69 protein-coding genes and 1 riboswitch (1 of these 70 running past the window's edge) are annotated in these 83,065 nt (G+C 64.6%); of the genes, 28 read left to right on the top strand and 41 right to left on the bottom strand.

The window, feature by feature from the left end:
- Positions 1-59 precede the first annotated feature (59 nt).
- The 8 genes from WDO72_20875 to WDO72_20840 form a co-directional block, all read right to left on the bottom strand.
- Positions 60-1,193, bottom strand: coding sequence for a hypothetical protein (locus WDO72_20875; protein MEJ0088130.1), 1,134 nt, complete (start codon positions 1,191-1,193; stop codon positions 60-62).
- A 264-nt stretch (positions 1,194-1,457) separates the two neighbouring features.
- Positions 1,458-1,877 carry a biopolymer transporter ExbD gene (locus tag WDO72_20870; protein ID MEJ0088129.1) on the bottom strand — a complete coding sequence of 140 codons (420 nt, stop codon included), beginning with the start codon at positions 1,875-1,877 and terminating at the stop codon, positions 1,458-1,460.
- Between the two features lie 20 nt (positions 1,878-1,897).
- A complete protein-coding gene (locus WDO72_20865) occupies positions 1,898-2,338 on the bottom strand; it encodes a biopolymer transporter ExbD (protein ID MEJ0088128.1) in 441 nt (146 codons plus the stop codon).
- A 46-nt stretch (positions 2,339-2,384) separates the two neighbouring features.
- Entirely contained in the window at positions 2,385-3,110 is a 726-nt protein-coding gene (locus WDO72_20860; protein MEJ0088127.1) for a MotA/TolQ/ExbB proton channel family protein, read from the bottom strand.
- Positions 3,111-3,169: 59 nt separating this feature from the next.
- Positions 3,170-3,799 (bottom strand): TonB family protein, encoded by a 630-nt coding sequence (locus WDO72_20855; GenBank protein ID MEJ0088126.1) that lies wholly within the window; start codon positions 3,797-3,799, stop codon positions 3,170-3,172.
- Positions 3,800-4,072: 273 nt separating this feature from the next.
- Positions 4,073-5,758 (bottom strand): dihydroxy-acid dehydratase, encoded by a 1,686-nt coding sequence (gene ilvD / locus WDO72_20850; protein MEJ0088125.1) that lies wholly within the window; start codon positions 5,756-5,758, stop codon positions 4,073-4,075.
- Between the two features lie 15 nt (positions 5,759-5,773).
- Entirely contained in the window at positions 5,774-7,108 is a 1,335-nt protein-coding gene (locus WDO72_20845; GenBank protein MEJ0088124.1) for an MFS transporter, read from the bottom strand.
- Positions 7,101-8,498 (bottom strand): leucyl aminopeptidase family protein, encoded by a 1,398-nt coding sequence (locus WDO72_20840; protein MEJ0088123.1) that lies wholly within the window; start codon positions 8,496-8,498, stop codon positions 7,101-7,103. The genes WDO72_20845 and WDO72_20840 overlap by 8 nt, the downstream gene beginning before the upstream one ends.
- A 355-nt stretch (positions 8,499-8,853) precedes the next feature.
- On the opposite strand from WDO72_20840, the gene ilvC reads away from it, so the two are divergent.
- From ilvC to leuB, 6 genes are all read left to right on the top strand, one after another.
- Complete coding sequence (gene ilvC / locus WDO72_20835; GenBank protein MEJ0088122.1) at positions 8,854-9,849, top strand: ketol-acid reductoisomerase; 996 nt, start codon at positions 8,854-8,856, stop codon at positions 9,847-9,849.
- A gap of 30 nt (positions 9,850-9,879) precedes the next feature.
- Positions 9,880-11,457 carry a 2-isopropylmalate synthase gene (locus tag WDO72_20830; GenBank protein MEJ0088121.1) on the top strand — a complete coding sequence of 526 codons (1,578 nt, stop codon included), beginning with the start codon at positions 9,880-9,882 and terminating at the stop codon, positions 11,455-11,457.
- 15 nt (positions 11,458-11,472) lie between these two features.
- On the top strand, positions 11,473-12,429 hold the full coding sequence (locus tag WDO72_20825) for a branched-chain amino acid transaminase (protein ID MEJ0088120.1): 957 nt from the start codon (positions 11,473-11,475) through the stop codon (positions 12,427-12,429).
- 140 nt (positions 12,430-12,569) lie between these two features.
- Positions 12,570-13,970, top strand: a complete 1,401-nt coding sequence (gene leuC / locus WDO72_20820) for a 3-isopropylmalate dehydratase large subunit (GenBank protein MEJ0088119.1) — start codon at positions 12,570-12,572, stop codon at positions 13,968-13,970.
- Between the two features lie 4 nt (positions 13,971-13,974).
- Entirely contained in the window at positions 13,975-14,550 is a 576-nt protein-coding gene (gene leuD, locus WDO72_20815; GenBank protein MEJ0088118.1) for a 3-isopropylmalate dehydratase small subunit, read from the top strand.
- Between the two features lie 12 nt (positions 14,551-14,562).
- Entirely contained in the window at positions 14,563-15,627 is a 1,065-nt protein-coding gene (gene leuB / locus WDO72_20810) for a 3-isopropylmalate dehydrogenase (protein ID MEJ0088117.1), read from the top strand.
- 37 nt (positions 15,628-15,664) lie between these two features.
- Here the strand turns inward: leuB and metB are convergent, their stop codons facing one another.
- A complete protein-coding gene (metB, locus tag WDO72_20805; protein MEJ0088116.1) occupies positions 15,665-16,819 on the bottom strand; it encodes a cystathionine gamma-synthase in 1,155 nt (384 codons plus the stop codon).
- The gene (locus WDO72_20800) at positions 16,816-17,874 is read right to left on the bottom strand and encodes a homoserine O-succinyltransferase (protein MEJ0088115.1); all 1,059 of its coding nucleotides are present in this window, start codon (positions 17,872-17,874) and stop codon (positions 16,816-16,818) included. The genes metB and WDO72_20800 overlap by 4 nt, the downstream gene beginning before the upstream one ends.
- Positions 17,875-17,959: 85 nt before the next feature.
- Positions 17,960-18,073, bottom strand: a riboswitch (SAM riboswitch).
- A gap of 106 nt (positions 18,074-18,179) precedes the next feature.
- On the opposite strand from WDO72_20800, the gene WDO72_20795 reads away from it, so the two are divergent.
- Genes WDO72_20795 through hisIE form a run of 9 tightly spaced genes read left to right on the top strand, consistent with a single transcriptional unit; the run spans position 18,180 to position 25,569 of the window.
- Positions 18,180-18,491, top strand: coding sequence for a YerC/YecD family TrpR-related protein (locus WDO72_20795; GenBank protein MEJ0088114.1), 312 nt, complete (start codon positions 18,180-18,182; stop codon positions 18,489-18,491).
- A gap of 53 nt (positions 18,492-18,544) precedes the next feature.
- Positions 18,545-19,453 carry an ATP phosphoribosyltransferase gene (gene hisG, locus WDO72_20790; protein ID MEJ0088113.1) on the top strand — a complete coding sequence of 303 codons (909 nt, stop codon included), beginning with the start codon at positions 18,545-18,547 and terminating at the stop codon, positions 19,451-19,453.
- Positions 19,454-20,764, top strand: coding sequence for a histidinol dehydrogenase (hisD, locus tag WDO72_20785; protein ID MEJ0088112.1), 1,311 nt, complete (start codon positions 19,454-19,456; stop codon positions 20,762-20,764).
- Positions 20,761-21,807 carry a histidinol-phosphate transaminase gene (hisC, locus tag WDO72_20780; GenBank protein ID MEJ0088111.1) on the top strand — a complete coding sequence of 349 codons (1,047 nt, stop codon included), beginning with the start codon at positions 20,761-20,763 and terminating at the stop codon, positions 21,805-21,807. The genes hisD and hisC overlap by 4 nt, the downstream gene beginning before the upstream one ends.
- The gene (hisB, locus tag WDO72_20775) at positions 21,804-22,868 is read left to right on the top strand and encodes a bifunctional histidinol-phosphatase/imidazoleglycerol-phosphate dehydratase HisB (protein MEJ0088110.1); all 1,065 of its coding nucleotides are present in this window, start codon (positions 21,804-21,806) and stop codon (positions 22,866-22,868) included. The genes hisC and hisB overlap by 4 nt, the downstream gene beginning before the upstream one ends.
- Complete coding sequence (gene hisH, locus WDO72_20770; GenBank protein ID MEJ0088109.1) at positions 22,865-23,458, top strand: imidazole glycerol phosphate synthase subunit HisH; 594 nt, start codon at positions 22,865-22,867, stop codon at positions 23,456-23,458. The genes hisB and hisH overlap by 4 nt, the downstream gene beginning before the upstream one ends.
- Before the next feature lie 7 nt (positions 23,459-23,465).
- The gene (gene hisA / locus WDO72_20765; protein ID MEJ0088108.1) at positions 23,466-24,242 is read left to right on the top strand and encodes a 1-(5-phosphoribosyl)-5-[(5-phosphoribosylamino)methylideneamino]imidazole-4-carboxamide isomerase; all 777 of its coding nucleotides are present in this window, start codon (positions 23,466-23,468) and stop codon (positions 24,240-24,242) included.
- Entirely contained in the window at positions 24,188-24,955 is a 768-nt protein-coding gene (gene hisF / locus WDO72_20760; protein MEJ0088107.1) for an imidazole glycerol phosphate synthase subunit HisF, read from the top strand. The genes hisA and hisF overlap by 55 nt, the downstream gene beginning before the upstream one ends.
- Positions 24,952-25,569, top strand: coding sequence for a bifunctional phosphoribosyl-AMP cyclohydrolase/phosphoribosyl-ATP diphosphatase HisIE (gene hisIE / locus WDO72_20755; GenBank protein MEJ0088106.1), 618 nt, complete (start codon positions 24,952-24,954; stop codon positions 25,567-25,569). The genes hisF and hisIE overlap by 4 nt, the downstream gene beginning before the upstream one ends.
- 21 nt (positions 25,570-25,590) lie before the next feature.
- Here the strand turns inward: hisIE and WDO72_20750 are convergent, their stop codons facing one another.
- The 3 genes from WDO72_20750 to WDO72_20740 all read right to left on the bottom strand — a co-directional run bounded on the left by WDO72_20750 (position 25,591) and on the right by WDO72_20740 (position 29,388).
- A complete protein-coding gene (locus tag WDO72_20750) occupies positions 25,591-28,179 on the bottom strand; it encodes a bifunctional aspartate kinase/diaminopimelate decarboxylase (GenBank protein MEJ0088105.1) in 2,589 nt (862 codons plus the stop codon).
- A gap of 56 nt (positions 28,180-28,235) precedes the next feature.
- Positions 28,236-28,460, bottom strand: a complete 225-nt coding sequence (locus WDO72_20745) for a hypothetical protein (protein MEJ0088104.1) — start codon at positions 28,458-28,460, stop codon at positions 28,236-28,238.
- A gap of 94 nt (positions 28,461-28,554) precedes the next feature.
- Entirely contained in the window at positions 28,555-29,388 is an 834-nt protein-coding gene (locus WDO72_20740) for an SAM-dependent chlorinase/fluorinase (protein ID MEJ0088103.1), read from the bottom strand.
- Between the two features lie 31 nt (positions 29,389-29,419).
- Here WDO72_20740 and WDO72_20735 point away from each other — a divergent pair, with 31 nt between their 5' ends.
- On the top strand, positions 29,420-32,674 hold the full coding sequence (locus WDO72_20735; protein ID MEJ0088102.1) for a fused MFS/spermidine synthase: 3,255 nt from the start codon (positions 29,420-29,422) through the stop codon (positions 32,672-32,674).
- A 3-nt stretch (positions 32,675-32,677) separates the two neighbouring features.
- Here the strand turns inward: WDO72_20735 and WDO72_20730 are convergent, their stop codons facing one another.
- A complete protein-coding gene (locus tag WDO72_20730) occupies positions 32,678-33,709 on the bottom strand; it encodes a L,D-transpeptidase family protein (protein MEJ0088101.1) in 1,032 nt (343 codons plus the stop codon).
- Between the two features lie 60 nt (positions 33,710-33,769).
- Between WDO72_20730 and WDO72_20725 the strand changes: the two genes are divergently transcribed.
- From WDO72_20725 to WDO72_20710, 4 genes are read left to right on the top strand one after another with little or no spacing between them, the layout of a single operon-like run.
- Complete coding sequence (locus tag WDO72_20725) at positions 33,770-34,306, top strand: adenine phosphoribosyltransferase (protein MEJ0088100.1); 537 nt, start codon at positions 33,770-33,772, stop codon at positions 34,304-34,306.
- An 11-nt stretch (positions 34,307-34,317) separates the two neighbouring features.
- Positions 34,318-35,097: a glutathione S-transferase family protein gene (locus WDO72_20720; protein MEJ0088099.1), complete on the top strand. Its 780-nt coding sequence runs from the start codon at positions 34,318-34,320 to the stop codon at positions 35,095-35,097.
- The gene (locus WDO72_20715; GenBank protein MEJ0088098.1) at positions 35,090-35,872 is read left to right on the top strand and encodes a glutathione S-transferase family protein; all 783 of its coding nucleotides are present in this window, start codon (positions 35,090-35,092) and stop codon (positions 35,870-35,872) included. Before WDO72_20720 ends, WDO72_20715 begins: the two co-directional genes overlap by 8 nt.
- Positions 35,869-36,588, top strand: coding sequence for an alpha/beta fold hydrolase (locus WDO72_20710; GenBank protein ID MEJ0088097.1), 720 nt, complete (start codon positions 35,869-35,871; stop codon positions 36,586-36,588). The genes WDO72_20715 and WDO72_20710 overlap by 4 nt, the downstream gene beginning before the upstream one ends.
- Here WDO72_20710 and WDO72_20705 read toward each other — a convergent pair.
- Positions 36,585-37,043 (bottom strand): nuclear transport factor 2 family protein, encoded by a 459-nt coding sequence (locus WDO72_20705; GenBank protein ID MEJ0088096.1) that lies wholly within the window; start codon positions 37,041-37,043, stop codon positions 36,585-36,587. The two genes, WDO72_20710 and WDO72_20705, sit on opposite strands and share 4 nt — an antisense overlap.
- Positions 37,044-37,168: 125 nt before the next feature.
- Here WDO72_20705 and WDO72_20700 point away from each other — a divergent pair, with 125 nt between their 5' ends.
- On the top strand, positions 37,169-37,894 hold the full coding sequence (locus WDO72_20700) for an alpha/beta fold hydrolase (GenBank protein MEJ0088095.1): 726 nt from the start codon (positions 37,169-37,171) through the stop codon (positions 37,892-37,894).
- Here WDO72_20700 and WDO72_20695 read toward each other — a convergent pair.
- Together WDO72_20695 and WDO72_20690 are read right to left on the bottom strand one after the other, a co-directional pair.
- Positions 37,880-38,293: a VOC family protein gene (locus tag WDO72_20695; GenBank protein ID MEJ0088094.1), complete on the bottom strand. Its 414-nt coding sequence runs from the start codon at positions 38,291-38,293 to the stop codon at positions 37,880-37,882. The two genes, WDO72_20700 and WDO72_20695, sit on opposite strands and share 15 nt — an antisense overlap.
- Positions 38,294-38,397: 104 nt before the next feature.
- On the bottom strand, positions 38,398-39,498 hold the full coding sequence (locus WDO72_20690; GenBank protein ID MEJ0088093.1) for a 5-methyltetrahydropteroyltriglutamate--homocysteine S-methyltransferase: 1,101 nt from the start codon (positions 39,496-39,498) through the stop codon (positions 38,398-38,400).
- A gap of 221 nt (positions 39,499-39,719) precedes the next feature.
- Between WDO72_20690 and WDO72_20685 the strand changes: the two genes are divergently transcribed.
- Positions 39,720-41,045 (top strand): MFS transporter, encoded by a 1,326-nt coding sequence (locus WDO72_20685; protein MEJ0088092.1) that lies wholly within the window; start codon positions 39,720-39,722, stop codon positions 41,043-41,045.
- A 110-nt stretch (positions 41,046-41,155) separates the two neighbouring features.
- Positions 41,156-42,031, top strand: a complete 876-nt coding sequence (locus WDO72_20680; protein ID MEJ0088091.1) for a transposase — start codon at positions 41,156-41,158, stop codon at positions 42,029-42,031.
- Between the two features lie 28 nt (positions 42,032-42,059).
- On the opposite strand, the gene WDO72_20675 is transcribed toward WDO72_20680, so the two are convergent.
- Genes WDO72_20675 through WDO72_20665 form a run of 3 tightly spaced genes read right to left on the bottom strand, consistent with a single transcriptional unit; the run spans position 42,060 to position 45,465 of the window.
- Positions 42,060-42,923 (bottom strand): amidohydrolase family protein, encoded by an 864-nt coding sequence (locus WDO72_20675; protein ID MEJ0088090.1) that lies wholly within the window; start codon positions 42,921-42,923, stop codon positions 42,060-42,062.
- On the bottom strand, positions 42,920-45,040 hold the full coding sequence (locus WDO72_20670) for a 3-hydroxyacyl-CoA dehydrogenase NAD-binding domain-containing protein (protein ID MEJ0088089.1): 2,121 nt from the start codon (positions 45,038-45,040) through the stop codon (positions 42,920-42,922). Before WDO72_20670 ends, WDO72_20675 begins: the two co-directional genes overlap by 4 nt.
- Positions 45,037-45,465: a MarR family winged helix-turn-helix transcriptional regulator gene (locus WDO72_20665; GenBank protein ID MEJ0088088.1), complete on the bottom strand. Its 429-nt coding sequence runs from the start codon at positions 45,463-45,465 to the stop codon at positions 45,037-45,039. Before WDO72_20665 ends, WDO72_20670 begins: the two co-directional genes overlap by 4 nt.
- A gap of 171 nt (positions 45,466-45,636) precedes the next feature.
- On the opposite strand from WDO72_20665, the gene WDO72_20660 reads away from it, so the two are divergent.
- Complete coding sequence (locus WDO72_20660; protein MEJ0088087.1) at positions 45,637-46,602, top strand: helix-turn-helix domain-containing protein; 966 nt, start codon at positions 45,637-45,639, stop codon at positions 46,600-46,602.
- Positions 46,603-46,653: 51 nt separating this feature from the next.
- Here WDO72_20660 and WDO72_20655 read toward each other — a convergent pair whose 3' ends face one another.
- Entirely contained in the window at positions 46,654-48,102 is a 1,449-nt protein-coding gene (locus WDO72_20655; protein MEJ0088086.1) for an NAD-dependent succinate-semialdehyde dehydrogenase, read from the bottom strand.
- A gap of 121 nt (positions 48,103-48,223) precedes the next feature.
- Here WDO72_20655 and WDO72_20650 point away from each other — a divergent pair, with 121 nt between their 5' ends.
- Positions 48,224-49,264 carry an amidohydrolase family protein gene (locus WDO72_20650; GenBank protein ID MEJ0088085.1) on the top strand — a complete coding sequence of 347 codons (1,041 nt, stop codon included), beginning with the start codon at positions 48,224-48,226 and terminating at the stop codon, positions 49,262-49,264.
- 27 nt (positions 49,265-49,291) lie between these two features.
- On the opposite strand, the gene WDO72_20645 is transcribed toward WDO72_20650, so the two are convergent.
- Positions 49,292-51,004 (bottom strand): thiamine pyrophosphate-requiring protein, encoded by a 1,713-nt coding sequence (locus tag WDO72_20645; GenBank protein ID MEJ0088084.1) that lies wholly within the window; start codon positions 51,002-51,004, stop codon positions 49,292-49,294.
- A gap of 61 nt (positions 51,005-51,065) precedes the next feature.
- On the bottom strand, positions 51,066-51,971 hold the full coding sequence (locus WDO72_20640) for a hypothetical protein (protein ID MEJ0088083.1): 906 nt from the start codon (positions 51,969-51,971) through the stop codon (positions 51,066-51,068).
- Between the two features lie 112 nt (positions 51,972-52,083).
- Between WDO72_20640 and WDO72_20635 the strand changes: the two genes are divergently transcribed.
- Positions 52,084-52,755, top strand: coding sequence for a glutathione S-transferase N-terminal domain-containing protein (locus WDO72_20635; GenBank protein MEJ0088082.1), 672 nt, complete (start codon positions 52,084-52,086; stop codon positions 52,753-52,755).
- A 33-nt stretch (positions 52,756-52,788) separates the two neighbouring features.
- Here the strand turns inward: WDO72_20635 and WDO72_20630 are convergent, their stop codons facing one another.
- The 5 genes from WDO72_20630 to WDO72_20610 form a co-directional block, all read right to left on the bottom strand.
- Positions 52,789-53,409 (bottom strand): thermonuclease family protein, encoded by a 621-nt coding sequence (locus tag WDO72_20630; protein MEJ0088081.1) that lies wholly within the window; start codon positions 53,407-53,409, stop codon positions 52,789-52,791.
- A gap of 32 nt (positions 53,410-53,441) precedes the next feature.
- Entirely contained in the window at positions 53,442-55,607 is a 2,166-nt protein-coding gene (locus tag WDO72_20625) for a PQQ-dependent dehydrogenase, methanol/ethanol family (GenBank protein ID MEJ0088080.1), read from the bottom strand.
- A gap of 218 nt (positions 55,608-55,825) precedes the next feature.
- Complete coding sequence (locus WDO72_20620; GenBank protein ID MEJ0088079.1) at positions 55,826-57,343, bottom strand: tryptophan halogenase family protein; 1,518 nt, start codon at positions 57,341-57,343, stop codon at positions 55,826-55,828.
- 81 nt (positions 57,344-57,424) lie between these two features.
- Positions 57,425-60,283, bottom strand: coding sequence for a TonB-dependent receptor (locus WDO72_20615; GenBank protein ID MEJ0088078.1), 2,859 nt, complete (start codon positions 60,281-60,283; stop codon positions 57,425-57,427).
- A 131-nt stretch (positions 60,284-60,414) separates the two neighbouring features.
- Positions 60,415-61,776 carry an alpha-amylase family glycosyl hydrolase gene (locus tag WDO72_20610; protein ID MEJ0088077.1) on the bottom strand — a complete coding sequence of 454 codons (1,362 nt, stop codon included), beginning with the start codon at positions 61,774-61,776 and terminating at the stop codon, positions 60,415-60,417.
- A 385-nt stretch (positions 61,777-62,161) separates the two neighbouring features.
- Between WDO72_20610 and WDO72_20605 the strand changes: the two genes are divergently transcribed.
- Complete coding sequence (locus WDO72_20605) at positions 62,162-63,826, top strand: alpha-glucosidase family protein (GenBank protein ID MEJ0088076.1); 1,665 nt, start codon at positions 62,162-62,164, stop codon at positions 63,824-63,826.
- 111 nt (positions 63,827-63,937) lie between these two features.
- A complete protein-coding gene (locus WDO72_20600; GenBank protein ID MEJ0088075.1) occupies positions 63,938-64,954 on the top strand; it encodes a LacI family DNA-binding transcriptional regulator in 1,017 nt (338 codons plus the stop codon).
- On the opposite strand, the gene WDO72_20595 is transcribed toward WDO72_20600, so the two are convergent.
- From WDO72_20595 to WDO72_20535, 13 genes are all read right to left on the bottom strand, one after another.
- Entirely contained in the window at positions 64,917-66,374 is a 1,458-nt protein-coding gene (locus WDO72_20595) for a nitrilase-related carbon-nitrogen hydrolase (protein ID MEJ0088074.1), read from the bottom strand. The two genes, WDO72_20600 and WDO72_20595, sit on opposite strands and share 38 nt — an antisense overlap.
- A 12-nt stretch (positions 66,375-66,386) precedes the next feature.
- A complete protein-coding gene (locus tag WDO72_20590; protein ID MEJ0088073.1) occupies positions 66,387-67,808 on the bottom strand; it encodes an MFS transporter in 1,422 nt (473 codons plus the stop codon).
- A gap of 59 nt (positions 67,809-67,867) precedes the next feature.
- Positions 67,868-69,709 carry an alpha-amylase family glycosyl hydrolase gene (locus WDO72_20585; protein MEJ0088072.1) on the bottom strand — a complete coding sequence of 614 codons (1,842 nt, stop codon included), beginning with the start codon at positions 69,707-69,709 and terminating at the stop codon, positions 67,868-67,870.
- A gap of 96 nt (positions 69,710-69,805) precedes the next feature.
- The gene (xylA, locus tag WDO72_20580) at positions 69,806-71,146 is read right to left on the bottom strand and encodes a xylose isomerase (protein MEJ0088071.1); all 1,341 of its coding nucleotides are present in this window, start codon (positions 71,144-71,146) and stop codon (positions 69,806-69,808) included.
- 2 nt (positions 71,147-71,148) lie between these two features.
- Positions 71,149-72,603: a xylulokinase gene (xylB, locus tag WDO72_20575; protein ID MEJ0088070.1), complete on the bottom strand. Its 1,455-nt coding sequence runs from the start codon at positions 72,601-72,603 to the stop codon at positions 71,149-71,151.
- 182 nt (positions 72,604-72,785) lie between these two features.
- Positions 72,786-74,261, bottom strand: a complete 1,476-nt coding sequence (locus WDO72_20570; protein MEJ0088069.1) for a DUF2264 domain-containing protein — start codon at positions 74,259-74,261, stop codon at positions 72,786-72,788.
- 84 nt (positions 74,262-74,345) lie between these two features.
- Positions 74,346-75,386: an aldo/keto reductase gene (locus WDO72_20565; GenBank protein ID MEJ0088068.1), complete on the bottom strand. Its 1,041-nt coding sequence runs from the start codon at positions 75,384-75,386 to the stop codon at positions 74,346-74,348.
- A 101-nt stretch (positions 75,387-75,487) separates the two neighbouring features.
- A complete protein-coding gene (locus WDO72_20560; protein ID MEJ0088067.1) occupies positions 75,488-76,171 on the bottom strand; it encodes an outer membrane beta-barrel protein in 684 nt (227 codons plus the stop codon).
- Between the two features lie 86 nt (positions 76,172-76,257).
- On the bottom strand, positions 76,258-78,273 hold the full coding sequence (locus WDO72_20555; GenBank protein MEJ0088066.1) for an acetoacetate--CoA ligase: 2,016 nt from the start codon (positions 78,271-78,273) through the stop codon (positions 76,258-76,260).
- On the bottom strand, positions 78,270-79,526 hold the full coding sequence (locus tag WDO72_20550) for an MFS transporter (GenBank protein ID MEJ0088065.1): 1,257 nt from the start codon (positions 79,524-79,526) through the stop codon (positions 78,270-78,272). Before WDO72_20550 ends, WDO72_20555 begins: the two co-directional genes overlap by 4 nt.
- Before the next feature lie 10 nt (positions 79,527-79,536).
- Positions 79,537-81,144, bottom strand: a complete 1,608-nt coding sequence (locus WDO72_20545; protein ID MEJ0088064.1) for a GMC family oxidoreductase N-terminal domain-containing protein — start codon at positions 81,142-81,144, stop codon at positions 79,537-79,539.
- Positions 81,145-81,169: 25 nt separating this feature from the next.
- Positions 81,170-81,640, bottom strand: coding sequence for a DUF3237 domain-containing protein (locus WDO72_20540; GenBank protein MEJ0088063.1), 471 nt, complete (start codon positions 81,638-81,640; stop codon positions 81,170-81,172).
- A protein-coding gene (locus tag WDO72_20535) for a GMC family oxidoreductase N-terminal domain-containing protein (protein MEJ0088062.1) crosses the window boundary here: on the bottom strand, positions 81,637-83,065 show its 3' portion. 197 nt of this gene lie beyond the right edge of the window; 1,429 of the gene's 1,626 nt are visible here — the last part of the coding sequence; the start codon falls outside the window, past its right edge; its stop codon occupies positions 81,637-81,639. The genes WDO72_20540 and WDO72_20535 overlap by 4 nt, the downstream gene beginning before the upstream one ends.

Here is an 83,065-nt window from a genome sequence, read left to right as displayed (position 1 = left end):
TGCTCTACGAATAGACACACGCACACTCCGCGTAAATGAAAAATTAACCCTCGTATTCATCAAGCCTCGCCCGCCTTCAGCAACCACAGCTTCGCGATACGCGTCATCGCCGGATCTTTGTTGACGGTGCCGAAGGCCGTCGCGGCCTCCGTTTTCTTGTTCGCGCGCATATAGGCGATGCCGAGCAGCAACCCGGCTTCATCGGGATTCTTGACGCCGCTCTTGCCGAGCCCGCGTGTCAACGCCTCGATCGCCTTGTCGTTTTCGCCGTAGCTCAGGTACGCGGCACCGAGCTTCACGTCGGAATCGCCGGTGGGCTTGGCCCGCGCTGAGGCGTCCTGCTTGGGCAGCGTGGACTTGTCGAGTTCGACCGCCGTCTTGGCTTCGCCGAGGATGCGTGCAGCGAGCGCCTTCTCGCGCGCTTCCTTGAAGATGCCCTTCGCGTTGCCCTTCTCGATGATCGCCTGCGCTTCGCCCGGCAGACCCTGGGCCATCGCCAGCTGTGCCATCTCGGTGTATTGCGGGGCTTCGCTCATTACGTCGACGCCGTCGGCGAGACGCAGGATGTTGAGCAATTCCTTGTCGTTCTTGCTGACACGCATCAACGAATTGGTGAGATCCAGCCAGTAGTTCGGCTTCGGATAGTGGGCGACGAGCTGTTCCATCTGCTCGGCGACGCAATCGTTGTCCTTGATGTTGTAGCAGGCGCTTTGAATGATGCGCAGGGTCTGCTCGTCGGGACTCTTGCCCGCCGCCTTGAGCTTCTCGACCACGTCCTTGAGGACTTTGACCGCGTTTTCGTAATCGTTCTGGATGTAATAGGAATTACCGAGGTAGATGCCCATGTCGGCATCGGGGTTCGCCTCGTAGGCACGTTTGCCGTAATCGATGGCTTTCGGGTAATCCTTGATCTGATACGCGACCTGCGCGATGAGCTTGGTGCGCCCCGCCTTGTCGCTTTCGGTCATGCAGGGAGAATTGAGCGCCGCCTCGAGGTCTTTGAGGGATTCGGGATACTGCTTGAGGTTGGCGTTCGCGATGCCGCGGAATTCGTGGATCCAGAACTCATCGTAGGGAGTTTTCGGAACGGGAACGGCATCCGCCTCGTTCGCCTTGTCGAGCATCTGTTGCCAGTTCTTCGTGCCGCGAGCGTCCTGCGCGGCCCCCAATGGCTTCTCGAGCTTCTTGGTCATCTTGCGCACGCCGCAAGCATCATCCGGGACGGCCGGCGGGTCCGCCGCCCAAACAGTGGAAGTCATACCAAGCAGGCCGATGACAGCGATTGCGGACTTCAGGTTGGACCGAAGGTTTAACCGATCACGCACTTCCGACGCTCCTTACAAAAGAACCGCGGTCTTTGAGAGGCCGCGGCTCGGTTTGATCAACCCACCGTCAAGACATCTGCAAATTTGATGCTCATGACGGCAGAAAGTTTCCCAATAGATTCAGGCGTTTGACTAGTCGCGGAACTCCGCGGTATTCACGAAGCCCATTTTCTTCATGTGGTTGCGCTGTGCCGCCGCCATCACGAGCGCCGTGGTTTCATAACGCGACCGACGATCGGGACGCAGATGAATCTCCGGCTGCGGATCCTTGCCCGTCTCCGAGCGGAAGAAACTCTCGAGCTGCGGAATGCCGCTGACCACCGTGCCGTTCCACACAATCGTGCCGTCGAAGTCGATATCGAGCTGAATGACTTCAGGTCGAACCGTCGGCGGCGGATTGTTGGTTTGCGGCATATCGAGCTTGGTCGCGTGCGTCATGACCGGAATCGACATGATCAACACGATGATGAGCACGAGCATCACGTCGATGAGCGGAGTCGTATTGATCTCCATCATCGGTGCGCCTTCGGCGCCGCCTACTGCCATTGCCATACGAAATTACCTCGAAGTTCTCAGCGCGTGACGCGGATGCTGCCGCGATCCGGCTCGGTGATGAACCCAACTTTCACGATGCCACCGCGCTGCAGGTTGAAGATGACCCGCCCGACTCCTTCCCAGCGCGCGTCTTTGTCGCCGCGGATGTGGAATTCGGGCTGGGGCACCTTCCGTGCTTCGGAGACGATGCGCTGAAAAAACACGTTCTTGTCGATGGTGCCGGCGTTCCAATAAATGGTGCCGGCCTTGTCCACCGAAATAGTGATGTTCTCGGGCTTGGTCTGCGTCGGAATGTTGACCGCCTTCGGGATCTCGACATTCGCCATCTTCTTGATCACGGGCACCGTGATCAGAAAAATGATCAGCAGCACGAGCATGATGTCGACCAGCGGAGTCGTATTGATCTCCGCGATTGACCCTGCCTCGTCGCCGTCGCTCGAACCGACACTCATCGCCATGGTGTTCTACCTCAGTTGGTGAAACGTAAGACCCGGGTTACCGGGTTTACTTCTTGCCACCAGAAACAGGAGCACCCTGCGCAACGCGGGCGCCGCCCACGAGATACGCATGCAGGTCCGAGGCGAAGTTACGCAGGCTCTCGCTGATGTTCTTGTTACGACGGAGCAGCCAGTTGTAGCCCATGACCGCCGGAACGGCGACGAACAGACCGATGGCGGTCATGATCAAGGCTTCACCGACGGGGCCGGCGACCTTGTCGATCGATGCCTGGCCGCTGACGCCGATGTTCACGAGCGCCTTCAGGATGCCGACGACGGTGCCGAACAGGCCGACGAACGGCGCGGTCGAACCGACGGTCGCGAGGAACGCGAGGCCGTTGCTGAGGTTGCTGTTGACCGAATCGACCGAGCGCTGCAGGGACATCGTCACCCACTCGTGCAGGTCGATGCGATCCGTCAGGCGGCCTTCATGGTGGGCCGAGGCGCGCAGGCCGTCTTCGGCGACCTGGCGGAAGTCATTGTCCTTCGGCAGACGGTCGACAGCTTCCTTAAGGGAACCCGAGCTCCAGAACTGCTTCTCGACCACCTTCGCGCCCTGCCTGAGGCGGCGCTGATCCCACAGTTTCGAAAAGATGATGTACCAGGAGACGGCAGACATGATCACCAGAATGATCAGCGTCGCCTGGGCGATCGGGCCGCCGTCTCGCCAAAGGGCTGTGAGGCCGTACGGGTTGGTGACTTCGGCAGCAGCAGCAGCAGCAGTAGGTTCCATGATTTCCTCGATGACAAAAATGCGAAGCGGTGCTCGAGGCACCGCATCACGGTAAATGACTAGTTGTTCTTGAGAACGAACTTGACCTTGAATTTAATGCACGACTCCGGCAGCGCGGTCCCGTTCTCTGTGGCGGCCGCGTAGCGAGTCGCCTTCGCGACTTTGACGGCGGCACCGTCGAGATCCGGGAAACCTGACGTATCCGTGACCACCGGCTCACGCAGCAGACGGCCATTTGGACCCACGCAGGCCTGGACGACCGGCGAGCCCTGTTCTTCCCGGCGGATGGAACCCGGCGGGTAGTAGTCTTCCGGATTCACCGGCCGCGTCATTTTCGCGGGTGCGCCCGCAATACGCGGCGGCGGCGGCGGTGCCGGCGGTGCCGGACGGTCAGTCACGTCCTGGATCGCCGTCGTGTTCGTCTCCATTGGAAGGTCGATCGACACTTCCGGAGGCGGCACTTCAACCGGCGGACGCTCCATTTCTGGCGGCGGCGGCGGTGGTGGTTCGTCTTCTTTCTTGATCTCCTCGACGATGTCCGCCTGGATCGGAGGCGCAACGAGGTGGATGACCTTTTGGGCCAAGCCGGTTGCGAATCCCCAGGCTACGAGGATGTGAAGAGCGGTGATCGCCACGACAACAATGCCGCGGCGGGTGAAAAAGCTCGAGTCTTGTGCGTAAGCGGCCATGTTTTCCCGTGGTCGCGAGTGAAACTATCGGCGCGTAGAACGGGGTGGCGGAAAGTAACTAAGCTTTCCGACCAGTGCAACCGTTCGTTCGTTCCGTCCCCGAGTCTGCTCCCTATGCGCGAGCATGACTCTTAAAATCGCATCGTCATTTTTTAGCTTCGGCGCCGGACCGAAGCCGCCGAACTGTAACCGCACCACGCGGGCCTGACAACAACTGTCTGTGAGTCCGTCACGAATAATATGCGGAATGTGAAAGTGCCTTTCACTTTGCATTCAGTCGGTCACCGCGCCAAGCGACGCGCTTGACACATTCCGCGCGTACTTCGCCAAGACGCCTTTCGTCGCATAGGGCTTCGGTGCTTTCCATTTCGCGCGGCGTTTGCGCAGCTCCGCTGCGCTCACTTCGTGCTGCACGGTGTGTTTCACCGCATCTATCGCGATGCGATCACCGTCCCGGATCAGGCCGATCGGTCCGCCGAGCGCCGCCTCGGGAGATATATGTCCAACCACGAAGCCATGACTGCCGCCGGAGAATCTTCCGTCCGTGATGAGCGCAACTTTGCCGCCGAGGCCGCGGCCCATGATGGCGCCAGTCGGACTCAACATCTCGCGCATGCCCGGACCGCCGCGCGGCCCTTCGTAGCGAATCACGACGACGTCACCGGGCTTGACCTTGCCTGCGAGGATCGCGGCAGTCGCGCGCTCTTCGCCATCGAAAACTCGAGCGGTGCCATTGAAGCGCAATCCTTCCTTGCCGGAAATTTTTGCGACCGCGCCTTCGGGCGCGAGGTTGCCGTACATCACCACCAGGTGACTGTCCTTCTTGATCGGCTGGTCGAGTGGACGAACGATGTCCTGCCCCGCCGGATAATCCGCGACATCGCGCAGATTCTGCGCGAGCGTGCGGCCGGTGACTGTCATGCAGTCGCCGTGCAACAAACCCGCGTCGAGCAAACGTTTCATCAGGGGCTGGATTCCACCGATTGCGATGAGCTCCGACATTAAGTACCTGCCGCTCGGACGCACGTCGGCAAGCAGCGGTACGCGTTTACCGATACGCGTGAAGTCCTGTAGTCCGAGTCTGACTCGCGCCGCGTGCGCGATCGCGAGCAGGTGCAGGACCGCGTTGGTGCTGCCGCCCAGCGCGATCGTGACCGTGATCGCATTTTCAAAAGCCTTCTTCGTGAGGATCTGCGACGGCGTGATGCCGGCGCGGATCAATTCGGTGACCGCGGCACCCGCGCGCCGGCAATCGTCGCGCTTCGCGCCACCGACCGCTTCCTGCGCGGAGCTGTCAGGCAGCGACAGTCCGAGCGCTTCGATCGCCGACGCCATCGTGTTGGCCGTGTACATGCCGCCGCAGCTGCCGGGACCGGGGATCGCCGTGCGTTCGACGTCGAGCAATTCCGCGTCGGAGACGCGGCCCGCGGCGTGGCCGCCGACCGCTTCGAATACCGACACGATGTCGCGCCGCTTGAGCCCCGGCCTGATCGTGCCGCCATAGACGAACACCGCCGGACGATTCAGGCGCGCGATCGCGATCGCGCATCCCGGGATGTTCTTGTCGCAGCCGCCGATCGCCACGAAACCATCGAAGCCCTCCGCGGCCACCACCGTCTCGATCGAGTCGGCGATCACTTCGCGCGACACGAGCGAATAACGCATGCCGGGCGAGCCCATCGAGATGCCGTCCGAAACCGTGATGGTGTTGAACAGGACGCCCTTGCCGCCCGCCGCATCCACACCCGCGATTGCTTCGGCGGCGAGTTCGTTGATGTGCATGTTGCAGGGCGTGAGATTCGCCCACGTGGAGGCCACACCGATCTGCGGCTTCTGGAAATCCGCATCCTGGAATCCGACCGCGCGCAGCATCGCGCGCGACGGCGTCTGTTTGGCGCCATCGACCACCAGGCGCGAATACTTGCGCTGGTCCACCACCCCACTCTTCTTGCGCGTCATCTGTCCTTCCTCTGACTAACTATTACCGTCTGTCGACTGTGCCTGCGCGTGCATCACGCGCCGCATGTGTGAAAACCCCGCGGCGCCGACGGTCACGAAACCCAGCGGCAACACCAGCGAATAAATCCCCAGGCCCGGCCGCAACGACTCTAGCCACTGGTAGATCAGGATTCCGGCGGGTGGCCCGATGGCGCCACGCACGCCGGTCAGCGTGACGTGCACGCCCATGTAGTGCTGCGCGCGGCCCACCGAGGCGAAGTCATTGTGCCCGAGATTCCAGCCGAGATTCGATCCGGCATACGCGAACGCCAGCACCGCCGCGCCAATCCACAACAGCGGCAGCCACGCGATCCAGGTTCCGATGGTCAGCAGCGCGACCGCGGCCACCAGCGTCCAGCCCTGCCGGGCGCGGTATTCGACCACGTGACCCTGGTCGAACATGCGCGCCCAGAACGGCACGAACAGCGGCAACAGGCCGAGCGGCACGATCGATAGCAAGGCGATCTGCGAGCTCGCCGACAGGTGCAGGTGCTCGCTGAAGATGACGACCAGCTGCGAGGTCAGCATCAGATTGCCGCCGCCGAACACGCCCATCCAGAACATGTATTCGCGGAAGTGCGGGTCCTTCTTCAGGATCTCGAACAACATGCCGAGGCTGAACGGCTCGCTGCGCCCGATCACGGCGTTTTCTTCGGCCAGCAATACGAATTCGCGCCGCACACGCGCGGCGCGATACAGCCATGCGGCGATGAGACCGGCGACGGCTCCGCCGCCAAACAACCAGCGCGAGTCGATCACGCCAGTGTCGAGCACCCACGCGGCGCAACCGGCAGCCAGCGCCACCGCCAGAGAACTGACGATGACGATGCGCCCGGTGTATCGGCCGATCGCGGTGCGCGGATAGTTCGCGCTCCATACCGCGGCGCGCACCGTCAGGATGCCGGTCCACACGACGCGCGCGACGAGAATGGACGCGACGGCGAACGCCAGGCCGGCAAGCGCGTGTGGCGCGACCCCCAGCAATCCGACGAGCAGCGCAAAGCCGGCCTGCAAACCCACCATGAGGCCGATGCGCGCGCGGCCATGCGCGAGATTCGCCCACACGAAGCTCACTACGTTCGACAACGCGGGCGCCCCGCTCACGAACGCCACGGCGAGATTGACGATCCATGGCGAGGCCGCGTGCATGAAGGTCTTCTTGATCAACACCGCCGCGGTCGCGCCTTCGACCAGGCCGAGCGTCAGGCCTAACAAAGCCCAGGGTGCGATCTCGCGCCGGAAGGCCGCCTCCGCGGTCAGCGATTCGGCCTGCTTCGACCGCGGCGAAACCGGACGCGCCTTGTCAACCAAAGCGCTGCCGGATCAGGCGGTACAACGCGCGCACCGTGTGCGGATCGGCCCCGACCGGCCGTCCCGGGCGTTCCTTGGTATTCCACGCGTAGACGTCGCCGTGTAACCAGTTGCGCGTGCGCGTGACGAATCGTTTGAGGAACAACGCGCCGATGATGGAGCCGGCGAACGCATGATTCGACACGTTGTTGAGATCGGCGATGCGGCTGCCGAGGTCTTCTTCGTAGCCGGGCCACAGCGGCATGGGCCACATCGGATCCGCTTCGCGCTCGCCCAGCTGGCGCAGCGACTCCGCCAGATCCGGCGGCGTCGAGTAGATAGCCGGCAGTTCCGGTCCAAGGGCGACACGCGCGGCGCCGGTGAGCGTCGCGAGGTCGATCAGCAGCGCGGGCGTTTCCCGGTCGGCTTCGGCCAGGGCGTCCGCCAGCACCAGGCGCCCTTCGGCATCCGTGTTGCCGATCTCCACCGTGAGGCCCTGGCGCGAGCGGATGATGTCGCTCGGCCGGAAAGAGCGGCCGGAGACACTGTTCTCCACCGCCGGAATCAGCAGGCGCAGCTGCACGGGCGCGTCCGCGCCCATCAACATGCGCGCGAGCGCGAGCACCAGCGCGGCACCGCCCATGTCCTTCTTCATGAGCAGCATGCCGCTCGACGGTTTGATGTCGAGACCACCGGTGTCGAAGCACACGCCCTTGCCGACCAGCGTGACCAGCGGCGCGCCTTTCTTTCCCCAGCGCATGTCGATGAGCCGCGGTTCCCGCGCGCTGCCCTTGCCCACCTCATATATGAGTGGATAGTTCTGCCGCAGCAGTTCTTCGCCGATCAGGATCCGGCACTCCGCTTCATGCTGCAGCGCGAGGCGTTGCACTGCCTCGCCCAGCTCTGCCGGTCCGAGGTCGTTAGCCGGCGTATTGATGAGATCGCGCGCTTCGCTCAGCGACTCGCTCGCGAGGCGCACGTATTCGAGATCGGCCCCGGCCGGTGTCACCAGCGAGGGCAATTCAGTGGCGGGTTTCCGGTAGCGGCTGAAACGGTAGGAGCCGTACTCCCAACCCAGCGTCAGCTGGGTCGCGCCGACCGCGCTGAAACTGCCCGCGAAACGGTAGCGGCCGGGCGGCAGTCGATCGGGTAACCCTGCCGAAGTCCAGATGGTGGGCTCACTGAGTTCCTGCGTCGGACCCAGACCAAGCACCGCGCCGGCAATCGAATCACCCGTGGCGGTGGGGATTAGCAGCAACTTCTGCTTCTCGGCAGCGAACTGCTGTGCCCGCACCCAGGAACGCACCGCAGCGGTCTGCAATTCCAGCCAGGCGGGCAGACCTTGCTCGCCAACCAGCCAGAGGGGTCTCGCGCCGCTGGCCTCGGCTTCATTGAGCAGGTGGGAACTCACGGCAAAAAGTTTAAGCGATTGAGGGCGCTATGGAGCATCCAAAGCGGGACGGAAGATGCGTGACGACCGGGGTTTCACGTTGACAATGGACGAACACCCGTGGTGTTATCGCGCGCATTGTATGCAGGCCAAGTGCTCACATTTCGACGCAATTTCCGGCAGCGCCATGGTGGCGCGCCCGCTTACGCGTGGCGTCGTAGTACTTCTTCCCCTCCTTCTGTTGCCAGACAACAGCCGGTGCGGGACGCCTGCTTGACTCGCCAACACTAGAGACAAGCTTATTCACCAAAAACCCCGCACCGGCCACTGAGCCGATGCGGGGTTTTTCTTATGAACGTTTGTAATGGAGCTGACAATGACGAAGTTGTACTCGGGCAAAGACGTAGACAAGAAGGCGCTTAAGAAAGCCCGGATCGCCATCCTGGGCTACGGCAGCCAGGGCCGCGCGCATGCGCTCAACCTCGCCGACAGCGGGCACGACGTGGTCGTCGGTGTGCGCAAGGGCGGCGCGAGCTGGAAGAAGGCGAAGAAGGACGGCCTCAAGGTGGCCGAACCGAATGACGCCGCCGCCGGTGCCGACCTGGTCGCCATGCTGGTGCCGGACCTGGCGCAGGCCGATCTGTACAAGTCGGTCGAGAAGTCACTCAAGAAAGGCGCCGCGCTGCTGTTCGCCCACGGCTTCAACATCCACTTCAAGCAGATCAAGCCGCGCAAGGATCTGGACGTCGTCCTGATCGCGCCAAAAGGTCCCGGCGATCTCGTGCGCCGTCAGTATCAGCAGGGTCGCGGCGTGCCGTCGCTGATCGCGGTGTACCAGGATTCCACCGGCAAGGCGTTCGCCAAGGCCCTCGCCTACGGTCACGGCATCGGCGGTACACGCGGCGGCGTGCTCGAGACCACGTTCGCGGAAGAGACCGAGACGGATCTGTTCGGCGAACAGGCCGTGCTGTGCGGCGGCACGAGCGATCTCGTGCTCAAGGGTTTCGAAACGCTGGTCGAAGCGGGTTATCAGCCCGAGGTCGCGTACTACGAGTGCCTGCACGAGCTCAAGCTCATCGTCGACCTGCTGCACGAAGGCGGCCTCACCAAGATGCACAAGTTCATCTCCGACACGGCCAAGTACGGCGATCTGACGCGCGGCCCGCGCGTGATCAACGACAAGACCAAGAAAGAGATGGGCAAGATCCTCAAGGAAATCCAGCAGGGCAAGTTTGCCAAGCAGTGGATCGCCGAGAACGCCGGCGGCCGCAAGGAATACAACCGCCTCATGAAGGCCGATCTCGACCACCAGCTGGAATCGGTCGGTGCCGAGCTGCGCGCTCGCATGCCGTGGCTCGAGCAGGGCCGCTAACAACTTCGACCTGAAACCGAGGTAACACCCATGTCCCGGCGCGAACGAGTCATGATCTTCGACACGACGCTGCGCGATGGCGAGCAATCGCCGGGCTGCAGCATGGCGCAACCCGAAAAGCTTCGGGTGGCGCGCGCGCTGGCGGATCTGGGCGTGGACGTCATCGAGGCGGGCTTTCCAGCCGCCTCGCGTGGCGACTGGGAGAGTGTGAACGCGGTGGCGCGCGAGGTGCAGGGACCGATCATCTGCGGCCTCGCGCGTTGCCACCGCGACGACATCAATCACGTCGCGAAGGCGATCGCGCCGGCGGCGAATCGCCGCATCCACGTGTTCCTCGCGACCAGCGCCATCCACCGGCAGTTCAAGTTGAACATGGCGCGGGAAGAGATCATCAAGGCGGCGGTCGAAGGCGTGAAGTTCGCGCGCGAGTTGTGCGACGACGTCGAGTTCTCGCCGGAAGATGCTTCGCGCACCGAGCTCGATTTCCTCACGCAGGTGGTCGAAGCAGTGATCGACGCGGGCGCGACCACGGTGAACATTCCCGACACCGTCGGTTACACGGTGCCCGATGAATTCGCGGAGCTGTTTCGTTACCTGCGCAAGAATGTCCGTGGCATCGAGAAGATCCGGCTGTCGGTGCATTGCCATGACGATCTCGGCATGGCGGTCGCCAACAGCCTGACCGCCGTGGTCGCGGGGGCGCGGCAAATCGAATGCACGATCAACGGCATCGGCGAACGGGCCGGCAACTGTTCGCTGGAAGAAGTCGTGATGGCGCTGAAGACGCGCGATGCGTTCTTCAATCTCGATACCAAGATCGACACCACTCGCCTCTACCCGACTTCGCGCATGCTGGCGAACATCGTCGGTGTCCCGATTCCGCGCAACAAGGCGATCGTCGGCGAAAACGCCTTCGCGCACGAATCCGGCATTCATCAGCACGGCATGCTCAAGCATCACAGCACCTACGAGATCATGCGTCCGCAGGATGTCGGTCTGTCGCGCTCGTCATTGGTGCTCGGCAAACACAGCGGCCGCCATGCGCTGCGCGAGCGCGTTCGCGAACTGGGTTTCGAACTCGACGACGTCGAATTCGCGCGCGTGTTCGAGGAGTTCAAGGCGCTGGCGGACAGGAAGAAGGAGCTGTACGACGGCGACATCGAGGCGCTGGTCCTGCAGGCGGAACACAGCGCGGTGGGGCCGTGGTCGCTGTCGAACCTGCGCACCGCCTCCGATGCCAACAAGGCGGAGGCAACCGTCACGCTGCGTCACAGCGACGGGCGCGAGATTGAAATGCGTGCCACGGGCGACGGCCCGGTGGACGCTGCACTGAAAGCGATCGAACGCGCTACCGGAGTGCAGGTCGTACTGCGCAAGTTCGAAGTTCGCAGCGTGTCGGCCGGTGAAGACGCGCAAGGCGAGGCGCTGGTGTACGTGGAGTACAATGCGCGCACTTATCGGGGCTCGAGCGTGTCAACCAACATCGTCGAGTCCGCCACCCAGGCTTTCCTCGAAGTGATCAATCGAATCGAACTCTCGCAGGCGAATTTGCAACGCACGCGAGAGGAACGGACCGGCGCCGCGCAGATTGCGCAGGCCGCGGTTTAAACGGAGTCATCTGTCATGCCCATACCCGCAACGAAATACATCTGGTTCAACGGCAAGCTGGTTCCCTGGGAAAAGGCGACCGTGCACGTGTTGTCGCATGCGCTGCACTACGGCTCATCGGTGTTCGAAGGCGTGCGCGCCTACGAAACGCCGCGCGGTCCCGCCATTTTCCGGCTCAAGGATCACACGCACCGGTTGTTCGACTCCGCGAAGATCTACCGCATGAACATCCCGTTCAGCGAAGACCAGATCAACCATGCCTGCCGCGAAGTGATCGCGCAGAACGGCTTGGCGCGCGGCGCGTACCTGCGGCCCGTCGCCTTCCGTGGGTACGGCGAGGCGGGTGTGGTGCCGAAGATCGATCCGCCCATCGAAGTGGCGATCGCCGGCTGGGAGTGGGGCAAGTATCTCGGCGCCGCGGAAGACGAAGGGGTCGACGTCTGCGTGTCGTCGTGGCAGCGCGTCGCGCCGAATACGATTCCCGCCATGGCCAAGGCCGGCGGCAACTATCTATCGAGCCAGTTGATCGGCCTGGAGGCGAAACGCCTCGGCTTCGTCGAGGGCATCGGATTGTCGTCGGACGGCACGGTGAGCGAAGGTGCCGGTGAGAACCTGTTCATCGTGAAAGACGACGTGATCTACACCCCGGGCCTGGCGCATTCGCTGCTCGGCGGCCTCACGCGCCACACGGTGATCACACTGGCGAAGGAGTTCGGCATCGAAGTGCGCGAGATGGCCGTGCCGCGCGAGTTGCTCTACATCGCCGACGAGTTGTTCTTCACCGGCACGGCCACCGAAGTGGCTGCGATCCGCTCTGTGGACGCCATCCAGATCGGCAACGGCAAACGCGGCCCCGTCACCGCGAAAATCCAGGCGGCCTACTTCGGCCTCGTGCAAGGCAAGACGCAGGACAAGTACGGCTGGCTCGACTACGTCGACATGAATGCACCACGCGTGGCGGTGGCGGGATAGTTGTAAGTCGGTGCCGGGTCGGACTTAGAGAAATTTCACTGGATAGTTCACGACGCCAACTGTTCTAAGTCCGACCCGGTACCGACTTGCTAAGTCCGACCCGGCACCGACTTACTTCCCAGCGCCCCCTCAAGATTCTTATGCAACCCAAGACAATGTTCGAAAAGGTGTGGGACGACCACGTGGTCGTACCTGAAACCGCCGAAACGCCCGCCGTACTGTTCATCGATCTGCACCTCACGCACGAAGTGACCACCCCGCAGGCGTACACGGAACTGCGTTCGCGCGGCCTCAAGCTGCGCCGGCCGGACCTGACTCTCGCAACCATGGATCACTCGACACCCACGCGCACCGAGCAGGTGTTCGGCGGCGTGCCGATCGCAGTCGATTCCGCGGCCCGGCAGGTCAAACAACTCGAGATCAATGCGGCCGAGTTCGGCGTGGAGCTGTTCAACCTGCAGGACAGCCGGCGCGGCATCGTGCACATCATCGGGCCCGAGCTTGGGATCACGCAGCCCGGCAAGACCATCGTCTGCGGCGATTCGCACACTTCGACGCACGGCGCCTTTGGCGCCCTCGCCTTCGGCATCGGCACCACCGAAGTCGGCCACGTGCTCGCCACGCAGTGCCTGCTGCAACGCCAGCCGAAAACATTCGCGATCAACGTCACGAACCGCCTTCCGGCGGGAGTGACCGCTAAGGACCTGATCCTCGCCATCATCGGCAAGATCGGCGTCGCGGGCGGCACCGGCCACGTGCTCGAGTTCCGCGGCCCCGCCATCGAAGCCATGTCGATGGACGAGCGCATGACCATCTGCAACATGTCGATCGAAGCCGGTGCGCGCGCCGGCATGATCGCGCCCGACGCGACCACGTTCGAATATCTCGCCAACACGCCGCGCGCGCCCAAGGGCGCCGCGTGGGACGCCGCCGTCGCGCACTGGAGCAAACTACCCAGCGATCCGGGCGCGGTGTACGACCGCTCCGTGGACATCGACGCCGCCGCGCTCGTGCCCATGGTCACCTACGGCACTCACCCCGGCATGGTGGCGCCCGTCAATGGCAACGTACCCGCCAGCGGCGATGCCGTGTTCGAGAAGGCGCTGGCGTACATGGGCCTTACCGCCGGCGAAGCGATCGCCGACGTGCCCGTCAACAACGTGTTCGTCGGCAGCTGCACCAACGGCCGCCTTTCCGACCTGCGCAACGCGGCGCGCGTCTTGCGCGGCCACAAGCTCGCGCAGGGCGTGAAGATGCTGGTGGTGCCGGGATCGCAGGCCGTCAAACGCGCTGCCGAAGCCGAAGGCCTCGACCAGGTGTTCCTTGCCGCCGGCGCCGAATGGCGCGAGAGCGGCTGCTCCATGTGCCTCGGCATGAACGGCGACCTCGTTCCGTCCGGCCACTACTCCATCAGCACCAGCAATCGCAATTTCGAAGGCCGTCAGGGCAAGGGCGCGCGTACGCTGCTCGCCAGCCCCGAAACCGCCGCCGCCTCCGCCATCCGCGGACGCGTGACCGATCCGCGTGAATTCACCAACTAACCACATGCCCGCCGTCAAAACCATCCGTTCCCGCACCGTCGCGCTGCCCGCGACCAACATCGACACCGACCAGATCATCCCGGCGCGATTCCTGACTTCGACCTCGAAGTCGGGCTTCGGCAAACACCTGTTCGCCGACTGGCGTTATGACGGCGCCGGAAATCCGAACGCGGATTTCGCGCTGAACCAGCCCGCCGCCGCCGGCGCGCACATCCTGGTCGCCGGCCGCAACATCGGCTGCGGTTCCTCGCGCGAACACGCCGCCTGGGCGCTGCTCGATTTCGGCATCCAGGCCGTGATCAGCACCGAGTTCGCGGACATCTTCCGCACCAACAGCCTGAAGAACGGCTTGTTGCCGCTGGTCGTGGACGAGCCGACACATGCCTGGTTGCTGGCCAATCCAGGCGTCGAGGTTTCCATCGACGTGGAATCCACCACGCTGACCTTGCCGAACGGCACGGTCGTGAAGTTCCCGCTCGAGGGCTTCGCGCGGTTTTGCCTGCTGAACGGCGTCGACGAGCTGGGTTACCTGCTGTCGCAAAGCGCCGCGATCTCCACCTACGAACACAAGCCTCGCTGAGGACGCCCGCACGTGAAAGCAAAGATAGCCGTCATCGCCGGTGACGGCATCGGTCCCGAAGTGATCGACGAAGGTGTCCGGATTCTCGAACAGGTCGCCAGCCGTTTCGGCCACGAATTCACGCTGACGAACGCGCCGTTCGGCGGCATCGCCATCGACCTGCACGGCGATCCGCTGCCGCAGTCGACCCTCGACATCTGCCTCGCGGCCGATGCGGTGTTGTTAGGCGCCATTGGCGGTCCGAAATGGGGCCCGTCCGCGCCGGTGCGCCCGGAGCAGGGTCTGCTCAGGCTGCGCCGCGAGCTCGGCGTGTACGCCAACCTGCGGCCCATCAAGCTGCACCCCGCCCTGCGCGACTCCTCCGTACTCAAGCCGGAAATTCTCGACGGCGTCGATCTCGTATTCGTGCGCGAGCTCACCGGCGGCATCTACTTCGGCGCCAAGACGCGCACGGCGACGCTCGCCACCGACCTGTGCAGCTACTCCGCCAGCGAGATCGAACGCATCACGCGCGTGGCCGGCCGCCTGGCGATGACCCGCCGCAAGAAGATCGTATCGATCGACAAATCGAACGTACTCGAAACGTCGCGCCTGTGGCGAGAGATCGCCGAACACGTCGTGCATTCCGAATTCCCCGAGGTGGAGCTCGAGCACATGCTGGTCGATTCCGCGGCCATGCACCTGCTCAAGCGGCCGCGCGAATTCGACGTGATGCTCACGGAAAACATGTTCGGCGACATCCTCACCGACGAAGGCGCCATGCTCGCAAGCTCGCTCGGCGTATTGCCGTCGGCTTCGCTCGGCGATGGATCACGCGGTGTTTACGAACCCATCCATGGCTCGGCGCCCGACATCGCGGGCAAGGGAATCGCGAACCCGATCGGGACCATCCTGAGCGTCGCGATGCTGTTGCGGCATTCGCTCAAGCTCGAACGCGAAGCGGAGTCCATCGAGCAGGCCGTCGACCGCGTGATCTCCGCCGGCGCGCGCACGGCCGACATCGCCGAACATGGCCGGCCGTCGATGTCGACGCGCCGCATGGGCGATGCGGTGCTCGCGCAGCTGACCACTGGCTAAAGGCGCTCCCGCCGAGCGCCAGACGATCGGCTTCGGATTACCCGAGCGCCGCGATGCCAGCCGCCAGGTCGCGCAGCAGATCGTCCGTGGACTCGATACCGATCGACAGCCGCAGCAATCCATCGACCAGCCCCGCGGCGGCGCGCGCTTCGGGCGCCATCGCCGCATGGGTCATCGTCGCGGGATGCGCGACGAGGCTTTCGACTCCACCCAGGGATTCCGCCAGCGAAAACAACTCGAGCGCCTCACAGAAGTTCTTCGCGCCCGTCGTGCCGCCTTCGACTTCGAGCGTCACGATCGCGCCAAAGCCGGTCTGCTGACGCCTGGCGAGGTCGTGGCCCGGGTGCGAAGGCAGTCCCGGAAAATATACGCACTTCACGTTCTTCTGCTTCGCCAGGAACTCCGCTACCGCCTGCGCGTTGCGGCCGTGTTCCTTGAGACGCACGTGCAACGTGCGCAGTCCGCGCAACGTGAGATAGCTGTCGAAGGCAGAGCCCGTGAGACCCAGGCAATTCGCCCACCAGGCGAGTTGCTCGCCAATTTCCTTCGTCGCCGCGATGACCGCGCCGCCGACGACATCGCTGTGGCCATTGATGTACTTGGTGGTCGAATGCACCACGATGTCGGCACCCAGCTGCAATGGCAGCTGCCAGCCCGGCGACAGGAAGGTGTTGTCCGCCGCCACCAGCGCACCGATCGCGTGCGCGCGCTTCGAAATGTCGGCGATATCGGTGATGCGCAACAGCGGGTTGCTCGGTGTTTCGATCCACACCAGCGCGGCGGGCTTCGACAACGCGGCGCTCACCGCGGCGGCATTGCCGAAATCCACGAACTCCACGTCGAGCTCGCCGCGTTTCTTCCAGGCAGTGAACAGCCGGAAGGTGCCGCCATAACAGTCGTGCGGCACGATCACGCGCGCTCCGACGGGCAGGATGTGCCCCACCAAGGTGATCGCACCCATGCCGGAGCCGGTGATGACCGCGCCCGCCCCGCCCTCCAGATCGTTGAGTGCCTCGGCCAAAAGGTCGCGCGTCGGATTTCCCGAGCGGCTGTAGTCGTATTTGCGTTTGTCACCGAAGCCGCGGAAGGCGTAGGTGGAAGACAGGTGCAGTGGTGGTACCACGGCACCGGTCACATCGCAGTTTTCGAGGCCCGCGCGCACGGCGCGGGTGTCCAGGGTCAGCTTCGTCATCCGGCGGTTCCTGATAGATCGTTCAATACGTTGGCGAAGATCGGCGCGAGGCGCCGGTTCTCCTTGAGAAAGGCATCGTGTCCGTACACCGAGGAAATTTCGTGCAGCTCGGCATTCGGCAATCGGGCGACCATTGCGCGCATGTCGCCAAGCGGCACGAGTTGATCCTCGCGCACCGCGATCGCAGTGACCGGCGCGAAGATGCGCGCCGTGTCCACGCGATGCAGGTCGATGGATTCGGACAAACAGATGAACGAATCGGGCCGGTATCGCTGCGCGTATTCGGCGCCGCGCGCGAACAGGTATTCCTCGACCGGCAACACGTGCTGGCCGTCCTCGTTGCGGCGCGCCGCGCCCGCGAACCGCGCGGCGAATTCCTCGGGGCTGCGATAGGTGGCCATGGCGAGCGCCCGCGCCAGCTCCAGGCCCTGCGCCGGTTGTCCGGATTCGATCGCGAATTTCACGATGCGCCGCTGCACGACGCGCCAGGCGCTGGCCATCGGATGCGCGCGATCCGCGGCGCTGACGACGATGAGCCGCGAGACGCGGTCCGGGTAACGCTCGCCGAACGCCAGCGCGACCATGCCGCCGTACGACGCGCCGGTGATGGCGCGCAGCGAAGCGATGCCGAGGTGGTTGATGAGCCGCAGCAGTAGTTCGGCCTGGTCGTACGCCGACACCGTCGGGAACGGCGCGCCATCACGCGAACCGGTGGAATCGGCACTGGCGCCGAGATAGTCGAAACTCAGGATGCGAAAGCGCTGCGTGTCGAGCGCCAGCTTCGGACCGACGACTTCGTGCCACCAGCCGCCACGCGGCTCGTCCGGGATCCACACCCGCCGCGAGGCGGAGATGCCACCGAGCGCGACCACCACGGGCGCGTTGGCCGGACCGGCCAGCCGCCATGCGATCGACACGGATTCGAGCGTGCCGCCGAAATGCAGTTTCATCTCGCCGGGCACTGCGAGAACTCCCTCGCGCACCTGCGTGAGGTTACCGGCGCCGGCGTCTGCTGCGGCGGCGTTACGGGAAACGGTCTGGTTGTCGTTGCTCATCGAATGCTCCGCCCAGCGAGCATCCGTAACGAGCAGCCGTGCGAGAGGCACGACACCCCCGCTTCCCGACGTCGGGAGCTGAGGCTGCTCATCTGCCGGAACCGCCAGAAGCGGCTCCGCAGGATGTGGCACCTTTCCACGTTGGTGGCGGTTGCCCCGGCGTCTTTGGGCCCAATCCCTCAGCCGGTCTCGATGAGTGTGCGGATTCTATGAGCCGCTTCTCAGCAGCGCAAGCATCTGGCTTGCATTTCCGCAGCGCCACGGATACGGTGCGCCACCGTATTAACGCGTTAGTACATTAGTTCATGAAGCAACACCGTAACGTCACCGCCCGCCAGGAAGCTCTTTCCGAGCGCAGCCTGTTCGCCGCCGTGTTGACGCTCAAGAACGTGGACGAATGCCGCGCCTTCTTTCGCGACCTGTGCACGCCGGCCGAATTGCAGGCCATCGCCGACCGCTGGGCGGTGGTGGACTGGCTGCAGAAAGGTGTGCCCTACCGCGAGATCCACCGCCTCACCGGCGTCAGCGTCACGACCATCGGACGCGTGGCGCGCTGCCTGGCCGACGGCAACGGCGGCTATTCGATCGCCGTCAATCGTCTGCAGCGCCACGCCTGATCCAACCGCAGCGCGCCCTCGCGGGCCTCCCCCTCAGCTATTCCCGGCCAATCATGACTCCCAACGACAAAGACCAACGCCTCAAGCTCGCCGTGCAGAAATCCGGTCGACTCACCGACCCCTCGCTCGAGTTGCTCAAGAGCTGTGGGCTCAAACTATCGCGCGGCCGCGATCAGCTCATGGGCTTCGGCGAGAACATGCCGCTCGACGTGTTGTTCGTGCGTGACGACGACATTCCCGATCTCGTGCAGGAAGACGTCTGCGATCTCGGACTGGTCGGCCGCAACGTGCTCGAAGAGAAGCGCCTCGAGCTGCTTTCGCGAGGCCATGCCGCCAACTTCACCGAATTGTGCACGCTCGAATATGGCCGTTGCCGTCTGTCGCTGGCCGTGCCCGAAGGATTCAACTACGAGGGTCCGCGCTCGATCTCGGGTAAACGCATCGCGACTACCTACCCGTTCACGCTCGAACGATTCCTGCGCGAACGCAACATCACCGCGGAGATCGTCACGTTGTCGGGCGCGGTGGAGATCGCGCCGCGCCTTGGCCGAGCCGACCTCATCTGCGACCTGGTATCGACCGGCTCGACCTTGCAGGCCAACCACATGCGCGAGGTCGAAACGGTTTTACTGAGCCAGGCGTTGTTGATCCGCACGCCGGTCGCCTTGTCCGAAGCAAAGCAGGAATGGGTCGAGCGGCTGCTGCTGCGCGTCGACGGCGTTCAGCAGGTAAAGGAAAGCAAATACATCATGCTGCACGCGCCGCGCTCGCAGCTGCAGGAGATTCGCCGGCTGCTGCCGGGCAGCAAGACTCCCACCATCATTCCACTCGAAGGCTCGGATGAGCTGGTCGCCGTTCACGCCGTGTGCCGCGAAAACGTGTTCTGGGAGACGCTCGAGAGTCTCAAGAAAGCCGGCGCGAGTTCGCTGCTGGTGTTGCCCGTCGAGAAAATGCTGGCCTAGATGAAATACGTCGACTGGAATGCGGCATCTCCCGACATGCGGCGCGCGGCCCTGACGCGGCCCGCGGCGGGCAGCCGTGATGAAGTATTCCGTCAGGCGGCCGCGGTCATTACGTCGGTGCGCGCCGAAGGCGACGCGGCGGTGAACCGTTTCACGCAGCAGTTCGGCGGGCCGGCGCTTGCCGATCTGCGCGTCAGCGCCGCGGAGTTTCGCGAAGCGCGCGCCGTCTTGAACGGCGTGCAGATCGCCGCGCTCGAACGCGCGGTAGCGAACGTCACGCGATTTCACGAGGCGCAGCGCGCAGCGCCGTTGCGCGTCGAAACTATGCCCGGCGTCGTCTGCGAACGCATCACGCGTGCCATCGACAGTGTCGGCCTGTATGTCCCGGCGGGGTCGGCGCCGCTGCCCTCCACCGCGATCATGTTGTCGGTACCGGCACGCATTGCCGGTTGCCGGGCACGTGCCATCGCAAGCCCCCCCAGGCCCGATGGAAAGGTGCACGCCGCGGTGTTGGTGGCCGCCGAGATCTGCGGTGTCGACACGGTCTATAAAATGGGCGGTGCACAGGCAATCGCGGCGCTCGCCTTCGGCACGCAGAGCGTGCGCAAGGTGGACAAGATCTTCGGGCCGGGCAGCGCGTGGGTGACCGCGGCCAAACAGATCGTCGCGGCCGATCCTGCCGGCGCGGCGATCGATCTGCCCGCGGGTCCCTCCGAAGTGCTGGTGATCGCCGACGAATCGGCCAACGCGCGGTTCGTCGCCGCGGATCTGCTCGCGCAGGCCGAACACGACACCATCGCACAGGTCGTGCTCGTGACGACTTCCGCTACGTTGGCGAAATCGGTGGGAGACGAACTCGCCGCGCAGACCGCATCGTTGAGCCGGCGCGACATCATTGCGCAATCGATGGCCGCGAGCCGATGCATCCTGGTTCCCGATCTGAACACCGCCATCGCAGTATCGAACGAATACGCGCCGGAACATCTGATCATCCAGACGCGCGACGCACGTGCGCTGCTGCCGCAGGTGGAGAACGCCGGGTCGGTTTTCATCGGCGAGTGGTCGCCGGAATCCATGGGCGACTATTGTTCGGGCACCAACCACGTGTTGCCGACGTTCGGATACGCGCGCAGCTACAGCGGCGTTTCCCTCATCGACTACCAGAAACGCATCACGGTGCAGGAGCTCACCCCCGACGGGCTGCGCGAATTGGGCCCGACGGCCATCACGCTGTCGGATATGGAAGGCCTGGATGCCCATGGCAATGCCGTGCAAGTCCGCCTCGACGCGCTCGCAGGTGGCCGGCCATGAGCAGTGTGCTGTTTCTGGCGCGCCCCGAGATCCTGGCATTGAAGGCCTACGCACACGCCAGCTGGGATCCCGCCTTCGATCGGCTGCACGCGAACGAACTACCGTGGCGCGCGGAGACCGACCGTTCACTCGCGGGACTCAACCGGTATCCGGAGCCGCACCCGCACGAGCTGGCGCGGCGCCTGGCGGAGCTCTACGGCGTGGACGCCGCGCAGTTGTTGCCCGGACGAGGCAGCGACGAATCCATCGACCTGGTCGTGCGCGGCTTCTGCCGCGCCGGCGTCGACAACGTCATCATCTGCCCGCCGACTTTCGGCATGTATTCCGTGGCCGCACGTATCCAGGGAGCGGAAGTGCGCGAGGTGCCGTTGCGGCGGGCCGATTACTCGCTCGATACCGCGGGCGTACTGGCCGCCTGCGACGAGAACACGCGCATCGTGTTTCTCTGCACGCCTAACAATCCGACCGGCAACGCGATGGATCCGGCCGCTATTGAGCAGCTGGTCGTCACACTCGCGGGCAAGTCGCTGGTCGTCATCGACGAGGCTTACATCGAGTTCTCGGGCGATCCTTCGTGGACGCGAGCACTGGCACGTTTCCCGAACCTCGTGGTCCTGCGCACCTTGTCGAAGGCGTTCGGTCTGGCCGGTGCGCGCGTCGGCTCGCTGATCGCGTCGGCCGAGATCGTGGCGCTGTTGGCCAAGGTGATTCCGCCCTACTCCATTCCGCAGCTCACCATCGAAGCCGTGCTGGCCACGCTGGCGGCGACCCAACTTGCTGTGCAACGCGAACGCGTCGCACAGGTGCGCGTCGAGCGCGACCGAGTGGCCGCGGCGCTCGCCGGCAAGAAGTCCCTGCGCAAGCTCTGGCCGAGTGTCAGCAATTTCCTGATGGCCGACTTCGTGGACGCGGAAGTTGCCCTGGCCGCCGCCCGCGATGCGAAACTGCTGGTCCGCGACATGCGCACCGTCTCGCCTCACAGCCTGCGTATATCGGTGGGCACCCCTGAACAGAACGATCGATTGATCCGGAGTCTCGCGTGAGCAAGTCCCGCGTATTGTTCGTCGACCGCGACGGCACCCTCATCGAGGAACCACCCGACGAACAGGTCGATGCCATCGAGAAGATCCGCTTCATGCCCGGCGTATTCGCCGCGCTGCGCCAGGCGCAGAAGGCGGGCTTCAAGCTCGCGATGATCACCAATCAGGATGGTCTCGGCAGCGAGAGTTTTCCACAGGCCGCGTTCGACGTCCCGCACCAGTTCATGATGGATGCATTCAGCTCGCAGGACATCGAATTCGATGCGGTGTTCGTCTGCCCGCACCGCAAGACCGACGGCTGCGACTGCCGAAAGCCCAAGACCAAACTAGTCGAGGAATACGTTCGCGACGTCGATCTCCCTGGCAGCGCGATGATCGGCGACCGCGAGACCGACATGGAATTCGCGCGCAATCTCGGCATCCGCGGCTTGCTGGTGCGCCGTCATGGCAACAAGTGGGAAACCTGGCCGGCCATCCTGCGCGAATTGACGGAGCGCCGCGCCACGCTGCAGCGCAAGACGAAGGAAACCGACATCCACGTGACGGTGAATCTCGACGCGACCGCGCCGATCGCCATTTCCACCGGCATCGGCTTCTTCGATCACATGCTCGAGCAGCTCGCCAAACACGGCGGGTTCTCGCTCGAGCTCAAATGCGCCGGCGATCTCGAGATCGACGAACACCACACCGTCGAGGATTGCGCGCTCGCCGTCGGTGAGGCATTACGACAGGCATTGGGCGACAAGCTCGGCCTCGCCCGCTACGGCTTCCTGCTGCCCATGGACGAAGCGCAGGTGCGCGTGGCCATCGATCTTTCGGGCCGCGCCTACGGCGTGTTCGAAGGCAAGTTCGCGCGCGAGTCGGTGGGCGGATTACCCACCGAACTGGTACCGCACTTCTTCAAGTCGCTGGCCGAGAGCCTGAAGGCCGCGATCCACGTCACCATCGTGGGCGAAAATACACACCACATGATCGAAGCCTGCTTCAAAGGTGTAGGCCGCGCGTTGCGCATGGCGCTGCGCCGCGAGGGCGACGATCTGCCCTCCACCAAGGGAGTGTTGTGAGCGCGGCGGTCATCATCGACAGCGGCGGCGCCAACATTGCGTCGCTGCGCGCCGCGTTGTCGCGGCTCGGCAGCGATTCGGTCGTGACGACCGATCACGGCGTCATCAGGAACGCGCCGCGCGTGTTCCTGCCCGGCGTGGGTTCCGCGCACGACGCGATGAACCGCCTGCGTATCGCCGGCCTCGACCGGCTGATCCCCACCCTCAAACAACCTTTGTTAGGCATCTGCCTCGGCATGCAGCTCCTGTTCGAACGCTCCGACGAGGGCCCGGCGAATACTCTCGGCGTGATTCCGGGCAGCGTCGACAAGCTGCATTCGGCGCCCGGGCTGCCGGTGCCGCACATGGGCTGGAACCAGCTCGTGTCATCGCAGCCCGATCCGCTGCTCGAGGGTGTGAGCGCCCTCGACTACGTCTACTTCGTGCATGGCTTCGCGGTGCCCGCGGGCAAGTTCACCGTCGCGACCACGGAGTACGGCAGCAATTTCACCGCCGTCGCCCGCCGCGACAATTTCTGCGGCACGCAATTCCATCCCGAGCGCTCGGGCGTGGTGGGTGCCCGCATCCTGGCGAATTTTCTCAAAGCCTGAACCAATCATGATCCTCATACCTTCCATCGACCTGCGTAACGGCCGCTGCGTCCGCCTGCTGAAGGGCAACTTCGACGCCGAGACCCGTTACGACCTCGAGCCACACGAATTGCTGCTGCGTTACCGTTCGCTCGGCGCGAGCTGGTTACACGTCGTCGATCTCGACGGCGCCAAGGACGGGCGTCTCGCCAACCGCAGCGTCATCGTGCGGCTCGCCTCGCAACGCGCGCTACATATCCAGGTGGGCGGCGGCGTGCGCTCCGCTGCCGTGGTCGAGGACCTGCTGCGCAACGGCATCGATCGCGTCATCGTCGGCAGCGCCGCTGTGGAACAGCCGGCCGAGGTGCAAGCCTGGCTCAAGCAGTACGGTGCCGAGAAAATCGGCCTCGCCTTCGACATTCGCCACGATGCGGATGGTGTACCCCGCGTACTGACGCGCGGCTGGACGAAGGAGTCGAAGCTCACCTTGTGGGAAGCGATCGAGTCCTATCTACCGCATGGTCTAAAACACGTGTTGTGCACAGATGTCGAGCTCGACGGCGCATTGCTCGGCCCGGCTACGGCGCTGTACGCCGACGCCGTGAAGCGATATCCGACGATTTCCTGGCAGGCGTCCGGCGGCGTACGTTCGGCCGCCGACCTGCACGCACTGGCCGCGACCGGCAGCGCCGCCGCGATCAGCGGCAAGGCATTGCTCGAAGAAATGATCGATCCGAAGGAGTTAGGCCCATTCTTGCCAAACGCATCATCCCCTGCCTCGACGTCCGCGACGGCCAGGTCGTAAAAGGCATCCGCTTCCGCGATCACCAGATCGTGGGCGATATCCTGGTGCTGGCCGAGCGTTATCGCAACGAGGGCGCGGATGAAGTCGTGTTCTACGACATCACCGCGAGCCCCGAAGGCCGCAGCGTCGATCGCAACTGGGTGCGCCGTGTCGCCGAAGTGCTCGACATTCCGTTCTGCGTGGCGGGCGGTATCCGCTCGGTCGAAGACGCCGAAGCGGTGTTGAATGCGGGCGCCGAAAAGATATCGATCAACTCGCCGGCCCTGGCCAATCCCGGCCTCATCGAAGAGCTCGCCGCGCGCTTCGGCTCACAATGCGTGGTCATAGGCATCGACAGCGCCAGTCTCGCCGAGGGTTATCGCGTGTTCCAGTACACCGGCGATCCGAATCGTTCGCGCAATTCCGGCCGCGACACGTTGTCGTGGGTGAAAGAAGTCCAGGATCGTGGCGCGGGTGAGATCGTGCTCAATTGCATGACCAGCGACGGTGTGCGGCGCGGTTACGACGTCGCGCAGCTGACGGCCGTACGCGAAGTCTGCGACGTACCGCTGGTCGCCTCGGGCGGAGCCGGCGCGCCGGAGCATTTCGTCGAAGTCTTCGAGAAGGCGCGGGTCGACGCGGCATTGGCCGCGAGCGTCTTTCACGCCGGAACGATCGCGATCCCGGATCTCAAGACCACGCTGGCGGCGTCCGGCATCGAGGTGCGGCCGTGAACCTGGATGTTTCCAAGATCGATTTCGCCAAGGGCGACGGTCTCGTGCCCGCCATCGTGCAGGATGCCGACACCGGCGCCGTGTTGATGATGGCGTACATGAACCGGGAGGCGCTCGAGCAGACCCTCGCCCGCAAGCGCGCCGTGTTCTTCAGCCGCAGCAAACAGCGGCTGTGGGAAAAAGGCGAAACCACCGGGCACACGCTCGACGTGGTCGACATCGCGGCCGATTGCGACAACGACACGTTGTTGGTCAGCGCACGCCCGCGCGGGCCGGCGTGCCACAACGGCACTCTCACCTGCTTCGGCGATGAGCCGCGCAGCGCGGCCACGAGCATCGCGTTTCTGGCGAAACTCGAAGCGGTGATCGCGCAGCGCGCCACGGAAAAGCCGGACTCGAGTTACACCGCCAAACTGCTCGCCAAGGGCATCAACAAGGTTGCGCAGAAAGTCGGTGAAGAAGGCGTGGAGACGGCGCTGGCCGGCGCTGGCGAGTCGGATGACAAACTGATCGACGAATCCGCCGACCTGCTGTTCCACCTGCTGGTGTTGCTACGCGCCAGAGGTATTGCGTTGCCGCAAGTCGTTCAGAAGTTAGAGTCGCGCCACCGCTGAGAACGTCTCAGAACCAGGTGCTCAGGAAAGCAGCAATTCCTCGGCCGGCGCGCGCAGGTTGTAGCTCGACGCCATCGCGTGCCCGTAAGCGCCCGCGGTCGCGATCAGCAATACGTCACCCGACTGGCACTCAGGCAGCAGCCGGTCATGCCCCAGAAAATCCGAGCTCTCGCAGATCGGCCCGACGACGTTGGTAGATAGATTCGCCGGCTCGCCGTACCGCGTCAGGTTCACGATGTCGTGATGCGCGCCGTACAGCGCCGGGCGGATCAGCGAATTCATGCCGGTCGCCACGCCCACGTAGCGAATGCCGCTCTTCATCTTGGTCTGCGTCACGCGCGCCAGCAACACGCCGGCGTTCGCGACGAGGTAACGACCCGGCTCGATCCACAACTCCACGCCCGGGATCGCCGCCTTCACCTGCGCGAGCGCTGCATCGAGCTTGGAAAGATCGAGCTCACGCCCTTCGGCGCGATCGGGCACGCCGAGACCGCCGCCCACATCCATGAACTTCACGTCGGGAAATCGCTTCGCGAGGCCGACCAGTACCGAGCCCACCTGGCTCCAGTTGCCGACGTCGAACACGCCGCTGCCCGCGTGCGCGTGGAGGCCATCGATTGTGACGCCGCCCGCCTTCGCGAGCCGCGCCACGTCTTCCAGTTCTTCGACGGGAATCCCGAACTTCGACTGTGCACCCGCCGTCTTCACGTGATGGTGATGGCCGCGGCCGATGCCGGTGTCGATGCGCAGGAACACACTCTTGCCCTTGAAGAGATCGAGCCAGTGCTGCAGCACGAACAGGTTGTCGATGGTCACGTGTACGCCGAGCGCGAGCGCCCGTTGGTACTCCGCGCGCGGCGCGAAATTGGGCGTGAACAGGATGCGGTCACGCGCGATGCCCGGCACGGCATTCAACACGTGTTCGATTTCGGCGAGCGAAACGCAATCGAACCCGAGACCGGCCGACGCGACGGTGCGGACGATGTCGGGATGCGGATTCGCCTTGAGTGCATACAACGCGCGCGAAATGGATTCGATGCCGGTGAGCGCCTGCGCCGCGGCTTGCACCTGCCCGAGATCGTAGACGTACGCGCAGTCGCGCTGCGCGAGCGTGCCTAACAACGCGTCGCGCTTTGCGGCCCACCAGGGCTGCGAGCGCGCGGCGATCGCCGCAGGCTGCGCGAACAACTGTTCCCACGTCGGACCCATCACCAGATCGCCCGGCAATGGCCGGATCAGCAATTCGTGCAACTGCTCCACCAACCGGTCGCCCTGGTTCTCATCCACGACGAACGTGAAATTGAGATCGTTGGCCGCCTGGCTGACCATGTACACCTTCTGCTCCTCGAACAGCGCGAACGCGTCGCCGAGCTTGTGCAGGATGGCGCGGATGTTGCGGCCGACCAGCGACACCGAGGCGCAGGGACCGATGATCTGCACGCCGCACAACTTCGACAGGTCGTTCTTGAGCTTGCCCAGCAACTCGCCGTCGAGCGTGTTGGCCGCCGGATCGAGCGACACGGTGACGTTGGTTTCCGAGGTGGAAACCAGGTCCACCGACATGCCGTGTTCCTTGAACACCGTAAAGGCGTCGGCCATGAAGCCGACCTGGTGCCACATGCCGGGGCTGTCGAGCGAGATCAGCGTGATTCCCTTGCGGTTGCAGACGGCCTTCACCTGCGCCGAACCGCCACCCGCCTCACCGGTGATCAGCGTGCCTTCGAGGTCGGGGGTCTGCGTCGCGTACACATATAAAGGTATCTGGTACTGGCGAGCCGGCAGCAGGCAGCGCGGATGCAGCACCTTGGCGCCGCTGGTCGCGATCTCCTGCGCTTCGTCGTAATGCAACGCGCGGATCAGGCGCGCGTTCGGCGTGGCGCGCGGATTGGCGCTGAACATGCCCGGCACGTCGGTCCAGATCTCGATCTGGCGCGCGCGGATCTTGGCGGCCAGGTAGGCGGCCGAAGTATCCGAGCCGCCGCGGCCTAACAAACAGGTGTTGCCTTCGCTGTCGCGCGCGATGAATCCCTGCGTGATGACCACCGGCGTGGATTGGTCCAGCCGCTGTTCGAGCTCGGGATCCGGGGTGAACGAGCAGGTGGCCGACAACACCGACGCCTTGGCTGAGGCACCGCGGTCTTCGGCGCTCAGCATGTCGCGCGCATCCATCCAGCTCACGTCGATGCCCTGGGCCTTGAGGAAGCGCGATCCGATTTCGGTCGCCATCAATTCGCCATTGGCCATCACCCGTGCGCGCGTGCGGTCGGACAACTCGCGCACCAGCGCGATGCCATTGGCCATCTGGCGCAGTTCGTCGAAGTATCCCTGCAGTTGCGGGCTGACCCCGACGCGCAGCTCGGTAGTTAGCTGGCGATGCCGGTATTCGATCGCCTTGAGCGCTTCGTCCGGATCGCCGGCGCTGGCCGCGACCAGCAGCTTCTCCAGCATGTCGGTGATCTTGGTGATCGCCGAATGAACCACCAGCACGCGATTGCCCGCTTCCAGGCGTCGATGGACGACCAGCGCGATGTTGCGCCAGTTGACGAGCGTGGAGACGCTGGTGCCGCCGAACTTGACGACCACCCAGCGCGATGTGGAGCGCGCGGACATGCGACTAACCTCGTCGCGAAGATTCGCGACCACTCACTGTTTAAGGGAACTAGACCTTACTGTTCGTCTTCGAACGCGTCTTTGAGGTCTTTTTCGAGACGACGATCCGCGAGCACTTCCTCGAGCCGGCTCCAGGCGGCCTTGCCGACCTTCTTGGTGCCTGGTTGCTGACGAACGCGCTTGTCGACCTTGTCGAGAATGCGATCGTAGTCGGTGTTGTCTTCGGCTTCGGCCAGGAACTCTTCGTCCAAATCGAAGCTTTCGTTATCCCGTTCGGACATCGTTTTTTCTACAAAAACTCATTTTAAAACAGTGAGTTGCGTGCCAGGGAGCCACGCAACGAGGCTGCGAACTATATCCGATTCGCGCGCACTTTCAACTGCGCCGAAATTGGGCAGTCGCGCCGCCCGGAACGGCCGAAATAGGCGCCCCGACGGCCAGATTCAGGCCCGCGGCGGCGTTGCCGCGCGCCCGGGCCACCTCCAGCACATCAAATGAGTTGATGAGGCCGATGTAGTCCCCGGCGTGCGCATCGCCATAGGTGCGCCGCAGCGGCAACGCCAGATCGCCGATGAGAACCGACGGGGTCGAAAGTGCCACCACCGCCGACGACTCGATGTTCGAGATCAGATTGCCGAAGCGGTCGACCGCCACGATGACGCCGGCGACACCGCCATCGGCCCGCGTGATGGTCGCCGGCCATCCGGTCGAATTGAGCGTCGCGATCTCGGGGCCCAGATCGACGGGCGCGCAGCGGCCGGAGGCGATCGCCGCCGCCAACGGAGCGAATACGTCGCGTCCGTGGAACGTGGCGCTCACGTCGCTCACACCGAACTGGACCAGCCGTGTCAGGTCGACGCGGATGATGCGATCGATCTTGCCGCGCGCGGCGAGTGGCGCCAGCAACCCGTTGTCAGGTGCTAGCAAGGCCTGTTCGCCAGAGAGTGCGACGATCAGATCGCGTGGCGTACCGACACCCGGGTCCACGACGGCGACGTGAAGTGTGCCGGCCGGGAAATATCGCAGTGCCCGCGACAACCAGAAGCCGGCTTCGATAGGTTGAAAGGCGCTCACCTCGTGCGCCATGTCGACGAACCGCAGCTGCGCGGCGGCGGCGAGCATCACGCCCTTCATGATTCCCACGAACGGTTCGCGCGAACCGAAGTCCGTGGTCAACGTGACGAGACCGTTGGCGCGAAAGGCTGCCATGAAAACCCCTCTATCCGTACACTGCGCGACCATGTCGCCAAGACCCGACCCTGTCAATCAGAACACCGCTTCGCGCGCCACCCTCACTCTGCTGTGCGCGTGTTTCGCGGTGAGCGGCATCGCGGCGCTGGTCTATCAAACCGCGTGGACGCGCCAGTTCGCCATCGTGTTCGGCACCTCGGAGCTCGCGGTGGCCACCGTGTTGGCCGCTTACATGGGAGGCCTGGCGCTTGGCGCGCTGCTGGCTGAGAGATTTCTTCCGCGCATCACCCGGCCGGTGCTCACTTACGCACTGCTCGAACTCGGCATTGCGCTGGGCGCAATCTTCGCGGTGCCGTTCCTGCTGTGGCTGGCGAACATCGCGTTGCAGTCGCTGTTTGGCGGGCAACCGCTGCCACCCTCGAGCGATCGCGCGGCGACGACTTTCTTCTATCTGATCAGTGCATTCGTCGCGCTGGCGCTGCCTACCACGCTGATGGGCGCCACTCTGCCGCTGCTCGCCCGTTATGCGGTCGCCGAAGAACGGCACATCGGCCGGCGCATCGGCCTGCTCTACGCCATGAACACCACGGGCGCCGTCATCGGCGCCTTGATCACCGCGTTCGCCCTGCTGCCGGAGCTCGGTCTGAGGCACACCATCTGGTTTGCGGCAGGCCTCAACGGCATCGTCTTTCTGCTCGCGGCCGCACTCGGCCGGCGCGTTGCGCCGCCGCCCGCGCCCAAGGGTTACGACGATGCTCCGGGCGCGGGGGTCGTGCCCGCGGCGACGCCACGCGCGACCGCCCCGCCGTCGCGCCTGCGTGTTCACTCCTTTAATAGGCTTCCCAGCCCCGCCTGGGTCCTGCCCCTGATGTTGCTCGCGGGTGCGGTCGCGTTCTTCCAGGAGGTGCTCTGGACGCGCATGTTGTCGCACGTCGTCGGCAGCAGCATCTATGCCTTCGGCGTGATGGTGGCGAGTTTCCTCACGGGCATCGCACTCGGCGGCGGACTCGGCGCGGCGCTGGCTCGCGATCGGCAGCGGGCCGCCACGGGGCTCGCGATTTCCCTGATCGTCGTCGCGATCGCGGCCTCCATCGCCTATCTACGTCTCGAGACCCTGCTGCCCCAGCAGGCGGGGCTCATGAACAACGTGCAGACGTTCGGTTTCATCCACCTGCCGATGAACGCGCTGTTCGCGGGGTTGCTGCTGCTGCCGATGACGCTGGCCATCGGCATGACCTATCCACTCGCGGTACGCGTGCTGGCGAGCGATGCCGACGACGCCGCGGCGGCGAGCGCCCGCGTGTACGCCTGGAACACGATCGGCGCCATCGCCGGGTCGCTGGCGGCCGGCTTCGTGTTGATTCCGGCGCTGCGTTACGAGGGCGCGGTCCAGGTCGCGGTATTCGCGAGCGCCGCGCTGGGCGTGATCGCCTTGTGGGCGCTGGTGCCGCTCAACCGGATCGCGATCGGTGCCGTCTCCGTCGCCGTGCTCGCCGCGTGCTGGTTCTTCACGCCGCAGGCCCCGCTCAAGCTGCTCGTGACCTCACCGCTCAACGTCGGCACAAAAGGCCGCGTGCTCTCGTACGACGTCGGCCGCAGCGCCAGTGTCGTGTTGCTGGCACAGGACGGCGGACTGGCGTTGCGCACCAACGGCCTGCCGGAAGCGTTGATGGACAGCCCCGGCTCGCTACCGCGCTTCAGCGGCGAATACTGGTTGTCACCGTTGGCGGTGATTGCGCGGCCGCGCACCAAGGACATGCTCATCGTCGGTTTCGGTGGCGGCGTCGTGATCGAAGGCGTTCCGCCCAGCGTACAGAAGATAGACGTTATCGAACTCGAACCCGAGGTGATCGCGGCGAATCGCATCGCGGGGCCGCTGCGCAAGCGCGATCCGCTCACCGACCCGCGCGTCAACATCATTCTCAACGATGCACGCGGCGCCCTGCGCCTGACCGATCACCGCTACGATGCCATCGTCTCGCAACCTTCGCACCCGTGGACGGCCGGCGCTTCTCACTTGTACACGCGCGAATTCATGCAACTCGCGCACGATCACCTGACGCCCGATGGCGTCTTCGTGCAGTGGATGAACGTGATCTTCATGGACGAGGCCGTGTTGCGTTCACTGACCGCGACGTTGCTGAGCGTGTACGGCGAGGTCCGCGCGTACCGCCCCGACCCGAACACGATCGTGTTCCTCGCCAGCGACCGGCCGCTCGATCTCGAAACTCAACTGGCAAAGACCGGCGATCCACTGCGCGCCGCACCGCTGCACTACAGCCGCTTCGGCATCAATGTCACCGAAGACCTCGTCGCGGCTCTGGTCCTGGATGCCGAGGGCGCGCGCCGTCTGGCCGCGGGCGCACCGCTGATCACCGACGACGACAATCGCATCGCGACCTCCAGCGTCTACGAGAAGGGGCTCGGCATGAACGGCGATACGAGTGGCCGCATCCTCGCGCCTTTCGATCCGCTGCAGCGTGCGGATTCCTTCCTGTATTCCTCGCCGTTGCGCGAGCAGCTTTCGTTCCAGTACCTGGCGCGTCGCAACGCCGTGTTCACGCTGCTCGACCCGAGCCTTTCGGATCGCGTCGGCCGCATGTCGCAGATTCTCGGCGGCACGGCCGAGGGCGAATACGCGCGCATGTACTACTACCGGATGCGGCGCCAGACGCAGCGCGCGCAGGAACTCGTCAAGCTTGCGGTCGACGAATATCCGCACGACACCTCCCTGCGCGCGGAATACCTGAGCGCTTCGATGGGCGCGCTGGCGCGCGATTCCGCGCCCGCCGAAGTCAATGAGATCGCGGCACGCCTCACCGCGCCGGACACCCATGTATTGGCAGCCGCGCGCTTGGCCGCGAAAAGCGACTGGCGCGAAGTGGCGCGCACCGACCGGCTGCTGGCGGAAATCCCGTGGACAGATCCCTGGTATGCCGAGGCGGTGGAATTGCGCGCCAACTGGCGCACGCGTGTCAGCAATCCGGAGCAGCAGCAGCGCCTGGGTGATGAAACGATCACCTTGATCGATCGGGTGGTGACCATGACGCCCACGTTGGCGTTGTACGGATTGCGCACGCGCGCCGGCTTCGCTGCCAAGCGAACGGGCGTGGTGGTCGAATCGGTTTCCAACTATGCGCGGCTCGCCGCCGGCATGGTGCGATCCGGCGTCAACACCGCCGAGTCGTTGCGCCAGGATTCACGCGCATTGAACCAGGTGCTCGACGACGCCGAGAAGATGCCGGGCGTCGACCTCGCGCGCGTGATCGAAGTGCGCGCCGAAGTCGCGGCGGCCACGCAGTAAGAATCAGCCGGTGGCTGGCGCGGCGGGCGGCTCGACTGCGGGCGCCGGCTCAGCCGTTGGTTCGGCGGGCGCAGCTTCCGGCGCTGGCGGTGCTGGCGCTGGCGGCAGATCGTTCGGATCCACTTCAATGCCGATCATCTGCGGCAGACCGGACGCCTCCTTGAGCGTATCCATCACCAGTTCCCAGTGGATCGCGGCGGGCTGTTCGCCCAACGCCGCATTGGCCAGCGCATAGAACCGTTCGATGTCGACCTCGGCGCGTTGTCCTTCGGCATCGACGGGCGGATGCACTTCGAGCCACACCCGGCCATCCACGCGAGCGACCTTCACGGGCTCGTTCACCAGCCACACCGGCGTGCTGACAGGCACGACCGGAAACAGCTTTTCGATGTCTTCCGGGTACATGCGGATACAGCCATGCGTGATCGCCATGCCCACCGCGATCGGGTTGTTGGTCCCATGAATGAGATAGGCGCCCGGATGAATGTCGAGGCGCATCGCATACGCACCCAATGGATTGTCGGGACCCGCCTTCACGATGGCGGGCAACGGATCGCCGCGCTCCTCGTGTTCCTTGCGGACCGATTCCGGCGGACTCCAGGTCGGGTTCTTGCGCTTGTCCACCACGCGTGTCTTGCCGAGCGGCGTGGACCAATCCATCTTGCCGATGCTCACCGGATACGTGATGACGTAGGGAGTCTCGCCCTGCTTCACCTTCGGATAATAGTAGAGCCGATGCTCGGGTAGATTGACGACGATGCCTTCGCGCGCGCTCGACGGCAGCAGCCGCTGACCCGGGATCACGATGGTGGTGCCCTCGCCGGGCAGCCAGGTATCGACGCCGGGATTGGCCCGCAGGATTTCCTCGTAGCCCAGGCTGTAGCGGCGCGCGAGGTCGGGTAACGTGTCCTCGCCAAATGCCGTGATCGTTTCGGTATCGCCGAACATCAGCGCCTGCGTATCCACCAGCGGATACTGCGTGGCGTTCGCCGTGGCCGCGCCGCCGGCTAACAACGCCAGAATCAAGAGCCTCATACACACCTTTCCAACCGATTTCTGGACACAGTCTTGCACAAATCCCTACACTCGGCCGCCGTGAATGAAGTCGATCGCGCATTTCTCCGACAGTCGATCCGCAGCATCGCGGATTACCCCAAACCGGGCATCCAGTTTCGTGACATCACGACGCTGCTGCGCGACCGCCGCGCCTTTGAAATGACCATCGAAGCGCTGATCGCGCCGTGGCGCGGCCAGTCGATCGACAAGGTTGCCGGCATCGAGGCACGCGGTTTCATTCTGGGTGGAGCCGTGGCCCTCGGCCTCAAGGCAGGATTCATCCCGATCCGCAAGCGCGGCAAGTTGCCGCACGAAACGGTTCGCGTCGCCTACTCGCTCGAGTACGGCGTCGACGAGATGGAAATGCACAAGGATGCGATCGACAGCGGCGAGCGGGTCTTGCTGCTCGACGACCTGATCGCGACCGGCGGCACGGCCACGGCAGCGGCACAGTTGCTCAAGTCGGCGGGCGCGCAGATGGTCGCGGCGAGTTTCGTCATCGATCTGCCGGATCTGGGCGGCGCGGCGCGTTTGCGCGGCGCCGGCATCGAGGTGCATTCACTGCTGACGTTCTGAGCATCATTGCGATGGTCGGGGGGATGACGATGCTGCGGCTCTACCACTGGGAACCCAACGCCAACTCCGGCAAGCCGATGCTGGCCCTCGCCGAGAAGGGCGTGAAGTTCGAGAGTCACTATCTCGATCTGCTCAAGTTCGATCAGCACCAGCCCGGATATCTCGCGGTAAATCCTGACGGCACCATTCCCGCGCTGGTGCATGGCTCGCGCGTGCTCACCGAATCCACGCCGATGATGGAATACGTCGACGACGAATTCGCCGGGCCGCCGCTCAAACCCGTGGAGCCGCGCGAGCGATGGCGCATGCGCTGGTGGATGCGCTTCTTCGACAGCTACTTCGCGCCGTCGTTGAGCATGATCGGCTGGAGCGTATTTGTCGGGCCGGCCGCCCGCCAACGGCCGCGCGAGGAACTCGAAGCTGCGATCGCGCGCATTCCGCTCGAGTCACGCCGCATCGCATGGCGCAAGGCGGTGTTCAACGAGTTCGCTGCGGAGGAGCTGGACGAATCGCGGCGGCGCGTGCGGTATTGCACCGGGATTCTGGAGGAGCACCTGGCCCGCCACGAGTGGATAGCCGGGCCGACGTTCTCGCTGGGCGACATCAACGGCTTCAACCTGGGTTACGCATTGCCGCTGTCGATTCCCGACCGGTGCAACGACGCGCAGACGCCGCGCATCATGGAATGGCTGCGCCGCATCTACGAGCGGCCGGCAACCAAGGAGATCTGGGCGATGGGGCGCACGAGCATGGCGCAACGCGTGAAGTTCCTGGAGCGCACCCATGCTTGAGCTCTACACCTCGGAACCCAACACGTTTTTCTTGAAGCCGCTGATCGCGTTGCATGAGAAGCAGGCGGAATTCGAGCTGCGCTGGTTCGATGCGGAGGCGCTCGAACAGTTTTCGCCGGGATTCCCTGCCGACATCGAAGCGCGGCTGCATCTCGAGCGTGAAGGGCCGCTGCTGTCGCACGACGGCGAGCTGATCTCGAGTTCGTATTTCATGCTCGAGTACATCGCCGAATCCTTGCCGGGCATCTCATTGCTGCCGCGGGCGGCCTACGATCAGTACCGCGCGCGCGCCTCCGGTCAGTTTCTCGGCGCGCATCTTGGCTCGCTCGTGCCATTGCTCGGGAGTGCCAAGTACCTGGCGCCGCGTTTGATTGCGAATCGCGCCATGGTCGAACCTGTCGTCGCCGCGATCGAGCCGGTCGAGCGCCGGCTGGCCTGGAGCGCGTTGCTGTCCGGCTCCTGTACGCCGCAGATCCTCGCCAGCGCGCGCGAACGCCTGAAGTTTCCCGTGGCACGCGTGGAAGCGACTCTGGCAAACGGATCGTGGCTCTCAGGTCCTGACTACTCCATCGCCGATATCGACGCCTTCGCGATGCTGCGGGTCATCGGGGATCTCGCGCCGGAGGTCGTGAACCGAGACGCCACGCCGCGCATCCTCGACTACATCGCGCGCATCTCGGACCGGCCGGCGGTGCACGCCGCGCTTTCCACCAGCCGCTCCGGCCGTCCCGAACATCACTTCGTGCCCGGGGTCGAACCGTCACGATGGGGATGACAAAGCTAGTCCTGTTACCGGGGCTCGTGTGCGACGCCACCGTCTGGGCGCATGCACGCGGCGTGCTCGGCGCGCGCGCGGATGTACAGGTCGCCGAATACGGCCGGCTCGATTCCTTGGGCACGATGGCGGACAAGGTGTTGGGCGAGGTCGAAGGCTCGTTCGCCCTCGCCGGCCATTCGATGGGCGGCCGGATCGCCCTCGAAATGTTCCGGCGCGCGCCGCAGAGAATTCAGGCACTCGCGTTGATGGACACCGGCGTACAGCCGCTCGCCGCGGGCGAGCCAGGCGCGCGCGAAACCGCCGGGCGGCTCGAGTTGTTAGGCGTGGCGCGAACTCAGGGGATGGCCGCCATGGCCGCGCGCTGGGTGCAGGGCATGGTGTGGCCACCGCGCCTCGTGGAGCGCGCGTTGCTCGATGGCATCGTCGCCATGTTCGCCCGCTCCAGCGCCGATGTCTTCGCCGCGCAGATCGACGCGTTGCTCGCGCGCCCCGACGCGAGCGCACTGCTGGAGCAGATCCGCTGCCCCACGCTGGTGTTGTGCGGTGCCGAGGACAGCTGGGCGCCGGCCGCCCGGCACAAGGAAATGGCGGCCAGGATCGCCGGGGCGCAACTGACGCTCGTGCCCGACTGCGGGCACATGTGCACGCTCGAACGGCCCGAGACCGTAACGCAGGCGCTCGACGACTGGTTCGCGGCGGTCGCGCCGCGTTAGAACATCGTATTGCTGTTGGCGGATTTTTCGGGAATGGCCTGGACCACGTCCCAGTGCTCGACCACCTTGCCCTTCTCGAAGCGGAAGATGTCGATCACCGCGTTGCCGCGATCTTCGGCCTTCAACTTCACCAGCGAATGCACGATGACGATGTCGCCGTCGACGTAGGTGTGTTTGAACTCGTAGCTCCAGCCGGGCATCTGCTGCAGCACGTGGCTGAGCACCGTCACGGCCGCTTCCTTGCCGTCCGCGGCGATCGGGTTGTGCTGGATGTATTTGTCGCCGACGTAGGTATCGAAGCCTTCTTTCACCTTCTTCTGGTTGAAGACCATGTCGAGGAAAGCGACCGCCTTGCGGGCTTTCGGGTTCTTGCTGAGGCCCGCGTTCGCGGCGGTGGCGAGGGTCAGCGCGAGCATGCTGGTGGCGATCAGGACGAGACACTTGCGTAACGACATGGGGCACTCCCGGTTCGCGTGATGCGCGATCGTAGTCCAGAACGGTGGGGGTGACATTTCCCGCGCGAGCGAATGAGCGGCGCTCGTGGTTGAGTCGGCGGGCGGGCGCCGGTAATGTCGCGCGGTTGAATTCAGTCCCTCGCACTTTTGTCCTGATTCACGGCGGCTGGCATGGCGCCTGGTGCTGGCACCGGCTCGCGCCGCTGCTGCTGGCGCAGGGCCACCAGGTGGTCGCGCCAGATCTGCCGGCGATGGGCGCTGACAAATCGGACCCGGCGACGGTGACGCTGGCGAGCTGGACGAAGTTCGTGGTGGAACTCGTCGCCACGCAGAGTGAAAACGTCGTGCTCGTCGGGCACAGCCGCGCCGGCGCCATCATCAGCCAGGTTGCCGAGGCCATCCCGGAGCGCATGTTGCGGCTCGTCTATCTAGCGGCGTATCTGCTGCCGGCCGGGCGCAGCGTCGCGGCCGAGGCGCGTGAGGATGCGGATTCGCTCATTCCGGCCAACATGATGCCCGACACGCGTGGCGTGACCTGCACGCTGCGGACGGGGATCGCTGCCGAGGCGTTTTACGGGCAGTGCAGCGAGGGTGATCGCGCCGCTGCGTTGACGCGCCTGTCGCCGGAGCCCCTGAAGCCGCTCGCGGCCGCGGTGAAAGTGACCGCGCCGCGTTTTGGCGCCGTACCGCGTGTGTACGTCGAATGTACTGCCGATCGAACCATTTCGCTGGCCGCGCAGCGACGCATGCAGGCGGCGCTGCCCTGCACGCCGGTGTTCACGCTCGATGCCGATCACTCGCCCTTTTTATCGCGCGCCGCGGAATTGGCGCGCTTGTTAGGCGGGCTGTGAGCGGATATTGATCTCGATCTGGATGCCGTCCGGATCGAAGACGAACAACTGACGCAGATCGCTGCCCGGCACCTGGGTGCCGCGGTACTTCACGCCATGGCGCTCGAAGCTCGCCGTGAGCTCCTCGTAATTCGTGGCCGCGAAGGCGATGTGATCGACGCTGCCGCTGCCGTGTTTGACCGGATCCGCCGGATTGAGCGCCGTGCGGGAGGTGTCGTCGTAACTCGTGCGTCCCGCGACGTGGATGGCCGCGACGTCCCCGACATATATCCACAACCCATCGAACTTGAACGGCGGCCGCGGCCCCGTGCGCAGCCCCAGCACATCGCAGTAAAAGGCACGGGTCTTCTCGAGATCTTTCGACAGCACCATGTAGTGCTGCATGTGGGTGATGGGCATGGGATAAGTCGGTGCCGGGTCGGACTTAGGAAAATTGGCCGGAGGCACGTTAGCCGAAACGAGGGCTCATGCGCCAATTTTCCTAAGTCCGACCCGGCACCGACTTATCCCCACACCTCGCGGGCGATATCCACCACCAGCTTGAGCTTCTCCGTCTGCTGGCTCATCTGGATGTCGTTGCCGTGAAAGCTGCTGGAGAAGCCGCACTGCGGTGACAAGGCCAGCTGCTCGAGCGGCGCATACTTCGCCGCCTCGTCGATGCGACGCTTGATGTCGTCCCTGGATTCGAGCGCGCCGAGCTTGGTCGTGATCAAACCCAGCACGACGACCTTCCCCTTCGGCAGGAATCGCAAGGGCCGGAAATCCCCACTGCGCTCATCGTCGTATTCGAGGAAATACGCATCCACGTTCATCTCCGACAACAGCGCCTCGGCGACCGGCTCGTACCCGCCCTCGGCCGCATGCGTGCTCTTGAAATTGCCGCGGCATAGATGCACCGCGAGTATCATGCCCACGGGCTTCTGCGCCACCACGCGATTGATGAACGTCGCGTAGCGATGCGGCAGCTCGTTCGGATCGTCGCCGCGTGCGCGCGCCGCCTCGCGCATCTTCGGGTCGCATAGATAGGCGAGATTGGTGTCGTCCATCTGCACGTAGGTGCAGCCGGCCTTGGCGAGCGAACGCAGCTCATCGCCATACGCCTGCGCCACGTCGGCGTAAAACTGCTCGAGATCCGGATAATGCTCCTTGCTGATACCGGCGCGACCGCCGCGGAAATGCAGCATCGTGGGCGACGGAATCGTCACCTTCGGCGTCCGCTGCGTGTGTCGCTTGAGGAACTCGAAATCCGCTCGCTGGATGTCGCGTGCATGACGCACCTTCGCGGTGACCCGCATTACCGGCGGCGCGAGCTCCTCACTACCATCCGCCTTGATCACGATTTTCGGATCGTCCGACTGCACGCCGTCGAGTTGTTTGAGGAAGTCGATGTGAAAATACGTGCGGCGGAATTCGCCGTCGGTGATCGCATGCAGGCCGACGTCTTCCTGCATGCGAACGACCTCGGCGATCGCCTGGTCCTCGACCGCGCGCAACTTCGCCGCGTCGATCTGCTTGCGCTGAAATTGTTCGCGCGCGGCGAGCAGATATTCAGGACGCAGGAAGCTGCCGACGTGATCGGCGCGCGAGGGTAAAAACGAAGTCATTCACTCTCCGATAATCAGTTACTTACGAGGTACTGCTCAAGCGATGCCTCGCGCAGTTCGGAAGACGCGGGCCAGCAACTCTTGGCCCTCGGCGCCGACACGACTCCACTTCAACCGCAATGCAATTCGCGCCACAGCGAACCCGAACATCCACGCCCAACCACCGCATAACACGATGCTATTCTCGCCGCGCCATTTCGGTATCGGGGGATGCCAGCCTCATGACGAACAACGATCCGCGCAGCGCACTCGCCACTTCACCGATGAGCGCGCTGCAGATCATCGTGTGCACCATCACGGTGTTCCTGAACGCGCTGGACGGGTTCGACCTGCTCGCGATCAGTTTCGCAACGCCGGGCATCATGGCGGAATTCGGCCTCAAGGCCTCGAAGGAACTCGGTGTCGTGCTGGCGATGGATCTGCTCGGCATGGCCGCGGGCTCGTTCCTGCTCGGCGGCGTGGCGGACTACATCGGCCGCCGCCGCGCCATCCTGACGTTCCTGGTCGCCATGTCGGTGGGCATGTATTTCTGTTCGCTGGCCGACAGCCGCGAGCACCTTGCGATGTGGCGCTTCTTCACGGGCCTGGGGATCGGCGGAATGCTGGCCGCGATCAACGCCACCGCCGCGGAGTTCTCCAATGACCGCATGCGCAAATTCTGGATCGCGCTGATGACCATCGGTTACCCGCTGGGAAACATCCTGGCCGCATTCATCATCTCGCCGCTGTTGAAGACGCACAGCTGGCGTGTCGTATTCGAGCTCGGCGCGGGAGCCACCGCGGCGATGATTCCGGTCGTCTGGTTCTGCATGCCGGAGTCGGTGTCGTGGTTGTGCCGCAAGCAGCCGGCGAATGCGCTGGCGCGCATCAATGCGTCGCTGCGCCGCATGGGACGCCGCGCCATCGATGCACTGCCGCCGTTGGGCGCCGCGCCGCCGAAGGCGCCACTCGCGAGCGTATTCAGGCAGCCCTATCTATTGCTGACGCTGCTGCTCGTGTTCGCGTATTTCGCGCACATCACGACGTTCTACTACCTGCTCAAGTGGGTGGCGCCGATCGTCACGCAGCTCGGTTATTCGCCTTCCTCGATCGCGGACGTCCTGTTCTGGGCGAGTGTGGGCGGGGCGAGTGGCGGCGCGGTGCTCGGCCTGCTTTCGCTGCGCATGAATCTCATCTGGCTCACGAGCGGCGTGCTGGTGCTGGGGATGATATCGGTGTCGATCTTCGGCGCGGGCCAGAGCAATCTCGCGGAGCTCAAGGCGATCGTCGCGGTGTGCGGGTTCTTCACGAATGCCGGCATCGTCGGGTTGTACACGTTGCTGGCGCTGGCGTATCCGACCCATCTACGCGCCACTGGAACCGGCGTGGTGATCGGCGCCGGACGCGGTGGCGCGGCGCTGGCGCCGATCCTCGCCGGCTATCTATTTGGCCAGGGGATGTCGCTGCAGACGGTCTCGATCGTGATGGGTTGCGGGTCGTTGATCGGTGCGATCGCTCTGCTCTTCGTGAAGTTCGAGAGCACGTCGGAGGCCAGGTCGGTGTCGTAAGTCGGTGCCGGGTGAGACTTAGCTGACTTTCGCAGGCAAATCGCCGGATTCGAACATTCCAGTGATCACCCGCGCCTCCCATGCTGCCGCTCAGGCCATGAGAGAAGCGAATGCCACGGGCTCCCAGAATCCATGTTCCCGGCGGGTTCTATCACATCACGCTGCGCGGCAATCATCGCGAGGCCATTTTCGTCGTCGAGTCAGATCGGCTGCTGCTGAATACCATCGTGGAGCTCGCCTTGGCGACTCATGGCGCGCGAATCCACGCCTATTGCTGGATGACGAACCATCTGCACATGCTCGTCCAGATCGGCGCGGACCCGCTCGCGAACCTGATCCGCCGCATCGCTTCGGGCTACGCTCGTACCTTTCAGGCCAACCGTGACACCACGGGACACCTGTTCGAAAAACGGTATCACGCCGTGCTGGTCGACACAGACACTTATCTTCTCGAACTGATCCGGTACATCCATCTGAATCCGGTCCGCGCCAAGCTCGTACCCGAGGTGTCGCTCTATCGTTGGTCGAGCCATCACGCCTATCGCGGATTGAATGTCGATCGATGGGTGGCCACGGATTTCGCCTTGCAGATGTTCTCCGCGGATCGCGCGAAGGCGATCAAGGCGTATCGTGATTTTGTCGATTGCGATGCGGATGCTGTTCCCTCGCCGTTCGATGCGATTCAAGCGGATTGCCCTCACATTCTCGGCGGTGAAGGCTTCACGGCGCGCATGACGCAGCAAATGCAGAAATCTGCGACGAACAACACTCTGGATTTGCTGATAGCCGAAGGATGCAAGCGCCATGGGATGCGTCGTGAAGAGGTTGAGTCCGGTCGACGCAATGCGCGCGTTGCGCAAGTCAGGGCCTGGATCGCGAGTGAGGCAATAACGCGAGGCCTTGCGACTTTGACTGGCATCGCTCGCGCCATGAATTGCGATCCGAAAACGATAGCCAGGGCACTTCGTCTGCGTGCTGAGCGCTAGAAGTCTCTAAGTCCGACCCGGCACCGACTTACCCCAGCTTCAGCGCGCGGATCGCGTTCTCTTTCAAGATCAGGGGCTGCACTTCGGGCTTGAAGCCGGCGTCGGCGAAATCCTTCATCCAGCGGTCGGGTGTGATCAGCGGGAAATCCGAGCCGAACAACATCTTGTGCTTGAGCTGCGAGTTCGCGTAGCGGATCAGCTCGGGTGAAAAATACTTCGGCGACCAGCCCGACAGATCGATGTACACGTTCGGCTTGTGCAGGCACACCGACAGCGCCTCGTCCTGCCAGGGCCACGACGGGTGCGCGATGATCACCGTCATATCCGGAAAATCCGCCGCCACGTCATCGACGTGCATCGGGTTCGAGAACTTGAGCTTCAACCCGCCGCCGCCCGGCATGCCGGTGCCGATCCCGGAATGCCCGCTGTGGAAGATCGCCGGCAGTTTTGCCTCCGCAATCACCTCATACAGCTTGTACGCCATGCGATCGTTCGGAAAAAATCCCTGGCAGGTGGGATGAAACTTGAACCCGCGTACGCCGCCCTCTTCGATCAGGCGCCGCGCCTCGCGCGCGCCCATCTTGCCCTTGTGCGGATCGATGCTGGCGAACGCCAGCATGATGTCGGAGTTCTCGCGCGCCGCGTCGATCACTTCCTGGTTCGGAATGCGCCGCACGCCCATCTCGAATTCCGAATCGACCGTGAACATCACGAACCCGATCTTGCGCTCGCGATAGTAGGCGATGGTTTCGGGAATGGTCTTGCGCTTGTCGGCCTTGAAATATTTGGCCGCGGCGTCGTCGTAGGGCTGCTGCGCCTCATCCGGCTCCTGCCGGCAGGACACCTCGGCGTGTGTATGCACGTCGATCGCAATCAGATCTTTTACATTCAAGATGCAGCTCCGCGGCGCTCTTTGTCCCAGGCGGCAAGAGTACGGCCTTCGCGCACCAGGCGCACGAGCAAAGGCGCCGGCTCCCAGTGCATCGGTCCGAACAACGCGCGGTATTTCTCCATGCCCGCCAGCAACACCGGCAGGCCGAGCGTATCGGCGTAGAACATCGGTCCGCCGCGATAACGCGGGAAGCCATATCCCGCACACCACACCACGTCCACGTCGCCGGCGCGCTGCGCGATGCCCTCGTCGAGAATGCGCAGCCCCTCGTTCAGCAGCGGATAGAGGCAGCGCTCGAGGATCTCCGCATCGGTATGTGCACGCGGCAACACGCCGAGCTCCGCAGCCTTCGCCGCGATCAGCGCCAGCGCCTCCGGGTCATCGTGGCGCGTGCGATCGCCCTTCTCGTACCGGTAGTAACCCTTGCCGGTCTTCTGACCCAACCGCCCCGCCGAGTGCAGCGCGATGTCGGCCTGGTAATAACTCGGGTCCGGCGGATACCGCGCGGCATTCACGCGATGCACGTTCACGCCGACGTCCACGCCCGCCATGTCGAACACGGCAAGGATGCCCATGGCCATGCCGAAACCTTCGAGCACGGTATCGACGCGGCGCGGCGTCGCGCCCTCGAGCGTGAGGCGCTGCGCCTCGCGCGCATACCCTTCCATCATGCGATTGCCGATGAAGCCGTAACACACCCGTGCCAGCACCGGCGTCTTGCGCAGCAGTTTGGCGAGGTCCATCGCCGTGCGGATCGCGGTCGGCGATGTGGCCGCGGGCCGCACGACCTCCAGCAGCGGCATCACGTTGGCGGGCGAGAAAAAATGCAGCCCGATGACGTCCTGTGGACGCAGGGTCGAAGCCGCCAGTTCATCCACATCGAGCGTCGAGGTGTTGGACGCGAGCAGCGCACCGGGCTTGGCAACCTGCTCGAGCTGCGCGAACACCTGCTTCTTGAGACTCATGTCCTCGAACACGGCCTCGATGACGACATCGCAGCCCGCGAGGTCCTCATACCGCAGCGCCGGCGTGATGAACGCCAGGCGTCGCGCCTTCTCGGCGGCATCGATGCGGCCGCGTTTCACCATGCTTTCGAAGGTTGCATCGATCGTCGCCAGGCCCTTGTCGAGCCCGGCCTGGTTCGCATCGAGCAGCGTCACCGGCACGCCGGCATTGGCGAATGCAATCGAGATGCCGCCGCCCATCGTGCCCGCGCCGATCACACCCGCGCTCTTGATCTTGCGCGCCTCGCCCGGCGGCAAACCGTCGACTTTGCGGCTCTCGCGTTCGGCGAAGAACACGTGGATCGCGCCCCTTGCCTCGACCGTGGTCTTGGTCTGGTTCGCGAGTTTCTCTTCGAACAACAGGCCTTCGTCGAACGGCAGACGCGCGCTGGCCGCCACGGATTCGATGGCGGTCAGCGCGGCGCTGCGGTTCGGATACATCCGTGCCGCTTCTGCCTGCCATTTCGCCATCAGCTCCAGCGTCAAACTACCGGGATCGACGGTGCGCTCGGACGTGCGGCGCGGCCCGCGGCTCAGCGTTATCAGCTGCTGCGCATACGCGAGCGCACCCGCGACGAAATCACCTTCGATGATCGCGTCGATGAGGCCGAGCTTCTTCGCCGCCAGCGCATCGACCGGCTTGGCGTCAAAGATCATGCGCAGCGCGTTGTCCAGCCCTAACAGGCGCGGCAGCCGCTGTGTGCCGCCCGCGCCCGGAATGATGCCCAGCGTGACCTCGGGCAGCATGAATTTCGCCGTCGGTGTTGCGATGCGATAGTGGCAGGCCAACGCGATCTCGAGTCCACCGCCAATGGCCGAACCGTGCATCGCGGCAATCACGGGAATCTTCATGCCCTCGAACTTCGCCCACAGCGCGCGATATTCGGCCTCCTTCGGCGGCCCGGAAAACTCGTTGATGTCCGCGCCCGTGAAGAAGTTGTTGCCTTCGCAACGCAGGATGAGCGCGCGGGCGGTGTGGTCCGCGATGGCGTGATCGAGCGCCTCCGACATCCCGGCGCGCGCGGCGGCGGTAATCGTATTGACAGGCGGGTTATCCACCACGAGGACGAGAATTTCGCCGTGGCGTTGCAGCTCAACGATGGGTCGGGTCATTTGATGTCGGTCAGCTTACTCAAAAGTCGCAGCAGTTGATCGCGGCCGTCGAGGCCGATGCGATCGATGAGCCGTTGCTCGTGGGTGGCGTGGACTTCGCCGGCGCGTTGCATGAGGCGTTTGCCCTTCGCGGTCAGATACAGCTGGTAGCTGCGGGCATCGCTCGAGGACTTCTTGCGCACGATGAAGCCGCGCCGTTCGAGGTCCCCCATCGTCGCGACCGTGTTGGTCTTCTGGATACCCAGGGCCTCGCAGACGCCGGACTGGCTCGCGCCCGGGTTCTCCTCGACCATGAGCAGCAGCGTCAGCTGCACCGGCCGAAGCTCGAGCGGGGCCAGCGCGTCACTCAGGTTGGAATAGACGGCGCCCTGCGCGCGGCGCAGTGCGTAGCCGATCAATTCCCTCAACGGCGCCGTTCGAACCACCGCGTCCCCCTCCTCTGCAGAGCCATGCTGCATCCGGGCGCCCGCTTTCATCTCAACCCGGAGGGAAAGGATTTATCGATAGCTCGTATCAGAACTACGAATTGGTTACTGCAAATAGCTATCCCGTATAACTATCGCCGTCCAAAGTCGGGCGCCTCGGGGGAGGGAGTCATGGCAGCAGTGGAATCATTTTCGACGTTCGGGCTGGATCCGCGTCGCAAACTCACGTACTGGAACGAACGGGCCTGCGAGAGCTTCTCGCCGCTGGTATCCGATCCGGTCGACATCCGCACTTTCAACGGCAGCATCTCGCGCGCGGCCATCGGGGAGCTGACGCTCGCCGAGGTGTACTCCGACGCGCAGATCGTGCGGCACTCGCGTGCCCACGTCGCTCGCACCAGGAGCTCGCTGTTCTTCCTGCACCTGCAGATGGAAGGCGAAAGCATCAGCCGCCAAGACGGCCGCGAGGCCACCCTGCGGGCCGGGGATTTCACGCTCTGCGACAGCACGCGCCACTACGAAATCGCCTTCGGTGGCGCCAATCGCATGCTGGTGCTCGGCATCCCGGACGCCATCCTGCGTCGCCACATCGCCTGCCCCGAATGCCTGGTGGCGATCCCGATGCCCGCGGCCGGCGGCGTGTGCGCCCTGCTGTCGCGCTTCCTGCGCAATTTCTGGTTCGAATACCAGAAGAACCTCGACATGCCGACCGCGGCACGCGTCAACAATGCCATCCTCGACCTCGTGGCCGCGGCCTATGCCGATCTCCCGCAGTCGCGCTCGGATCGTTCCTCGCTGGCCACCGCGCATCGCATCCGCATCATCAATTTCATCGAAGCGCATCTCAACGATCCGGAGCTCACGCCGACCCGCATCGCCGATGCCTGCAAGATGACCACGCGTTACCTGCATCACCTGTTCAGCGATCAGGACGAGACCGTAGCGCGCTACATCCTGCGCCGCCGGCTCGAGGCGTGTTCGCGCGCGCTGCTGTCGCCTTCGCAGCGCGGCCGCACGGTCACCGCAATCGCCTTCGACTACGGCTTCAACAGCCCGACGCATTTCGGGCGCGTGTTCCGCGCCAAGTACGGCGCGACCCCGCGTGAATATCGCCGGGAGCAAGCCGCGGCGGCCTGAGCGGGTGCCGGGTGGGGAAACCGGGGATTCGCGTAACGTCGCGCGGGTTCGTCAGCTCGCGCTGATGAACTTCGTCACGAGACAGGCTTCGAGCCCTTCGATGCCCTCCTCGCTGCCGTGGCCGCTTTCCTTCACGCCGCCGAACGGCGATTCCGGCACCGAGATCTGGAAACTATTGAGGCCGATCATGCCGGCTTCGATGCGCTCGCCCAGCAACTGCACGCGTTGGGCATTGTTAGTGAAGCCAAATGCGGCCAGGCCATACGGCAACCGGTTCGCCTCGGCCAGCACCGCGTCGAAATCGCGGAACGGGTTCAAGATGGCGACGGGCCCGAATGGCTCGTCGTTCATGATGCGGGCGCTGTTCGGCACATCGGCGAGCACCGTCGGCTCGAAGAAGTAGCCTTTGCGGGCCATGCGCCTGCCACCGGCCAGCAACCGCGCGCCGTGCCCCAGCGATTCCTCGATGATCCCCTGCACCGCCGGCAACCGGCGCGCGTGGGCGAGCGGCCCCATGCGGTTGGCCTCGTCGAGGCCGTCGCCTACCGGCAGTGCATGTGCGCGCGCCGCGAAACCTTCGGCGAAACGCGGGTAGATGGACTCGTGCACGTAGAAGCGTGTCGGTGACACGCATACCTGCCCGGCGTTGCGGTACTTCGCAGTCACGCAGGCGTCGAGCACCTTCTCCACGTCGATGTCGTCGAACACGATCACGGGTGCGTGACCACCGAGCTCCATCGTGGTCCGCTTCATGCCATCGGCCGCAAGTTTCACCAGTTGCTTGCCGACCGGGATTGAGCCGGTGAACGACACCTTGCGGATGACCGGCGAGGCAATGAGATGGCTCGAGACCTCGTGGGGCACGCCGAATACGATGGCCAATACGCCCTTGGGCAGTCCCGCGTCTTGCAAGGCGTGCGCGACTGCCAACGCGCTGCCCGCGGATTCCTCCGCGGGTTTGAGGATGCAGGTGCAACCGGCCGCGAGCGCCGCGCCTATCTTGCGGGCTGGATTGCCCACTGGGAAATTCCATGGCGCAAAGGCCGCCACCGGGCCGACCGGCTCCTTTACGACAGTCATGCGCTGCCCCGGCAGACGCTGCGGCAACACGCGTCCATACGCACGCCGGCCTTCCTCCGCATACCAGTCGAAAATATCGGCCGCCATCTGCACTTCGATGCGAGTCTCGTGGATGCTCTTGCCCATCTCGAGAGTGGCGATACGCGCAATCTCTTCCGCACGCGCGCGCATCAGATCCGCCGCCTTGCGCAGGATCTTGCCGCGCGCCACTGGCAGCAACGTACGCCATTCACTCCAGGCACGTTGCGCGGCGAGGAGTGCACGATCGAGGTCCTGTGCGGTGGCGTGCGGCAACTGCGCTAACGCTTCTTCGGTCGCGGGGTTGATCAGCGCCTGTGTCCTGCGCCCGCCGGCGCCCAACCACTCGCCATCGATGAACAGGGAAAGTGGCGGAAAGGCGGGTGTGTTCATGATGGTCATGATCAAGCCGTCAGCACGCCTGCGTCGACTCGATTCTTCGTGAAGCGAAAGTAGCTGCGGCGTGCAATCGGCGCCGGCTCGGCCCGTGCGATGCTTTGCGCCATTCACCAGGCGCAGCACGATGCCAGCTTACAAACGCATTGCCACGGAAGAAGCCTTCGCCACGCGCGAACAGCTCGACGGCTTTCGCCGCCTGCTCGCGAACGGGTACGACGATCCCGGTTTCAAGAGCCTGTGGGGCTTCTATCTGGGCAGCCAATGTGAACGCGCGCGTTTCATCATCGATCGGCTGCAGGATCTCGGGCCGGCACGCATCGCCGACATGGATGCGAGCGGCATCGACATGCAGGTGTTGTCGCTGACCTCTCCCGGCGTGCAGGTGTTCGACGCGGCCACGGCGAATGCGCTGGCGGTTTCGAGCAACGACGAACTGGCCGCGGCGATCGCACGGTATCCGGCCCGTTATGCCGGGCTCGCGGCCTGCGCACCGCAGGATCCGCAGGCCGCCGCGCGCGAGATCGAACGCGGCGTGACCCGGCTCGGCCTGCGCGGCGTCATCATCAATTCGCACACGCAGGGCGAACGCCTCGACGACCCGAAGTTCTGGGACATCTTCGCGGCGGCCGAGGCGCTCGATGTTCCTATCTACCTGCATCCGAACGCGCCGCCGCGCGACATGATCGCGCCGTATCTCGAAGCGGGGCTGGACGGCGCGGTGTTCGGCTTCCAGGCGGAGACCGGCCTGCACCTGTTGCGCATCATCGTGGCCGGCGTGTTCGACCGATTCCCGAAACTCAAGATGATCGTCGGCCATTGCGGCGAGGCGTTGCCGTTCTGGGTATATCGCATCGACTACATGCATCGCGCGCAGCTCGCGGCGAATCGGTATCCGCAGTTGCGCAAGCTGAAGCGCACACCGGGCGAATACCTGCGCGACAACGTGTACGTGACCAACAGCGGCGTCGCCTGGGCGCCGGCCATCATGTTGTGCCACCAGGTGATGGGTGCGGATCACACGTTGTACGCGATGGACTATCCCTACCAGTATCTGCCGTCGGAAGTGACGGTGTCCGACGAGCTGCCGATGCCGGACGCCGACAAGAAGAAGTACTTCCAGACGAACGCGGAACGGTTGTTCAAGTTGGTGTCAGGTGGGACTTAGGGGAACTAGCGCGATGCGCTAGTTCCTCTAAGTCCCACCTGACACCAACGCGTCGATCACAGCTGCGCGGCGTTCGTCGCGGATCGCGCGCAAGGCGCGGGTCAGCGCGCCGTCCACCTGCGCTGCGATCTTCACGACCTCGACGTGCGCGCCGCCCGCGGCGGCGGCGATGCCGCCATAGTCCGGCGGTTGCGGGAAATCGATGTCGATGTTCGGCGCCCGGGCGGCGATTCCATCGGGATGCACGCTGACCACGGCCTGGCGCGGCGCACGCCAGCCGCCATTGTTGAGCACCACGTGCAGGAACGGCGCGTCGTAGCGCCGTGCCATCCAGTGTACGACCGACGGCTGGCAGAATAGATAGGAGCCGTCGCCGCAGATCGAAACCACCAGCGCATCGGGACGGGCAAGCTTCACGCCGAGCGCCGCACCGCCGTTGTAGCCCAGCGAACCCCCGCCGCTCGAGAACAAGGTACCGGCCTTCGTCCGCCGCAGATGCTGCGACACCACGTGGAAATTGGTGACCGCCTCGCTCACGACGATCGCATCTTCGCCGATCGCCTCCCGGATGCGCGCAACCAGGTATTCGGCACTCAATCCCTGCGCCGGTACCTGCTCATGACGCTCGATCTCGCTCTCCCACAACTCGTGCGCCGCCGTGAGGCGCGACCGCCGTTGCGCCAGCTTCGCCTCCGGCAGCTGTCCGCGCGCCGCCGACCGGATCTGCCGCAACGCGACCGCCGCCTCCGCGGCGCATTGCGTCGTGGCACCGATGTACCACAGCGGCATCTGCACCTTGAGAGGATCCGTATCGATGTGAAATATCCGCGCGCCCACGCGCGGATGACTGACCGCGCCGATCCACGGCACGTCACTGTCGACCACCAGCACCACGTCCGCCTGTGCCAGCGCCGCGTTCTGCCGCCGTTCGTTCCACTGCACGCCCAGATAATTCGGGTGCGTGGCCGGAAAATTCATGTAACTGGGCACCGACTCGACGACCCCCACGCCCAGCTCGCTCGCGAGCGCCGACAGCTCCGCCACCGCCGCTGGCGAGCGGCCGGCATACGAGGTGACGATCAGCGGGCAGTCGGCGTCGACGAGTGCCTGCGAAATCTGCACCACGCTCTCCGCGCTCAGCGCCGCCGGCGCCACCGGCTTCCAACGGGCCACGTCGATCGACACCCGCGCTACCTCCTGCTCGAGCGTCTCTCTCGCCGCCGTCACGTACACCGGCCCGCGCGGCGCGCTGTGTGCGAACTGCAGCGCGCGGTGCACGATCTGCCTGGCGTTGGCGCCGTGGCGGATTTCGTTCTCGTGGCGCACATATCCGCGCACCAGCCCGCGTTGATCGGGCACGTCCTGGATCCACTGGATGAATTCATTGCGGCTGCCGCGCGCTTCGCCTTCCTGCGTCGCCGGGGAAAGCCCCGCAAGGATGAAAACCGGCACGCGGCCCTTGGCCGCATTGTGCACGGCGCCACCCAGCGCCTGCGTCCCGCAGTCGACGTGCACCAGCACCGCCTGCGCGCGGCCGGTAGTTTGGGCGTAGCCATGCGCCGCGGACATCGCAACCATTTCCGCCGGGCACGTGACGACCCGCGGACAGGGCCTGCCCGCCACCCGCGCCTGCGCGATGGCCTCGATCAGGCCCGGATGATCGCTGCCGAAATTGGCAAAGATGAATTCGACGCCGGCCTCGGCCAGCGCTTCCAGGATCGCGGAGCTCGTGGTGTACATCCGCCCCACTCTCGGCGCTCGCGGCCCGCTCACTCGACCGCGGCGGAAACCCGATTCGACGCTAGACGAACATCAGCACCAGCGGTATCCAGATCGAACCCAGGAATACTGAAATCGCCGCGGCGCCGGTGGCGAGATCGAGGTCCAGCCCTTCCCGCGCGGACAGCACGACCGCGGTGAACCCTATGGGCGCGGCAGCGCCGATGACCGCGATCTGTGCCGCGCTGCCTTCGAGTCCAAACAACCAGACCAGCGTCAAACCGACCAGGGCGCCGAAGCCCGTCCTCAGCACCACGGCGACGATCACCTCCGGGCGCCGGATGCCCCGTGCGCTCACGAGCAGACCCATCGCGAGCGGCACCAGCAGGATCAACATCTGCCCGAGCAGCAACGCCGCGTGCAGGAAGTCGTGCGGCACCGGCGCGCCGCCGACGTTCAGCCCCAGGGCGATGAACAATACCCACAATGGCGGGGCCAGCAGCGTCCGCCGCAACAGCACCGGGATGTCATCGCCATGCCCGCCGTACTTGCAGGCGACCACGGTGGTCACCGTCCACACCAGCAACGCGTGGCCCATGTCGAACATCACCAGCTGCGAAAAGGCCGCCGTTCCGAGGCTCAACGCCGCGAAGGGATACACCATCGAATTGTTGATGGACATGGCGCACATTGCGAGCGCGCCCTCCCCCGTTTTCGGCAGACCGAAACGGCGTGCCGCGATCACCGCCGCGCCCCAGCCGGCGAGCGACGTGCAGATCGCCGCCACCGGCAGCAGCGCCTGTTCGCGCACCAGCGGTATGTCGGTCAGCGCGCCGAAGATCAGGATCGGCAAGCCGATGTTGAAGACGAACGTCAGCAGCCAGCGCCCTTCGCGCGCGCCCGCCCACCCCGTGCGTCGCGCGGCGACGCCGATGAAGAACAGGCCCGCGACCGCCGCGAGCCGCCAGTGCGTGCTGAGAAATTCCACGGGCGCAATCTAGCGCAATCACTCTGGTACCAGAGTGAAAAGTCATGAGTGGCGCGTTGACTTGGCGACGCGCCGCGGCGTGTACTCGCGCCAGGCACCCGGAGGACGAACCATGATCGAGCTGTTCACGGCCGCGACGCCCAATGGCTGGAAAATATCCATCGCGTTGGAGGAGCTCGGGCTGCCGTATACCGTCCGGCAGATCGCGCTGTCGAAGCTCGAACAGAAAGAAGAATGGTTTCTGAAGATCAATCCGAACGGGCGCATCCCCGCGATCGTCGATCACGGCAACGGCGATTTCGCGGTGTTCGAGTCCGGCGCCATTCTCATTTATCTCGCCGAGAAGACCGGCAAGCTGCTGCCTGCGGATGCCAAGGCGCGCTCGACCGTGCTGCAGTGGCTGATGTTCCAGATGGGCGGCATCGGACCCATGATGGGCCAGGCCAATGTGTTCTTCCGGTACGCGCCGGAGAAGATCCCGTACGCGATCGATCGGTATCAACGCGAGGTGCGGCGGCTGTTCGAAGTGATGGAACGTCAGCTTGCCAACCACCAGTACATCGCGGGCGGCGACTACTCGATCGCGGATATCGCGTTATGGAGCTGGGTGGCTGGTTTTGCCTGGTCGGGCGTCGATATCGACGGCCTGCCGCATTTGAAACGCTGGCTCGATCTCATCGGCGCGCGCCCGGCGGTGATCAAGGGCCGCGCGGTGCCGCCAGCCGCGGACGTGGGCGACAAGGACAAACAAACCGTGGAGTCGGGCCGCAAGATGCTGGCGTGAGAGCGCTCTGCCGGGCGTCGATTTCCGGCATTCTTATTTCGGCGGTTCGTACGTCGCCGCGCCCGCGAGACCGAGCACCGCCACGCACTTCTCGCGCGTCTCTTCGTACGGCACCGGCAAGGTACGAATTTCGCCGTTCTTGAGAAACCGCCATTCCGGTGGATAGACCCAGTCGCTGATCGGCTGTGCCCACAGGCCGAGCTTCTTCGAACGCGCCTCCTGCTCGAGGTCGCAGAACTTCGGGTTCTTCATGTAGCGCCGGTACGCCCAGGCGTGCCCGTCGCGCAGCATGGCTTCATTGATGTTGATGCGTTTGCCGTCCGCGACCAGCCACACCGTGGCGACCAGGCGGCGGAATTGGTCCTGCGTGACGATTTCGAGCTCGACATCGGATCCCACCGGCAACATGGACTTCAATGCTGCGGATGCCGTCATGCCATAAGGCTGGTCGTATTCGGGCGTGTCGACCGCGGAGAACCGCACCCGCGCCGGCCCGGCATCGAGCTGCACTTCGATCGAATCGCCGTCGTTCACCTTGGTGACCTTGGCCAGCAGGATCGGCAGCTTCGAATCGGCCGCCATGGCCGAGCCGCTCAAGGCCAGAAATACGCAACCCACGGCAATCGCGAACCGCGCGCGCGTCTTACGGCGCATGGCGCGGCTCACTAACTACATTGGCGGCGGGGTCAGTTCTTCGGCACGATACTGGCGGACTTGCTGGCCGGCGCGGCGGCCGCGGCGGCATCGATGGCCTGGTCTTCATGCGCACGGTGTATCACATACGCCCGCACATTTTCACTGTCCTCGGTGCTCACCTCGGCCGCGAACGACACCATGCCGCGCGACACGCGTTCTCCGCCCCGCACGACGCTCTCCCACGCCTTTGGATCGCGATTGATCATTGACAAACGCAGATCGGGCAACACGCCGCCGCTCACCGCCGAATCGCCGTGGCAGACGCTGCAATATGTATGAAACACGGCTTTTCCCGCCGTCCACGTCTGCGCGTCGCCGATCTCGGGCGGCGGATCGAGTGTGACTGCTTCAGCCTTGGGCACGTCGGGCAACCTGGCTTCGCCGCCGAGCTTGAATGCCAGCACGCGCGGAATGTTCGAAGCCAGATGCGCGTCGCGCGCCAGCTCTCCCGCGGCCAGGCCGAACGCGCCGCCCCAGCCCACCTCGATCGCCACGTATTGTTCGCCGTCCACTTCATAGGCGATTGGCGCGGCCAACACGCCGGCTTGGGTGGGCGCGGACCAGAGTTTCTGACCGTTGGTGGCGCGATAGGCCGTGAACTCGCCCTGCGAATTCCCCTGGAACACCAGATTGCCGGCGGTGGCCAGCGTGCCGCCATTCCACGGATGTTCGAACTGCGCGCGCCACACTTCTTTCTGCGCCACAGGGTCCCACGCCACCAAGTGGCCCTTGAGGCCTGCCTTCGCGCCCGCGCGCACCTCGGCAATGGCGGGCAAACTACCCGCGTTGAAGTCGACGCCCGTCGCCCAATGTAGTTTGCTGCCCACGGCGCTCGCCGCGGGAACGAACGGAAATCCACTTTCCATCACCGGGAAATACACCAGGCCCGTCACCGGCGAGAAACTCATCGGCTGCCAGGAGTGCGCGCCGCCGGCCCCCGGGACGACCATCGCAGGCTTGCCGGTACGGTCGTAACGCGCCTCCCGGGTCTCCTTCGGCCGGCCGGTCTTCGCGTCGAGACCCGTGGCCCAGTTCATCGGCGCGTACGCCGCGCCCGAGATGAACTCACCCGTCGCACGATCGAGCACGTAGAAGAAGCCGTTCTTCGGCGCCTGCATGATGACCTGCCGCGGTTTGCCGGCGATGGTCAGGTCCGCGAGCATCATGGGCTGGGTCGCGGTGTAGTCCCAGGTTTCGCCCGGCGTCGTCTGGAAGTGCCAGACGTATTCGCCGCTCGCCGCCTGCAACGCGACGATCGACGATAGATAGAGGTTGTCGCCGCCCTTCGGGCTGCGCAGCTTCTGATTCCAGGGGCTGCCGTTGCCAACGCCTATATAAATGAGGTCGAGCTTCGGATCGAAGACGATGGAATCCCACACCGTGCCGCCGCCGCCGAGCCGCCAGTACTCGCCATTCCACGTCTTCGCGGCCTTCTCCAGCGCCGTGCTCTCGAACGGCAGCGACGGATCGCCGGGCACCGTGTAGAAGCGCCACAACTGCTTGCCCGTCTCGGCGTCGTACGCGGTGACGAAGCCGCGCACGCCGAGCTCGGCGCCGCCGTTGCCGATCAGTACGCGGCCGCCGAACACGCGCGGCGCGCCGGTGATGGTGTAACGCGTGTTGTCGGGCACGGTCTTCACGTCCCACACTTGTTTGCCGGTTGCTGCATCGACGGCGACCAGCCGGCCATCGAGCGTGCCCAGGTACAACTTGCCGTTCCACGCGGCGACGCCGCGATTCACGACGTCGCAGCAGGCGTTCACGCCCGATTCGCCCGGCACCTTCGGGTCGAACACCCATTTCTGTCGGCCGGTCTTCGCGTCGAGGGCAAACAACTTGCTCCAGGCGGAAGTCACGTACATCACGCCGTCGATGACCAGCGGCGTCGACTCCTGCGCGCGATGCACGCTGTCGAGATCGAAAGCCCAGGCTAGTCCGAGCTGCGACACGTTGCCGGAATCGACCTTGTCGAGCGGGCTGAAACGCTGTTCGTCGTAGGTACGGCCGTAAGACAGCCATTCGCGCGGATCGGCGTTGACGATGCGTGCGGCGTCGACCAGCGCGGTGGGTTTCGGCGGCGGCGCGGCGGCGGGCCGGTCATCGCAACTCAACAGCAATAGCAGCGCTGCCGCCAACGCGCCCTGATGAAGTCTCATGCATCCCCCCGTTAGTCGCCCGACGCCGGGCAATCGATTCCCGCTCGTCCATATTGCTCACCCGACTCGCCGGTGGGGCTCGACTATCGACGACCCGCATATCGATTGGCAGCGAAGGCGCCAGGTACGGGTATCCGTTTCAGACCGTGGGACTCGCGCAAACTCGAAGTGACGGAACCGCGGGGTGCGGCCTCTTCGGCGCTATCGACCGCGCGCGTTCAGATGACGTTGCCGGTCTTCGCGGCCGCGCAATGCCTGGCGATGAAGTCCGCATGGCCAGGCAGCGTGCCCGCCGCATGGCCGATGATCCGTCGCAGATCCTCGAGGTACCCGGCGCGATCCTTCGCCGCGACTGCCTCGACGAACGGATGCGTGGCCTGCGGCTTTACGCCCTGCCCCCATAACACCTGCAGCCAGCTGGTGAGCTGGAACAGATCGTCGCTCGCACAGTGGATGCCGCCGGACTCGCGGAACAACTCGATGCGATGCCGCAGCGAGTCGGGGATCGACATGTTCCGGCAGGCATCCCAGAACGGCTCGCCGACGCGATTGTTGGCGTGGTAGTGCAGGATGATGAAGTCGCGGATGTAGTCGTATTCCGCCGAGGCGGCGCGGTTGAACTCGCGGCGCCGCTCCTCGACGTTGCCGGCGTGCGGGAAAAGCAGGATCAGCCGCTGGATCGTCACCTGGATCAGGTGGATCGAGGTGGACTCGAGCGGCTCGAGGAACCCGCTCGCGAGCCCCATGCAGACCACGTTGCGGTTCCAGAGCTGCTTGCGGCGCCCGGTGGTGAATTTGATGAGGCGTGGTTCGGCGAGCGCTGGCGCATCGAGATTCGCGAGCAGCAACTCGCTCGCTCGCGCGTCGCTCGTGAAGGCTGACGAATAGACATGGCCATTGCCGGTGCGGTGCTGCAGCGGGATACGCCATTGCCAGCCGGCTTCGAGCGCCGTGGCGCGTGTGTATGGAGTCAACGGAGTCGTGCTCGACGAGGGCACCGCCTGCGCGCGATCGCAGGGCAGCCATGCCGTCCAGTCGTCGTAGCCGGTCTTGAGCGTCTGCTCGATCAGCAGCCCGCGGAAACCCGTGCAGTCGATGAAGAAATCCGCCGCGAGCTCGCGCCCGTCTTCGAGCTTGAGCGCGCGCACGTCGCCGTCGGCGGTTTGCAACGCGCCGGCGATCTTCGCGTCGATGCGCCGCACGCCCAGCGCCTGCGCGAACCGGGATAGATAGGCGGCGTACAGTGAGGCGTCGAAATGGAACGCCCACATGAGGCCCGCGAGCGGCGTTTCGGGTATACGTTCGAGGCGCGCGAAGCGCGACTGCTTCGCCGCCAGCCAGTTCAGGCTGTAGTCCCATAACGAGCCCGCGGTGCCCGCCGCCTGGTCGCGCAGGAAATATTGATGAAACGGTACATAAGCGAGGTCGCGGCCCACCGGGCCGAAGGCGTGCATGTACGACTGGCCTTTTTCGAACCAGTCGACGAACTCGATGCCGAGCTTGAACGTGCCCTGGGTGTGACGCAGGAACTCGTCTTCGTCGATCTTCAGCAGCCGGTTGAACTGCGCGATCGCCGGAATGGTCGCTTCCCCCACGCCGACGATGCCGATCTCGGACGATTCCACCAGCGTGATCGAAAGGCGCGGCCCCAGCACGCGCGCGAGCGCCGCCGCGGTCATCCAGCCCGCGGTGCCGCCGCCGGCGATGACGACCGATCTGATTTCCGGATTCACCATCGCGCCAGCATCTCAGGAAAATCGGGCGGAAAGAAACACACCCGCCGGCGCTGTTGCCGGCGGGTGTCGATCGCGTAACCCCTAGAACTTATATGTCAGCGCGAGCGAGTAGACCGCACCATATTTCTGGTACTTGACCAGGTTGTACGGACCTTCACCGACCGCGCTGAGCACGAACGGCTCGTCGGTCAGGTTCGTGCCCTGGAGACTCACGCTGAGTCCTTCGAGCGTGCCCTGCCTGAACTCATAGCCGACCTGCGCGTCGAGGATGGACTCGGACTTCACGTTGTTGAAGGTGAGATTCGACGAGTAGTCGGGCACCTCGCCGAGGAAGTCCCCGCGGAAGCGATTGCTCACGCGTGCCGAGAAGCCGGCCTTCTCGAAGTACAGCGTCGTGTTGAACACCTTGGTGGAAAGGCCGGGGACGTCCGTCGGAATGTCGTTGATCAGGATCTCCGACTCGTTCTTGGCGGCGCTCGCGACCAGGCCGAAGCCGTCGAGCACCGGCGTGAACAGCGAGAACGGCAGCGACACGGTCAGCTCAACGCCCCGGATGTAGCCGCCACTGCCGTTCACCTTCACCGACGAGACGCCGTTTCGATTGGCATCCGCCTCGGTGTATATCGTGGGATCCGTCGGCAACTGCTGATCCGGAAGCAATACACCTTCGAAGCTCGTGATGACCGAGCGGGTGGCGATGTAGGTAGTCAGGTTCTTGTTGTAAACGGCGAGCGAAACGTAACCCTGTTCGGCGAAGTATTTCTCGAACGACAGGTCGAAGGTGGTCGCCTTCCACGGTTTGAGGTTGGGATTGCCGCCGCCGTTACGTGACCAGTACAGGAACTGTCCGTCGACGTTGGGCGGGGTCGCCGAATCTGGCACCACGGTGTATCCGGCGCCACCAGCCAGCTCATCCATGCGAGGACGTGCCTGCGTGATGGCCGCGCCAAAACGCAGCTTCATGTCATGCGGCAGTTCCAGCGCGAGGTTCATGCTCGGCAGGATGTCGGTGTATTTGGTGCCCTGGGTCACCATCGAGGCGCTCTGCTCCAGCGCCGGCACGCAGGTCGGCTCGGGGCAGGCCGGCGAATAGAGGTTGAGATCGGACGACTGGTCGGCCGTGATGCTCTGCACGCCGATGTTGCCTCGCAGCGGCAGTTTGCCGATGTGCGTATCGATGCCGAACTTCACGAATGCGGTGGTGAGCTTCTCGGTCACGCGCCAGTCGTTGGTGACCGAACTCTGGCGATCGCCGGAGCCGACCGCCGGGTTTGGATCGTCATACGCATCGATCGGCTGCCAGAAGCCGCTGTTGTACAGGCCGATGGCGTCGTAACCGATCATGCCGTACGGGCTGCCGAAGAACGACGTGTTGGCAATGCCGGTGCGGAATTCCTCCGGCACCACGGCATGCGAGATGTCTCCTGGCAGGTACAGCACGCTCTGGAAATTCTCTTTCGACTTCACGCGCTCGGCGTAGTTGACACCGAACTTCACGTTCTCGAGGAACGTGCCGATCTTGCGCTCGGCCGAGAGCCGGATCGCCTTGATCTCGTCGTTGATCTCGGGGTGGCCGACGAAGCCGGAACGGCGCGGTCCACCGCCCCAGGCGCCCGGGTCCGTGAGAAACACGCTGCCGTAGTCGCTGTAGTTGAGCGTGGGCGACAGGTGCGAAATGCCGTCGGGATCGGTCGTGAATGAAACCGTCTCGGCCGGCGGCAACAGCTCCGGATCGTTGTTGGTGCCGAGCCCCGCGGTGGATTCCACGCGCAGATCGTCGCGCTCGACCTTCGAGTAGCTCAGATCTGCGTTCAGGTTCCAGTTGTCGGTCAGCGCGTAGTCGGTGTTCAAGCCGATCGAGTCGATGTTCGCCCGGCGGTCGTTGTTGTAGTTCTCGATGACCACGAACGGCACGTTGGTGAAAGTGCCCGATTGAATGCGGTCTTTGACGAGCGGACCCGGGTTGGTGAGCGTCGCTCCCGCCCAGATCGTGCCGTACTCGATACGCTGGATGGTCTGCAGCTCCTTGAAATCGGAGTGGTAGACGTCGAGCAGCATGTGCAGCTGGTCGTTCGGCGCGAACTCCACCACACCCATGTAGCCCATGCGTTCGTAGAACGACGACTGCACGCCGTCCTTGTCGCCGCCGATGATCTTCTCACCGGGGCCGGTCGGAGAATCCGCGTAACCCCAGGGCTCGCGCGTCTGCGCCTGGTACGGGCTCTTGTTGTAGGCGACACCGAAGGCGACGCCCAGCGTGTGGTCGCGGAACTGATCGATGTAGGTGAGGTTCGCGCGATTGCCGGCGTCTTCGAGGCCGGGAATGTTGGCGTCCTGCGCGTTCTGCTCGCGGCGATAGCTGACCACCGTTCTGCGGCTGTCGTAGGCGAGCGGATGCACGGTCTGCACGTCGGTGGTGCCGGCGATGCCCTGATAGGCCATGCCCGCATCAGGCGTCTTGTAGATGTTGACCTGCGTGACGAGTTCGGACGGGTACTGGTCGAATTCGACCGTGCGATTGTCGTTCGTAGTGGCCTGCTCGCGGCCGTTGAAGGTCGTGACGGTGAAATCGGGGCCCAGTCCGCGGATCGACAACGTCTGGGCGCGGCCGTTGGTGCGCTGGGCCGCGATGCCCGGCAGCCGCGCGATGGATTCGGCGATGGAACTGTCGGGTAGTTTGCCGATGTCCTCGGCCGAGATCGATTCGACGATGGAAGATGAACTCTTCTTGACGCTGATGGCGTCCTGGATGCTCTTGCGCAACCCGGTGACCACGACTTCTCCGATCTCCTCGGAGTCGGCCACCTGCTGCTGCGCGAGCGCGGTGCCGGCACCGCCGACCAGGAAGATGGCACAACCCGCCGCGGCGGAAGCCATGTCCCCTTTGCGGCGGCGCTGCATCGGCGCGCTGCGATTACCCTTCGGTCTGAAAGTGTTCACTCTGTCCCCTCCTAACTATTTGTTGTCGATCCGCGCGTGGGCGCGATCCCGCAAAGAAAACGGTGGAGCATAATTCTTGTCGGCAAGGATGTTGTCAGCGGCGGCCGCTTGGCAATCGCATGCATACGTATTCACGGCGCGCCCCGCCGGAAAACACTGAACTCCCAGGGCGCGAGGAACACCGCCGGCAGCGCCGCCGCGCGTTGACCATTTCCGCCGGCGGGCGTGATCTCGCGGTACTCGCCCGCGTCGCTCTCTACCGTACCCGCATAACTCAGCGACGACAGGTTGATCACGACGATCAGCGTTTCGCCGGCCGTAACCCGCTCGAAACTCAGCACGCGCTGCTCGTCGTCGTTGCGCAGCCAGCGCACCGTGCCGCGCGTCAGCGCCGGGTGGGCGCGGCGTAGCGCCGCGAGCGCCTGGTAGAAAGGCGTGACGTCGGGTCGCCGCTCGAGCATCTCCCACTGGATTGGCGTGCGCTCGAACAACGCCGGCGCGGCAGATTCGGTGGTGTCACCCACCTCCATGCCGTTGTAGAGCAGCGGTACGCCATCGAGCGTGAACATCAGCGCCGATGCGGCCAGCGCCGCCTTCAATCCCGCCTGTCCGGTGGTGCGCAACTGGTCGTGGTTGTCCGAGAAGCGCAGCCGCAAGGCGCCACGCGGATAGCGAGCCTCGGCGCGCTCCCAGGTGGCGCGCACCTGCGATGCGGGCCCCTTGCCCGTGAGTGCATCGTTGACCGCGTGGTAGAAATCCCAGGCGTAGTCGATGTCGAAAGCCTTGCGTAGCAGCGCCGGATCGTCAGCCTCGGCGAGCAACGCCAATCCCGGGCGAACCAGATCGAGCTCGGTCCGCAGCGCCTCCCAGAAATCCGTCGGCACTCCGCTCGCGTAGTCGCAGCGGAAGCCGTCGAGTTGATAGTCGCGCAGCCAGCGCGCCAGCATGCCGGTCATGTACGTTCGCAACGCGGGATTCGAATAATCGAGCTGTGCCACGTCGACCCAGTCCGGATTCGGTGCCACGATGCGGCCAGCAGTATCGTGTCGGTACCAGTCAGGGTGCTGCGAGATGAGTGTCGCGTCCCATGACGTGTGGTTCGCAACGATGTCGATGAACACCTTCATGCCGCGTTCGTGCGCGGCCTTGACGAGGCGCTTCAGATCTTCGGGCGAACCGTAGTCGGGATTGATCGCGTCGTAGTCGCGAACCGCGTAAGGGCTGCCGAGCGTGCCCTTGGCCTTTTCCCTGCCCATCGGGTGGATGGGCATCATCCACAACACACTGACGCCGAGCTTCTCGAGACGATCCAGTTGGGCAGTGACGCCCTTGAAGTCGCCGTCGCGGGAGAACACGCGCGGGAATATTTCGTAAACCACGGCATTGCGCAGCCAATCGGGACTGTGACGCGCCGGGATGCCGCTGCCGTTGTCCGCCGCACGCGACGGCGCGGTACCGGCCAGCGCCATCCACAGCAGGAGGGCGCATGACACGCAGGCAAGCGCGCGGCAGCGAAACGCATTCAAACCCATCCACCCTCCCTCACGTTGAACTCCGAGCGTCGCGCGAAGATAGCAGCGCACTTCCGGCGCACGTTTTGAATACGTATGCACGTTGCCACCCCGCGCGGAGAATGCGCGCTAAGCTTCGGCCGGTGATTCCCCGCGCCCCACAAAAAGAAAACCCCGCCGACCGAGGGGGTCGGCCGGCGAGGCGTGACGAAAGCCGGCATGCCGGCCGTTCAACGTCGAGTGCGACGAATGTTAGGAAACGCCTTCGTGGCGTCGCAACGTGGTGCATACGTATTCAGGCGGAAATCGCCCGCCGCGATCAGACAGAATCGCACTCCGCATCGAACTTCCGCCTCGCGAGCACTTCATGACCATCGCCGCTCGTCCCCTGACCTCGCCCTCCGTGGCGCCCGCGAATCCGTGGTGGCGCGGAGCGGCTATCTACCAGATATATCTGCGCAGCTTCTACGACACCAACGCCGACGGCATCGGCGACCTGCCCGGCATCCTGGCGAAGCTCGACTACGTCGCTTCGCTCGGCGTCGACGCGATCTGGATTTCGCCGTTCTTCAAGTCGCCGATGGCGGATTTCGGCTACGACATCGCCGACTACTGCGCCGTCGATCCCATTTTCGGCACACTTGGGGATTTCGACCGCGTCGTGGCCAAGGCGCACGCTGCGGGTCTCAAGGTCATGATCGACCAGGTGCTGAGCCACACCTCCGACCAGCACGCCTGGTTTCAGGAGAGCCGGCAGAACCGCGACAATCCGAAGGCGGACTGGTACGTGTGGGCCGACGCGCGCTCCGACGGCACGCCGCCCAACAACTGGTTGTCGATCTTCGGCGGTGTCGCCTGGCGGTGGGAGCCGCGCCGCGGCCAGTACTACCTGCATAATTTCCTCGCCCAGCAGCCCGATCTGAATTTCCACAATCCGGACGTGCAGCGCGCCGCACTGGACGCCGTGCGCTTCTGGCTCGAGCGCGGCGTCGACGGACTGCGCCTCGACGCGATCAACTTCTGTTTTCACGATGCGCAGCTGCGCGACAATCCACCGCGCCCGCCGCAGGAACGCAAGGCCACCGGGTTCAAGAACGACAATCCGTACGGCTATCAATGGCACCGCTTCAACAACACACAGCCGCAGATGCTGCCGTTCCTCGAACGGCTGCGACAAATGCTCGATGAATTTCCGGATGTGGTGGCGCTTGGCGAAATCTCCTCGGACGACTCCACCGCGACCGTCGCCGAGTACACGCAGGCCGGCCGCCTCCACATGGCGTATTCGTTCGAGCTACTCAGCAACGAGAGCTCACCGCGGCACATCCGCGCCACCGTGGAGAACCTCATCCGCCGCGCGCCCGAAAGCTGGCCGTGCTGGACGATCTCCAACCACGACGTCGAGCGGGTCGTTAGTCGATGGGGTCGAAGCGTGCCCCAGGTGCCTCACTTCGCCACCCAGCTGACGGCATTGGTATGCGCGCTGCGCGGCTCGGTGTGCGTGTTTCAGGGAGAGGAGCTCGGCCTGGACGAGGCCGACCTGCCCTTCGAGTCGCTGCGCGATCCCTACGGCATCGCTTTCTGGCCGGCATTCAAGGGCCGCGACGGCTGCCGTACCCCGATGCCCTGGGACGCCACTCCACTGGCGGGTTTCTCGACCGTCGAACCGTGGCTGCCGGTACCCGTGCAACACCTGGGGCTGTCAGTTGTCGCCCAGGAGTGCGAACCGACTTCGGCGCTGCACGGATTCCGGCGCCTGCTTGCATGGCGCCGCCGGCATCCGTTGCTGATCAACGGCAACATCGAATTCCTCGCCGCCAGCGACTCGATCCTGGCGTTCCGCCGCTACGACAAGGCGGATGCCATCCTGGTCGCGTTCAATCTGTCGCCGGCACCGGCCAGCATTCCCCTGCCTGGCCTCGACATCGGAGCTGCACTCGGCGGCCACGGTCTTCCCGAAGGCGCGATTGCTAGCGCTACCTTGAGTCTGCCGGGACACGGCGTTGCGTTTTTTCAACTCGCAGCGCCTTGATTTCTTTAAAGCCCTCGTGTTTTTGCGCGGTGCAGTAGCTTTTCCCGCACGCCCCCGTGCATCATCACTGCCGGCAGTAGAGGGGACGGCGCGGATTTCGTGCCGCGGTAAATGCACGAAAAGCCCACATCGTTCGACATCGCGTTTCTCGCCGGTGTCTCGCAACCGACAGTGTCGCGCGCCTTGCGCGGCAGCTCGGTAGTTAGCCTGGAAACCCGCCGGCGGATCGAGGAGATCGCGCGCCAACTCAACTACCGCGTCGACAAGAACGCCTCGAATCTACGCTCGCAACACTCGAACACGCTGGCACTGCTGCTGTTCGAAGATCCGACTCCCGACGACTCGCAGATCAATCCGTTTTTCCTTTCCATGCTGGGTTCGATCACACGCGCCTCGGCCCGCCAGGGATTCGACTTGCTGATCTCGTTTCAACAGCTCTCGAACGACTGGCAGCAGGACTACGAAGACAGCCGCAAGGCCGACGGCATCATCCTGCTTGGCTACGGCGACTACGAAGAATACCGTCCACGCCTCGAGCACCTGGTCAAACAGGGCACGCACTTCGTCCGCTGGGGTCCGGTCACGGATGGCCAGCCCGGCATTTCTGTCGGCTGCGACAATCTACAGGGCGGCTACGACGTGACGCGGCACCTGCTATCTACCGGACGCCGCAAGATCGCGTTCCTCGGCACTTCCACCAACCACTATCCGGAGTTCTTCGACCGCTACCGCGGCCACGAACGCGCGCTGCTGGAAGCGCGCGCCACGATCTCGGGCGCCTTGCAGGTCGACGCGATCACCACGGAGGAATCCGGCTTCCAGGCCGCCTGCGAATTGCGTTCGCGCGGCGTGGAATTCGACGCCATCGTCGCCGCCAGCGACCTGATTGCGATCGGTGCGCTGCGCGCGCTGCAGGAGGCGGGAGTCGACGTACCGCGCCAGGTCGCGGTGGTGGGTTTCGACGATATTCCAGCCGCCAGCGTCACTAATCCGCCGCTGACAACAGTGATGCAGGACACGCGCCGCGCGGGTGAATTGCTGGTCGAGACGCTGCTGCGGCAGATCGCCGGCGAGAGCGCGGCGAACAGCGTCATCCAGACGAAGCTGGTAGTTCGAAAGTCCGGCTAGGCGGGCTTTTTCGGCGCGTCGCCACGGCAAGCGCCACCGCCGCCGCCACGCAGATCCAGCCGAGCAGATCGCCGATGCGCGTGTAGATAGTCTGCAGGCGCGCGCCGACGATCGCGGTGGCGAACAACGTCGTGCCCGGCATGTCTGCGCTCTTCTCGACCGCCAGCATGCGCCCGTAGGCGTCCGAGACCGACAGCAATCCGTCACGCGACGACCGAATCACCGCAAAACCGTTCTCCACTCCGCGCAGCTTCGTCATGTTGGCCGCCATCCGGGCGTCGTCGTAGAAATCCCAGGCCGGCACCAGCATCACTGCGGCATCGCGCGCGCCAAAAGCGCGGCCGAGACTGGCGAAATGCATGTCCTTGCAGATCGCGACGCCGTAACGCACGCCGTCGATCTCGTTGACCGGGAAATCGGAACCCGGGACGAACTCACGTTCGGGTGGCGCCATGAAATGCTTGAGGTAGTTGGTCTTAAGTGTACCGTCGGGTGCATACCACCACGCCTCGTTGCGGCGCTGCTTGCCGTCGTCCACGCCCACCCCCGCCACCAGCCAGACACGATGGGCACGGGCCAGATCGCCAAGAAGTCGCTTGCGCGCATCGGCGTCGGCGCGCGACATGACCGCGATCTTCTCCGGCAACAGCACGATCTTCGCACCGCTGCCCGCCAGTTGCAGGACCTGCGCATCGTACTGGGCCCACACATCGCGCGACTTCTCGGTCGTGGTGGCGACTATGAAATCGTCGAGTGATGCGAGGCCAAAATTCACCGGCGTGCCGGCAATCGGCGCCTGCAAGCGTTGGAAGCCGTATCCCACTGCGATCGCGACCAGCGCAACCGTCGCGAGATACATCGGCAGCGCGCCGCGCAGCTTCGTACCGTACGTGAATGCCAGGCCAACCGCGGAATTCACCAGCATCAGCAGGAACAGGATTCCGCCGACGCCGAATACCGCGGCGATCTGCACGATGGGCAACATCTCCGATTGCGTATACGCAAGGCTGCCCCAGTTGCCGTCAGGAGTCAGATGCGCAAGCAACGTGTCGGCGGCGACCGCGATCACCGGCAATGCGAGCACGGTCCACGCCGAGTTGAAGCGCTTCACCACCCGTGCCGACGCACCCAGCACCAACAGCCACAACAGCGCCTGCAGCAGCAGCACGATCATCGCGGGCAGCAACGGCATGACCTTGAGCAGATAGCTGAAGTTGCTGCACGCACCGACGAGTCCCGCCAGCACGATGAGGCCCCGCTGGGTCCAACCCGCGGTGCTCAGGGCCAGCCAGAAAAACACGCCCGGCAGTATCCACGCCAGCCACCAGAGAGGATCGAGATTGACGACGAACCACAACCCGCCGCCAATGGCGAGCGCGGTGGCGATGTCGATCAGATCGCGGCGCGTTACGCGTTTCATCCGGCCGCGAGTCTACCGGACTCGCAGCGACAGCACTCCCGCGATCACGAAGCTGGCGCCACCGATGGCGAGCGCATAGATCGGTTGCCCGCCAAAGATCCGCGTCAGCAACACGCCCAGCACGCTCGCCGCGACCAGCTGGGGGATCACGATGAAGAAGTTGAAGATGCCCATGTACACACCCATCTGGCGCGAGGGCACGCAGTCGGAAAGCAAGGCGTACGGCAGCGAGACGATCGACGCCCAGGCGAAGCCGACGCCTGCCATCGAAAGCAACAGCCAGTCGGGGTCGCGTATCAACATGAATGAGATCAACCCTGCACCGCCCAGAAACAAATTGACCATGTGGCTTCGGGTCAGACCGAGGCTACGCACCATCGATGGAATGACGATGGCCGCGAGCGCGGCGAAACCGTTGTAACCGGCGAACAACACGCCCACCCAGTTGGCGCCTTCGTTGTAGGCGGTGCCAGCCGCGTCGGTGGCGCCGAAGTGTATCCGCGTCACCGCCGGAATCGTGTACAGCCACATCGAGAACAACGCGAACCACGAAAAGAACTGGACCGGCACGAGCTGCCGCATACGCGGCGGCATGTTGTCGATGTCATGAATCAGGTTCGAGAACGCGCTGCCGCCGCGCAGCGCGCTGTTGATCATCAGCAACACACCCCACGCTGCGATGCCGATGGTCAGCACGTACAACATGCGATCCCAACCGGAGTACCACACCAAGGCCGCGCCGACGGCACCGGCCGATGTCCACGCGAAGCCGCGCAACGCGGCGTTGCGGCCGGAACCGGGCTCGACACCTCCAGACATTGGCGTGGCATCGCTGAAAGCGTGGAGCTCGGCCGGCGGGTACTCGCGCGTCGAGAGAATCGTCCACAACATCGCGAAGACGAGAACTGCGGCGCCGATGTGGAACGCGTAGCGCACCGTATCCGGCACTGCGTTTTCGCCGCTGCCGACGTTGCTGACGCCCGCCTTCGCGAGAATCCACGGCAACATGCTCGCGACGACGGCGCCAACACCGATGAAGAAGCTCTGCATCGAATAACCCGCTGCCCGTTGCGAAGGCGGCAACTGGTCGGCCACGAAAGCGCGAAATGGCTCCATGGCTACGTTGATGCTGGCATCGAGGATCCACAACATTCCCGCCGCCATCCACAAGGCCGGCGAATGCGGCATCGCGATCAGCGCCAGCGAGGCAAGTACCGCGCCCGCAAGAAAATAGGGGCGACGGCGTCCGAGCCCATTCCACGTGCGGTCCGACATGTAGCCGATGATCGGCTGCACCAGCAGCCCGGTAAGCGGCGCGGCGACCCACAACCCCGCGATCTCGTCGATGTTGGCGCCCAGCGTCTGGAAGATGCGGCTCGCGTTCGCATTCTGCAGCCCGAAGGCGAACTGGATTCCGAGAAATCCGAAACACATGTTCCAGATCTGCCAAAACGAGAGAGTTGGTTTGGCGTTTGCAGGTATGGCGCTCACAGTCACTCCACGTCGAATTCGGATTTGGCCTCGTTGGCGGGTTTCGGTGGCGGGCGCTCCGCCGCGCAAGCCAGGTAGGCGAATGGCCCCAGCTCCACCTTCAAACTACCGGGTGCGGCCGGAGCCGCGCACGTTCCGTGCAATGACGTGAAACCCCGGGTGGCCGCGTCGATCTCCACCTGCGCCACGATCGGCTGCGAGGACGTGTTGAAGGCGATGAAAATCTCCCGGCCGTCGTTGCCGATGCGCGATACCGCGAACAAGCCCGGCTCGAGCGATTGCGCGCGCGTGACCTGACGGCCGCGGCGGAACGCGGGATATTGCTTGCGCAGCGCCGCGAGCTCCGCGATCTGCCGGTACAACGGATGCTGCGCATTGAAATTCGCGGTGGCGGTGGTCGCCGTCGATCCCAGCAGCGGCTGATCGTTGTAGCTCGCCACCTGGCTCGCGAACATGTCCTGGCGCGCGGCCTGGTCGACGCCGTGACCGATGAAGCCCTGTTCGTCGCCGGAGTACACCACCGGAACGCCGCGCAGCAGGAACAACATCGCGTTCGACAACATCACGCGTTGCAATATCTCCTCGTCGCTCGCGGCGGGGCGCGCGGTGCGTATCTTCCATGCGAGCCGTCCGAAATCGTGATTGCCGGTAAAGGTCGGCAGGCGCAGTGCGGCCGGGATGCCGCCTTCATACAGCCCATCGTCCTGGTAGAGCCGCCCGAGCGCGGACGTCCCCGCCTTGCCCGCCAGCACCTGCTCCACCGTACCGGCGAAACCGAAGTCCAGCACCGACGGTAGTTTGTCGACGCGCGTGTGCCGTGCGAGCTGGGCCACATCCGTGCCCTCGGCGGCAACCTCGCCAAAGATATGGAAGTTCGGCGCACCCTGCGCCCGCGCGCGCCTGAGCATGGCCGGCACGAATACCTGCCAGAACTCCGGATTCACGTGGCGCGCGGTATCGATGCGGAAACCGTCGATGCCGTAACGCTCGATCCAGTCGCCATAGATGTCGATGAAACCCTGTACGACGCGCGGGTTTTCCGTCATCAGGTCGTCGAGACCGAAGAAATCGCCCATCACCGAGCTCTCACCCCAGAAATCGGAGTTGCCGCGGTTGTGATAGTAGATAGGCGCGTTGAGCCAGGCGGGCACCTTGACCGCCGCCTCGGCCGGCGGCACGAATGGCGTGTAGGCGTAACCGCCGTCGGTGAGACGCGCAAAATTGACCGGTGTCCGCACCGCATCTCCGGCGAAACCGCCGTTGATGGACTGACCTGTCACGCCACCCTTGCGCGTGTAGGGATAATCCGCGCGCGATCGATACGGACATGGCGCATTCATGCATTCGCGATACTGGATCACGTCGGCGGTGTGGTTGGTGATGATGTCGAGGTAGACCTTCATCCCGCGCGCGTGGGCAGCCCGCACGAAATCGCGCATGTCGCCGCCATTGCCGAAGTGCGGATCGACGCGCGTGAAATCCGTGATCCAGTAGCCGTGGTATCCGGCGCTCTCGTCGCCGGCCGGCCCCTGGACGGGTTTGTTCTTATATACAGGGCCCAGCCAGATGGCCGTGGTCCCGAGCCCCTGGATGTAGTCGAGGCGCGCGGTGAGGCCCTTGAGGTCCCCGCCGTGATAGAACCCCTTGTGCGCCGGATCGAACCCGATGGTTAGGCGGTCGCCGCTCAGCCCGCCGCGATCGTTCGACGCATCGCCGTTTTCGAACCGGTCCGGCAACACGAAGTAGACGATTTCGTCTTCGGGCAGCCGCTCGCGAAAGTCAGGGGTCGCGAGCGCCACGGATGCGAGGGCACACAGGCCCAGGCACGAGATGATTCGTCGCATCGCTCCCCCACTCGCACCCTGAAGTGGCCGGACTGTACTTCAGGCGCGTGCACACATGCGCGCTGCATACGTATGCGGCGCGCAGGTCCGCTCAGGTCACACGAATCGATTGACCAGGTTCTCCAGATATTCCTGCCGGCCCGACTGCGGCTTCGGATCGATGTTCGCGGCAACTGCCGCGTCAGAAATCGATTCGAGCGATGCACCCTTGGCATGAATCTTCTGCCCAGCCTCGCCCACCCACTTGGCGTAACGCTGCTCGACGAACTTGTCGACGGCGCCGTTCTCGATGAGCGCCGCGGCCGACAGCAGCGTGCGCGCCAGCAGGTCGAGCCCGCCCACGTGGCCGTAGAACATGTCGGCCGGATCGATGGACTGGCGGCGCACCTTGGCGTCGAAGTTGAAGCCGCCGGTGGTGAACCCGCCGGCCTTCAGGATGCGATACATCGCCAGCGTCATGTCGAGCGGATCGTTGTGGAACTGGTCGGTGTCCCAGCCGTTCTGCGGATCGCCGCGGTTGATGTCGATCGAGCCGAAGATGCCGAGCGCATCGGCCATGGCGATTTCGTGGTCGAAGCTGTGGCCCGCGAGCGTCGCGTGGTTGGCTTCGATGTTCACCTTCACTTCGTTCTCGAGGCCGTTTTTCTTGAGGAAGCCGTACACGGTCGCGGTGTCGAAGTCGTACTGGTGCTTGGTCGGTTCGTGCGGCTTGGGCTCGATCAGGATCGTGCCTTTGAAGCCGATCTTGTGTTTGTGCTCGACCACCAGCTGCAGGAAGCGGCCGAAGTTCGCGAGCTCGTGTTTCAAGCTGGTGTTGAGCAGCGTGTCGTAGCCTTCACGGCCGCCCCACAGCACGTAGTTAGAGCCACCGAGACGTTTGGTGGCGTCCATGCAATGGCGCACCTGCGTCGCGGCAAACGCCCAGACATCCGGATCCGGGTTCGTCGAGGCTCCGCCCATGTAGCGCGGGTGCGAGAACAGGTTGGCCGTACCCCACAGCAGTTTCACACCAGTCTCGGCCTGCTTCTTCTCGAGCCGATCGATGGTCGCGGCGAGATTGGCGACGTGCTCCTTGATGTTCGACGCCGTCGGCATCGCGTCGAAATCGTGGAAGCAATAAAACGGGGTGCCGAGCGTCGAGAAGAAATCGAACGCCGCATCCATCTTGGCCCAGGCCGCGGCCTGGTCCATGACGCCCGCATTCCACGGACGGTCGAAGGTGCCCTGGCCGAAGATGTCGTGGCCGTTCCAGGCGAACGAGTGCCAGTAGCAGACCGCCGGACGCAGCAGGTCTTCCATGCGTTTGCCGAGGACGATCTGGTCCTTGTTGTAGTAACGGAAGGCCAGCGGATTGTCCGATTTAAGACCCTCGAACTTGATGGGCTGGACGCCGCCGAAATAGGACGTGGGCTTCACTACGTATGCTGGTCGCGACATGATCAAACTCCTCGGAATCTTGGTCGAAGGTCTTGATAAATCTTGGAAAACATCGCGCGTTTCGGAGCCAATTGCTCGATGTCGCGGGTGTTGGGTTCGATGACGACACGGACCGGCGGCGGACGGCAGACATCCTCCGCCCGCTCGCGCGTTTTCGCCAGCCGGGCAAGCCGCGCGGCGCCGAGCGCGGGCCCGACTTCTGACGCGTCGCGATAAACCAGCGGGCGTTTGAGCGCTGCGGCCAGCACCCCGCCCCACCACATCGAGCGCGCGCCACCGCCGATCACCGAAATCTTGTCGATCGTGGCGCCCGCCTCGATCAGCACGTCGAGACCGTCGGCGAATGCGAAGGCCACACCCTCGAGCACCGCCTGGCCGATCGCGGCGGAATCCGAATCGTGATTGAGGCCGAACAGGACGCCACGCGCCTGCGGGTCGTTGTGCGGCGTGCGCTCACCCGACAGATAGGGAAGGAAGATCTCCGGACCATCGAGCGCGGCGCGCTTCTCGACTTTGGAAAGCAATTCCGCGGCGTCCTTCGAGCCGGTGAGCTTCACCGCCCAGTCGACGCACGACGCGGCCGAGAGCATCACGCTCATCTGGTGCCAGACACCCGGCAGGCAGTGGCAGAACGCGTGCACGGCCTTGGCGGAATTCGGCAGGAATTTCGGAGTGACGAGGAACAACACACCGGAGGTGCCGAGCGACAGGAACGCGTCGCCCGGCTTGATGACGCCGATGCCCGCCGCGCCCGCGGCATTGTCGCCGCCGCCGCCGGCCACCGGCACTGCATCCATGCCCCAATCCGCGGCAACTTCCTTGCGCAGCGACCCTGTGACATCCGAACCCTCGACGAGCTTGGGCATGTGCGATTCGGAGAGGCCCGTCGCGGCCAGCATTTCGGGCGACCAGCGGCGCTTTGCCACGTCCACCCACAACGTGCCCGCGGCGTCGGAGCAGTCACTCGCCTTCTCACCCGTCATCAACAGGCGGACGTAGTCTTTTGGCAGCAGGACACAGCGCGTGTCCTTGAACACGGCGGGCTCGTTTTCCCGCACCCACACCAGCTTCGGCGCGGTGAATCCGGGCATCGCAATGTTGCCGGTGATCTCGCGGCTGCGTGGCTCGGCCTTCTCGAGTGTGGCGCACTGCTGCTCGCTGCGGCCATCGTTCCAGAGGATCGCGGGGCGCAGGACTTTGTCGTCGGCACCCAGCAGAGTCGCGCCATGCATCTGGCCGGAGAGACCGACCGCCTTCGCGGCCCGGCGCTCCGCCGCGGGCAACGCCTTCACGGCGGCATTCGTCGCGCTCCACCAATCGGCGGGATTCTGTTCGGACCATCCGGCGTGCGGACGGGATACCTGGAGCGGCGCGGAGGCCTGTTCGACCACCGTGTCCTTGTCGTCCACGAGCACGGCTTTGACACTGGACGTGCCGATATCGATGCCTAAATACATCCACCCTCGCTTGCGTCTGTATGAAACAGCCACCGGAATTCAGGTCCGGCGGTGCGATTTTTCGACGCTTGAGTGGCCCCCTCGAGCATCCAGAGCGGGCCCCGCCTTTACCAGGGAAGACCCGCAAAAATTGCGCCGGTAACGCTACCAGAAAAGGCAGATGAAGGTAATCGAACGGCGGCTCATTGCGGGCAGCCGCAGAAAGGCTCCCGGGAGTCATATGTCGCGCGGCCGTACTTGGCATCAAGATTGGCCGGGCGGCGCGACCCCCCGCGGATGATGCTCAGGACGCGATCCTGGAAAGAAAAGGCCGCAAGGCCGGTGCGCTCCTGCGGCAGCGGCCGGGCGTTGAGCAGCGTCACGTCGAGATTGGCGACCCGGCCCCGGGCGAGGTACGCGCCACCGGCGATGCGGCGGTCGAAGTCGGCGATCTCCACTGGCAGCGGCGCCGCGGGTGCCGTCCAGAATGCAGCGTCAGGCGGGATGTCGAGCGAGACGACCAGCGAGCGCAGCGACCACTGGCAGCTCGCGGCGCCCGAATAATTGTCGAGGACGGCCGCGTCATCGCCGCAATAACCCTGCGTGACACGACCCTCCTTCATCGCACCGTGCGACAGGAAGAACTGCCAGGTCACGTCGAGCGCCCGCCGCGCCTGCGCGCCGGGAATCGAATGCGGCTCCAGCTGGCTCCCGAACGTGAGCGGCGCCGTCACGGCCAGGCGATAACAAACGCTGCGCCCCATGATCGGCATGGCGTGCGGGCCTAACAAGTGCAACAGGTCGGCGGCGAAGACCGGCAGGCCGTTCCGGACTACGTCGCCGAGCAACTCCGGATTCATGCGATGGATCCAGGCGATGTGGTAGTAGAACCCCCACGCGTTGTAGTAATCGACCGGCCCATCGGGCCCGTCATTGAACCAGCCGTCGCCGCGATAGAACTCGAGCGCACGTTTCAGATTCGCATCGATCGACCTGGCGTCGTACGCCGCGCCGAGCGCCTGCAATGCCACGTTTACCTGCGCCACGAACAGGTGCCAGTTGTTGTCCGCGATCACCTTGCCGTTGACCTGGCGCAACCAGCCGGAAATCCGTTGCCGCTGCGGCAAGTCGAACTTTTCCCAGACGTCCTCGCGCGCGAGCCACAGCGCCAGCGCGACATCGGCCGCCTCCGCGATCCGCTGGTCGCGATCCTGGATCTCGCCCCAGTATTCGCTGTCGCGCGGATCCGTTCCGGCGAGCACTGCGCCACGCAGGATGCCGGCGACGTCCACCTCGCGCCCATTGGGAAGTTTCAAGCTGTCGGTGCCGCTCGATTTGAGCCACACCGCGAGCAAGGGGGCGATGCGGCTGAAGCCTTCCATTTCCTGTTCGGCCTGCGACGCGCCGCCCGCGGGCAGCCCCGGATAACGCGCGCGCGCATGGCGCGGCGTCGAGTACGCCAGGAAACCTTCGAGCACATAGCCCACGATGCTTTCGTAGTCGGCGCGCGTCGGCGCGACCTGCTTCGTGAAGCGCGCGATCACCGCTTCGGAAGCCGGGTCGAAATGTCTGGCCGGAAAGTACGGCGACCGGTAGACGTACCAGGTTCCCGCCGCCCCGAGGCAGACCGCGAGTAACGGGAGAATGAGGACGAGGCGGCGCACGCGTTGATTCGTCAATTGACGGAGAGCATAAACACGCGCTGCGAAGCGCGTCTATCGGCCGGGAGCTCGTGCGCTCCGACTAGTTTGTCGGACAACGCCTCAGTCGGCGCCGCTCACCTGCCCCAACCGGTCCCCCGACTGCCGCGTGAGCATCCACTGCGGATATTCGCCCGGCAGTTTCGAGGCTTCGTCGATGGCCCCGATCTGCTCGGGTGAAAGCCTGAGCTCGGTGGCGGAGATGTTGTCGAGCAGCTGTTCCTGGTTCTTGGCGCCGATGATCACCGAGGTGACGTGCGGCTGGGCTAACAACCAGGCGAGCGCCACCTGCGCGACCGACACGAGGTTGTCCGCCGCGATCGGCCGCATGACGTCGATCACGTGGAACGCGCGTTCGCGATCGACTGGCGGGAAATCGAGCGTCGCGCGGCGCGCGCCCTCGGGTTTTTGGTTCTCGCGGGAGAACTTGCCCGACAGCAAACCGCCGGCCAGCGGACTCCATGGCATGATGGCGAGGTTCTGGTCCTTCGCGAGCGGCACGATTTCGCGTTCGATGTCGCGTCCGGCCACCGAGTAGTACATCTGCAGGCTCTCGAATCGCGCGAGATTCTTCTTGTCGGAGATCCACAGCGACTTGGTGATCTCCCAGGCGGAAAGATTGCACAGCCCGAGGTAGCGCACCTTGCCGGCGCGCACGCAGTCGTCCAACGCGTCGAGAGTTTCCTCGAGCGGCGTGAACGGGTCGCGGCCGTGGATCTGATAGAGGTCGATGTGGTCGACCTGCAGGCGTTTGAGGCTGGCGTTGACACCTTCCATGATGTGGTAACGCGACAGACCGATCTGGTTGTGCCCGGCACCCATGCGCAGCAGCACCTTGGTCGCGAGCACGTACGAATCGCGCGGCAGCCCGAGCATCTTCAAGGCATTCCCGGTCACCACTTCCGAACGGCCGTTGGAATAAAAATCCGCGGTGTCGATGAAGTTGATGCCGCGGTCGAACGCGGACTTGATGATCTCGCTGACGTTGTCCTGGCTGACACCGGCCACCGTCGCCCACATGCCCTCGCCACTGCCGAAGGTCATCGCACCGAGGCACATCTCGGAGACGATCAGACCGGTATTGCCGAGTTTCCGGTAACGCATTGAGCTACTCCCCGTGGATTGGCCTGAAAGGCCTGGCGGAGTATGCGCGAGCGCGTGAGGCACCGTAAGTGCCTCACGCGCCGCCGGAGAGAATCAGGAAATCAGAGCATCCAGACGATGCTCAGCGAGAGCGCCGAATACTCGTTGTCGGTCTGCGAAAAGTTGAAGCTGTCGGTGAGGTCGCCGAGATCGGAGTACTGATACTCGAGACGCAGCAACGCGCCATCGAGCGTGGTCTGTATACCGACGCCGAGCAGCGGCGCAAAGCCCGTGTCGTTTGCCGCCTCGGTGACCTTCGGCGGACCATCCGGATCGCCGACGCCGATGACGGTTTCGGCCTTCCAGTACATGCCGCCCGCGCGGCCGAACACCGAAAACTTTTTCCCGATCCACAAGGATCCGACCACTGACGCCTGCAGCGACTTGATGTCGTTGTGCACGTTGAAGGCCGGCGCACGATCCGTGCACGTGCAATCTTCCGGCGTCGGGAAATCGAACAGCGCGGCATATTCCGGGAACACCGCCTGGTTGAAATCGTTGCCGCTCTGGAAGCCGCCTTCGAAGGCGATATAACGATTGAGACCCCAACCACCAAACAAGCCGTAACCGAATCGGGTGGTATTGACCCGCGTGGTTTCAGCCAGTGGCGCGAAGTTGAAGTCGCCCTGGAGCTTGTCGGAATTGAACGTCATGCCCAGCCGGAAGCCGGAAAATTCGTCCGCGAACGCGGGCGATGCAAGCGTTCCCGCAAGCGTCAAAACTCCGAGAACCATTGCCTTACGCATGTCGACATTCCTCCTGGTTGACATAAGTAAAAGCATAGCCCATGAACCGGGCCGGCAAAACGTGCGCTCGTCACGTTTTCAGGGAGTTAGCTCGTGGATTTTCCTGAGGTTATGGAGAAGTCCGTCTGTTTGGCGGCGTAGTCGGTGAAGAAGTCGAGCGATTCGACATTCGCCATGGCGGCGCGGTTGGCCGCCTGCGCAACCGGCATGCCCATGAGGATGCGACGCACCGGGACCTCCATCTTTTTGCCGGTCAGCGTGTACGGAATCGCGCCCACTTCGAGGATCCGGTCCGGCACGTGGCGCGGCGAATATTCCTGGCGGATATGCGCCCGGATGCGCTCAGTGAGCGCGGCATCGAGCCGCCGCCCTTCCTTGAGTTTGACGAACAGCGGCATGAAGAACTTTCCACCCGGCAGATCGAGATTGACGATCAACGCGTCTTCGATCTCGGGAACACCCGCCAGCGACCGGTAGATCTCGGCCGTGCCGATGCGCACGCCGTGACGGTTCAGCGTCGCATCCGAACGTCCGAGCACGAAACAACCGCCACGCGCATTGATGCGGAAGAAATCGCCGTGCCGCCAGATGCCCGGGTAATGGTCGAAATACGAATCGCGATAACGGCTGCCGTCCTCGTCGCCCCAGAAGCGCACCGGCATCGACGGCATGGGTTCGGTCAACACGAGTTCGCCGACCTGGTCGACCAGCCGCCTGCCCTGCTCGTCGAAAGCATACGCGGCAACGCCCAGCTGCCGCGCCTGGATCTCGCCCGCGTAGATAGGCAGGTTCACCACGCCGCCAACGAGTCCGGAGCAGATGTCGGTGCCGCCGCTGCCCGAGTGCGCCCAGAGGTCCGCCTTCACGTTGTCGTAGAACCACGCATGGCACTCGGCCGTCACCGGAGAGCCGGCCAGCACGATGGTCTCGAGCTCGGCCAGCTCGAAGCGGTCCTTCGGCACGATACCGGCCTTCTCGAGGATGGCCTGGTAGGTAGGGCTGGCGCCGAACAGATGCGCGCCGGTGTCGTCGGCCATTTTCCACAGCAGGTCGGGGGTGGGCCAGGCCGGGTTGCCGTCGTAGAGCACGGGCACGGCATCCATCAGCAGGGAGCTCGCAAGAAAATTCCACATCATCCAGCCGGTGCTGGTGAAGAAGAACATGCGCTGCCGCGCGTGCAGATCCATGTGGAAGTGGAACAGCTTGAACTGCTCGAGCGTGATGCCCCCGTGGCAGTGGACAATCGCCTTGGGCAGACCGGTGGTGCCGGACGAGAACAGAATCCACAGCGGATGCGCGAACGGCACCTGTTCGAACTGGAACGCTTCGCGCCCCGGGTCGGCGCCGCTGAGCACGTCCGCCCAGAACAGCGAGCGTTCGGTGAGCGGAGTCAGATCGGTACGGTCGAGGTACGGCAGGTGGATGACCTGCGAGAGCGACGGCAGCCCCGCGATGATGTCGCGGATCTCGGCGCGTTTGTCGAACAGCTTGCCGCCGTAGCTGTAACCGTCGACGCAGAAAATGAGCTTCGGCGCGAGCTGTGCATACCGATCGAGCACGCCACGCGCGCCGAAATCCGGCCCGCAGCTCGACCACACCGCGCCGATGCTGGCCGTGGCCAGCATCGCGATAACCGCCTCCGGCGTGTTCGGCAGATAGGCCACCACACGGTCGCCGGGCGCGACACCCAGTGCACGCAGGCGCGTGGCGAGAACTCGCACCTGCCGCGCGAGCTCCGGCCACTGCATCGTCTGGAGCGCGGCGCGCTCTGACAGATGAATGAGCGCGTCGACGCCCGGCCGCTCATGGCGCAGCGCGTGTTCCGCATAGTTGAGCGTCGCGCCCGGGAACCACTCTGCCCCGGGCATCTCGCGTTTGCCGAGCACGCGGCTCGCGGGGCGCGAAAATTTCACGCCGCAAAATTCGACGATCGAGCCCCAGAACCCTTCGAGATCGTCGACCGACCATTGCCACAATGCCTGGTAGTCATCGAACTTCCGGCCACGCTGATCGAGCCAGTTCAGGTACCGGGTCAGGTGGGAACGCGCGAGGCGTCGCGCGCCGGGCTTCCACAACAATTGACCCTCGTCGATTTGTTTCATGCCACCGCCTTCAGCACCGGCCGGCGCAGGACGAACAGCACCACCGCGCCGGCGAAACACCAGGCGGCGAGGAAGTAACACGTGCCGGCATAGCCGTATCCGTGATCGAACAGGAACCCCGCGATGAACGGGGCCAGCGCCGACAACGTGGTGTTGATGGCGATCGCGATTCCCGACAACAAGGCGAACGCCTTGAGTCCGTAGTAGTTGCCGAGCACTGTCATCAAGCAGACGATCCCTCCACCGAAGCCGATTCCGAGACAGGTCGCGAACAGGTCGACCTGCAGTTGCGTGCGCGCGTTGACGATGATCACGAGCCCCGCACCGAAGAACAACATGAACACCGCCCACAGGTAACGCGGATCGATCCGGTCGCCGAATAAAACGATGATCACCTTGGCGAGCAGGCCGGTCACCGTCATGGTGGCGATCGCGCCCGCGCCCACCGTCGCCGCGTGGCCGAGATCCTGCAGATGCACGATGCCGTGCGCGAGGAACAGCGTGAACCCGCCGCTGCCACCTAACAAGGAGCCGAGGATCAGCCAGTAGCTGGGCGCGCGCACCGCGTCGCGGAACTCCCAGGGCGTCGTCGTGACGAATGCCGGCCGGGGTTTGGGTGGCGCATCGGGCGCGGCCAGATTCTCGCCGTCGGCGACCAGCCCCATGTCTTCGGGACGTTCCTTCACGAACAGCAGCGCAAGCACGCCCGCGAGCGCGGACAGTCCGACGATGACCCACCAGGCATTGCGCCAATTGCCAGTGGCTGCGATGACGCCCGGCAATACGTGTTTGGTGGCGATGTAGCCGCCGATGGCGCCAGCCGAATACAGGATGGACATCGCCATCGCGCGCCGCCGCACGAACCAGCGCGACAGGCCGGTCTGGCTCGCGATGGCGGCACCGGTGCAGACACCGCCGCCGATCAGCAGGCCGAAACCGAAATACGCGGCGAGCCCCGAGTTCGCCACCGTGGCCATGAACGCGGCGCCGGCGACATTCATGGCGCTGCCCGCGAGCAAGGTACGCCGCACGCCGAAGCGGTTCACCGACATCGCGACCAGCGGCCCCGGCAATCCCGACATGATGATGTAGAACGACGTCATCAGTCCGAGCGTCTCGCGGCTGAAGCCGAGCTCGCGCGCCATCGCCGAATTGATGACCGGCCCGCCATACGCGGGGAACCCCAGGTTGAAGGCGAACACCAGCCACAGGACGCCTAACAATATCCAGCCGTAATAAACGGGCTTCGCCACTCGTCTCCCCCTAAACCCGGCGACCCAGAATCAGGTCGACCGCTTTTTCCGCGATCATGATCACCGGCGCATTCGTATTGCCGCCGACGATGGCCGGCATGATGGACGCATCGGCGATGCGCAGTCCCGACAATCCGTGCACTCGCAGCTGACCGTCGACGACGGCCATGGAGTCCACACCCATGGCGCAGGAGCTGGTCGGATGCATGGCGGTCCCCAGCGTCTTGCGCAGGTGCGCATCGATCTGCGCATCCGATTCGATCCCGGGTCCCGGAAATTGCTCGGCAGCGACCAGCTCCGAAGCCGGCGCGGTGGCAAAGAAACGGCGCACGAATCGTACGATCCCGCGCAGCGCCTGGCGGTCGCTCTCGGCCTGCAGCAGATTCAGCAGGATGCGCGGCGGCGCCGTGGGATCCGCCGAACGCAGGCTGACCTTGCCGCGGCTGTCCGGATGCAGCAGCACGCAGGCCATCGAGAGGCGATGGCCCTCACCCTTGCGCCAGCCCGGAAACCACGGCCGCGCGAAGATGGACACCGGCGAAATCAGCATCTGCAGGTCGGGACGGTCGAGCCCGGGCCGCGTGCGTACCAGGCCCTGCGCCGACACCGGCGCCTTGCCGATCGTCCCGGTGCGAAACAACTTCCATTCGAGAACCGACAGCGCCAGCCGGTCGAGCCGCAGTTTCGGATCGAAGCAGAAATCGCCGCTCGCGCCGAACACGACCGCGGTGGATTGATGATCCTGCAGGTTCGCGCCCACTCCCGGCAGCGCATGGAGCACCTTGATGCCGTGTGGTTCGAGATCGGCAGGCGCTCCGATGCCCGACAACTGCAGCAGCTGCGGCGAATTGAAAGCGCCGGCCGCCAGGATCACTTCGCGGTCGGCGGTCAGCCTGTCGACCGATCCCGACGACTCGGCATCGACACCCACACAGCGGCCGTTGACGAGCACCAGCCGGTGGACCCGCGTATTCACGCGCACGTCCAGATTGGGCCGCGACATCGCCGGCCGCAGATACCGCGCAACGGTGCTGCCCCGCGTGCCGGCATGGATGTTGAAATCGGGCGTCGAGAATCCTTCGCCCTCCTCGCCGTGAAAATCGTCGAGATGCCGGAAGCCCAGCGTTTCGGCGGTATCGATGATGCGCGGATAGATGAAGTCATCCGGCATGTGGTGCGAAGTCGTCAGCGGCCCGTGTGCGCCGTGAAAACGCGACGCGCCGCGCCAGTTCGTCTCGGCCCGCCGGTAGTAAGGCAACACGCCTTCGTACCCCCACCCCGGCAGCCCGCGCGCTTCCCAGTCATCGTAATCGCGCCGGTGACCGCGCATGTACATCATGCCGTTGACGGAGTTCGAGCCGCCCAGCACCTTGCCGCGCGGCGCGGGAATGCAGCGGCCGTCGGCGAACGGTTCGGCCTCGGTGGTGAAACCCCACGACAGGTCCGGATCCTTGAACGCGTCGCGCCAGGCCAGCGGCATCGGGATGCGAAAGTATTTGCGCTCATCGTCGCCGGCTTCGAGCAACACGACCTGGATCGACGGATCCTCGCTGAGCCGTGCCGCGAGCACGCAGCCGGCAGACCCGCCACCAACGACGATATAGTCGAAGCGTTTCATGCCGGGCGGATCGTTCCGGGCCGGATCATTCGACGGAGAAATAGCGGAACAGCGTGTAATCCGGGTGCTGGTGCCGCTCGCCACCGCCCACGATCACGGTGCGATTGAGCCAGTCGTGGACGCCCACCGGCGCACGAAAGTACGGCGTGCAGCGGAAATATGCCGGCCCCGGTGCATCGGGCCGGGTGTTGTAGATGTAGCCGCGGTTCTGTATGTAGATAGGCGTGCCGTCGTCGGCCTCGAGCATGTAGTGCGCATTGGTCTCCACCACGCCGTCCGTGCGGACCGTGGCCCAATCTGCCCCGCTGTGCTCCATCACGCGGCCATTGAGGCGCGGGCCGCGGATGATGCCGCTGCTCAGCGGCACATAACCCTGTTTGGCACCACCCGACACCGGACCGAAGATCAGACGGCTGGCGAAGTCGATGCGGATGTCGAAGGCGTGTACCAGCCTGATCGCAAGCTCGCTGGCGGGCATTTCGTTCGCGCCAGTCATGGACGCTCCAGCGCGGGCGGCAACGAGCGCCCGCGAATCAGATCGGCGGCGCGTTCGGCGATCATCAGCACTGCGCCGTAGGTGTTGCCGCCCGGCACGGTCGGCATGATCGACGCATCGGCGACGCGCAGGCCGTCGACGCCGAGCACGCGTAGTTCATGATCGACAACCTGTCCCGCACCTGCGGCCATCGAGCAGGTGCCGACCGGATGCTGTGTAACTCCCGCCGTGGCGCGGATGTGCCGATCGAGCGCGTCGTCGCTGGCTGTCCCGTGGCCCGGCACGACCTCCTCGTCAATGAGCTCCGACTGCGGTGCAGTCGCGTAGATATGCCGCGCACTGCGCAGACCGCGGCGCAATGTCGCGAGGTCGCCGGGCGTGGACAGGCAATTGAACTCGATGCGCGGTTTGGCGGCCGGATCCGCCGACCGCAGGCTCACGCGGCCCCGCGATTCCGGATGCAGCAGCACGGCATCCACCGTCAGCAGGTGTTGCTGCCGGCGGCTCAACAGCGGAAACCAGATCCTGGCATCCATCCGCACCGGGTTGCACATGAGCTGGATGTCCGGCTGCGGCAGCGACGGATCGGTACGCAACACGACATTGCAACTGTTGATCTGCGTGGCGAACGCGCCGCGGCCGAATACAAACCAGCGGGCGAGAGACCAGGCGGCGCGATCGGCGCGCAGCTCGCGCAGGAACGACACCGGCTCCCGCGTGGTGTACTGCAATCCGGCGCGCAGATGTTCGGACAGATTGCCACCGACGCCCGGCAGGTCGACGATCGGCTTGATGCCAAGCCCACGCAGCTCCGTGGCCGGCCCCACTCCCGACAACATCAACAACTGGGCCGAGTTGAACGTGCCGCCGCACAGGATCACCTCGCGTTGCGCGAATACCTGGCGGATTTCGGCGCCGCGCCGCAGCTCGACGCCCACCGCGCGACGGCGGTCGAACAACACACGCGTCGTCAACGCACCCTGCATGATTTCCAGATTGGCGCGATGCCGGACCGGGTGTAGATAGGCGCGCGACGCATTGGCCCGCCGCCCGCGCGAATCGATGGTGATCTCGCCGCGCGCGAAGCCCTCTTCGAGCCGTCCGTGTATGTCGTCGTTGGTGAAGAAACCGGCCGCGCTCGCCGCCTGCATCAGCGGCTCGTGCAGCAGCCGCGCGGTGTCGATCGGCGCGATGGGCATGGGGCCGTGCGCTCCGTGGTAAGGCACCGCGCCGCGCCAGCTCGATTCGAGCTTCTTGAAGTACGGCAACACGTCCGCGTAACCCCAACCGGTACAACCGAGATCCCGCCAGCCATCGAAGTCGCGCGAATGGCCGCGCATGAAAAACATGCCGTTGATCGACGACGACCCGCCGAGCACGCGGCCGCGCGGAACTGCCAGTTGCCGGCCGTCGAGGTGTGGTTCG

It is taken from the genome of Pseudomonadota bacterium, assembly GCA_037200975.1.
In the GTDB taxonomy this organism is placed as follows: Bacteria; Pseudomonadota; Gammaproteobacteria; order Steroidobacterales; family Steroidobacteraceae; genus CADEED01.
The sequence above is the reverse complement of the archived record's forward strand: the minus strand, read 5'-3'. Positions and strand labels throughout refer to the sequence as shown.

Bases quoted from the DNA above. Each gene is read 5' to 3' on its own strand.
- WDO72_20795 (MEJ0088114.1), top strand. From the start codon at position 18,180: ATGAAGCAACACCGTAACGTCACCGCCCGCCAGGAAGCTCTTTCCGAG.
- WDO72_20715 (MEJ0088098.1), top strand. From the start codon at position 35,090: ATGCTTGAGCTCTACACCTCGGAACCCAACACGTTTTTCTTGAAGCCG.
- WDO72_20680 (MEJ0088091.1), top strand. From the start codon at position 41,156: ATGCCACGGGCTCCCAGAATCCATGTTCCCGGCGGGTTCTATCACATC.
- WDO72_20540 (MEJ0088063.1), bottom strand. From the start codon at position 81,640: ATGACTGGCGCGAACGAAATGCCCGCCAGCGAGCTTGCGATCAGGCTG.
- leuC (MEJ0088119.1), top strand. From the start codon at position 12,570: ATGCAACCCAAGACAATGTTCGAAAAGGTGTGGGACGACCACGTGGTC.
- WDO72_20720 (MEJ0088099.1), top strand. From the start codon at position 34,318: ATGGTCGGGGGGATGACGATGCTGCGGCTCTACCACTGGGAACCCAAC.
- WDO72_20705 (MEJ0088096.1), bottom strand. From the start codon at position 37,043: ATGTCGTTACGCAAGTGTCTCGTCCTGATCGCCACCAGCATGCTCGCG.
- WDO72_20695 (MEJ0088094.1), bottom strand. From the start codon at position 38,293: ATGCCCATCACCCACATGCAGCACTACATGGTGCTGTCGAAAGATCTC.
- WDO72_20860 (MEJ0088127.1), bottom strand. From the start codon at position 3,110: ATGGAACCTACTGCTGCTGCTGCTGCTGCCGAAGTCACCAACCCGTAC.
- leuD (MEJ0088118.1), top strand. From the start codon at position 13,975: ATGCCCGCCGTCAAAACCATCCGTTCCCGCACCGTCGCGCTGCCCGCG.
- WDO72_20620 (MEJ0088079.1), bottom strand. From the start codon at position 57,343: ATGGTGAATCCGGAAATCAGATCGGTCGTCATCGCCGGCGGCGGCACC.
- WDO72_20745 (MEJ0088104.1), bottom strand. From the start codon at position 28,460: ATGTCCGAACGGGATAACGAAAGCTTCGATTTGGACGAAGAGTTCCTG.
- WDO72_20625 (MEJ0088080.1), bottom strand. From the start codon at position 55,607: ATGAGACTTCATCAGGGCGCGTTGGCGGCAGCGCTGCTATTGCTGTTG.
- WDO72_20685 (MEJ0088092.1), top strand. From the start codon at position 39,720: ATGACGAACAACGATCCGCGCAGCGCACTCGCCACTTCACCGATGAGC.
- WDO72_20645 (MEJ0088084.1), bottom strand. From the start codon at position 51,004: ATGTACACCACGAGCTCCGCGATCCTGGAAGCGCTGGCCGAGGCCGGC.
- xylA (MEJ0088071.1), bottom strand. From the start codon at position 71,146: ATGTCGCGACCAGCATACGTAGTGAAGCCCACGTCCTATTTCGGCGGC.
- WDO72_20585 (MEJ0088072.1), bottom strand. From the start codon at position 69,709: ATGCGACGAATCATCTCGTGCCTGGGCCTGTGTGCCCTCGCATCCGTG.
- WDO72_20735 (MEJ0088102.1), top strand. From the start codon at position 29,420: ATGTCGCCAAGACCCGACCCTGTCAATCAGAACACCGCTTCGCGCGCC.
- WDO72_20560 (MEJ0088067.1), bottom strand. From the start codon at position 76,171: ATGCGTAAGGCAATGGTTCTCGGAGTTTTGACGCTTGCGGGAACGCTT.
- ilvC (MEJ0088122.1), top strand. From the start codon at position 8,854: ATGACGAAGTTGTACTCGGGCAAAGACGTAGACAAGAAGGCGCTTAAG.
- WDO72_20650 (MEJ0088085.1), top strand. From the start codon at position 48,224: ATGCCAGCTTACAAACGCATTGCCACGGAAGAAGCCTTCGCCACGCGC.
- hisD (MEJ0088112.1), top strand. From the start codon at position 19,454: ATGAAATACGTCGACTGGAATGCGGCATCTCCCGACATGCGGCGCGCG.
- WDO72_20605 (MEJ0088076.1), top strand. From the start codon at position 62,162: ATGACCATCGCCGCTCGTCCCCTGACCTCGCCCTCCGTGGCGCCCGCG.
- hisA (MEJ0088108.1), top strand. From the start codon at position 23,466: ATGATCCTCATACCTTCCATCGACCTGCGTAACGGCCGCTGCGTCCGC.
- WDO72_20590 (MEJ0088073.1), bottom strand. From the start codon at position 67,808: ATGTGTTTCGGATTTCTCGGAATCCAGTTCGCCTTCGGGCTGCAGAAT.
- WDO72_20750 (MEJ0088105.1), bottom strand. From the start codon at position 28,179: ATGTCCGCGCGCTCCACATCGCGCTGGGTGGTCGTCAAGTTCGGCGGC.
- WDO72_20855 (MEJ0088126.1), bottom strand. From the start codon at position 3,799: ATGGCCGCTTACGCACAAGACTCGAGCTTTTTCACCCGCCGCGGCATT.
- WDO72_20630 (MEJ0088081.1), bottom strand. From the start codon at position 53,409: ATGCGCCGTAAGACGCGCGCGCGGTTCGCGATTGCCGTGGGTTGCGTA.
- WDO72_20635 (MEJ0088082.1), top strand. From the start codon at position 52,084: ATGATCGAGCTGTTCACGGCCGCGACGCCCAATGGCTGGAAAATATCC.
- ilvD (MEJ0088125.1), bottom strand. From the start codon at position 5,758: ATGACGCGCAAGAAGAGTGGGGTGGTGGACCAGCGCAAGTATTCGCGC.
- WDO72_20660 (MEJ0088087.1), top strand. From the start codon at position 45,637: ATGGCAGCAGTGGAATCATTTTCGACGTTCGGGCTGGATCCGCGTCGC.
- WDO72_20690 (MEJ0088093.1), bottom strand. From the start codon at position 39,498: ATGACTTCGTTTTTACCCTCGCGCGCCGATCACGTCGGCAGCTTCCTG.
- WDO72_20565 (MEJ0088068.1), bottom strand. From the start codon at position 75,386: ATGCGTTACCGGAAACTCGGCAATACCGGTCTGATCGTCTCCGAGATG.
- WDO72_20740 (MEJ0088103.1), bottom strand. From the start codon at position 29,388: ATGGCAGCCTTTCGCGCCAACGGTCTCGTCACGTTGACCACGGACTTC.
- hisG (MEJ0088113.1), top strand. From the start codon at position 18,545: ATGACTCCCAACGACAAAGACCAACGCCTCAAGCTCGCCGTGCAGAAA.
- WDO72_20600 (MEJ0088075.1), top strand. From the start codon at position 63,938: ATGCACGAAAAGCCCACATCGTTCGACATCGCGTTTCTCGCCGGTGTC.
- hisC (MEJ0088111.1), top strand. From the start codon at position 20,761: ATGAGCAGTGTGCTGTTTCTGGCGCGCCCCGAGATCCTGGCATTGAAG.
- WDO72_20830 (MEJ0088121.1), top strand. From the start codon at position 9,880: ATGTCCCGGCGCGAACGAGTCATGATCTTCGACACGACGCTGCGCGAT.
- WDO72_20865 (MEJ0088128.1), bottom strand. From the start codon at position 2,338: ATGGCGATGAGTGTCGGTTCGAGCGACGGCGACGAGGCAGGGTCAATC.
- WDO72_20800 (MEJ0088115.1), bottom strand. From the start codon at position 17,874: ATGAGCAACGACAACCAGACCGTTTCCCGTAACGCCGCCGCAGCAGAC.
- WDO72_20825 (MEJ0088120.1), top strand. From the start codon at position 11,473: ATGCCCATACCCGCAACGAAATACATCTGGTTCAACGGCAAGCTGGTT.
- WDO72_20655 (MEJ0088086.1), bottom strand. From the start codon at position 48,102: ATGACCATCATGAACACACCCGCCTTTCCGCCACTTTCCCTGTTCATC.
- WDO72_20870 (MEJ0088129.1), bottom strand. From the start codon at position 1,877: ATGGCAATGGCAGTAGGCGGCGCCGAAGGCGCACCGATGATGGAGATC.
- WDO72_20875 (MEJ0088130.1), bottom strand. From the start codon at position 1,193: ATGACCAAGAAGCTCGAGAAGCCATTGGGGGCCGCGCAGGACGCTCGC.
- WDO72_20545 (MEJ0088064.1), bottom strand. From the start codon at position 81,144: ATGAAACGCTTCGACTATATCGTCGTTGGTGGCGGGTCTGCCGGCTGC.
- WDO72_20670 (MEJ0088089.1), bottom strand. From the start codon at position 45,040: ATGACCCGACCCATCGTTGAGCTGCAACGCCACGGCGAAATTCTCGTC.
- metB (MEJ0088116.1), bottom strand. From the start codon at position 16,819: ATGACGAAGCTGACCCTGGACACCCGCGCCGTGCGCGCGGGCCTCGAA.
- WDO72_20710 (MEJ0088097.1), top strand. From the start codon at position 35,869: ATGACAAAGCTAGTCCTGTTACCGGGGCTCGTGTGCGACGCCACCGTC.
- WDO72_20555 (MEJ0088066.1), bottom strand. From the start codon at position 78,273: ATGAAACAAATCGACGAGGGTCAATTGTTGTGGAAGCCCGGCGCGCGA.
- xylB (MEJ0088070.1), bottom strand. From the start codon at position 72,603: ATGTATTTAGGCATCGATATCGGCACGTCCAGTGTCAAAGCCGTGCTC.
- WDO72_20730 (MEJ0088101.1), bottom strand. From the start codon at position 33,709: ATGAGGCTCTTGATTCTGGCGTTGTTAGCCGGCGGCGCGGCCACGGCG.
- WDO72_20595 (MEJ0088074.1), bottom strand. From the start codon at position 66,374: ATGAAACGCGTAACGCGCCGCGATCTGATCGACATCGCCACCGCGCTC.